This window comes from Kitasatospora sp. NPDC056531 (genome assembly GCF_042794375.1).
Lineage (GTDB): Bacteria > Actinomycetota > Actinomycetes > Streptomycetales > Streptomycetaceae > Kitasatospora.
Genome location: NZ_JBHTTU010000002.1, coordinates 1 through 112,480, shown reverse-complemented (window position 1 = coordinate 112,480; position 112,480 = coordinate 1). Strand labels below are relative to the sequence as shown.

Genomic DNA, 112,480 nt, shown 5'->3' with positions numbered 1-112,480 from the left:
CCGGCCTGCGGGTGGTCACCCCGGCCAACGCGCACGACGCGCACTGGATGCTGCGGCAGTCCATCGAGTCGGACGACCCGGTCATCTTCCTGGAGCCCAAGCGGCGTTACTGGGACAAGGGCGAGGTCGGCGCCGCCGCCGACCTGGGCCTGCACGACGCCCGGATCGTCCGCCCCGGCACCGACGCGACGTTGATCGCGTACGGCCCGATGGTCAAGGTCTGCCTGGAGGCCGCCGCGGCCGCCGAGGAGGACGGCCGCCGGCTGGAGGTCGTCGACCTGCGCTCGCTCTCCCCGGTGGACTTCACCACCCTGGAGGAGTCGGTCAAGCGCACCGGGCGGGCCGTCGTGGTGCACGAGGCGCCGGTCTTCCTGGGCATGGGCGCCGAGCTGGCCGCCCGGCTCACCGAGCGGTGCTTCTACCACCTGGAGGCGCCCGTCCTGCGGGTCGGCGGTTACTTCGCGCCGTACCCGCCGTCCCGGGTCGAGGAGTCCTTCCTGCCCGACCTGGACCGCGTGCTCGACGCCGTCGACCGCGCGCTCGCGTACTGATACCGGGGAGCGAAGATGACCACCGAAGTTCGCTCGCTCCGCGAGTTCAAGATGCCCGACGTGGGCGAGGGCCTCACCGAGGCCGAGATCCTCAGCTGGTACGTCAAGCCCGGTGACACCGTCACCGACGGGCAGGTCGTCTGCGAGGTCGAGACCGCCAAGGCGGCCGTGGAGCTGCCGATCCCGTTCAACGGGGTCGTCGAGCAGCTCTTCTTCCCGGAGGGCGCGACGGTCGACGTCGGCACCGTGATCATCTCGGTCGCGGTGGCCGGCCAGGCCGGGGCCGCTCCGGCCGCCGTGCCCGCGCCCGCCCCCGCCGCCGAGGCGCCGGCCGCCGAGGCCGAGCCGGAGCGCCGGGAGGTGCTGGTCGGGTACGGCCCGCGCACCGGCGGCAGCCAGCGTCGGGCCCGGCGGACGACCACCACCAAGACCGTCACCGCGTCGAAGCCGGCTCCGGCCGCGCCCGCCGCCCCGGTCGCCCCGGCTCCGGCCGCGCCCGCCCCGGTGGCCGAAGTGCCGGTCGGTGAGCGGCCGTTGGCCAAGCCGCCGGTGCGCAAGCTGGCCAAGGACCTCGGCATCGACCTGCGGGCCGTCACCCCGACCGGCCCGGACGGCGTGATCACCCGCGAGGACGTGCACGCCCACGCCGCGGCCCAGGCCGCTCCGGCGGCTCCGGCCGTCGAGGTGACCGAGGCGGCCGAGGTCGCCGCGGTCGAGGTGCTGGTGTCCGCCCCCACCACGGGCGACGTCCGGGTGCCGATCAAGGGCGTCCGCAAGGCGACCGCGCAGGCGATGGTGGCCTCGGCCTTCACCGCCCCGCACGTCACCGAGTTCGTCCAGGTCGACGTGACCCGCACGATGAAGTTCGTCCGCCGGCTCAAGGAGAGCGGCGAGCTGGGCCGGGACGTCCGGGTCAGCCCGCTGCTGCTGGTCGCCAAGGCGCTGCTCACCGCGATCAAGCGCCACCCGGAGATCAACGCCCAGTGGGACGAGGCGGCCCAGGAGATCGTGATCAAGGGCCAGGTGAACCTCGGCATCGCCGCGGCCACCCCGCGCGGCCTGATCGTCCCGAACATCAAGGACGCCGGGTCCAGGACCCTGTCCGGCCTGGCCGTCGCGCTCGGCGAGCTGGTGGAGACCGCCCGCCAGGGCAAGACCTCACCGGCCGACATGCAGGGCGGCACGGTCACCATCACCAACGTCGGCGTCTTCGGCGTCGACACCGGCACCCCGATCCTCAACCCGGGCGAGGCGGCCATCCTCGCCTTCGGCGCGGTCCGGGAGCTGCCGTGGGTGCACAAGGGCAAGGTCGTCCCGCGCCAGGTCACCACGCTCGCGCTCTCCTTCGACCACCGGCTGGTGGACGGGGAGTTGGGCTCCAAGGTGCTGGCCGACGTGGCCGCGCTGCTGGAGTACCCGAAGCGCCTGATCACCTGGGGCTGACGGTTCGCCGGAAGTGAAGAAGGGGCCCTCCTCCGTACCGCCGTACGGAGGAGGGCCCCTTCGTCGTGCTCGCCCGTCGACTACCGCTGGGGACGGAGGCGGCGGACGGCGATCAGGACGCCGGCGCCGAGCGCGAGGAGCGCGGCGGCGGAGACGGCGAGGAAGGTGTTGGTCTCGGAGGCGCCGGTGTGGGCGAGCTCGGGGGTGCCGGCCGGGGCGGTGGTGGCCGGAGCGGAGGAAGTGGCCTGCGGAGCCGGGGACTTGGGGGTCTCGGCGGCGGGGGTGGGGGTCTCCTTGGCCGGGGTCTGGTCGGCGGCGGGCTCGGCGTGCTTGGTCTCCTTGGTCGGTGCGGGCTTGGGCTTGGCGGTCTGGGTCGGCTTCGCGGCGGGCGCGGTCTTGGGGTGGGTGACCTTCACGACGCGGTGGTCCCAGGACTCCTCCACACCCTTGTCGTTGCGGGCGTCCGTCACCAGGCTCAGTGCGGTCTGGTCCTTCGGCGAGTCGGGCGAGAGCGAGACTCGGAACATGAAGTTGGCGGCCCGGCCGTTGGCCAGCGGCTGCGCCAGGGAGGACGTGTCGGTGTCGAGCCCGTTGCAAGCCGGGAGGAGCTTCAGCGACTTCCAGGAACCGTGCTGCATGACCTCGACCCGCACGTCCTTGGCGCGCAGCGGGGTGCCCGGGTCGGCGATCGACAGGCCGAAGTTCGGCGCGGTCTTCGGGACGTCGGCCCCGGTGAAGTTGGTGATCGACAGGCCGAATTCGGTCCAGCCGCCGTCGGCGGCGATGCTGTCGGACTCGAAGACCCGGAAGCCTGCAGCCGGGACGGTCGGCTTGTCGACCGTGCGCGGAGCGCTGTACCGCACGTCGCCGCAGGCCCAGGCGGTGTCGGTGGCGAGGAACTGGACGCCGCCCGCGAGGACGGTGGTGGCGGCGAGGACGGCGACGCGTCGGCGGCCGGAGAAGGCGCGGTCGTTCTTCGCAAAACGGGTGATAACGGACGTGCGCATGACGTGACTCCCCAGGGTCATGTGTCTGACGGTGTGTGGGTGAAGACGACCGGCCCCGCTCCTCGTGAGCGGAAGCGCCCCCCGGCTCCGCCGGTCTCGCTCTCCGTGCCTTCATCCGTATAGACGTCCATCCCCGCCGGGGGTTGCAGGTCGGTTGAAAAGTTTTTTCGGGAGTCTTCGGCCTGGCTTCGGGATACTGCCGGAATGACGGATGAGCTGACGATCCGACCGGAGAAGACGGCGGTCGAGGGCGGGGAACGTCGGTCGCTGCGGCGGGACGTGTCGGGGCCGGCGCTGCTGGCGGGACTGGTGTGCGTCGCGGTGTCCTTCTCGGGGCCGCTGGTGGTGGTGCTGGCGGCGGCGGCCGCCGGGCGGCTGGACCAGGCGCACACCGCGTCCTGGATCTGGGCGGTGGCGATCGGCAGCGGGGTGAGCGGCTTCGTGCTCAGCTGGTGGACCCGGACGCCGGTGATCACCGCCTGGTCCACCCCGGGGACCGCGCTGCTGGTGACCAGCCTGGGTGACTACCCGTACCGGGAGGCGGTCGGGGCGTTCCTGGTGAGCGCCGCGGTGGTGACGCTGTTCGGGGTGACCGGCTGGTTCGGCCGGCTGATCGCGGCGGTGCCGGTGGGGATCGTGAACGCGATGCTGGCGGGCATCCTGTTCTCCTTCGGCGCCGGGATCTTCGGCGCCGTGCACAGCGCGCCGGTGCTGGTGGTGGGCGGCTTCGCGGCCTTCCTGCTGGCCAAGCGGTTCGCGCCCCGGTACGCCGTGCCGGTCGCGCTGCTGGTCGGCGGGGTGCTGGCGGCGCTGACCGTCGGACTGCCGCTGCACCTGGGCTCGGGCGGGCCGACCGTGCCGGTGCTGACGGTGCCGGCCTTCTCCTGGTCGGCCCTGGTGGGGCTGGCGCTGCCGCTCACCATCGTCACCCTGGCCTCGCAGAACGCCCCGGGCCTCGGGGTGATGCGGGCCTTCGGCTACCAGGCGGACGACCGGCTGCTGATCGGTTCGACCGGCGCGATGGCGATGCTGATGGCGCCGTTCGGCTCGCCCGGGGTGAACCTGGCGGCGATCACCGCGGCGATCTGCTCGGGCCCGGAGGCCCACCCGGACCCGCGCCGGCGGTACGTCGCGGGGATGTCCTCGGGCGTGCTGTACGTGCTGGTGGGCAGTTTCGGCGGGGTGCTGGTGAGCCTGTTCACCGGGTTGCCGAAGGAGTTGGTCGCGGTGATCGCCGGGGTCGCGCTGCTGGCCTCGCTGCAGGGCAGCCTGGCGGCGGCGGTCACCGAGGAGCGCGGGCGGGACGCGGCGGTGGTGACCTTCCTGGCGAGCGCCTCGGGGATGAGCCTGTTCGGCATCGGCTCGGCCTTCTGGGGGCTGCTCTTCGGGCTCGGGACGCACCTCGTGCTGAGCCTGGGGAAGCGCCGCCGGGATTGAGCTGGCGGGATTGATTGGCATGAATGGCGCGATAGGAATCGTTCGGCCAGGTCGGTGACATTTTCTTCGGCCGGTTGGGGTGACACGCCGGTCCGGGTACGTCTCCGCTCCACCACCCGGGCGACGCCGGGTGACCGGAGCCCCGAGGACGAACCCGTATGCCTTCTGGCACCCCAGGCCGTCTCGTCCGGAGTCTGGCCGCGTTCGTGCTGGTGTCCACCGCCGTACTCCCCGCCGCCCTGGAGGTGGTCGGCCCCTCGCCGTTCGGCGTGATCGGGGCGGGCGCCCCGGCCGACCGGGCGGTGCCGCCGCACACCTCGCTCCGCGCCGACCAGCGAATACCCGCGGCCGCCCCGACCTTCGACATACGCCGCACCGGGGACCCGGCCAACCGGATCACCCTGGTCCTGCTCGGCGACGGCTACACGGGCGACGAACAGGAGCTGTTCCGGCAGCAGGCCGACAAGGCCTGGCACGCGCTGATGGACATCGAGCCGTTCCGCACCTACCAGGGGTTCTTCAACATAAGGCGGGTCGAGGTGGTCTCCCCGGTCTCCGGGATAGCCGAGACCGAGGGCCGCGGCCGCAACCCCGCCACCCCGCTCGGGATGCACTTCTGGTGCGAGGGGACCGCCCGGCTGCTCTGCGCCGACGAGTCCGCCACCGCCCGGTACGCGGGGGACGGCACCGGGCCGCAGTACCTGATAGCGCTGGCCAACTCCGCCGAGTACGGCGGCGCCGGGGGCACCGGGGTGACCACCCTGGCCGGGGGCAGCCCGGACTCCGGGCGGATCATCCAGCACGAGATCGGGCACACCGTGGGGGACCTCGGGGACGAGTACGACAGCGCCCCGGACGACGCCGACTACCCGAACCTCTCCGCCCTCAACGCCGACGACATGCGCAAGAAGCAGACCAAGTGGTGGCGCTGGCTGGGCGCCGACTCCCCGGACGGCGCCGGGACCGTCGGGGCGTACCGCGGCGCCAACGGCCTCTACCGGCCCACCCCCGACTCGGTGATGCGCACCCTGGGCAGCACCTACAACCTGCCCTCGCGCGAGGCGATCATCGAGGAGGTGTACCGCAGGGTCCGGCCGACCGACGCCCCCTCACCGCCGCCCGGCGAGGTGGCCGGGCGCCCCCGGCTGGACGTCCGGCCGCTGCCGCTGACCGGCACCCGGCAGCTGAAGGTCGAGTGGAAGGTGGACGGCGTCCCGGTGACGCCGCAGACCCCGGGCGGCGGCTCGCTGGACACCGCGCAACTGGACCTGGCCCCGGGCCGGACGGCCACCGTCACCGCGACCGTCCGGGACACCACGGACTGGGTGCGGGACGAGGCCTTCCGGGACCGCTACATGACCAGGTCGGTGTCCTGGACGGTGACCGGCTGACGGGCCCGTCCTCACCCCAGGCTGGGCGTCCAATCATGGGATGACTAATCTGGACGAACTATGACCGTGGAGCCAGCTCGTTCAGCCCCGTCCCTGTCCGTCCCCGCTCCCCGACCCGCCGTCGAGCCCCTGACCGCCACCGCGCCCTCGCCGCCCGGCGGCCGCGCGGCCTGGCTGGCCTGGTCCATCGGCGTCAGCGTCTACGTCCTGGCCGTCATCCACCGCACCAGCCTCGGCGTGGCCGGACTGGACGCCGCCGAGCGCTTCGGCATCGGCGCCTCGGCGCTGTCCACCTTCTCGATCCTCCAGGTGCTGGTCTACGCGGCCATGCAGGTCCCGGTCGGGCTGCTGGTCGACCGGTTCGGGCCGCGCCGGGTGCTGCTGCTCGGCGTGCTGCTGCTGAGCACCGGCCAGCTGGCCTTCGCGTTCAGTTCCTCCTTCGCCCCGGCGCTGGCCTCCCGGGCGGTGCTCGGCTGCGGCGACGCGATGACCTTCATCAGCGTGCTGCGGATCGCCGCCCGCTGGTTCCCGGCGGCCAAGAACCCGTTCGTCGCCCAGCTGACCGGCCTGGCCGGGATGGGCGGCAACCTGGTCACCACGGTGGTGCTCGCCCGGGCGCTGCACAGCGAGGGCTGGACGCCCACCTTCGCCGCGATCGCGCTGCTCGGCGTGGCGGTGTTCGCGCTGGTCGCGCTCTTCCTGAAGGAGGCGCCCGCGCAGGAGGAGCCGGTCCGGCCGGTCGAGGGCCGCGAACGCCCGAGGATCCGCCGTCAGGTCCTCGACTGCTGGCGGGAGCCGGGCACCCGGCTGGGCCTGTGGATCCACTTCACCATCCAGTTCCCCGGCAACGCCTTCGGCCTGCTCTGGGGCATGCCCTACCTGGTCGAGGCGCAGGGCATGTCCCGGACCGCGGCCAGCGGGCTGCTGACCCTGCTGGTGCTCTCCAACATGACCTGCGGCTTCGTCTTCGGCCGGCTGCTCTCCCGCTCGGCGCGGGCCCGCATGCCCATCGTGCTCACCGCCATCGCCACCACCGCTCTCGGCTGGGCGCTGGTGCTGGCCTGGCCCGGCGGCCACCCGCCGATGTGGCTGCTGGTCGGGATCATCCTGGTGATGGGCAGCAACGGCCCGGCCTCACTGGTCGGCCTCGACTACGCGCGCTCCCGCAACCCGGTCGAGCGGCTCGGCACCGCCTCCGGCATCGTCAACATGGGCGGCTTCATCGGCACGATGATCACCCTGTTCGGCATCGGCGTACTGCTGGACGCGCTCTCCCCGGACGGCGTCGAGACCTACTCGGCCACCGCCTTCCGCTGGGCGTTCTGCTGGCAGTACGTCCCGCTGGCGGTCGGGACGGCGATGATCCTGCGGCTGCGGCGGAGGGTTATGGCGACGGGATCGTAGGGTTTCTGACCTGCGGAAACGCGATTACCCTAACTTGAAGTTAGGGTAATCCGTCACCGGCGGAGGCGGGTCAGCCGCCGTACTCACGCATGAGCTCAGCGATCTGTGGCGCCGTTCCGTAGATCCGGGCGCCGTGCATCTCCACGATCAACGCTCCTTGACCCGGCACTCGGTTGGGCCGAGGCTGCGCTGAGCGACGCAGACGGATCAAGTCCACCAGCTTCAGCTTCGGGCAGCCCGGAACGACCCGGCTGCCCCGGATGCCGACCCGCTCCCCGCCCGGGCAGGCGAAGTACGCGCCGTAGGGCGGCCCGCTGTCCTCCTCCCGGCTTGGTAGACGGAGGACCATCTCCCCGTGCCGGCAGTGGACCGTTCCGTCCGAGTGGACGGTCAGACCCGGCCAGTCCTCGTGGTCGATCTCCGCGACGATCTGTACCTGCTGCCCGATCGCCTCGGCCAGGGTCTCGGCCATCCGCTGCTGCTGGGTCGGGATGTCCGTATCCCCTCGGCGGATGGAGGGGAGGAGGTCTCGGGCGACCCACTCCTGGAAGGGCCGGGCATTGGATTTCCTCGACCTCATGACGAGGAGGTAGAGCCCTGCCTCACTGACGAGGCTCAGCAATGGATTTCCCCGGACGGATCCATTCCCACCTGCGGAAACGTCGTATGAGTGAGTTGAACTCACCCATACCGAGCGCATGTCGATGGTCCGCTTGTCGTCGGGGCCGACCATCTTGCTGGCCCAGCCCGGGCTGCCCCGGTCGAGTACGGCGCACACGTCCTTGGTCGCGAACCACGGCTCCCCGTCGATCATCACGACCCGGATCGGCTGCCCCGTGACCGGGAAGCTCGACCGCACCAGCACCATCTGCTCCTGCTGTTCCTGTCCGTCGTCCACGGGGACGCCCCTCCTTCTTCCGGGTGATGGCAGGACTGCCCGGAACAACGAGGCCAAACAGGTGAGGTGGCTGGTGCTGGGTTGACGCATGGACGCACGAGTGGTGCCGACCCGGCGCGCGTTGGTACGTGTACGCCGGGTGGCGCGCGCCGCAGGCGTCAGATGGTGACCGAGAAGTTGGCGAGCACCCGCTCGGCCAGCTCCTTGTCGCCCTCGACGCTCACCGGGCCGGGCCGGCCGCGCCCGCAGGCGAGCCGGACGTACGTCTCCCAGCCCATGGTGAGCTGGACGTCGGGGGCCAGGCTGATCGACTCGTCCACGGTGCCGCGCCCGGCGGCGTCCACCCGGACGGTGCGCAGGAACTCCACCGGGCCGGTGACGTCCAGCACCAGGGCCGTCCCGGCCGGGACGCCGGCGTTGTGGGCGACGGCCTTGGGCAGCCGCTCCAGCAGGAAGTCCCGGGTGATCAGCGCGCCCGGGGCGTCCAGGTTGCCGGGGGTCTCCAGGGCCCGGCGCAGGTCCTGCTCGTGCACCCAGACGTCGAACGCCCGCATCCGCAGCAGCTCGTGGTACGGGACGTTCCCGGCGAGCGGGCCGGCCGGCCAGCGCACCGGCTCGTCGGGCGTCTGCTTGGCGTTCCGCAGCGCGCGGGAGCGGCGGATGATCGTGTACTCCAGCTCGCTGGTCATCTCCAGCGCGGTGTGGCAGCGGCGCTTGTCGACCGGCAGCTCGACGTAGCGGGCGAACTCGGTGGTCACGTGGCGAAGATCACGCGGCAGCGAGTGGATCGGACGGGGATCGCCGAGCAGCTCCGACTCGACCGCGATCACGTGCGACACGATGTCCCGGACCGACCAGCCGGGGCACTCGGTCGCCCGGTTCCAGGATCCCTCGGGGAGGGGGGCGACCAGCTCCGATATGGACTCGATGCTGTGCGTCCACGCCTCGGTGTAAGCCTGCACGGTCTGGTTGTCCGTCACGGGAATCTCCGGCCCTCCGTCAGCTTTCCTACGATCCGCGCACGGTCATCGCGGCCGGCCGGGATGGTCCGGCTTCCGGGCGCTCACGCTAACCGCACGTTACGCTGCCGGGAGACAGCTGGGCAGCGCTTTCGGGTGACGATCGTAGGACTCTTGCCGTGGACGGTGGTACTGTGCGCGCTTCATTGATCCAACTCGCGGTCTCCGACGCCGAGCCGCCCGCAGAGCGGCGGGCCCGCGCCGCGGCGCTGGTACGGGCGCAGCAGGACGCCGACCTGGTGGTGCTGCCGGAGCTTTGGCCGCTCGGCGGCTTCGCCTACGACCTCTGGTCGGAGGGCGCCGAGACCTTGGACGGGCCCACCTCGGACGCGATGGCGGCCGCCGCCCGGGCCGCCGGGGTCTGGCTGCACGCCGGTTCGATCGTCGAACGCGACCCGGACGGGCCGATCTACAACACCTCGATGCTGTTCGCCCCGGACGGCGAGCTGGTGCACACCTACCGCAAGATCCACCGCTTCGGCTTCGACAGCGGCGAGGCGGTGGTGATGGGCGCCGGGCAGGAGATCGTCACCGCGCCCACCGACTTCGCCACCCTGGGCCTGGCCACCTGCTACGACCTGCGCTTCCCGGAGCTGTTCCGGGCGCTGCTGGACGCCGGCGCGCAGCTGCTGGTGGTCCCGGCCGCCTGGCCGGCGCGGCGGCGCGAGCACTGGACGCTGCTGGCCCGGGCGCGGGCGGTGGAGGAGCAGGCCTTCGTGCTGGCCTGCAACACCGCAGGGACGCACGCCGGGGTCGAGCAGGCCGGGCACAGCATCGTGGTGGACCCGTGGGGCCGGGTGCTGGCCGAGGCCGGGGACGACGAGCAGGTGCTGACCGTCGACTTCGACCCGGCCGAGGTGGGCAAGGCGCGTGAGGAGTTCCCGGTGCTGCGGGACCGCCTGCTCGGCATCCCGGCGCCCGTCCAGCGGTAGGGCCCGGGGCGTTCCGGAGGGTTGGTTCGTACCTGCTCCGGGCCGGTTTGAGAAGATGAGCACTCGTCGTGTTCCCTGCCGCTGGTCGGCCGGTCCGTCGCGGGTCGGCCTGGCGGCCTGCCCGAGGAGGTCGCGCGCATGTCCGGCAACGGCGCAAGCGACACCCCCCGTCCCGTCATCCACCGCAACAGCCTGCGCGAGCAGATCGCCGGCGCGCTGCGCGAGGAGATGATGGCCGGCCGGCTGGCGGCCGGCCGCAACTTCACCGTCAAGGAGATCGCCGAGCTGTACGGCGTCTCCGCGACCCCGGCCCGCGAGGCGCTGGTCGACCTCGGCGCCCAGGGGCTGCTGCGGGCCGAGCACCACCGCGGCTTCACGGTGCCGGAGCTGTGCTGGGAGGACTTCCTGGAGATCTTCGAGTCCAGGGTCCTGCTCACCGACAGCTTCTACCGTCAGTTCTCCACCCGCCGGGCGCTGCCCGACCTCACCCGGCTGCCCTCGCTGAGCCGCCGGGCCGACGCGGCGGTGCGGGCCGCCCGGGCCGGGAACCTGGACGTGATGGTGGGCTGCGACCGTCGGTTCTGGCAGGAGGTCTCCGCTCTGCTCGGCAACCGGCGGATCGGCGACTACCTGGACTGGCTCCGGGTGCAGTCCTGGATGTTCGCCGCGCCCTACCTGCGGGAGATGCCCACCCTGGCCGGGGTCTGCTGGGACCGCCACCTGGACCTGGTCGAGGCGATCGGGGCCCATGACCTCGAAGGCGCGCACCGGATCATCTGCGAGTACAACCTGTTCACCGTCCGGCTGCTGGCCGGGCTGGCCGGGCGCCCGCTGGAGTCGGTGACGGTGCTCGGGCTGCTCACCGAGGCCGCCGGCGCGGAGCCGCTGCCGGTACCCGTCGAGCCGCCGGTGTCCTCGCCGCCGTCCCTGGCGGAGCCCGCCGCGGAGCCCGGGACGGCCCGGGCCGGGCGGCCCCGGCAGGGCGGGGAGGTCGGCCGGGAGCTGGGCCGTGAACTGGGCCTGGGCCTCGGCCTGGTGCCGCAGCCGCGTCGGATGCCGCACGGGTGGTTCGGCCGGCGGCTGGCCGAGCCGCCGACCGAGGCTCCGCGGGGACGGCCCGATCCGCACGCCGCGCCGGGCCGGTAGGGTGGGCGGGCGTCGAACCCGGTGCCCTGGCAAGGGCCGTCCGGGTACCGACTCCGCCCCCCGTCGTCGCCCCGCCCCGCGGGCGATCCCCGCCGTCCGGAGAGGAACTGCCGGCCATGGCCTGCGACCTCTGGCTCGTCCCGCTGGTGGACGTGCTGAGCCACAGCCCCGACAACCCCTTCCGGGACGACCTCGCGCTCTACAACGCGGTGCTGACCTCCCGCGGGCTGCCCCAGGTGCCGGTCTACCAGTACGTCCCCGGGCTGAGCGGAGCGGTCGAGCCGATAGCCGCCTTCGACTACGACTCGCTGCACTTCCTGCGCCGCGCCTACCTGCTGGGCCTCACCGGTCTGGACATCACCCCGGTCGACGCGCTCGGCGGCGACTACGAGCAGCTGCTGGAGATGTTCGAGAGCAGCGCCGAACAGTCGCACCTGGTCTGGCACTTCGACCACGCCGGCGCGTACGTGCCGATCGAGTTCCCGACCCCGCTGGTGGACGACACGCTGCTCGCCGGAGGCGGCCCGCTCGGCTCCAGCCACGGGCTGCTGCGCGAACTGCAGGCCGTGGCACCGGCGCTGGGCATCGACCCGCTCAACCCGCCGGACCCGACCCGGCCGCTCGGCCCGACCGGTCTGGAGCAGCCGTTCGGGCCGCCGATCGACGACGTGCACCCCTTCGCCCGCGAGCGCCACGCCTGGTCGGGCCTGTACGCGGCGGCGACCCGGAGCCTCGCCCAGGGCTCGATGATCGTCTTCGCGTAGCGCCGTCCTGCTGGGGCGCGTCCGTCGATCCGCGCGCCCGGCGGGAATCGTCGGACACACCCAGGGGCGCGTCCTACCGCAGCGGACCCTCCGGCGGCCGCTGGCGCGGCATGGTGGGCCTGGTCCCCGGCGGCGGCAGCACCCGCACCTGGGCGCCCACCCCGGGCTCGGTGCGCCCGCCCCAGGCCCCCGGAGCCTGGGTGGGCAGCTGGGTCATCGAGGCGCGGAACTCCAGCATCCACTCCGAGGTCTCGGTGCGGACCATGTCCGAGACGTCCTCGCAGAACCGCCGCAGCACGCCCAGGCAGCGCTCGGCGGCCTCGCCCGCGGTGCCCTCGGTCGGGCCGAGCACCTCGCGCACGCACTCCGACGCCCAGTCGAACTGGAAGGCCTCCAGGCGGCGTTGCAGCGCCTGGGCGGTGGAGACGTCCCGCATCCAGCCGGAGGTGAGGCCGAAGGCCCGGTCGGTGCCGTAGCAGGCGGCGGCGAGCGCGAAGCCCACGTAGCCCCAGCCGGCGCCGTGCGAGAGCGCGCCGGTCAGGTCCACCAGCGGGGCGGTCACCCCGCCCACCGCGAAGCCGGCCGTGCCGAAGCGCAGCAGGCGCGCCCAGCGGCGCTTCCAGACCCGGTCCCGGCGGTACCACTCGATCGCCTCGACCGCCCGCTCCTCGGACCAGCGGTAGAGCTCCTCCAGCCGCTCGGCGGGCTCGCCCCAGTCCCCGAGCGGGAACTGCCGGGTGCTCAGATCGGTCCGGCGGCGGGTGGAGGCCCGCCGGGCGACGGCGGCGGCGGGCGGGTCCTCCTCGCCGATCTCCTTGCCCCAGGCACTCTCCTCGGGCTGCATTTCCGGCTGGCTCACCTGTGGGGCTCCCTGTGGCGGGCGGGCGGCTTGGTCTGGCGGCGCATCGGCTGACGTGGCGTCTGCCGGTGGTTGTCCAACAGCACTTCTTACCGCCAAATGGCTGACCGTGGGGGCGCTTCCACGGTGATCGTTATCGGTTTCGGCCACCGGAACCCGAGGTGAGCGGGTTGCGGGGGGCGGCGAGATTTCACCCGTCCGAGCGAGGCCCCGGTGACCCGCCGTCCTGACCCGGACACCCGCCGCGCATCCGGACCCTCCGGACTTGGAGGATCCTCCGGCGTAGTCGGCGTACGGAGCTCTTCTCCTGGAGGATCCCACGGGACCGGAGAGCGGCCGGAACGGGCCACCGACTACGCTGCCTGGCGTGAAGGTCCTCGTCATCGGCGGCGGCGCCCGCGAACACGCCCTGTGCCGCTCCCTGTCCCAAGATCCCTCCGTGACCGAGCTGCACTGCGCCCCGGGCAACGCCGGGATCGCCCGCGTCGCGACGGTCCACCCGGTCGACCAGCTGGACGGCGCCCAGGTCGCCGAACTGGCCGCGCGGCTGGGCGCCGACCTGGTCGTGGTCGGTCCCGAGGCCCCGCTGGTGGCCGGCGTCGCCGACGCCGTGCGCGCGGCCGGCATCCCGGTGTTCGGCCCCTCCGGCGCGGCAGCGCAGCTGGAGGGCTCGAAGGCCTTCGCCAAGGACGTGATGGCCGGGGCCGGGGTGCCCACCGCCCGCTCCTACGTCTGCACCACCCCCGAGGAGGCCGCCGCGGCGCTGGACGCCTTCGGCGCGCCGTACGTGGTCAAGGACGACGGCCTGGCCGCCGGCAAGGGCGTCGTGGTCACCTCCGACCGCGAGGCCGCGCTGGCGCACGCCGCCGCCTGCGAGCGCGTGGTCATCGAGGAGTACCTGGACGGCCCCGAGGTCTCGCTGTTCGCGATCACCGACGGCACCACCGTGCTGCCGCTGCAGCCCGCGCAGGACTTCAAGCGCGCGCTGGACGGCGACGAGGGCCCCAACACCGGCGGCATGGGCGCCTACTCGCCGCTGCCGTGGGCGCCGGACGGCCTGGTCGAGGAGGTCCTGGAGACCGTCCTGCAGCCGACCGTGGACGAGTTGCGCCGCCGCGGCACCGAGTTCTCCGGCCTGCTGTACGCGGGCCTGGCGCTCACCTCGCGCGGCACCCGGGTGATCGAGTTCAACGCCCGCTTCGGCGACCCGGAGACCCAGGTCGTGCTGGCCCGGCTGCGCACCCCGCTGGCCGGCATCCTGCTGGCCTCCGCCACCGGCACCCTGGACCAGCTGGAGCCGCTGCGCTGGGACGAGGGCGCCGCCGTCACCGTGGTGGTCGCCTCCGAGGGCTACCCGGCCGCGCCGCGCACCGGCGACCCGATCGAGGGCCTGGCCGAGGCCGAGGCGGACGGCACCGCGTTCGTGCTGCACGCCGGCACCAAGGCGGACGAGGACGGCCGGGTGCTGAGTGCCGGCGGCCGCGTCCTGTCGGTCACCGCGACCGGCGCCGACCTGGCCGAGGCGCGCGACCGCGCGTACGCCGCCGTGGACCGGATCTCCCTCAAGGGCGGGCAGCACCGCACCGACATCGCGCTCAAGGCGGCCACCGCCTGAGGCGCCGACACCCCCTGCGGCCCCCGTGCGAATCGCTCGCACGGGGGCCGCGCTCGTCACGAGCGAGCCGATCGCTCGCATGGGGGGCGCTCGTCAGACGCGAGCGAGCCGAAGGGCCGCGCCGGTGCCGAAGGGGAGAAGCGACCAGCGAGGTGCGAGCGCCGGAGCACCGACCGTCGGCACCGGGTCCGAGCGACCCGGAGGCGAGCGAGCCCCGAAGAGGGGGAAACAACCCGCAGGGCGCAGCGCCCTCGGCGTTTCCCGGGCCGGAGCGGTTCCGGGGGCCGACGCACCGTTCGGCGGCCGGATTCCAGCCCATCGGGTGACAGCAACCGCATCCAGCTGACGTAACCGCGTGCTCGGCCTTATGGTGCGCTGGATCGCAGTGCGACGGGGCCGTGCGCCGGGGTCGCCGCCGGGTAGCGGCGCGCCCGCGGGGGGATGCTGGACGGCGTCCGGCCGGGCGGTCGCCCGGGTGCTTCGCACCGGACCGGTCGCAGGCGTCCGGAATCCGGGCGGCGTCACCGGGACGAGTGGAAACCGGGTCGTTCCGGAACGCCCGCCCGGACCGGGGCGTCGAAAATGTCAGTAGCGCCACACAGCCTGCACTGCCGGGAATCGGACGCCTCCGCTTCCCGGTCGGAACTGATCATTTCGAGTCGGCTCAGGGCCCGGATCCGGGCGCCCGAGGGCTCCGAAGGGGGTGCCGCACCGTATGGCCGCAGTCGACACCGCGCGCGCTCACGCCCAGGCGGTCCTGCGGGTCCGAGGCCTGGCCCTGGCCGCCGCCGTCGTGCCCGCCGCCGTCACGGTGGTCCTGCTCGCGGGCCGGTTCACCGGCCGGATCGGTGCGCCCGGCGCCCCGGACGCCGCCGGCTGGGACGCCGCCCGCTGGGCCTTCGGCGCGGTCGCCGCGCTGACCCTGCTGGTGGCCGGGCTGACCGCCTGCGCCTACCGCCGGGCCGTCCCGCCGCAGATCCCGGCCGTCCCGGTCGCCCGGGCCGAGGCCCCCGAGCTGTACCGGCTGATCGGCGAACTGGCCGACCGGCTGGACGTGCCCGCGCCCTCCGCCATCGCCCTCACCCCGGACTGCGACAGCTGGCTGGAGGACCTCCCGCCGGTGCGGCGGCCCGGACCGCTGCGGCCGCACCCCGTGTCGCCCGCGCCGGTTCTGGTGATCGGCTCGCCGTTCCTGTGGTGGATGCGGGCCAGCGAACTGCGCGCCCTGCTGGCCCCCGTGGTGGCCGGCACCGCCGCCTCCGCCGACCCGGAGATCGCCGCCGCCCGCCGCTTCCTGCGCAGCCTGGACGCCTGTCTGGACTCCGGCGGGGGTGCGGCCCCCGGGCTCGGCGGCGGCACCCTGGCCGCCCCGCCCCGGCCGCCCCGCCGCGGCCCGGCCGCGCTCGCCGACCGGATCACCCGACGGATCACCCGCCGGATGCTCGGCGCCTGTCGGGGCCACTCCGCCGAGCTGGAGCGCTCCGTCGCGAGCTGGGCCTCCGAGCAGGCCCGGACGGTCGACTACGGCCTGCGGATCGCCGCCCAGGAGCAGGTGGGCCTGGCCTACGCCGGCTGGGACCGGCTGCTCACCCGGGTCGCGCTGCCCGCCTGGCGGCTCGGCCGCCACCCCGCGCACCTCAACGCCGGGGTGGCCGCCGCGCTCACTGAGCTGTCCCGCCGCGACCGGCTGGCCGACGGCTACGGCAACCGGCTCGGCGACCGCCCCGCCTGCGACCTGCTGGAGGAGCCCGGCACCGTGGACCGGGCGGTCTCCCGGCTCGCGGCCGAGCTGTTCTTCGGCCGCCCGCCGGTCGGCGCCTGGGACGAGCTGGAGTGGGCCGACTACCCGGCCGACGTGGTGGACGCCGGCTGGCGGGCCCGCGCCGCCACCCTGCAGTCCGCCCTGGACCGACTCGCCCCGCAGTCCCGCCCCGGCGCCCCGACCCTCACCCGGCTGCTGGTCCGGCTCGCCGAGGGTGACGGCGAACGGCTCGCCGCCGCGCTCGCCGCCCAGCTCGCCCGCACCACCGCACCGGCCCCGCTGCTCGAACCCGCCCGCACCGGCCGCGACCTGCTGGTCGACCACGTCACCGCGATGGTCTGCTGCGCGGCCGTGGACACCGCCGGCGGCGCCCCCGGCCTGGACTGGCTGGACGGCCCGGTGCTGCTGCTCGGCGGGGTCCGCCGCACCGACCTGGCCGGCCCGGTCGCCCAGGCCGTCGAGCAGGGCCAGGACGGACCGCTGCGCGCCTGGCTGGACGCCGCCGAGGTCCGCCTGGAGAAGCCCGTGCGCCTCTAGGGCGCGGTTGACCGTCAAGGCGCGGCCGACCGTTCCCACCGGACACGAACGGCCCGACAGGCCACTGACGCCCCATCGGTCGCAGACGGCGCTCGGCGCCCCGGCACGCGCCCCTGTCGGGCCCGCCTCCGGCCGTCTCCGCAGGCCGGAGGCCCTGTCCGGACGGCTCGCGAGATTCCCGACACCAATTGCTACCGTAGGGTGACGCAGCGCCAGCACTGTGTGGTGTATTAGACCGCACGCACACCCGGGGGGCACGTGCCAACCGGACGGAAGTGCACCTGGGAGGGGCGCGTGGGGACCGAACTCAACCGCCGCTGGGAGTCGGGAACGCACGCCTACAGCGTCTCCGACCCCTTCGGCCAGGGCCCGCTGCCCTGGCTGCGCAGCCCCGACCAGTACCTGGCGGGGGCGGAGGGCGCCGTGCCCTGGTACGTCTCGGTGGACGCGCCCGGCCAGCAGCCGCTGTCGGCCGGTGCGCGGACCAAGCCGCCGGTCGGCACCCCGCAGAGCTCCAACGACGTGGACCAGCAGATCAAGGGCTTCGCCTCGGCCGGGGTGGTCCGTCCCGGCGGTTCGGTGGACTTCCGGGTCACCGTCAACCCGCCCCGTGACTTCACCGTGAGCGTCTACCGGATCGGCCACTACGGCGGCGACGGCGCCCGCCACATGACCGACAGCCCACTGGTGGCCGGCCTCGCCCAGCCGGCCCCGTTGGTGGTCGAGCGGACGGTCTCCTGCCACCACTGGTGGCACTCCTGGCGGCTGCAGATCCCGGCGCACTGGAAGCCCGGCGCGTACGTCGCCGTGCTGACCACCGCGGACATGCTGCACCGCAGCCACATCCCCTTCACCGTGCGGGACTTCGCGGACCAGGGGCGCAAGGCCGAACTGCTCCTGGTGCTCCCGGACGTGACCTGGCAGGCGTACAACCTGTTCCCCGAGGACGGCCGCACCGGCGCCAGCCTCTACCACGCCTGGGACGGCCGGGGCGGTCTGGTCGGCGAGCCGGAGGCGGCCGTCACCGTCTCCTTCGACCGCCCGCACGCCACCGCCGGTCTGCCGCTGCACGTCGGCCACGCGTACGACTTCATCCGTTGGGCCGAGCGCTACGGCTACGACCTCTCCTACGCCACCGCCACCGACCTGCACGCCGGCCTGGTGGACCCGGCCGAGCACCGGGCGCTGGTCTTCCCCGGCCACGACGAGTACTGGTCCGAGCCGATGCGCCGGGCCGCCGAGCGGGCCCGGGACGGCGGCACCTCGCTGGTCTTCCTGTCCGCCAACACCATGTACTGGCGGGTCGAGCTGACCGCCGCCGCCTCCGGCGAGCCGCACCGGCTGCTCAACTGCCGGAAGCGGCAGAAGGTCGCGCCCGGCAGCCCGGCCGCCGGGGTGCCCGGCGCGGCCAGCGCGCTGTGGCGGGACGCCGGCGAGCCCGAGCAGCACCTGCTCGGCGTGCAGTACTCGGGCCGGGTCGCCGCGCCCGTCCCGCTGGTGGCACGGCACACCGCGCACTGGCTCTGGGACGGCACCGGGCTGCAGGAGGGCGACGAGCTGCCCGGCCTGGTCGCGGGGGAGGCCGACCGGTACTACCCCAAGGTTGCGTTGCCCGAGCACACCGAGCGGGTGCTGCTGGCGCACTCCCCGTACCAGGACCTGTCCGGCCGCACCCGCTACCAGGAGACCTCGCTGTACCGGGCACCCAGCGGTGCGTACGTCTTCGCGGCCGGCACCTTCGCCTGGTCGCCCGCGCTGGGCCGCCCGGGACTGACCGACGAACGGATCCAGCGGGCCACCGCCAACCTGCTGGACCGGCTCTGCAAGAACTGACGTTCAGCGGTCGTGAAAGACTGCGGGGGCAGTGACCTCCCCTTTCGCGGTGCCCCACGCCCGTGAACGACCCCTGAGGACTGAACACCTTGAGCGGATTTGTCACCAAGCCCGAGCCCGTCCAGGTACCCGGCCTGGTCCACCTGCACACCGGCAAGGTGCGCGACCTGTACCGCACCGAGTCGGGCGAGCTGGTGATGGTCGCCAGCGACCGGATGTCCGCCCACGACTGGGTGCTGCCGAACGAGATCCCGGACAAGGGGCGCATCCTCACCCAGCTCTCGCTGTGGTGGTTCGACCGGATCGCCGACATCGTCCCCAACCACGTGATCTCCACCGAGATCCCGGTCGGCGCCCCGGCCGACTGGAAGGGCCGCACGCTGGTCTGCAAGAGCCTGGAGATGATCCCGGTCGAGGCGGTCGCCCGCGGCTACCTGGCCGGCTCCGGCCTGACCGAGTACAACGAGAGCCGTACGGTCTGCGGCATCGCCCTGCCGGAGGGCCTGGAGAACAGCTCCGAGCTGCCCGCCCCGATCTACACCCCGGCGCTCAAGGCCGAGGTCGGCGAGCACGACGAGAACGTCCCCTACGAGGAGACCGCCCGCCGGATCGGCGCCGAGCTGGCCAGCCAGCTGCGCCGCACCACCCTGGACATCTACGCCCGAGCCCGGGACATCGCCCGCGAGCGCGGCATCATCCTGGCCGACACCAAGTTCGAGTTCGGCCTGCTGGACGGCGAGCTGGTGATCGGCGACGAGGTGCTCACCCCGGACTCCTCCCGCTACTGGCCGGCCGACGAGTACCAGCCGGGCCGCTCGCAGTCGTCCTTCGACAAGCAGCTGATCCGCGACTGGCTGGTCTCCCCGGCCTCCGGCTGGGACCGCTACAGCGAGCAGCCGCCGCCGGAGCTGCCGGCCGAGGTGGTCGAGCAGACCCGGGCCAAGTACATCGAGGTGTACGAGCGGCTGACCGGCACCGGCTGGGTCTGATCCGCGGCGGTGACGCCCGCGAGCACGAGGTCGGACAGGCCTCAGATCCAGCCGTGCTCGCGGGCGATCCGCACCGCCGCGTGCCGGTTCTCCGCGCCCAGCTTGGTGGCCGCCGAGGACAGGTAGTTGCGCACGGTGCCCGGGGAGAGCGCGGCCCGTTCGGCGATCTCCGCGATCGGGGTACCGTCCGCGGCCAGCTCCAGGACGTCCGTCTCGCGCGGGGTCAGCGGGGTCTCCCCGGCGCTGATCGCGTCCGCCGCCAGCTCCGGGTCCACGTACCGTCCGCCGGAGCGCACGGTGCGGATGATGCCGGCCAGGTCGGCCGCCGAGACGGTCTTCGGCAGGAAGCCGCGCACCCCGACCTCCAGCGCCCGCTTCAGGTAGCCCGGGCGGCCGTGGCCGGTGACGATCATGCAGCGGCAGTCCGGCAGCAGCCGGCGCAGCTCGGTGGCCGTCTCGATGCCGTCCTTGCCGGGCATCTGGAGGTCCAGCACCGCGATGTCGGGCCGGTGCGACTGGGCCATCGCCAGCGCCTCCGGGCCGGAGCCGGCCTGGGCGACCACCTCGATGTCGTCCTCCAGCGAGAGCAGCGCGGCCAGCGCGCCGCGGATCAGGTGCTCGTCGTCGGCGAGCAGGACGCGTACGGGCGCGGTGTTCTGGGTCATCGGGCAGCCTCTCTCAGCATGGCAGCGGTACGGCGGCGAGCATCCGGAAGGTGCCCGGTGCGGCCGTCGGAACGGTCAACTCGCCGTCGTGGGCGGCGAGCCGCTCGCGCAGGCCGCGCAGCCCGGTGCCGGCGCCCTGGGAGGGGATCGGGACCTCGGGCACCCCGTCGTTCTCCAGTTCCAGCACCGCCCGGTCGCCCTCGCGCCGCAGCCGGATCAGGCAGTGGGCGGCCTCGCTGTGCCGCAGCACGTTGGTGGTGGCCTCGCGGATCACCCAGCCGAGCACCGACTGCACCGGCAGCGGCAGCCCGTCGGCGTTCTCGCCCAGGTCGATCTCGCAGGCGATGTCGGCGGAGCGCAGCACCGCCCGGGCGCCGATCGCCTCGGCGTGCAGGTCGGCGGTGCGGTAGCCGCGGATGACGTCCCGGACCTCGCGCTGCGACTCCTGGGCGATCCGTTGCACCTCGGCCATCTGGTCGGCGGCCTCCGTGCGCCCGCGCCGGGCGAGTTGGACGGCGAGCTCGCTCTTCAGCGCGATGGTGGTCAGGTTGCGGCCCATCACGTCGTGCAGGTCGCGGGAGAACCGCAGCCGCTCCTCGGCGACGGCGAGCCGGGACTGCGCCTCGCGGGCGGCGTCCAGCTCCCAGACGATCGCGGTCACCCAGGCGAAGCTGCGGCAGCTGCCGGTCAGCACGAGGGTGCCGAAGACCGCTCCGCAGACCCATCCGAAGGTGGTGGCGGAGCTGATGCCGGCCAGCAGCATCGCCGGGGCGATCACCAACGGCAGACCGATTCCGGCGAGGAAGGCCCACCGCCACCGCAGGCCCACCCCCGTGGGACCCGCGGTGGCTCCGACCAGGGCGGCGGCGATCACCGAGGTGAACGGCGGGCCCGGGTGGGGCGACAGCCCGTCGGAGGACGGGCCGAGCAGCAGGACGGTCCAGGAACCGGCCACGGTCAGGACGGCGTTGACGATCAGCCAGCGCCGGTACGGGCTGGGCCGCCCCAGGTAGCGGTCGAGCGAGGTCCGGTACGCCCGGAGGGTGACCAGGATGGAGGCGAGCGACAGGACCAGGGCGACCTGGGCGGCGGTGGTCGTGCCCTGCACCCTCACGGAGGAGGCGCTGGCCAGCAGGTTTATCGGCAGCATGAACCACGCCACCATGTAGAGCGACCACCGGAAGTACAGCTCGGCGCGCTGTGGCTTGCCGTAGCCCTTCCAGCGGCGGATCGGCCCCCGGACCATCGCAGTGCTCCCCGTCTGATCACGATCGTTGCGCTGCCTTCATATCAGAGGTGGAACGGGGACTGATCCTTCGGTTTCCGGTGCGTAGCGGTGAGGGGTCCCGTTCGGGTCAGCGGCGCGGCTCCCAGCGGAAGTAGCGCACCGCGCCCCAGACCGCCAGGCCGAGCCAGACCAGACCGGTGACCATGTGCGGGGCGGCGGCGCCCCAGCTGCCCATGAAGTCGGTCGCGGCGGCGGAGCCGTCGGTGCCGAACCAGCCGACCCGGATCAGCTGGAAGGCCGGGGTGGTCGGCAGCAGTCGGCAGACGTCGGCCAGCGGCGAGGGCATGACCTCCAGCGGGACGAACAGGCCGGAGCCGAACTGCATGACCAGCATGACCGGCAGGGTGGTGATGCCCGCGCTCTCCACGGTCTTGGTGAAGGCGCTGGACAGCGCGGCCAGGGCGATCATGGTGGCCAGCAGCACCATCAGGCCGACCAGCATCAGCACCGGGTTGACCGGTACGGCCAGGTGCAGGCCGATGCTGCCGCCGACCCCGATCAGGGCGGCCATCAGCAGACCGAGGGCGAGCGAGGGGACGGCCGTGCCGAGCAGGATCTCCAGGTCCTTGGCCTCGCCGGTGCGCAGCCGTTTGAGCACCAGCTCGCCGCGCCGGCCGACGTATGCGGCGGTCAGGTTGTAGTACACGACGAAGGCCAGGACCATCCCGACCGAGCCGTAGACCAGCAGCGAGTGGACGTCCAGCCCGGGGTTGCTCTCGGACCGCTTCTTGAGCATCCCTTGCAGGGTGCTGATCAGCACCACCGGCAGCACCAGGGCGGTGAACAGCGCCGTGCGGTTGCGCAGCAGCAGGGTGGCCTCGGCGCGCCCGAGGGCGAGCAGCCGGCCGGCCGTGGTGCTCTGCGGACCGGTGGCGCGGGTGTCGGTGGGAGCGGCGGTGGTCATCGGGCGGATCCGATCAGGCGGCGGCGGGCGGGACGGGCGGAGGCGGTGGGGGCCTGCGGCGGGGCCTGGTGGGCGGCCTCGGAGGCGATCGCGAGGAAGGCCTCCTCCAGCGAGGCGCTGCGGGCGTCCAGGGCGCCGAGCGCGATCGAGTGGTGCCGGGCCCAGCCGAGCAGGTCGGTGAGGGTGTCCTGGAGGCCGACGGTCTGCACGGTGACCTTGCGGCCGTCGACGGCGACCTCGGCCCCGGCCAGGACGGGCAGCGCGGTCCCGGTGAACTCGGGGAGCTCGAAGGTGATCCGGGAGGGCCGGCCGGCGATCACCTCGGCGACGGTGCCGGTGGTGACGACCTGGCCGCCGTGCATGATGGCCAGCCGGTCGGCGAGCTCCTCGGCCTCCTCCAGGTAGTGGGTGGTGAGCAGCACCGTGGTGCCCTGGGCGCGCAGTTCACGCACCAGCTGCCAGACGGCGGCGCGCGCCTCCGGGTCGAGGCCGGTGCTGGGCTCGTCCAGGAACAGCACCTCGGGGCGGCCGAGCAGGGCCATCGCGAGGTCCAGCCGACGCCGTTCACCGCCGGACAGCTGCTTGACCCGGACGTCGGCGCGGTGGCCGAGGCCGACCAGCTCCAGCGCCTCCGCGACGGGACGGGCGCCGCTGGTCATCCCGGCCCAGGTGCGGCCGGTCTCGGCGGCGGTGAGCTCGCCGGGGAAGCCGCCCTCCTGGAGCATGATGCCGATCCGCGGGCGGACGGCGGCGCGCGCGGCGAAGGGGTCGCGGCCGAGCACCCGGACGGTGCCGCGGGTGGGAGCGGCCATGCCCTCGATGACCTCCATGGTGGAGGTCTTGCCGGCCCCGTTGGTGCCGAGCAGGGCGAACAGCTCGCCGCGGCCGACGGTCAGGTCGACGCCGCGGACGGCGTGGTACTCGGTGGCGCCGGTGCCGTAGCGGCGGTGCAGGTCGGTGACCTCGATCACGCTGTCGCCGGGGCGGGAGGGCTGGCTCGTTTCCATGCCTCCAGCCTTCCGCCGCCCCGGTCGCGCGGGCAGTGCGCGCCGTCATGAGTCGGCGGTGCGAATCCACGGGTCGGCGATGACAAATGTCATGGGAGGAGCGGTGGTGGACCGCGGTCAGTGGAAGCGGGAATGCCGAAGGCCCCCTCGATCGAGGGGGCCTTCGCTCTGGAGCGGACGACGAGATTCGAACTCGCGACCCTCACCTTGGCAAGGTGATGCTCTACCAACTGAGCCACGTCCGCAGGATTGAACTATTGAGTTGTGCTGTGCTCGCGCACTGCGAGCGGACGACGAGATTCGAACTCGCGACCCTCACCTTGGCAAGGTGATGCTCTACCAACTGAGCCACGTCCGCATGGTGCCTGGTGGGGCACCCGCCGCCTCTTCGGATCTCTCCGTTGCGGCGACGAGGAATACTCTACAGCATCGTTCGGGGTGGTCGCCCCACCCTTTCGGTCCGGGCGGGCAGGGCGACCAGGGGCTGCGCCCCGGGAGGGTCAGTTCGCCTCGGCGAACGCCTCGTACACGTGCTTGGGGATCCGGCCGCGGGCCGGGAGTTCCATGCCGCGGGACAGGGCCCAGGCGCGCACGGCGGCCGGGTCCGGGGTGAGGGCGGTGCGCCGGAAGGACTTTCCGGTGCGGCTCTGACGGCGGCCCGCGGCGACGAACGGGGCGAGGGCCTCCCGCAGCTTTTCCGCGTTGTCCAGCGACAGGTCGATCTCGTACGACTTCCCGTCGACGCCGAAGTGGACGGTTTCCGCGGCGGCGCCGCCGTCCAGGTCGTCGGAGAGCGTGACAACTACACGCTGAGCCATGGGTGTCAATCCTCTCGGGCAATTCGGCCGCCGGTTCGCGGGGTACGTCCCGTGGCCTGATGTGCACCAACTCGCGCAAGCGCACACGGGCAGGCCTGGTGGCCCGCCGGATACGCAGCACTTGCCGCGACAGGTGGCCCTATTCTGCACCCGAAGGGGGTCGAAATCGAAGAGTCCGGCATTCTTTTCCGGATATTCACGAATCTTCGGGGGTCTCCCGGATACCGATGTGCGGGACGGGCCGATCTGTCCCCAAGTGCCGTATTCGGGTGTTCTTCGGGCGTTCACGCTCGGGGGCGTGAATCGCCGGAAACCGAGCGGTCCGGGCGGGGGGCCGGGGGCCCGGATCCCTTGTGGCGTAAGGGTCCTGGGTCTACGCGCGTCACCCTCCCCGGCCAGCAATGCAGCCCGAAACGGCCGGTAGTCTGGAGTTCCCCCGCCTCACCGAAGACACCACCGGGAGTGCCAGTGGCACGCGTCGTAGTCGACGTCATGCTCAAGCCGGAGATCCTCGACCCCCAGGGACAGGCGGTGCAGCGTGCACTGCCCCGTCTCGGATTCACCGGGATCGCCGACGTCCGCCAGGGCAAGCGTTTCGAGCTGGAGCTGGAGGGCCCGGTCGACGACGCCGCGCTCGCCCGTATCCGCGAAGCCGCCGAGACCTTTCTCGCCAACACCGTGATCGAGGACTTCACCGTCCGGGTCGAGGAGGCGGCGAAGTGACCACCCGCGTCGGCGTCGTCACTTTCCCCGGCTCGCTCGACGACCGCGACGCCCAGCGTGCGGTCCGCCTGGCCGGCGCCGAGCCGGTCGCCCTCTGGCACCGTGACAAGGATCTCCACCAGGTCGACGCCGTCGTCCTGCCGGGCGGATTCAGTTACGGCGACTATCTGCGCTGCGGCGCGATCTCCCGCTTCTCGCCCGTGATGGAGACCATCATCGAGCAGGCGAAGCTCGGAATGCCGGTGCTCGGTATCTGCAACGGCTTCCAGGTGCTGTGCGAATCGCACCTGCTGCCCGGTGCGCTCACCCGGAACGACTCGCTGCACTTCATCTGCCGCGACCAGAAGCTGCGGATCGAGAACGCGGGCACGGCCTGGACCCGGGATTACTCGGCGGGCCAGGAAATCGTCGTCCCGCTGAAGAACGGCGAGGGCCGCTTCGTCGCCGACGAGCACGTCCTGGACGAGCTGGAGGCGGAGGGCCGGGTCGTGGCCCGATACCTCGTCCGCGGCAACGCCGCTGATGGGTACGGTAACCCGAACGGTTCGTACCGCGACATCGCCGGCATCACCAACGCCGCCGGCAATGTCGTCGGCCTGATGCCGCACCCGGAGCACGCCGTGGAGTCGCTCACCGGTCCGACCACCGAGGGCCTGGGCTTCTTCACTTCCGTCCTGAAGCAGCTGGTGAACGCCTGATGAGCCTCGACACCGTCAAGAACGCCGAGCAGACCCCGGACGCCGCCCAGCCCTGGGCCGAGCTCGGCCTCAAGGAGGACGAGTACGCGCGCATCCGGGAGATTCTCGGCCGCCGCCCGACCGGCGCCGAACTCGCGATGTACTCGGTGATGTGGTCGGAGCACTGTTCGTACAAGAGCAGCAAGGTCCACCTGAAGCAGTTCGGCGAGAAGAAGCCGGATTCGGACGCGATGCTGGTCGGCATCGGCGAGAACGCCGGTGTGGTCGACGTGGGCCAGGGCTACGCGGTCACCTTCAAGGTCGAGTCGCACAACCACCCGTCGTACATCGAGCCCTACCAGGGCGCGGCCACCGGCATCGGCGGCATCGTGCGCGACATCCTGGCGATGGGCGCCCGCCCGGTCGCCGTGATGGACCCGCTGCGCTTCGGTGCGGCCGACCACCCGGACACCCGGCGCGTGCTGCCCGGCATCGTCGCGGGCATCGGCGGCTACGGCAACTGCCTGGGCCTGCCGAACATCGGCGGCGAGGTCGTCTTCGACTCCTGCTACCAGGGCAACCCGCTGGTCAACGCGCTGTGCGTGGGCGTCATGAAGCACGAGGACATCCACCTCGCGCAGGCCTCCGGCGCCGGCAACAAGGTCATCCTGTACGGCGCCCGCACCGGCGGCGACGGCATCGGCGGCGTCTCGGTGCTGGCCTCCGAGACCTTCGACGACACCAAGCCGGCCAAGCGCCCGGCGGTCCAGGTCGGCGACCCGTTCCAGGAGAAGCTCCTCATCGAGTGCACCCTGGAGATCTTCCGCGAGAAGCTCGTCAAGGGCATCCAGGACCTCGGCGGCGCCGGGCTGTCCTGCGCCACCAGCGAGCTGGCCTCGGCCGGCTCCGGCGGCATGCGGATCGACCTCGACACCGTGCACCTGCGCGACCACACGCTCTCGCCGGAGGAGATCCTCATGAGCGAGTCGCAGGAGCGCATGTGCGCGATCGTGGAGCCCGACAAGGTCGCCCGCTTCCTGGAGATCTGCGAGAAGTGGGACGTCATCGCCAACGTCATCGGTGAGGTGACCGACGGCGAGCGCCTGGAGATCTTCTGGCACGGCGAGCTCGTGGTGGACGTCCCGCCGCGCACCGTCGCCCACGAGGGCCCGACCTACCAGCGCCCGTACGCCCGCCCGAGCTGGCAGGACGCGCTGCAGGCCGACGCCCCCACCGCCGAGCGGCTGGCCCGCCCGACCACCGGCGAGGGCCTCAAGGCCGACCTGCTGAAGGTCGCGAGCCACCCGAACCAGGCCTCCAAGTCCTGGATCACCGACCAGTACGACCGCTACGTGCTCGGCAACACCGTGCTCTCGCACGGCGAGGACTCGGGCATGATCCGGATCGACGACGAGACCAACCTCGGCGTCTCCGTCGCCACCGACGGCAACGGCCGCTACGCCAAGCTGGACCCGTACACCGGCGCCCAGCTGGCCCTGGCCGAGGCGTACCGCAACGTCGCGGCCGGCGGTGCCAAGCCGCTCGCCGTCTCCGACTGCCTCAACTTCGGCTCCCCCGAGGACCCGGACGTGATGTGGCAGTTCGCCGAGGCGACCCGTGGTCTGGCCGACGCCTGCCTGGTGCTCGGCACCCCGGTCACCGGCGGCAACGTCTCGCTGTACAACCAGACCGGCGAGGTCGCCATCCACCCGACCCCGGTGGTCGCGGTGCTCGGTGTCATCGACGACGTCACCCGTCGCACCCCGGTCGCCTTCGCCGAGGAGGGGCAGCTGCTCTACCTGCTCGGCGACACGGCGGACGAGCTCGGTGGCTCGGCCTGGTCGCAGGTCGTCCACGACCACCTCGGCGGCCTGCCGCCCAAGGTGGACCTGGAGCGCGAGCGGCTGCTCGGCGAGATCCTGATCTCCGCCTCGCGCGACGGCATGATCGACGCCGCGCACGACCTGTCCGACGGCGGTCTCGGCCAGGCGCTGGTGGAGAGCTGCCTCAAGGGCGGTCACGGCGCGCGGATCGTCGTGCCCGAGGGCATCGACCCGTTCGTCCTCCTGTTCTCGGAGTCGGCCGGCCGCGCCGTCGTGGCGGTGCCGCGCAGCGAGGAGCTCCGGTTCAACGACATGTGCACCGCGCGTGGCCTGCCGGCCGCCCGGATCGGTGTCGTGGACGGCGACAGCCTGGACGTCCAGGGGCAGTTCACCGTCTCGCTGGCCGAGCTGAAGGACGCCCACACCGGCGTCATCGAGGCCCTGCTGGCCTGACCGGCGCGCCTTCGAGGGGCGGGCGGTTCTTTCGGGAACCGTCCGCCCCTCGGCGTATGTTGGGCCCCATGCCTCCCAAGTCCCGTACGTACCAGCCGCAGAAGGTCCGCGCCGCGCTGGCCGCCCAGACCGGGGCGCTGCGCGCCGCCGTGGCCGGCCTCACCCCGGAGCAGCTGGACCTGCCGACCAGGTTGGGGGACTGGCGGGTGCGGGAGTTGCTCGCGCACCTGGCCGTCCAGCTCGACTTCCTCCCCGTGCACCTGGACGACCCGCTGGAGGGGCGGCCGGCGCTGGACCTGTCGGGCTGGGCGGCCGCGGTCGGTACGGTCGCGCCGGCGCTGGACGAGCAGGCCAGGGAGCGGGCAGCGGCCGAGTTCGCCGGGGACGCGGCCTCGGTGGCGGCGGCCTTCGGGCGCGCCGCGGACGCGCTGACCGGACTCCTGGAACGGCCCGAAGCCGCCGACCCGGCACGGCGGTTGGAGATCCGGCTGGGCTCGATGCTGCTCTCCGACCTGCTGGTGACCAGGCTGGTGGAGACGGTGGTGCACGCCGACGACCTGGCCGACGCGCTGGGTCTCGCCGTCTTCCCGCACGACCGCCAGGCCGTCGCCGCCGTCACCCGGTTGCTGGCCGACGCCTTCGCCGACCGCGTCCCCGGCGGTGCGGTCGAGCTGCGGATCCCGCCGTACGCGGTCGTCCAGGCCGTTCCGGGCCCGAAGCACACCCGCGGCACCCCGCCGAACGTGGTCGAGACCGACCCGCTGACCTGGATCCGGCTGGCCACCGGCCGGGCGGACTGGGCGACGGCGGTGGCGGACGCCGGGGTGTCCGCCTCGGGGGAGCGCAGCGACCTGGGGGAGTACCTCCCGATCCTGGGTTAGCCCTTGAGCTGGCCGGCCAGGGCTTCGGCGGCCTTTCGCAGCGGCTCGCCGGCGAGGGCCGGGTCCGGGGCGGCCTGGCCGGTGGTGTTCTGGTCGAGCATCAGCACCAGGTCGCCCTCGCCGTGGAGCGCGATCCGGGCGACGGCGGCCGTGCCCCCGCCCGGGGTGAGCTTGGTCTGCCCGACGGCGGGCCGGTCGGTGGAGAACTGGGACATCTGGTCCACGCTGAGCAGCCCGGCGCGCGCGATCGAGGGGAGCATCATGCTGATGCCGTAGTCGTTCTTCGGCACGGCCATCAGCTCGACGTCGACGGTGGACGGGCCGACCGTGTACGAGCAGGTGATCTGGGCGTTCGGGGGAGTGGCCGGCATCGCGGTCATGGTCGGCGGGTGGGTGGCTCCCGAGGGCCAGGGCTGGGCCGGGACGCCCTCCCCGGCGTTGCCCGTGACGGAGCGTCCGTCCGTCACGGCGGGGGCGACGGTGCCGGTGATCCCGGCCTGGGACGCGGCCTTGGCGAAGTCGAGGCCGAACGGGCAGGTGCTGGACCTGTTCTTGAACAGGTCCAGGGCGGTCGACCGGACGCGGTCGTAGGAGAGTGCTCCACCGCTCGTGGCGGTGCCGGTCGAGGAGGAGCAGGCGGTGGCGCCGAGCGTGATCCCGGCGATGGCGAACGCGGCGGTGAGCCTTCGGCGTTGGGCAGCGGTCATGATCGCAGGCTAGTGCGAGGTCGTCCCGGCCACCTGCCGTTCAGGTCTCAACTCCGTTGCACTACGGGACGGCCGGGCCGCTCAGGTAGGTGCCGTCCGCCGAGTACGGCCAGGCGTTCGGCGCACAGCCCTTGAGGCCGTAGATCTGCTGCATCATCGCGGGCGCCGGCTTGCCCGGGCCGGGGCAGGTCTCATGGCCGTGGCCGATCCGGTGGCCGACCTCGTGGTTGACGATCAGTGCCCGGTACTCGTCCAGCGGGCCGCTGAACTGAGGTGAACCGGTGTTCCACCGCTTGGAGTTGACGAGCACCTGGTCGCCGACGTTGCAGTTGACCTCGCCGTGGGTGTCCAGGCCGGAGGCGCCGCAGATCTTGTCGACGGTGGCCGGGGAGGCGATCTTCACGGTGAAGTCGTACGAGCCGCCGGCGACCAGCTGGAAGCCGTTCTTGTGGTCGTTGGTCCAGCCGCGCCGGTCGCCGAGGATGCCGTGGACCTGCGCGGCGGCGGTGGCGGCGTCGATGCCGATACCGTCCTCGACCTCGACCCGGTAGCGGCGCACGGTGCCGCGGCCGACCGCCTTGGCGCTGGCGGGGGCGATGCTGAAGGTGCCGGAGCCCTTGGTGGGGCCGGGGTCGGGCGCGGTGGGCGTCGGGGTGGGGGTCGCCGTGGGCGTCGGGGTGGGTGTCGGTGAGGCCGGTGCGGTGCCGGGCGACTGTTCGGCCGGCGGGGCGACCCGGGCCTGGGCGGTGGCGGCGGGGGCCGGGGCGTCCGAGGGGCGTTCGAGCGCGAAGGCCGCGACGCCCAGCAGCACGACGGAGGCGATCAGTGCCGCGAGCATGCCGGGGCCGATCCTGCGGCGTGACCTGCGGCGGCGTCTGCTGCGAGCGTTCTCGGGCTGGGTGGCTCGCCGGCGGGCGGGTCTGGCTGCGGGCACGAGCCACACCCTGGCATGGCGAACGGGTGAATGTCCATATACCCGGTATGCAACCTCCGGGGCGGGCTGGGCGTTGGGGGCGGGCCGTGCGTCGGCCGGCCCCGCGAGGGCGGCCGATCACGGCGGGGCGGTTGACCCCTGGGCCTCGGATGGCAGACTGCACTGCATGGCGATTCACAAGAATCTTTTCGACGGCCCCGAACCGACCCTCCTGCCGGAGGACGAGCAGCCCTACCGGATGCTGGCGGAGGAGTCGGCCTCTCCGACCCAGGTGGCGGCCGACTTCCCGGCCTTCTGCCTCGCCTGGGCCATGCTCGCCGACGACGCCTACGCGGCCGGTCGCTACGTCGAGTCGTACGCCTACGCCCGGACCGGCTACCACCGGGGCCTGGACGCGCTGCGCCGCAGCGGCTGGAAGGGCCACGGGCCGGTGCCGTGGGACCACCGCGGCAACCGCGGCTTCCTGCGCTGCCTGGCGGCGCTCGCCCGGGCGGCCGGCGCGATCAAGGAGACCGAGGAGGAAGCCCGTTGCTGGCAGTTCCTGAAGGACAGCAGCGCGGAGGCGTACGCGGAGCTCAAGCAGTAGCTCAAGCAGTAGCTCAAGTAGCAACGACCGCCGAGCCCGAGCGGTAGGACCACATGACCGTGCCCCCGGCGGAGGACCGCCGGGGGCACAACCTTGTCACGCTCGTTTCAGCGGGTTCACTTCAGGCGCTTGCCGGCCGAGCGCAGCTGCTCGGCGGCCTCGACCACGCGGGCGGCCATGCCGGCCTCGGCCAGCTTGCCCCAGGTGCGGGGGTCGTAGGTGTTCTTCTTGCCGACCTCGCCGTCGACCTTCAGCACGCCGTCGTAGTTGGCGAACATGTGGCCGGCCACCGGGCGGGTGAAGGCGTACTGGGTGTCGGTGTCCAGGTTCATCTTCACGACGCCGTTCTCCAGCGCGGTGGCGATCTCCTCGGCGGTGGAGCCCGAGCCGCCGTGGAAGACGAAGTCGAACGGGTCGGTCTTGCCGTACTGCTTGCCGATCGCGTCCTGCAGCTCGCGCAGCAGCTCCGGCTTCAGCACGACGTTGCCCGGCTTGTACACGCCGTGCACGTTGCCGAAGGAGGCGGCCAGCAGGTAGCGGCCCTTCTCGCCCAGACCCAGCGCCTCGGCGGTGCGCACGGCGTCGTTGACGGTGGTGTACAGCTCGTCGTTGATCTCGTGCGAGACGCCGTCCTCCTCGCCGCCGGTCGGGGTGATCTCGACCTCAAGGATGATCTTGGCGGCGGCGGCCTGGGCCAGCAGCTCCTGGGCGATGGCCAGGTTGTCGGCCAGGGTCTCGGCCGAGCCGTCCCACATGTGCGACTGGAACAGCGGGTTCTCGCCCTTGGCCACGCGCTCGGCGGAGATCGCCAGCAGCGGGCGGACGTAGCCGTCCAGCTTGTCCTTCGGGCAGTGGTCGGTGTGCAGCGCGACGGTGACGTCGTACTTGGCGGCGACGATGTGCGCGAACTCGGCGAGCGCGACCGCGCCGGTCACCATGTCCTTGTTGTGCTGGCCGCCCAGGAACTCCGCGCCACCGGTCGAGATCTGGATGATGCCGTCGCTCTCGGCCTCGGCGAAACCACGCAGGGCGGCGTGCAGGGTCTGCGACGAGGTGACGTTGATGGCCGGGTAGGCGAACTTGCCCGCCTTGGCCCGGTCCAGCATCTCGTTGTAGACCTCGGGAGTTGCGATGGGCATGCGATCCGCTCCTGTCGGGTTGCGGCGTACGGACGGTGCTGTCCGACGCTGTGTACGCCTTCGTGACGACTCCGTGCCGGCCCGCCGACGCGCGGCGCTGCGGTGTGGCTCTCCGGCACCAAGGTTCGAGGCGGCCTCCGCGGTACGACCATGAGGGTGGTGGGCCGACGCGGGGCAGGACGCCGGTGCCATCTTCCCAGACTCGTGCCCGCAGGTCAGCAGGAGCCCGCCTGTCGGAACGTCGAGCCGGGACGCCCGGCCGGAAGCCGTCGCAGGGCTCGGCCGGAAGTCGTCGGCAAGGTACGCCCGCTATCCTGCGCCCGTGGACTACAACCAGCTGGCCGTCAATCTGCTCGACGCCAAATCCCTGATCTCGTCCCTCGGCGCCATCGGGCTCATCGCGATCATCTTCGCGGAGACCGGCCTGCTGGTCGGCTTCTTCTTCCCGGGCGACTCGCTGCTGATCCTCGCGGGCGTCGCCGCCTCGAACGCCGCCTCCTCGGTGCTCGGCGCCGGCGCCAAGCTGCCGATCGCCGTCCTGCTGATCGGCTGCCCGATCGCGGCGATCGCCGGCGCCCAGCTGGGGCACCTGATCGGCGCCAAGGTCGGGCCGAGGATGTTCGACAAGCCCGATTCCAAGATCTTCCGCCGCGAGTACGTGGTGAAGGCGGAGGAGTACTTCAACAAGTTCGGCTCCGGCAAGGCCGTGGTGCTGGCCCGCTTCATGCCGATCATCCGGACCTTCCTGAACCCGGTCGCCGGCACCCTGGAGATGCCCGCCAAGACGTTCTTCCTGTGGAACGCCATCGGCGGTGTGCTCTGGACCGAGTCCATGCTGCTGATCGGTTACTTCTTCGGCGACGCGCTCGCCCCGGTGATCGACAAGTACCTGATCCCGGCGGTGCTGCTGATCGTCCTGCTGTCGATCTCGCCGATCCTGATCGAGGTCATGCGGGAGCGCCGCAAGAAGAAGGCGGGCGTCACCGACACCGCCGTCGAGACCGCGCAGAGCGGCGGCGGGCGGCACCGGCGCGGCTGAGACCGACCGGCTGGGTTCAACGCGAAGGGCCGGGCTGTTCCACGTGGAACAGCCCGGCCCTTCACGTTGAACCGTTCGGGCTCGACGGGGTCAGAGGCCCAGGTCGGCCAGGTCGTACGCGGTCACGTACTCCAGGCCCTGCTCCTCGACGGCACCCGCGCCACCGCGCTCGACGATCACCGCGACGCCGACCACCTCGGCGCCCGCCTCGCGCAGTGCCTCGACGGCGGTCAGCACCGAGCCACCGGTGGTGGAGGTGTCCTCGACCGCCAGCACCCGGCGGCCCTTCACGTCCGGGCCCTCGATCCGGCGCTGAAGGCCGTGCGCCTTGCCCGTCTTGCGGACCACGAAGGCGTCCAGCTTCTGCCCGCGCGCGGCGGCGGCGTGCAGCATCGACGTGGCCACCGGGTCGGCACCCAGGGTCAGGCCGCCGACGGCGTCGTACTCCAGGTGCGAGGTCGCGTCCAGCATCACCCGACCGACCAGCGGGGCGGCCTCGCCGTCCAGCGTGATCCGGCGCAGGTCGACGTAGTAGTCGGCCTCCTTGCCGGAGGAAAGGGTGACCTTGCCGTGCACGACGGCCTTGTCCTTGATCTGTGCCAGCAGGGCGTCGCGGTCGTTGCTCATGAGCGTTCAGTCTAGGGCCTGTCCTCAGGCTCCCGCCTGCCCCGCCGCGCGCGGCGCTCTCGGCTGAGGCCTGTCTGACGATCAGCGGCGGCGCAGCGCCCGCACCAGCACCACGGCGCCGCCCAGCAGCGCCACCGAGCCACCGATCACCCACGGCACCGCGCTGCGGCCACCGCTGCCCGGCACCACGATGCCGCCGGCCTCGCCGCCCCAGCGGGACGCCGCCCGGGCCCGCGCACTGCGGGCCGGCATCGCCGGGGCGTACCGGCCGCGCGGCGGGGCGTGGTCCACCTCCTCGGCCGAGCGGCCGACGATGCTGCGGCGGACCGGGCCGCTGAGCTCCGGCTCGTCCTCGTAGGCGAACAGCGGCTCGACGGGCACCTCCTCGGCGACCTCGTCCGTGCGGCCGCCGTCCTCGGCCTCGCCGTCCTCGCCGTCCTCGTGGTCGTCGGCGGAGCCGGTGGGGAGGCCGAAGCGCTCGGCGTCGGCGTCGGAGAAGGCGATCAGGTCGGAGAGGTCGTCGTCCAGGTCGTCGCCGGGCAGGTCCTGGCGGTCCTCGATGGAGACCACCTCGGCCTGGGGCCCGGTCTCCTCCCCGGCTTCCTCGCCGGCTTCCTCGCCGGTCTCGTCCTCGGCCTCCTCGTCCGCCGGTCCGGCGTCCTGGGAGGTGAGCGCGGCGGCGAAGCGCTCCAGCAGACGGCGGCCGGTGGCGTCGAGGGTCTCGGCGTCGAACTCGGTCAGCCGGCCGGTGGCGCTCAGATCGCCGGTGAAGCGGATCGCCGCGGTGCCCTCCTCGGCGCCGTCCACGACGCTGACCCGCACGGTGGCGGTCGCCTCGCCGGTGCCCCGGGCCTCCTGCCCCTCGGCGAGTACGGTGAGCACGCCCTCCCGGCCCTCGATCAGCGACAGCACGCCCTTGTAGGTGATCGTGGAGCCGCCGACCCGCAGCTTCAGCCGCCCGCCGATCTCCTCGGCCGACCCACTCCCGACCGCCGCCGGCTCGGTGCTCAGCCCCGGCACACTCCGCGCCAGCAGCGCCGGATCCTGCAAGGCCTCCCGCACCAGCTCTGCGGACATCGGGACGACAACCTCATGCTCCATGCCACGGAGCCTACCGACTGGGCCCGGCCCGGTCCCTACCTACCGCCACCCGACTTTCCCCCACCCCACCCATCACGGCCCGCGACCCGCTACTCCCGTCGGGAACGGGCCCTTTCGCCGCCGGTCGGGGGCCCGCTTCCCCTCAGCGCAGCCCCAGCAGGGTCAGTGGTGCCGGGGGGCGGGTGGGGCGGAGCGAGGTGAGGCGGGTGGTGGAGGCGCGGAGGGTGTCGGGGGTGAGGGCGCGGGGTGGTGGGGCGTCGGGGGCGAGGGTGAGCGGGGGTCGGGTGGCGGCGGCGAGCAGGAAGTCCTGGGCGGTGTCCGCGGGTCCGGAGCGGCAGGTGGCGGTGGAGCTGCCCCGGACGGCGTACGGGGCGGTCCGCAGGCCCGCCGCGCGGAGGCCGGACTCGATCTGCCAGAGGCCGCCCTCGTCCCCGCCGGCCCGGACGGCGATCCGGCCGCCGGGGGCGAGCAGCCGGGCCGCGAGGCCGTAGAACTCCTGGGAGTGGAACTTGACCGGCCCGCCGTCCGAGGGGGCGGGCAGGTCGGCGAGCACCACGTCGTACTCCGCGTCGGGCGCGCCGCGCAGCCAGGCCATCGGGTCGGCCTCGGTGGTGCTGACCCGGGGGTCGTCCAGGGAGTGGCCGGTGAGGTCGGCGAGCCCGGGGTCGGTGCGGGCGAGCCGGGGGAGGGCCGGGTCGGCGTCGACCAGCCGGACGGAGTGGACGCCGCGGTGCCGGAGCACCTCCCGCAGGGCGAGGCCGTCGCCGCCGCCGAGCAGCAGGACCCGGGCGTCCGGCCCGGCGGCCATGGCCGGGTGGACGAGTGCCTCGCTGCCCCGGTACTCGTCGGGTCCGCAGACCGCGAGTCGTCCGTCGAGGTAGAGCCGGAGCGGGCCCTCGGCGGGGCCGGTGAGCACGATCTCCTGGTACCTGCTGCGGGTGGCGAAGCGGATCTGGTCGCCGTAGAGGGCCTGCCGGGCGGCGCGTTCGATCGTGTCGGAGCCGACGGCGGCGGCCGCGAGCAGGGTGAGGACGGCTGCGCAGCCGAGCCAGAGCAGGCGTCGTATCCGGGGGGCTGGTTCCTCGCGGAAGAGCCAGAGCACCACGGCGGCTCCGGCGACGGCGTTGACCGCTCCGGTGAGCAGGGCGCCGTCGCCGGGCCCGAGGCCGGGGAGGATGAGGAAGGGGAAGGCGAGGCCGCCGATCAGCGCGCCCACGTAGTCGGCGGCGAACAGGTCGGCGGCGGCACGTCCGGCGTCCTCACGTCGGATCCGTTGGATGAGGGTCATCAGCAGCGGGATCTCGGCGCCGATCAGGATGCCGATGAGGCAGGTGATGCCGACCGTCGCGGCCTGGTAGCGGCCGATCCAGGCCCAGCAGGAGTACAGGGCGAGGGCGGAGAGTCCGCCGGTGAGCGCGAGGGCGCATTCGACCAGGGCGAAGGCGGTGGCGGGTCGGCTGGTGAGCCGTTTGGCGAGCAGTGAGCCGAGGCCCATCGCGAAGACCATCACGGAGAGCACGACCGAGGTCTGGGTGACGGTGTCCCCGAGCAGGTAGTCGCCGAGCGCCACGAGTTCGAGCTCGTAGACGAGTCCGCAGGCCGCGCAGACGAACGCGGCCAGCAGGACGGCCAGGCGGGCGAGCCGGGGTCGGGATCGCAGCCGGGACCGACGGCGGGCGGGCAGGGGGGTGAGGCTTCGCCCGGTCAGGAGTGGGGTGCCGTCGTCGAGGTCCACTCGCGGGCGTGCGGGCGGACCGGCCGTATGGTTGATCACGAACAAACGCTAGGGGACGTGCGGGACGGATAGCTGCGCCCATCCGACGGACAGTGTGGGCCCTCGGATTGACGAACCGTTCCTGCGTACGATTCGTCGGCTCGCGCCGGGTGACGTATGACCGGATCGGTGCTCCCGCCCAGGCTTCGGGCGGTCACGCCCCCGACACCACCAGCGAGGAGCGGGTGCAGACCAGCTGCCCCTCCTGCGGGTAGGCGTGCCAGGTCCGCCAGAGCAGCCGGTTCGTGCCGCCCTGGGTGACCAGCGCGGTGAAGGCGCTCGGGTCGCCCGGGAAGACCCCGGCGAGGCCGCGCGGGTGCCCCTCGACCAGGGCCAGCAGCTCCTGGGCGCGGGCCGCGAAGTCGTGCGGGGGCAGGGCCTCGATCCGGGCGGCGAACTCGTACTCCCAGCCGCCGACCTGTTTGGCCACCCGGGCGGGCAACGGGGTGCGGCGGCCGGGCAGGCAGGCGACGGTCTCCAGGCAGCTGCCGGGGCCGGCGTCGATCACCACCTGGTGCGAGGCGCCCAGCAGGCGCAGCTGGAGGGTGCCGGGGGTGCCGGGGCGGCCGCCGTCGAGTCTGAGGTCGCGGACCGCGAGCGCGGGCAGCGGTTCGCCGCCGAGGCACCAGGCCAGGTCACCGGCGCGGGTGTCCGTGTAGGAGGTCTGCAGTGTGGTGAGCATGCTCGGCTCCGCGTTTCAGCTCCGTGCGCGCCCGCCGAGCAGCAGCGAGTAGGCCTAGGCGATGGCGAGGCTGTTCGTGGCTGTGCGGCCTTGGGCGCGGCCGACCGTGGAAGGAAGGATTCCGGCTGGAGATTCAGCAGCAGAGAAGCACGAATACGCCGGGTCCGTCGGTGATTTACCCATCTTTGTCAAGCATTCACCGTTAAGAGCTCACCTGCTTCCCGGCTCTGATCGACCCGGTGTGCGACTCTGCACAGCGCGCGCCCCTGTAACCGGCCTGTGCGCCGTGCGCGCCGGGAGTGCGCTGTCCATGCGCTTCATACGCCGCCGCCCTCCATACGCGGGGCGTGGAGGGCGGACGGATGTGCCAGGGAGGTCGGCTGAATTGCCTCCTTGGCAGTAAACGAGCATGCCACTCAAGTGAATTGATGGCCAATCAAGCCTGGTGTCGGGCCGGAACTGCTTCCGTTTGAGGGGGCGCGCGGGCGCTCAGAGGCGCTGCAGTCGCGCTACGGCCTCCTGGAGCACCTCGTCCTTTTTGCAGAAAGTGAAGCGGACCAGGCTACGGCCCGCGTCGGCGTCGTCGTAGAAGACGGCGTTGGGGATCGCGACCACGCCGCAGCGCTCGGGCAGGGCACGGCAGAACTCGACGCCGTCCTTCTCACCGAGCGGGGTGATGTCGGTGGTGACGAAGTACGTGCCCTCGGGCGTGAAGGCGCGGAAGCCGGCCGAGTCGAGGCCGTCGAGCAGCAGGTCGCGCTTGCGCAGCAGGTCGGCGCGCAGGGTGTCGAAGTAGCTGTCGGGCAGCTGCAGCGCCTCGGCGACGGCGTACTGGAACGGGCCGGCGCTGACGTAGGTGAGGTACTGCTTGGCGGTGCGCACCGCGGAGACCAGCGCGGGGCTCGCGGTGACCCAGCCGACCTTCCAGCCGGTGAAGGAGAAGGTCTTGCCGGCCGAGGAGATGGTGACGGTGCGTTCGCGCATGCCGGGCAGGGCGGCGATCGGGTGGTGGGTGGCGCCGAAGACCAGGTGTTCGTAGACCTCGTCGGTGACCACCAGCAGGTCGTGCTCGACGGCGAGTTCGGCGATGGTGGCGAGCTCCTCGGCGGTCAGCACGGTGCCGGTGGGGTTGTGCGGGGTGTTGATCAGCAGCAGCCGGGTGCGCGGGGTGATCAGGGCGCGCAGCTCGTCCAGGTCGGGGCGGAAGTGCGGGGCCCGCAGGGTCAGCGGGACGCGGGTGGCGCCGGCCATCGCGATGCAGGCCGCGTAGGAGTCGTAGAAGGGTTCGAGGGCGATCACCTCGTCGCCGGGCTCCAGCAGCGCCAACAGGGCCGCCGCGATCGCCTCGGTGGCGCCGGCGGTGACCAGTACCTCGGTGTCCGGGTCGTACGCGAGGCCGTGGAAGCGCTGCTGGTGCTCGGCGACGGCCTGGCGCAGTTCGGGGATGCCGGGGCCGGGCGGGTACTGGTTGCCGCGGCCCTCGCGCAGGGCCCGTACGGCCGCCTCGCGGACCTCCTCGGGCCCGTCGGTGTCCGGGAAGCCCTGGCCGAGGTTGATCGAGCCGGTGGCCGTGGCCAGGGCGGACATCTCGGCGAAGATCGTCGTTCCCATGCCCGCCAAGCGGCGGTTCAGCAGCGGCCTGGTACCCATCGGTGGCTCCTCACGCGTCGTCGTCGCGCCCATCCTGGGACAGTCGGGGACCGGGGACAAGGACGGCCCGCCACCGCGACGTGAGCGCGGTGGCGGGCCGTACGGGGGGAAGCGGGGATCAGGCCTCGTCGGAGCCCTCGTCCTCGCCCTCCTCGCCCTCGATCTCGTTCTGCAGGCCCAGGCGCTCGACGATCCACTGCTCGAAGCCGACCGCGGCCTGGGTCCAGTTCGCGGTGGTGGTGACGAAGTAGTCCAGGTTGACGCCGGTGCCCACGATCATCTGGGCCTCACCGATCAGACGGACCACGCCGTCCTCGTGGGTGTGGGTGTAGACCTTGGGCCAGAGGGTCTCGCGGTTCCACTCGTCGATCAGGTCGAGGATCTCGCCCTTCTTCTCCAGCGGGTACGCCCGGTCGTAGAAGGCGCGCACCGCGAAGAGCTCCTTCTGCTCGCCGCGGAACATGTAGTAGACGCGGAAGCCCTCCCAGGGGGCGGTGAGGTCGCCCTCCTCGTCCACGACGTGCTTGAGCTGCATCTGGTCGAGCAGCTGGGTGACCAGGCCCTGGTCCGGGACGATGATCGGCGGAGGGCCGGCCGGCCGCCCGCCCTGGCCACCGGGCTGGCCGCCTCCGGGTACGCCGAAGGACGGGATGGACGACGGGTCGATGCTCATGGGGGTCCTCTTCCTCAGTGCACGTGGTGGCCGGCAATGAGAGGCCGCCCTTTCCACCTCCCATCCTGCCTCATTCGGGGCCCCGCTCACAGGGGCGCCCGGGGGCGCGTCGATCTTCCTTTCGGGGCGTGGCGGGCACCGGTCACCCAGGGTGCCCGGCGGGCGGCGGCCGGGCGGCGCGCCGGGTGCGCGGGTGAGCCAAGTCACGCGCCCGGCGCTCGGGTTCGGCTGCCGCACCGGCCGGATGCGGTTAGCGTGCGACGGAACTCGCCGTTGGCAACATCCATGTTCGGTGGGCGAGTTGAGGTGATTTGAGCTGAACGGGGGAAGCGGGATGGAGCGTACGGTGACCGGGGAGGGTGCCTCGCTCGGGAGGCTGCTGCGGAGCATCCGGCTGGAGCGGGGGATGACGCAGGAGCAGTTGGGGGAGGTGTCGGGACTGAGCGTGCGGTCGATCCGCGACCTGGAGCGGGGGGTGTCCTGCCCGCGGGTTTCCACGCTGCGGCTGCTCACCCAGACGTGGAGCCTGCCGCAGGCGCAAGGGGCCGAGCTGCACCAGCTGGCACGCACCTGGCGGGACCGCTCGCGGCGGCAGCGGCGGGGCGCGCCGGACTGACCGCAGGGGGCCGACCGACCGCGGGGAGCCGACCGACCGCGGGGAGTCGGCACGACGCGGTACGGGCCGCTCCGCGCGCTCAGGCGCGCGGAGCGGCCCGAACCGGCCCTTCCGGGGTTACTTCTCCAGCGGACCCCGACCGCGGACGGTGAGGCGGTCGCCCTCCTCGTCCCGCTCGACCAGGACGGTGTCCCCGTCGTGCACCTGGCCGGACAGGATCGCCCGGGCCAGTTGGTCGCCGATCGCGGACTGCACCAGCCGGCGCAGCGGGCGGGCGCCGTACGCCGGGTCGTACCCGGTGAGCGCCAGCCAGTCGCGGGCGGGCTCGGAGACGTCCAGGGTGAGCCGGCGCTCGTGCAGCCGCTCGCCGAGGCGGGCCACCTGGATGTCGACGATTCGGCTGAGCTCGCCGGTGCCCAGCGGGTCGAAGACCACGATGTCGTCCAGCCGGTTGAGGAACTCCGGCTTGAACGCGGCCCGGACGCAGTCCTGCACCAGGGCCTTCTTCTTGTCCTCGGGGGTGGCCGGGTCCACCAAGTACTGGCTGCCCAGGTTGGAGGTGAGGATCAGGATCGCGTTGCGGAAGTCCACCGTGCGGCCCTGGCCGTCGGTGAGCCGGCCGTCGTCCAGCACCTGGAGCAGGACGTCGAAGACCTCCGGGTGGGCCTTCTCCACCTCGTCCAGCAGCACCACGCTGTACGGGCGGCGGCGGACCGCCTCGGTGAGCTGGCCGCCCTCCTCGTAGCCGACGTACCCGGGCGGGGCGCCGACCAGGCGGGAGACCGAGTGCTTCTCGCCGTACTCGCTCATGTCGATCCGGACCATCGCCCGCTCGTCGTCGAACAGGAAGTCGGCCAGCGCCTTGGCGAGTTCGGTCTTGCCGACACCGGTCGGGCCGAGGAACAGGAAGGAGCCGGTCGGGCGGTCCGGGTCGGCGATGCCCGAGCGGGTGCGGCGCACCGCGTCCGAGACCGCCTGCACGGCCTCCGTCTGGCCGATCAGGCGCCTGCCCAACTCCTCCTCCATGCGAAGGAGTTTGGCGCTCTCGCCCTCCATCAGGCGGCCGGCCGGGATGCCCGTCCAGGAGGCGACCACATCGGCCACGTCGTCCGGGCCGACCTCCTCCTTGACCATCGACGCCGAGGCGGACCCAGGCTCGTTGTTCGCGGTGGCGGCGCGCTCCTGGGCTTCGGTGAGCTCCTTCTCGGCCGCCGGGATCTCGGCGTACATCAGCTTGGACGCCCGCTCGAAGTCCCCGTCGCGCTGGGCCCGTTCGAGCGCGCCGTGCAGGTCGTCCAGCCGCTCCTTGAGCTCGCCGACCCGGTTGAGGCTCTTCTTCTCCTTCTCCCAGCGCGCCGTCAGCACGCTCAGCTGCTCGTTCCGGTCGGCGAGATCGCGCCGCAGTCGGGCCAGCCGGTCGACCGAGGCCGGGTCCGACTCCTTCTCCAGGGCCAGCTCCTCCATCCGCAACCGGTCGACGGCGCGCTGGAGTTCGTCGATCTCGACCGGGGAGGAGTCGATCTCCATCCGCAGCCGGGAGGCCGCCTCGTCGACCAGGTCGATCGCCTTGTCGGGCAGGAAGCGGGAGGTGATGTAGCGGTTGGACAGGGTGGCGGCGGCGACCAGGGCTGCGTCCGAGATCTGCACCTTGTGGTGCGCCTCGTACCGGCCCTTGAGACCGCGCAGGATGGCGATCGAGTCCTCCACGCTGGGCTCGCCGACCAGCACCTGCTGGAAGCGGCGCTCCAGGGCCGGGTCCTTCTCGATCCGCTCGCGGTACTCGTCCAGCGTGGTGGCGCCGACCATCCGCAGCTCGCCGCGGGCCAGCATCGGCTTGAGCATGTTGCCCGCGTCCATCGCCGAGTCGCCACCGGCGCCCGCGCCGACCATGGTGTGCAGCTCGTCGATGAAGGTGACGACCTGGCCGTCGGAGGCCTTGATGTCGTTCAGGACGGCCTTCAGCCGCTCCTCGAACTCGCCGCGGAACTTGGCGCCGGCCACCATCGCGCCGAGGTCCAGCGCGACCAGCCGCTTGCCGCGCAGCGATTCCGGCACGTCGCCGGCCACGATGCGCTGGGCCAGGCCCTCGACCACGGCGGTCTTGCCGACGCCGGGCTCGCCGATCAGCACCGGGTTGTTCTTGGTCCGGCGGGAGAGCACCTGGACCACCCGGCGGATCTCCTGGTCACGGCCGATCACCGGGTCGAGCTTGCCGTCCCGGGCGGCCTGGGTGAGGTCGGTGCCGTACTTCTCCAGCGCCTTGTAGGTGCCCTCGGGGTCCGGCGAGGTGACCCGGCCGCTCCCCCGGACGTCCTTGAAGGCGGCGAGCAGCGCCCTGGGCGTGGCGCCCTGCTGCACCAGCAGCTCGGCCACCGGCCCGCCCTCGGCGGCCAGGCCGACCATCAGGTGCTCGGTGGAGACGTACTGGTCGTCCAGGTCGTCCGCGCGCTTGCCGGCCTCGGTGAGCACGGCGAGGGTGTCCCGAGCGAGCTGCGGGGCGGCGACCGTCGAGCCCATCGCGCTGGGCAGCGCGGTCAGCTGGCGGCGCGCCTCGGCGTCGATCCGGGCGGCGTCGGCCCCGACCGCCTCCAGCAGGGGCCGGGCGATGCCCTCGGGCTGCTCCAGCAGGGCGATCAGGATGTGCACCGGCTTGACGTCCGGGTTGCCGACCGCGCCCGCCTGCCGGATCGCGGCGGACAGAGCGTCCTGCGTCTTGGTGGTGAACTTGCTCGCGTCCACTGCTGGGGGATCCTCCCTCGTTGTCCTTCACTACTGCTACGTACAGCATGCACTAACTTGAGTCTATTCCGCTCAAGTTTTTCATCAGGCTCGGGTTCCCCGGGCTCAACCCTTCCTCTTGGCGCTCCGGCCGTTCGTCCGCCGGGTCAGCCCCAACAGCTCCCGGGCCGGCCCGCTCGGCCGCTGCCCGGCCGGCCACACCGCGCGCAGCGGCCGCCGCAGGTCCAGCTCCTCCGCCAGCGGCACCTCGACCAGCCGCCGGGTGGCCAGCTCCTCCACCACCGCCAGCTCGCTCAGGCAGACCGGCCCCGCCCCGGTCATGGCCGCCGCCTTCAGCGCGGTGGACGAGGCCAGCTCCAGCCGGGGCCGCGTCGCGCCCCCGTACGGCGTCAGCGCCATCTCCAGCACCTCCCGGGTGCCCGAGCCGGGCTCCCGGAGCACCAGCGGGGTGGCCGCCAGCTCGGTCCCGGTCAGCGGGGTGCGCCGACGCGCCCACGGGTGGCCGGGCGCCACCACGACCACCAGCCGGTCCGCCGCCACCACCGCGCCGGCCAGCCCGGGCGGGGTGGACGGGCCCTCGACGAAGCCGAGGTCGGCCTCCTGGGCCAGCACGTGCCCGGCGACCTCCGCCGAGTTCGCCGTCCGCAGCGTCACCGCCGTCCCCGGGCTGGCTTCGGAGAGCGCCAGCAGCCAGCCCGGCATCAGGTACTCGGCGACGGTCAGGCTGGCCACCACCCGCAGCTTGGCGTCCCGGCGTTCGCGCAGCGCGTCGATCCCGGCGTCCAGCGCCTGGGCCGCCTCCACCACCTGTCGGGCCCACTCGACCACCAGCCGGCCCGCCTCGGTGGGCCGGCTGCCCCGGGGCGAGCGCTCCAGCAGCGGGACGCCGATCTGCCGCTCCATGCCCTTGATCCGGGCGCTGGCGGTCGGCTGACTGACGCCCAGCTCGGCCGCGGCCCGGCCGACACTGCCCAGCCGGGCCACCGCGAGCAGCAGTTCCAGGGCGCCCAGTTCGGGGACGTGCGGGGAGAGAGTCATAGGTTCAGGCTATGTCCTCATAGGATCCGCGGCGCTACCGGCGGCCGGGCCGCCGGGTCAGGGTGGAACCATGTCCACCTTGGCCGATGTCCGCCCGCTCACCCCTCCCGCCCTCCGCACCCGGATCTCCCGGTTCGACCTCGCCCAGCTCGGCCCCAACTGGTACGCCGCCGTGATGGGCACCGCGATCATCGCCAACGGCGCCGCCGCCCTGCCGGTCCGGGTGCCCGGGCTGATCGGCTTCGGCGAGGTGATGTGGGCGCTCGGACTGGCCGCCCTGCTGGTGCTGGCCGGGGCCCGGCTGGTCCACCTCACCCGGCACCGCGAGGCGGCCCGTGCCCAGCTGCTGGACAACCCGGCCACCGCGGTCTTCTACGGCTGCCCGCCGATGGCGCTGCTGGCGGTCGGGCTCGGCACCCTGCTGCTCGGCTCCCGGGTCATCGGCACCGGCCCGGCGGTCGCCCTGGACGCCGTGCTGTGGGGCGTCGGCACCCTGTACGCGCTGACCGTCGCCGCCGGCATCCCGTACCTGATGATCACCCGGCACCCGGTGTCCGCCCTGGAGGGCAACCCGACCTGGCTGCTGCCGGTGGTCGCCCCGCTGGTCGCCTCCGCCTGCGGCCCGGCCCTCGTCCCGCACCTGCCCGCCGGACCGCCCCAGCAGGCCCTGCTGTACGGCTGCTGGGCGCTGTTCGGGGTCGGCCTGCTGGCCACCCTGGTGCTGCTGCCGGTGGTGTTCACCGGGCTGTTCCACAGCAAGCTGCCGGCCCTCACACTCACCCCCGCGCTGTTCCTCGTGCTCGGCCCGCTCGGCCAGTCCGTCACCGCGATCCACCAGCTCGCCGACGCCGCCCGCCCGGTGCTGCCCTCCCTGGCGCCCGTCATGCTGCCGCTGGCCGAGCTCTACGGCATTGCGGTGATCGGCGTCGCGATGCTCTGGCTGGCCGTCGCGCTCACCGCCAACCTGCGGGCCCGCCGGGCCGGGATGCCGTTCGCGATGACCTGGTGGGCCTACACCTTCCCGATCGGCACCTGCGTCACCGGCGCCGCCGCGCTCGCCCGGCACACCGGCTTCGGCGGCTTCACCGCGCTGGCCGCCGGGCTCTACCTGCTGCTGGTCGTCGCCTGGGTGCTGGCGGCGGGGGGCACCGCCGCGGGGCTGGTGCGCGGGCGGCTGCTGGCGCGCTGACCCGGCCGGACGCCCGGTCGGAGGAATGGCCCCAGCTCAGGAGCACGCCGCCGTTGCAGGAACGCGCACCTCAGGCTGACCGTGCACAGCCAACCGGCCGTCGCCGCCCGTAGCGCCCGCTGGCCTCGGGCTTTACCGGAATACCGCCCGCCGCCCACGGCACCGCACCGGCACAGGGATGCAGGTAACTGCAAATGCGCGAACCTGCACTCAGGCGGCACTTGTCCACCGGGCGTCACGCTGTGAGGGTGGAGGCACGCCAAGGCCGCCGGGCAACCGCAGCCCGATGGTGGCGACTTGCTCTTCAGGTCTGACCGCGTGTGCGACGTTCCGCACGCGTGGAACGGGGGGGAAGAGCGCCGGGCGGGGTCCATGTGTGGTGATGGACGCCGGATCCGGTTCCGTCGAGGCGTTGCTGCTCCGCCTCGACGGAAGTGCCTGGGCACTGGCGTGCTGACGGCGGCCCCTGGGCGTCCGGTGTGCGACGGCACCCGGACCCGGGGGCCCGCCGTCCGACCGGTACCGTGGGCACGCCCGGCAACCGGTACCGCGCACCCGCGACTCGCGCGTACGGGCGGGGCAGCACCAGGGGAGAGGCGTCCGGCAGGGAGAGTGCGACGTGACGGCGGAACCGGCGGTCACGCCGCACCACGCGGCACCCGTGGGCGGGGAACCCGACGAGGCGGCCCGACAGCTCTACCTGGCGATCACCGCCGAAGGCGGCCGCATCCCCTGCGCCGACATCGAGGACACCGACCGCGACGCGCTCCGGCAACTCCTCGACATCGGCCTGCTGATGGCCAACCGGATGGACCACTGCTACACCGCCGTCAGCCCGCGCTCGGTCAGCGACCGCCTCGGCGCCGAACTCCGCAGCGAGGCGACCCGCCTGCTGGTCCGCGCGGAGAACCTCCCGGGAGCCCTGGACACCCTCACCCGCGCCTACGACACGATGCCCCGCCCGTCCGGCCGTTCCGGCGGCGCGGTCTACGTCGAGGGCCACGTGCACATCCGCCAGCGGATCTCCCAACTGGTCTCCGACTGCCGCTCCGAGGTGCTCACCGCCCAGCCCGGCCACCGACCCGCCGACACCCTGCAGGTCGCCCTCGCCCAGGACGTCCAACTCCTCCAGCGCGGCTGCTCGCTGCGCACCATCTACCAGCCGGTCGCGCTCGCCGACCCGCCCGCGCTCGCCTACGCCGAGGAGGTCACCCGGCACGGCTCGCAGATCCGGGTCCTCGACGAGTCCTTCCAACGGATGATCGTCTTCGACCGCAGCGTCGCCGTCATCGCCGCCAACGACGACAACAGCACCGCCGCCTTCATCAGCGACCCGGCCGCCCTCACCTTCCTGATCGGCGTCTTCGAACGCGACTGGGCCCGCGCCGACACCACCGAGGCCGCCGGTTGCCTCGGCCAGAACCCCGCCCGCACCATCCCCGACCGGGTCGGCCGCCTGCTCGCCCGCGGCCTCACTCAGCGCGCCGTCGCCACCCGGCTGGGCCTGAGCGAGCGCACCGTCGCCGCCCACATCTCCCGACTGCGCGACCGCTACGGCGCCCAGACCCTCTTCCAGCTCGGGTGGCTGATGAGAGGCTCCCGCGATGACTGACGAGCCCGGCCCGGCCGAACGCGTCCTCTACCCCACCACCGTCCGCAGCGGCGGCCTGCTCGCCCGCGGCCTCCACCTCGGCCGGCACCTCCGGGGGAGCGCCATGACTGACCCGGCCGCCCTCCTCCTCGGTGCCCGGGGCGCAGGGGAACCGCTCCGGCCGGACCGGCAGATGACGGGAGAACAGCCATGACGAACCGCAGCCTCGCCCTGCCCGACGAGGCCGCCCGCGAGCTCTACCGCGCGATCCTCCGCGAGGGCGGCCGCATCCGGATCGCCGACATCCCGGAGCAGGACACGGCGACCGTCCAGACGCTGCTGGACCTGGGCCTGCTGAAGCCGTACATCTCGGACGGCGTGCTGACCGCGGTCAACCCGCGCTCGGTCTCGACCCGGATCGCGGCAGACCTGCGCACGACCGGCACCCGTCTGTTGATGCAGGCCGAGGAACTCCCCGATCTGTTCGGTGATCTCACCGTCGCCTACGACACCGCCCCGCGGCGCCACGACCAAACCGGTGCCGTGCGCATCGTCGAGGGTGCCGAGAACATCCGGCATCAGATTTCCCAGCTCACCGAAGAGTTCTGCCACGAGGGGTTGTCCCTCCAACCGGGAGGGGCCAGGCCCGCGGGCGCCGCCGACGACATCGTGGAACACGCCCGCCGCTATCTGGAGGGTGGCGGCTCGATACGCACCGTCTACGAAGCAGCGGCTCGATTCGACGGCCTGACGGTCCGGCTCGCGGCCCGGCTGACGGAGGCCGGCTGCCACATCCGGGTCGCACCGTTCTCGTTCTCCAAGATGATGATCCTGGATCGGACGGTAGCCGTCATCCCGGCGTCGGCGGGACTGGACCGGGCGGCGTTCGTGGAGGACTCGGCCACCGTCGTGTTCCTGGCCGAGGTTTTCGACCGCTACTGGCAGCTGGCCGACGGAGTGAACTGGACTGCCCTGGAGGCGGGTTCCGGCGATGCGTCCGCCCATGAGCAGGTCGGTCGCCTGCTCACCCGCGGCCTCACCCAGCGGGCGATCGCGAGTCGGCTGGGCTTGAGCGAGCGGACGGTCGCTGCGCACATCGCCCGGCTTCGCGAGCTGTACGACGCCGAGACGCTCTTCCAGCTCGGCTGGCAGATGAGAGCGGCCCGCGATGCCTGAGCCGGTACTCGACCTGCCCGAGCCGCCGCCGGCCGCGCAGCCCGGGCGGAGGCGGCCCGGGCAGCGCGGCAAGCGGCGGAAGCAAGAGCCCGGAGGGGGATCCGGGGGGTGCGCTCTGCTCAGCCGGTGGCGGCGCCGGTCGGCCAGTAGCCGGGGACGGAGGACTGCTGTCGGGGGACGTTGAACTGCTCGCCGGGCGCGGTCCAGAAGCCCTCGCGGAGGGAGAGCGCCATGCCGGCCCAGTCCAGGGCGGTCTCCACCGTGTGGTTGAGGGCCTCCTGCGACCAGGTGTCGTCGAAGACCAGCGGCAGGACGGGGGCGACCTGCTCGATGGTGGCGATCAGCGGGTTGTGGGTGATCGCCTCGTCGACGAGCAGGACGATCGGCTTCCGCAGGGCCGACGCCCAGCCCAGCTCCAGACTCACCCCGGCCGAGAGCGGCGCTCCGACGTAGGCGAAGACCAGGTCCGCGGACTGCAGGGCGCGGAAGTCGGACGGCACCCGGGGCTCGGGCGCGCGGCCGGCGACGGTCCAGGCGTCGCTGTGGTGCGCGCTGTACACGGCGGCACCGCTGCGGAGCAGGGTGGTGCGGAGCGTCGTCAGCCGCGTCCGGCTGGCGAGGGTCACCACGCTGTCGGCCGGGCCGGTCAGCCGCATCAGCGGCGCGGCCAGGAACACACGTGCACGCCGACCCTCAGGGGCCTGGCTGTCGTGGTGACGCAGGTAGGGCTCGGTCATGTCGACTCCGGGGAAAGGCCGACCGGGTAGGGGATGCGGTGCCGGTAGGCGCGTTTGGTTGCTGCTTCAAAAAAGCTGACGAGATCAGACAGAATTTGACGGTACAGCGGCAAGTGTGGCTTTCCCGCCGCACCATCGGGGACGAAATGATCGTCTATCAGCGGTCGCAGCCCCGTCCAGCGTCCCGCCCTGTCATCTGGATGACTGGCAGAGAGATGACGCTCCTTGTGTTGTCGGGGAGATGACACCACCGCGCGGTCTGCGGCATCATGTGGACGCTAGTGCTATTAGATCCAGCTCGTGGAGCTCTAGAGAGAAGGAGGGGTGGGTCCGTGTCCCGTATGTACCGACTCGTCCGCACGGTTGCGTTTTCGGTTGTCCTCGGCGCGGCCGTACTGGCTGGGGTTCAGGCCGTCGCTGGCAGTGAGCAGGCCGCGGTCTCCACCACTGCGGCAGTGGCCGTCAGCGACGACATCCACTGGTGAGGCTGGGCCGATCGGCTCTCCGGGGTCAGGGGCCGAGTCCGTGCCGGCCGACATGACGGCCGGCGGATGGTGCTAGGAAAGCCGCTCCTTTGAAAAGGGGTTTCCTATTCGTTTTCTTGTCGGGGGGAGCGGCCTAGCACATAGCCAAGTTGGAAGAGGGAGTCGACGTTGTAGTCCTCCCTCATCTCGGCGATATGCCGGGCGAGTGTCCGCTCGCTGATGCCGAGCCGTCGTGCGATGACGCGATGGTTCGTTCCGGAGAGCAGGAGCTCGATGATGGTCTGTCGGAGTTGCGACACGACCTGACGCGGGACGGTGCGGTCCCCCTCGAACTCAAGTGCCCTGTTCCAGCTCCGCTCGAAGACCTCTTCGGCGAGGAAGTTGATGACAGCGGGGTCGTATATGAAGGCGGCGACGTTGTCGCCCGCCACGGGAATCACCGCCAACTGTCGGTCGACCACGATCAGTCGGGTGTAGGGCTCGTCGAGGGTCCGGAACTGCCAGCCCGCCTTGGCCAGTTGTGCCACGTAGTCCCTGGTCGGTTGGTGGTAACGGGTGCTCGCGTGGTAGATCGTCCGCATCGACGCACCATGACGGAGCATGTCGAGGTCCCGGTCCAGGAACGCGGTCAACAGCTCGGCAGGGCGCGGGCCGCCCGGTTGCATGGCGAGCCCTTCGGTCCATCCGCTGGCCGCGGATTGCTGAAGTCGCTGATTGATCAGGGCGCGGCCTCTGACGTATTCGATGGGCCCCCCGGATTGGTTCGGGGCGTGGAAAGCCTCGGCGAGTTCGCCGAGTTCCGTCGGCAGCGCCACCGCGCGTGCCAGGAGATCGAGGGCCTGTCGTTGCCATGCTGAACTCAGACCCGCCGAGAGCTGTGTCGGATCGACGGCGAAATAGGCGTCCGGCTCTTCGTTGTCGAGAATGAGCAGTCCGAGGTCCAGCAACTCCTGGAGGGCGGAATCCTCGCCCGATCCGCCGGCATTCCGGCTCAGCCGGCCGTTCTCGCTCACGGCTTTCAGATAGAGCGTGCGGGCATCCTCCGACAGGATGCGCAGTCCGCCTGGCGCGGCACCTGCTCCTTCTCGCCCACTCATTCTCGGCTCCTTGTGTTGACCGGACAAGTTAGTCAACGCGACGGATGGCTACTGCAGCAAGGATCTTAAGCGGCACGCAGGATCCGGCTGGTGATTCGTCCCGGGCATCGAGCGATCGATGCTCCTTGCCGCAGCATTTTTTCACCACACGCCAGCCGCCGGCACCCCCCGAACAGGAGGGAGCCGGCGGCTGGTGAGGTGAGCAGTGCCCCGGGTCAGCGCTTGGGGCGCCAGACGACGAGGGCGCTGGACTGGGGGGTGGGAGGCTGGTACGGGACGAGGTCGCGACGGTAGGAGGCGTGGACGGCGGCCTCGCGCTGCTGGAAGGCGGTGGCGGCGCCTTCCAGCGAGTCGACCAGCTCGGTGATGCGGGCCTGGAGGGCGGTGACCTGGTTCTCCAGCTCGATGATCCGCTTGATGCCGGCCAGGTTGATGCCCTCGTCCTGGGAGAGCCGCTGGACCTCCCGCAGCTGCTGGATGTCGCGGGCGGAGTAGCGGCGGCCGCGGCCGGCGGTGCGGTCGGGGCAGACCAGGCCGAGGCGGTCGTACTGGCGCAGGGTCTGCGGGTGCAGGCCGGACAGCTCGGCGGCGACCGAGATGACGTACACCGGGGTTTCCTCGGTGAGCACGTACTGCGGCGGGGCCGCTGCGGTGCGCCGGGTGCGGCGGGGGCCGTCGCCGGGAAGGCCCTCGCCGAGGCCGGGGCCGATCGGGCTGTCGGGGGTCATCGGGTTCGGGGACATCTGGTCGTCACGCTCCCTTCGCCGCCCGGAAGAGGGCGGCTCGCGGGTCGTCGGAGGCGGTGGCCTCGCGGTACTGCTCCAGGGCGTTCAGCGCGTCGCCGTCGACGTGCTGGGGGACCACGACCTCGACGGTGACGAGGAGGTCGCCGCGGGTGCCGTCCTTGCGGGTGGCGCCCTTGCCGCGGGCGCGCATGGTGAGACCGTTGGCGCTGCCCGGGGGCAGCTTGAGCTTGACGGCGGGGCCGCCGAGCGTGGGCACCTCGATGGTGGCGCCGAGGGCCGCCTCGGGGAAGGTGACCGGGACGGTGACGGTCAGGTTGTCGCCCTTGCGGCCGAACACCGGGTGCGGGTCGACGTGGACGGTGACGTAGAGGTCGCCGGGCTGGCCGCCGCGCTCGCCCTGGGCGCCCTTGCCCTTGAGCCGGATCCGCTGGTCGGCCTGGACGCCGGCCGGGATGCGGACCTGCATGGTGCGGGCCGAGGTGGCCCGGCCGCTGCCGTGGCAGTCGGTGCACGGGTCGTCGACGATCATGCCTCGGCCGCGGCAGTCCTTGCACGGCTCGGAGAGCGCGAAGGCGCCCTGGCCGCGGCTGACGGTGCCGGCGCCGACGCAGGTCGGGCAGACCCGCGGGGTGGTGCCGGACTTGGCGCCGGTGCCGTTGCAGATGCGGCAGGGGGCCTGGCTGGTCATCCGCAGCGGGACGGTCGCGCCGTCCACCGCCTCCTCGAAGGAGAGCGTCACCTCGGTCTCGACGTCGGCGCCGCGCCGGGGCTGGGCCTGCCGGGTGCCGCCGCGGTTGAACAGGCCGCCGAAGACGTCGCCGAGCCCGCCGCCACCACCGCCGCCCTGGTTACCGCTGAAGAGGTCGCCGAAGTCGAAGCTGTAGCTGCCGGTGCCGGGGCCGCCGGTGCGGAAGCCGCCGTTGGCGAAGAGGCTGCGGGCCTCGTCGTACTCCTTGCGGCGCTTCTCGTCGGAGAGGACGTCGTACGCCTCGGAGATGTCCTTGAAGCGCTCCTCCGCCTTGGCGTCGCCCTTGTTCGCGTCCGGGTGGAACTCGCGCGCGAGCTTGCGGTAGGTCTTCTTGATCTCGGTGGCGGTGGCGTCCTTGGGCACGCCGAGGACCTTGTAGTAGTCCTTCTCGACAAAATCCTTGCCGCTCATGCGCCCACCTCGCTTCGCTCGGCAGCCGATTCGCGGCACGCGCACCTCTCAACGGTTCGCTCGCTGCGCTCGCTCACGGCCTCCGCCACCTCCCGATGTCCATCGTCACTGCGCTGTCAACAGCAACTGAAAGAAGAGCCGTTGACAGCACGCTGCGGAGCCGGCCGCCGTGTTGGCCGGCGTACGACTCCGCAGCGCACTGGTTGTCAGCTGTCACAGGTTGTCAGCTGTCCGAGCCACCGTCGGACGTGTCCGCGTCGGCGGACTTCGCCTCGGCGTCCGGGGCGGACGTCGTCTGGGTGCCCGGCTGGGGCTCCGCCACGGCGACCATCGCGGGGCGGATGATCCGCTCGCCGATGCGGTAGCCGGGCTGGAGGATCTGCACGCAGGTGTCCTCGGTGACGTCCGAGGAGTAGCTGTGCATCAGCGCCTCGTGCTGGGTCGGGTCGAAGGGCTCGCCCTCCTTGCCGAACTGCTGGAGGCCCAGCTTGGCGACGACCGTCTCCAGGGACTCGGCGACGGACTTGAAGCCGCCCGTCACCTCGCCGTGCTCGCGGGCGCGGCCGATGTCGTCCAGGACCGGGATCAGGGACTCCAGGATGTTGGAGACCGCGATCTCGCGGACGGTCAGCCGGTCACGCTCGACCCGCTTGCGGTAGTTCTGGTACTCGGCCTGCAGTCGCTGCAGGTCCGCAGTGCGCTCGGCCAGCTCGCGCTTGGCCGTGGCGAGGTCCTCGGAGCCCTCGCCGGCACCCGCCGCCGCGGCCTCCTCGGCAGCCTTGATCACGGCCTCCTCGGCGGCGGAGTCGTCGCCGGGCTTGCCGCCCTGCGGCTTGTCCGTCATGCCGACGCACCGCCCTTGGGCTTCTCGTCGTCCACGATCTCGGCGTCGACGACGTCGTCCTCCTTGGCGTGGGTGGACTCGCCGGCCGCGGCCGCACCGGCACCGGCGGCGTCGGCGTTGGCGTACAGCGCCTGGCCGAGCTTCTGGGCCGTGGTGGAGACCTTCTCCGAGGCCTCGCTGATCTTCGCGATGTCCTCGCCCTTCAGGGCCTCCTTGAGCTCGCCGACTGCGGTCTCGACCTCGGTCTTGACGTCGGCCGGGAGCTTCTCGGCGTTGTCGGCGATGAACTTCTCGGTCGAGTAGACGAGCTGCTCGGCGGAGTTGCGGGTCTCGACGGCCTCGCGGCGCTTGTGGTCGTCCTCGGCGTACTGCTCGGCCTCGCGGCGCATGCGGTCGACCTCGTCCTTCGGCAGCGAGGAGCCGCCGGTGACGGTCATCTTCTGCTCCTTGCCGGTGCCGAGGTCCTTGGCCGCGACGTGCATGATGCCGTTGGCGTCGATGTCGAAGGTGACCTCGATCTGCGGCAGGCCGCGCGGCGCCGGCGGCAGGCCGGTCAGCTCGAACATGCCGAGCTTCTTGTTGTACGCGGCGATCTCGCGCTCGCCCTGGTAGACCTGGATCTGCACGGACGGCTGGTTGTCCTCGGCCGTGGTGAAGATCTCGGAGCGCTTGGTCGGGATCGTGGTGTTGCGCTCGATCAGCTTGGTCATGATGCCGCCCTTGGTCTCGATGCCGAGGGACAGCGGGGTGACGTCCAGCAGGAGGACGTCCTTGACCTCACCCTTGAGGACACCGGCCTGGAGCGAGGCGCCGATGGCGACGACCTCGTCCGGGTTGACGCCCTTGTTGGCGTCCTTGCCGCCGGTCAGCTCGCGGACGAGCTCGGCGACGGCCGGCATGCGGGTCGAGCCACCGACCAGGACGACGTGGTCGATCTCGGAGAGCGAGATGCCGGCGTCCTTGATCACGTTGTGGAACGGGATCTTGCAGCGCTCCAGCAGGTCGGCGGTCAGCTGCTGGAACTGGGCGCGGGTGAGCTTCTCGTCCAGGTGCAGCGGGCCCTCGGCGGAGGCCGTGATGTACGGCAGGTTGATCGAGGTCTCGGAGGACGAGGACAGCTCGATCTTGGCCTTCTCGGCGGCCTCGCGCAGACGCTGCAGGGCCATCTTGTCCTTGGACAGGTCGACGCCGTGGCCGGACTGGAAGGTCTTGACCAGGTGGTCGACGACCTTCTGGTCCCAGTCGTCGCCACCGAGGTGGTTGTCACCGTTGGTGGCCTTCACCTCGACGACCCCGTCGCCGATCTCCAGCAGGGAGACGTCGAAGGTGCCACCGCCGAGGTCGAAGACCAGGATGGTCTGGTCGTCCTTGTCCAGGCCGTACGCGAGGGCGGCCGCAGTCGGCTCGTTGACGATGCGCAGGACGTTCAGGCCCGCGATCTCGCCGGCCTCCTTGGTGGCCTGGCGCTCGGAGTCCGAGAAGTACGCCGGGACGGTGATGACGGCGTCGGTGACGGTCTCGCCCAGGTACGCCTCGGCGTCGCGCTTCAGCTTCTGCAGCACGAAGGCCGAGATCTGCTGCGGCGTGAAGTCCTTGTTGTCGATGTTGATCTTCCACCCGGTGCCCATGTGGCGCTTGACCGAGCGGATGGTGCGGTCGACGTTGGTGACCGCCTGGCGCTTGGCCACCTCGCCGACCAGGACCTCGCCGTTCTTGGCGAAGGCGACGACGGACGGCGTGGTCCGGGCGCCCTCGGCGTTCGTGATGACGGTGGGCTCGCCACCCTCGAGAACGCTGACGACCGAGTTCGTCGTGCCGAGGTCGATGCCGACCGCGCGTGCCATCGTAGATACCTCCACGGAAGAGTTGAGCTTTACGGGCTCAAGCATGCACGAGGCCCACGAACGAGTCAACAGCCTTGAGCTGTCCTGGCTCAACTTTGCTGCGGTGGCTTTCCCCTCTTCCGTTTTGCTCCGAATGGATGAGTATGGCCTTACGTGACTGCCGCCATACCTTGAGCGCCTTCTGAATCGGCGCTAACGGGCGGTAAGGTCCGGCCGGTGGGTGGTTAAGTTACCCACGAGTACACTTGACCGACGTATACCTTCACCGCCCTGGAGTACGGAGAAGCCGGATGCAGCTAGCAGCGATCGTCATCTCACTGGGCACGACCGTGGTCGGCGTGGCGCTGTTCGCTCGTGCCATCGCGCAGATCTACCGGTTCGTCCGGCTCGGCCAGCCCGTACCGAAGGGCGCGCGGATCAACGACCCGGTGGCCCGCACGGTGACCCTGATCCGTGAGTTCCTCGGCCACACCCGGATGAACAAGTGGGGCGTCGTCGGCATCGCCCACTGGGCTGTCGCGGTCGGCTTCTACGCGCTGATCCTCACCCTGGTCGGCGCGTTCGGTCAGCTCTTCGACCCGGACTTCGAGGTCCCGGTCGTCGGCGACTGGACGCCGTACCTGGTGTTCCAGGAACTGCTCGGCTTCGTGACCTTCCTCGGCATCGCGGTGCTGACGGTGATCCGCCAGCTGAGCCTGCCGAACAAGGCGGGCCGCAAGTCCCGCTTCGCGGGCTCCAACATGGGCTTCGCGTACTTCATCGAGGCGGTCATCCTGGTCATCGGCATGGCCATCCTGACCCTGCGCGGCCTGGAGGGCGCCCAGCTGGGGGTCGACCACTACTCGGTCGACTACGTGGTCTCGTACCCGCTGGTGAAGCTGTTCTCCGGACTGGGCGTCGGCACCCTGCACAACCTGCTCTGGCTGGTCGCGACGATCAAGATCTCCGTCTCCTTCATCTGGATGATCACGGTCTCGCTGAACACCGACATGGGTGTGGCCTGGCACCGCTTCCTGGGCTTCCCGAACATCTGGTTCAAGCGCAACGCCGACGGTGCCGTCGCGCTGGGCGCGCTGCAGCCGATGACCTCGGGCGGCCAGCCGATCGACTTCGAGGACCCGGCCGACGACGCCGTCTTCGGCGTCTCCCAGGTCGAGCACTTCTCCTGGAAGGGCATCCTCGACTTCTCCACCTGCACCGAGTGCGGCCGCTGCCAGTCGCAGTGCCCGGCCTGGAACACCGGCAAGCCGCTCTCCCCGAAGCTGCTGATCATGAGCCTGCGGGACCACGCCTTCGGCAAGGCGCCGTACCTGCTGGCCGGCGGCGGCAAGGACATGGAGGGCACCGAGAAGGCCACCGCCGAACAGCTGAAGGACGTCCCGGCGGCGGCCCTCGCCGAGGGCGAGCGCCCGCTGATCGGCACCGCCGAGGAGAACGGCGTCATCGACCCGGACGTGCTGTGGTCCTGCACCACCTGCGGCGCCTGCGTCGAGCAGTGCCCGGTGGACATCGAGCACATCGACCACATCGTCGACATGCGCCGCTACCAGGTGATGATCGAGAGCAACTTCCCGACCGAGGCCGGGACGATGCTCAAGAACCTGGAGAACAAGGGCAACCCGTGGGGCATGGCCACCAAGGCCCGCCTGGACTGGGTCAAGGAGCTCAAGAAGGAGACCGGCATCGAGGTGCCGGTGATCGGCGAGGACATCGACCCGGCCGAGGTCGAGTACCTCTACTGGGTCGGCTGCGCCGGTGCCCTGGAGGACCGCGCCAAGAAGACCACCAAGGCCTTCGCCGAGCTGCTGCACACCGCGGGCGTGAAGTTCGCGATCCTCGGCAAGGAGGAGACCTGCACCGGTGACTCCCCGCGCCGCCTGGGCAACGAGTTCCTGTTCCAGATGCTCGGCGCGCAGAACGTCGAGACGCTGAACGCCGCGCTGGAGGACGCCCCGACCAAGCGGATCGTGGCCACCTGCCCGCACTGCTTCAACACCATCGCCAACGAGTACCCGCAGCTCGGCGGGCACTTCGAGGTGATCCACCACACCCAGCTGCTGCAGCACCTGATCGACGAGGGCAAGCTCGTCCCGGTCAACCCGGTCGAGGGCCTGATCACCTACCACGACCCCTGCTACCTGGGCCGCCACAACAAGGTCTACAGCCCGCCGCGCGAGATCATGGACAAGGTCCCCGGTCTGCGCCAGCAGGAGATGCACCGCCACAAGGAGCGCGGCTTCTGCTGCGGCGCCGGTGGTGCCCGGATGTGGATGGAGGAGCGCATCGGCAAGCGGATCAACACCGAGCGCGTGGACGAGGCGCTGTCGCTCAACCCGGACATCGTCTCCACCGCCTGCCCGTTCTGCCTGGTGATGCTCTCCGACTCGGTCAACGGCAAGAAGAACGAGGGCGCGGCCAAGGAGCACCTGAAGGTGGTCGACGTGGCCCAGCTGCTGCTCGACTCGGTGAAGGCGACCCCGCCGGCCGAGGCCGAGGAGCCCGCGACGGTGGACGCGTAGCGACCGCTGTTCGACAGTTCTGCTACAACTGCCCGGCCCGGTGGACGCCGCCAACGCGCCCGCCGGGCCGGGCTTTTGGTGCCACCGGCCGAAGCCCCGGGGGCGGGCGGCCGACCGGAGAGTGACGCCGATCGCACGGCTGCCGGACGGGCATTCGGTCGGAAGGAAATACAGTAGGCGCCGGACCGGCCGCGAGGCCGGTCGACCCGTTCCGGACGGGTCAGAAGACCGACGGAGGTATCGGCCCGCCGGGCCGGGCCGCAGAGACCACAAGGGGAACAGCGCAGACCATGACCGAGGCGATCATGCTCGTCGGTGGTAAGGGCACGCGACTGCGTCCGCTGACCACCCACACCCCCAAGCCGATGCTGCCCGTGGCGGGCGTCCCGTTCATCGCGCACCAGCTGGCCCGCGCCGCCGCAGCCGGGGTCACCCGCGTGGTGCTGGCCACCTCGTACCTGGCCGAGGTGTTCGAGGACCACTTCCAGGACGGCACCCCGTACGGCATCGAGCTGGTCTACCTGACCGAGCGCGAGCCGCTGGGCACCGGCGGGGCCATCCGCAACGCCGCCTCCGGGCTGACCTGCGGCCCGGACGAGCCGGTCCTGATCTTCAACGGCGACATCCTCTCCGGGCTGGACATCGCCGCCCTGCGCGACGGCCACGTGGCCGCCGGGGCCGACGTCACCCTGCACCTCACCCGGGTCGAGGACCCGCGCGCCTTCGGCCTCGTCCCGACCGACGGGAACGGGCGGGTGCTGGAGTTCCTGGAGAAGCCGGAGACCCCGGAGCAGATCGTCACCGACCAGATCAACGCCGGCTGCTACGTCTTCACCCGTTCCGTCATCGACCGCATCCCGGCCGGCCGGGAGGTATCCGTCGAGCGTGAGACCTTCCCCGAGCTGCTGGCCACCGGCGCGCTGCTGCGCGGTGTCGTCGACACCTCGTACTGGCTGGACCTCGGCACCCCGGCCGCGTTCGTCCGCGGCTCGGCCGACCTGGTGCTCGGCAAGGTCGACTCCCCGGCCGTCCCCGGCCCGACCGGCGACGCCCTGCTGCTGCCCGGCGCCACCGTCCACCCGGGCGCGGTGCTCAGCGGCGGCACCGTGGTCTCCGAGGACGCGGTGGTCGAGGCCGGCGCGATCGTCGAGGGCAGCGTCATCCTGCCCGGCGCGGTGATCGGCCCGGACACCCTGGTCAAGGACTCGATCGTGGGCGCCTTCGCCACCGTCGGCGACCGCTCGGCGCTGGACGGCGCGGTGATCGGCGACGGCGCGATCGTGGAGTCCGACAACGAGCTGCCCAGCGGCATCCGGGTCGCCTGCGGCACCCTGCTGCCGGTCGGCGCGGTGCGCGTCTCGGCCGGCCCGGGCGGCTGCCCGGCCGGCACCAGCGCGGCCGCCGCGGTGCACGGGCCGTCGGTCACCGCCCAGCGGTAGCGACATCCCGGGGGCTTTCGGACCCGTTCGTCTCAGACTCGCTGCAAACCGGCCCCGGCTCCGTCCGGGGCCGACGCGCGTTGGGCCGGACGGGTACCTTCGGAGCGTGGCTGGTAATCGATACGACAGCGGTCAGGGTGCCGACCGCCCGCACGGCGGATGGTCGGCTCCGCCGTCGCCGACGGGGGCGCCCGGGGGGCACGGGCAGCCGGACGGGCCGGAGTACTTCACGGCCCCGCACCCGACGGCGGCCGGTGGTCCGGGGGGTCCGGCCGGCGGTCCCGGGGGCACGGTCGGCGACGGGTACGACCCGTACGCGGCCGACCGGCCGGGCAGCACCCGCTCCTTCCCGGTCGGCGACCCGTACGGCCGGCAGCAGCCGTACGGTCACGAGCCCGGTCCGGGCCAGGACCGGGGCTGGTACGGCCAGGGCCCGGGCCCCGGCTACTACGACGACGGCTACGGGCAGCAGCCGCCGTACGGCCAGGACCAGCAGGCGCCGTACGGCCAGGACAACGTCGCGGTCTACCGGGCCGGCGGCCAGTCCGCGCCGCACGTCGCCGGGCCCCGGCCGCAGTGGCGCGAGCTGTTCACCGGCCTCTTCCGCAGCCCGACCGCGATCTTCGACCGCACCCGCGACCACCAGGTCTGGGTGCCCGCCCTCACCGTCTCGCTGCTGTACGGCGCGCTCGCGGTGCTCGGCATCGGGCTGACCCACGACGACATCGTCAACTCGACCTTCTCCGTGGCGCTGACCGGCCTGTTCGCCGCCGCCGTCGGCTTCACCCTGGCCGGCGGGATCTTCGGCGCGGTCACCTACGCGCTGGCCCGCCAGCTCGGCGGCGACGGCCCGTGGAAGTCGACGGTCGGCCTGGCCGCGCTGATCGGCTGGCTGACCGATGCTCCCCGGCTGCTGCTGGATCTGGTGCTGCCCTCCGGCAGCGCGGTGGTCCAGGTGGTCGGCTGGGCCACCTGGATGTTCTGCGCGTACCTGCTGACCAGCATGGTCCGGCGGCTCCACGACCTGCCCTGGGGCAAGGCGGCGGCGGCCGCGGCGGTGCAGCTGATCGCGCTGCTGGTGCTGATCAAGCTGCCGACCCTGGGCTGAGGGGCGGGAGGCAGAATGGTGGGCGGGTCGGGCCGGTAGGCCCGGGCCCGCTCGACCTCGTTCGTCCACAGCCACCGGAGCCAGCCATGACCCTCCCCACCACCCACGTCAGTTTCCCGGCCGGGGCGGTGACCGGAGAGTCTCCGGTGCTCGCGGTGCACCCGCTGGCCGACGGCCGGTACGCCGTGGTGACCGGGGCGACCCCGTTCCACCCGCTCGACCACACCTGGCCCGACCAGCCGGCCGACCACGGCACCCTGACCGTCGACGGCACCGAGCTGGCCGTGGTGGACTGCCTCACCGGCGCGGTCGGCCCGGACGGCGGCGCCCCGCTGGTCGGCTCCGAGATCCCGGTGAAGCGCGGGGACGAGGAGTGGTCCTGGCTGGTCCTGCACGTCCTCGACACCGACCCCGGCGACATTACGGGCCGCACCGCCGCCCTCGCCGTCGACGCCGGGCGCCGGGCCGCCCTGAGCGCCTCGCACAGCGGCTGCCACCTGCTCGCCCTCGCCCTGAACGCCGCGCTCGCCCCGCGCTGGCGCAAGGACCCGGGCCGCTCGGACGCCTTCGGCAACCCCGACTTCGACAGCCTCGCGATGGCGAGCTCGGTGATGGACACCGAGGCCAGCACCGACACCTACCGGCTCGGCAAGTCGCTGAAGAAGAAGGGCTTCACGGCGGACGCCACCGAGGAGTTCCCCGCCCTCGCCGACGCCCTGCCCGCCCTCACCGAGGCCGTCAACGCGCGGCTCGCGGCCTGGGTCGCGGCCGACGCGCCGGTCCGGATCGAGGTCCCCGGCCCCGAGCTCACCGCCCGCCGCCAGTGGCACTGCGAACTGCCCGAGGGCGGCGCGCAGATCTTCTGCGGCGGCACCCACCTGCACCACCTCGGCGAGCTCGCCGAACTGCGCACCGAGCTGCGGCTGTCCGAGGACGGCACCGAGCTGGTCGCGGTCACCAGCCCCAAGCGGGCCTGAGAACGCCACGGGCGGCCACCCCTCGCGGTGAGGGGTGGCCGCCCGCCGTGCGTGCACTCTGCCGGGATCAGACCTTGGTGCGGTGGAAGTTCAGGAAGGAGCGGGACGGCGTCGGGCCGCGCTGGCCCTGGTAGCGCGAGCCGTAGCGCTCGGAGCCGTACGGGTGCTCCGACGGCGAGGAGAGCCGGAACAGGCAGAGCTGCCCGATCTTCATCCCCGGGTACAGCTTGATCGGCAGCGTCGCGACGTTCGACAGCTCCAGCGTCACGTGGCCGCTGAAGCCGGGGTCGATGAAGCCGGCCGTGGAGTGGGTGAGCAGGCCCAGCCGGCCCAGGCTCGACTTGCCCTCCAGCCGGGAGGCCACGTCCTCGGGCAGCGTGATGACCTCGTACGTCGAGGCCAGCACGAACTCGCCCGGGTGCAGGATGAACGCCTCGTCGCCGTCCGGCTCGACCAGCCGGGTCAGGTCCGGCTGCTCCTCGGAGGGGTCGATGTGCGGGTACTTGTGGTTCTCGAACACGCGGAAGAAGCGGTCGAGGCGCACGTCGATACTCGACGGCTGGATCATCGCCGGGTCGAACGGGTCGATGCCGACCCGGCCCAGGTCGATTTCGGTCCGGATGTCCTTGTCAGAGAGCAGCACGGTTCGAGGTTACGTGCACGACAGGGCCCCGGACGAATCCGCCCGGGGCCCGTTACGTCCTTCCGACGGCCGTCAGGCCAGGAACTCCGCGGCTTCCATCCCCATCGCCCGCGCCAGTTGCGCCGTCGACAGCTCCTGTACGTCGGCCAGCACCGAGCTCCGGAGCCGTCCGCACTGCGGACAGCGGATCAACCGTCCGGGCCCGAGCCGACCGGGACCGAGGTTCTGCATCGGGAACGTGGTGGTGCTGAACAGGTGCCCCTCGGCACAACGAACGACGGCGCGCTGCTCCATCGATCCCCTTCCCATCCCTAACCCAGTACTCACCCGTACTCATCGCGCCCCGGCGGCCAGGCCCCGGGACAGCGTCACATTAGGGGATGTTCCGGACATTCCACACCATGGCTCGCCGCCCCGACCCCACACCCACCGGAGCACTCACACGCGGCCCAAACAGTACGCCTCCCGCCCACCCCCACCCCGCTCCGCCACGGCCTCGGACCGGCCGTGCAACCACAGTCACGGATGGGGTACAGTGACACTGGATCGAGCGGTCTCTGACGGCTCATCAGGCGGGCGTAGTTTAATGGTAGAACATGAGCTTCCCAAGCTTAGAGCGCGAGTTCGATTCTCGTCGCCCGCTCCATACGGAAAAGCCGCAGGTCATCGACCTGCGGCTTTTCCTTTGCCCGGATATGGGCGGTTACCGACAGTGGCCGGTGGGGGTCAGTGGGCGATGGTGAGGGATTCGAGGGTGGGGACGAGGGCGGTGGGGGTGGGAAGGGCGGCGTTGTCGGCCTGGAGCCGGCGGGCGGCGGCGCGGAGGGCGGGGTCGGTGATGAGGCGGTCGAGGAGGGCGGTGTCGACGGCGTCGGAGGTGGAGCTCAGGGCGGCACCGGTGGCGGTGAGGGCCTCGGTGTTGTTGTAGTGGTCGGCGCCCTGGGGGAGGAGCAGCTGGGGCAGACCGGCTTGAAGGGCGGTCAGCATGGTGCCCGAGCCGCCGTGGTGGATCAGCGCGTCGGCGCGGCTGAGCAGTTCGTTGAGCGGGACCCAGGGCAGCCCGCGGACGTTGGCGGGCACGGTGCCGAGCGGGGCGAGGTCGGCGTCGCCGACGGCGAGCAGGAAGTCCGCGTCGACCTCGGCCGCGGCCTCGACCATGCGGACGACGGCCCGGACGCCGTCGAGCTCGGCGAGGACGGTGCCCAGGGTGACGACGACCCGCGGGCGGTCGGCGGGGCGGAGGAACTCGGTCGGGACCATGCCGCCGCCGTTGTAGGGGATGTAGCGCATCCGCAGGCCGTCCGGGTCGCCGCCGAGCGGGCCGACGTTGAGCGCGGTGGAAGTGGCCGGCCCGGCCAGACCGTGCCGCTCGTAGAGGTCGGTGACCTGGGAGGCGATCAGGTCGACCATGGGGAGGCCGGCGCTGACCCCGAAGTTGTGGACCACCGACGGGATCTTGAGCCGGGCCGCCACCAGCGGGGGAGCGGCGTGGAAGGAGTCGTGGACGAGCAGGTCGGCGCCCCAGTCGCTGGTGATCTCCAGCAGCTGGTCGACCGCGGGGCGGGAGGCGTGCGCGAAGATCGCGGCCGCCAGGTCGAAGATCTCTTCCTGCGACTTGTCCTGGTTGACGTACTCGACCTTGCCGTCGAGCCGCTCCTCGAACATCTCCCGCAGGTGCCGGCCGTCGCCGATCTCGACGACCGGGAAGCCCGCGCTGCGGATCTGGTCGAGCGGCTGCCCACAGGCGAACAGGACCTCGTGCCCGGCGGCGCGCAGCGCCTGCGCGGTCGGCACCATCGGGAACAGGTGGCCGGCCGCGGCCGGGCCGGTGAAGAGTATGCGCATGGTCTACTCCTTGCCAATGAAGCTAACAAGGCAGTCTCATCCCAAAAGCTGACCTTCAGTCAATTTGATTCAAATCACCATGCACGGAAATCGGCCGTTTTGAGCAGGGGCTTGTTACCTGGGCGGCGGTGTGCTCCAACTCCCGCTTCCGCCGCCCGTCGTCGCCCGTGTGCAGCCCGTCGCCCGTAGCCCGCCGGTCATTCGGCGTTCAGGAAGTCGCGGACGGTCTTGGTGAAGGCGGCGGGCTGTTCGGCGAGGACGATGTGGCCGGTGTCGAACTCGGCGTAGCTGCTGGTGGGCAGGGCGGCGTGGAGGCGGCGGGTGTTCTCGACCGGGACGGTGGCGTCCTGGGTGCAGCCGATCACCAGGGTGGGGGCCTGGACGCGGGGGAGCAGCGGGGTGAGGTCCAGGGTGAGGTCGAGGGCGATGTGCCGGAGGGTGCCGGGGGTCGGCTGCAGGTAGGCGGTGTTGGCCTCGACGGCCTGGCGGCCGATGCGGTTGAGGAAGTCGCGGCCGAAGGCGGTGAGGGTGGCGTAGCGGCCGAAGGCCTCGGGGTGGTCGGCGAGGGAGAGCCAGGTGGCCATGGAGAGTCGCAGGTACTCGTCCTGTTCGGCGCCGATCCAGCCGGCCGTGGCGACCAGACGGCGGACCTGGTCGGGGCGCAGGGCGGCGGCCGCGGTGGCGACGACGGCGCCGAGTGAGAAGCCGAGGAGGTCGACGGGGCCGCGGCCGGCGTCGGCGATGACGGCGTTGACCTGCTCGGCGAGGGTCTCCAGGGTGAGCGGGCCGCCGTCGTCCTCGGCGGCCTCGCTGCCGGAGAGGTCCGGCAGCAGCACGGTGTAGCGGTCGGTGAAGGAGTCCAGCATGGCGTCCCACATGCCGGAGCCGGGGCCGGTGCCGTGGACCAGGACGAGGGTGTCGGGGCCGTTGCCGACGACGCGGTAGGGGATGCGGGCGGTGCCGACGGTGATGGTGGGCATGGCGGGTTCCTCCTGGTCCGATCCGGTTCGGGCTGGCCGACCGGGGTGGCGATGAGAAGTAAACTACACGGTGCAGGTTAGTGATTCAACTGCACCGTGCAGTGCAATTCGAGATGGGGGAACGGCGTGGAACGGAACTGTCCGTGCCCGGCCGCCGTCCAAGGAGTGACGGAATGCCTGCCCGGGTTGAATGCCGGGAGGAGTACGGAGGGCCCAGTGCAGTCAGGTGGTGCCGAACTGAACCTCGGATGCCCGGACGGTTGTCGCGACGGCTCCCCATCCACGCCCGCCTGGTGGCCGGCGCTGGCTCCGGAGGTGACGGAAGATCAACTCGACGCGGCGGAGCGCTGCGAGGCGCTGCTCCGGGAAACCGTGGACGCCGTCCGGCCGGCGCCGGCCTGGCGCGCGGCGGCGCCTCGGGCGGGCGCGCGACTGCCGTTGCCGGGGCGGGAGTCGCAGGCGCACTGGTACGTCACCCGGGGTCGGTACCTGCTCACCGTCGTATCGCCGTGCCGCCAGGCGGAGTTGGCGGGGGTGGTGGAGCGGCACTGGCGGCGGCGGGGGTGGGTGATCACCTCGCTGAACGCCGGTCGGGACCGGGCGGGGGTCGCTGCCGTCACCCGGGACGGGTATCAACTGGCCCTGAGCATCGGTGAGTTCGGTGAGATCGCGCTGGCCGCGAGCTCGCCCGGAATGGCCCGCCCGGAGCGGCCGGGGCTCGGCGGGTCCGCGCCGCTGCCGGACGTGCACTGCCCGTACTGGAGCGCGCTGATGTGATGCGGGGCTCACGGGGGAGGCGTGGAGTGGGTCCCCCGGACCCGCTCCACGCCGCCTCGTTGCGCGGCTTCGGCGCTGCCGCTCCCCCCGACATCCCGGCAGTCCCGCCGTCCCCCCTGGCAACGCCCTCCGGCGAGAGCGGTCCGCACAGGCCCCGGCGAGCCCCCACCTCCGGGGACGTCGTGGTCTCACGCTAACAAGGCCCGTGGTTGGTTCGTCAATAGTGGGATCCACGAAAAATCCACAATCGTGGGGACGGGTTCTGGTTGCTCCGACAGGCTTCCCACCAGGCAGTTGTGTGCCGGTCAGGGTGGCGTACGGCAACCGGGCCGGCTCAGCGCAGCAGCCGGCGCTCCTTGGCCACCGCCACCGCTCCGGCCCGGGTGTCCACGCCCAACTTGTCGTAGATCCGGCCCAGATGGGTCTTCACCGTCGCCTCGCTGATGAACAGCGCCCGCGCGATCTCCCGGTTGCCCAGGCCCTGCGCCAGCTGTCCCAGGATGTCCTGCTCGCGCTCGGTGAGCTGCGGCGCGGGCGCCCGCATCTGCGCCATCACCCGGGAGGCGACCGGTGGCGAGAGCACCGTCCGGCCCTGGGCGGCCGCGTGGACGGCGGCGAACAGCTCCTCCGGCCGTTCGGCCTTCAGCAGGTAGCCGGTGGCGCCCGCGGCGATCGCCCGGGTGATGTCGGCGTCGGTGTCGTAGGTGGTGAGCACCAGGACGTGCGGCCCGCCCGGGGCGGCGGTGATCCGCCGGGTGGCTTCCACGCCGTCGATGCCGTCGCCGAGCTGGAGGTCCATCAGCACGACCTGCGGCGCCAGCTTGGCGGCCAGCGCGACCACCTCCTCCCCGGTGCTCGCCTCGCCGACCACCTCGATGTCGCCCGCGCTGGCGAGCAGCGCCAGCAGGCCGGCCCGTACCACCGCGTGGTCGTCGCAGACCAGCAGCCGGACAGGGGTCGCGTTCATCGGTGCTCCAGGGGGATCGCGGCGGAGACGACGGTGCCCTCGCCGGGGGTGCTCTCCACGGTCAGCCTGCCACCCAGCTGCCGCAGCCGGGCCCGCATGGCCGGCAGGCCGTACCCGCGCCCACCGCCGGAATCGGCCGAGTCCGGGTCGAAGCCCCCTCCGTCGTCGGCGATGTCCAGCACCGCCTGGTCGCCCAGGAAGGACAGGGTGATCGCCGCCGCCGAGGCCCCGGCGTGCTCGCGGACGTTGGCCAGCGCGCCCTGGGCGATCCGCAGCAGCGCGGACTGCGCGGCGGCGGGCAGCGGTGCGGGCGTGCCGTCCAGGTGGAAGCGGACCGGCAGCCCGCTCTCGGCGGACTCCCGCTCGGCCAGCGCCCGCAGCGCCCGGTCCAGGGTGCCGCCGTCGGCCAGCTCGGCCGGGGCGAGGTCGTGGACGAAGCGGCGGGCCTCGGCCAGGTTCCGGGAGGCCACCTCGGCGGCGGTCCGGACGTGGGTACGGGCGGTCGCCGGATCGGCGTCCCAGGTGCGCTCGGCGGCCTGCAGCAGCATCCGCTGGCTGGACAGGCCCTGCGCCAGGGTGTCGTGGATCTCCATCGCCAGCCGCTCGCGCTCGGCGAGGGTGCCCTCCCGCCGTTCGGTGGCGGCGAGTTCGCGCCGGGTGCGGACCAGGTCGGCGATCAGCGCCCGCTGCCGGGCGGCCTGCCGGGCCATGAACAGGAAGACCCCGGTGGCCAGCGCGGCCACCGCGGGCGGCAGCAGGACGAGGGTGGCGTCCGCCCCGCCCGGCAGCCGGATCTCGGCGATCACCACCAGCAGCGTCAGCGCCGCCACCAGCGGGATCGCCGCCTTCGCAGGCAGCGCCCGCAGCGCGGTGTAGATCAGCGGGACTGCGCACCAGGCGAAGCTCGGGGCGAGCAGCACCAACACCACCCAGAGTGCGACCACCAGGGCCAAGGGCCACCGGCGCGGACGGCCGGGCGCGGGCGGGCGGCGGTGGTCCAACCAGGAGGCGGCCGGCCGGGCGACGGCCAGGGCGGCGCTGAGCCCGATCACCCAGGGGATCCGGGGGCTCCCGGCGTGGTGGGTGAGGTAGCGGCTGAGCGAGGCGGCGAGCAGCAGCAGGAACGCGGAGTCCAGGAGCAGCGCCAGCCGGCCCGCGTCCGGGTCCCCGGCGTCGCGGCCGCCGACGGACCAGCCGGCGACGGACCGGCCGGTGGACGGGCGGGGCAGCTGCACGGGTGGCTCCTGGCGGTAACGCGGTGCGAGGTACACGGTGCGAGGTACCAGCGCTCAGCGCACAGACCTGCGCCGATCCCTCGATGGTGACCCGTCCGGCCCGTCCCTGCATCAGCCGATCGGTTGACGGCGCCGTCCCCCGTCATGCCCGGACGGTCGCGCCGGAACGTCGATGCCGCGCGCCCGGATCCGGCCGGAGGATCGAAGCAGAACCGGGCGGTCCCCCCCCCGCCGCCCGGCCCCGAATCCGCCGCGGCCCGATCCGCCGCGCGGGCCGCAGACCCCGTAGATCCGTTGAGGAGCTGGACCATGAAGAAGACCTCCGTGCGTACCCGGGTGCTGACCGGCACCGTCGCCGCGCTCGCCGCCGTCGGCGTGGGCGCCGTCTCGGCCAGCGCCGAGACCGCCGAGACCCCGGCCGCGCCGGCTGCCGTCAAGGTCGACACCCAGAACAAGAACCTGGCCCAGAGCACCGGCCTGACCATCGACGCCGCCACCCGCGCCGCCCAGGCCGCCCTGGACGCGGCCACCAAGGCCGGCCAGCACGTCGCGGTCGCCGTGGTCGACCGCGACGGCGTCACCCGGGTCCTGCTCAAGGGCGACGGCGCCGGCCCGCAGGCCCCGGAGTCGGCCGAGCGCAAGGCCTTCACGGCGGTCTCCTGGAACGCCCCGACCTCGGAGCTGGCCAAGCGCCTCGCCCAGGCCCCCAACCTGAAGGACATCCCGGGCACGCTGTTCCTGGCCGGTGGTGCGCCGGTGCAGGCCAAGGGCGCTCCGGTCGCCGGCATCGGTGTCGCGGGCGCGCCCAGCGGCGACCTGGACGAGCAGTTCGCGCAGGCCGGCGTCGCCGCCCTGGCGAAGTGACGCACCCGGCCGGTCGGCCCACCCCCGTGGCCGACCGGCCGGAGGCGTGTTCCGGGCCGAGCGCCGCGGTGTCCTCGTTCGGGTGAACACCGGGAGGGTCGTCGCAGAACAGGCGGTGACCCTTTGAAAAGCCGGTGTCGTTGTCAGTGCCGCGTGGCAGGCTTCCCGGTATGACGGCGTGGACCCTCAACGACATCGAACGTGCGATCCGCTCCTCCTGGGGTGTCGACACCTGTGCGCCCGAGGACCTGGCCCACTGGCGTCCCGACAATCCCGCCCGCGGCCAGTGCGGGGTGACGTCGCTGGTGGTCAACGACCTGCTCGGCGGCGAGCTGATGATGGGCGAGGTGCACGTCGACGGGGTCCGGACGGACCTCCACTGGTGGAACCGCTTCGCCACCGGCTTCGAGATCGACCTCACCCGCGAGCAGTTCGGGCCGGACGAGCTGGTCGGCCCCGGCCGCCCGGTCGCCCGGCCGGCCCGCCCCGGCCGGCTCCAGGCCCAGTACGAGTTGCTGCGCCACCGGGTGGTGACCGAGCTGGAGCGCGGGGCCGCCGCGAACCGCAGCCGTCGGCGTGCGCGCGTCTGCGCCTGACCACCCCGAGGTCTGACCGCTCCGGCGTCCGAGCACTTCAGCGTCCGAGCACCTCGGCGCCCGACGACTCCGGAACCGAGCCACCCCGGCGCCGAGCCGCCCTGACGTACAGTCGGCCACGAACGGACGGCTACGGCGACGGGAGTGCGCGGATGACCGGGACGACGACGGTCGGTTTCGTGGGGCTGGGCGCGATGGGGCAGGGCATGGCCGGCAGCCTGCTGCGGGCCGGCCACACCGTACGGGTCTGGAACCGTTCGCCCGAGCCGGTGGCCGCCCTGGTGGCCCAGGGCGCGGAGGCGGCCGGCACGGTCGCCGAGGTCTTCGCCGCCGACACGGTGGTCTCCATGCTGGCCAACGACGAGGCGTTCGAGCGGCTGCTGCTCGACCCCGGGCTGCTGGCGGGCGCGGACACGACGCTGCACGTCAACATGGCCACCGTCTCGCTGGCGCTCGCCGAGCGCGCCGAGGCGCTGCACGCCGAGCACGGCATCGGCTACGTCGCCGCGCCGGTCCTCGGCCGGCCCCCGGTCGCGGCGGCGGGCCGGCTCAACATCCTGGCCGCGGGCGCGCCGGAGTTGCTGGAGCGGGCCGAGCCGCTGTTCGCCGCGATGGGCGAGCGCACCTGGCGGTTCGGCGACAGCCCCCGGCAGGCCAACACTGCCAAGATCAGCACCAACTTCCTGCTGGCCTGCGCGATCGAGTCGATGGCCGAGGCGTGCAGCCTGGCCGAGGCCCACGGGGTGCGGCCCACCGACTTGGTCGAGATGCTCACCGGCACGCTCTTCCCGGGGCCGGTCTACTCCGGCTACGGGTCGATGGTCGCGGAGCGCCGGTACGAGCCGGCCGGGTTCCGGCTGCCGCTCGGGCTCAAGGACGTCGGCCTCGCCCTCGCGGCCGGGGCAGAGCGCAACGTCCCGCTGCCGTTCGGCGGCATCCTGCGGGACGCCTTCCTGGACGCGCTGGCCCACGGCGACGGGGACAAGGACTGGGCCGCCGTCGCCGAGGTCGCCCGCCGCCGGGCCGGGCTGACGGACTGACCCGCCTGCGGTTCTCCGGGGCGCGGGCGCGGAATAACCGGCGCGCGACGGCTGCTCGCACGTCCGTCCGCAGCACCCGACCGGGGGAGTCTCCGATGTCCGACCAGCCGTCCGGCGCCGAGGCGCCACGCCGTTTCCTGTTCCTCGACGCGAGCGCGCGCGTCGGCGGCAACTCCGAGCGACTCGCCCGGCTGGCCGCCGAGTCGAGCCTGCCGGCCGGCGCGGAGCAGCGCTGGCTGCGGCTCGCCGACCACCCGCTGCCGCCCTTCCAGGACCTGCGGCACACCGGTGACGGCCGCTACCCCGAGCCGGCCGGGCACGAGCGGACCCTGCTGGAGGCCACCCTCGAGGCCACCGACCTGGTCTTCGTCGCGCCGCTGTACTGGTACTCGTTGCCGACCACCGCCAAGCTCTACCTCGACTACTGGTCGGCCTGGCTCCGGGTGCCCGGCCTGGACTTCCGCGCCGGGCTGCGCGGCGGCACCGTCTGGGGCGTCACCGCCCTCGCTACCGGGGACGACAAGGCCGAGCCGCTGATCGGCACGCTCCGGCTGACCGCCGAGTACATGGGGATGCGCTGGGGCGGCGCGCTGCTCGGCAACGGCACCCGCCCGGGGGACGTTCTGCGCGACGAGCGGGCGCTGATCGCGGCCAAGTCCTTCTTCGCGGACTGAGGCTCCCGGGACTCCCGCGGAGTGACGCATTCACGCCATTCCGGCCCGTGCGGTACCGTCGTCCGGACGTGTACCCGTCACTCTGCGGTCATCTCCCGGCGAAGCGCAAAAGCCCTACAGCCGGACGGAGTTGGACGATTCGGGCGCCCCGGGGTCGGGCGCGGACCACAGCACGGCACCTGCCTTCCGGAGTGGCTGGATCGTTCGGTACTCTCCGTCGGACTTTCAGCTTCGTGAGGGGTTTCGCGGCGTCTGCGGCCGCCCCCTCGCGCCCGGGCCTCGCCCGGAAACTTCCGTGAGGTCTCCTTGTCCATACGTCGCAGTCTTGCCCTTGCCGGCGCCGCCGCGCTCGCGTCCTCGCTCGTGCTGGCCGGCGCCCAGGGCGCCATGGCCGTCGGCGCCACCGGCACCCCGTCCGCCGCCGCCCAGGCCGAGAAGGCCGGCCACCAGGCCCTCGACCTCTCGGTCCACGGCGTTCCCGGCACCTTCATCGCCGGTGGCGACGCCCGCGAGTTCACCTACCGGATCGACAACTCGACGAAGACCGACTTCGTCGCCTTCCCGCTGCTGAAGTTCAAGAACAAGGCGGGCACGCTCAAGGCGAAGGACCTCAAGCTCGAGTACCAGCTGCCGGCCTCGCTGCCCGGCGGCGGCACCTGGAAGACCGCCGTCATCGCCCCCGGCGGCGGCGACGGCGACGACAGCGCCGTGCTGATGTTCCTCGGCGGCGTCACCGACGGCGGCGACGCCGCCGACGACGCCCTGCTCTTCCTCGCCCAGGGCAAGAGCGTCGACATCAAGGTCCGCGCCTCCTTCACCGAGGACACCCCGCTGGGCAAGGCCGGTGTCGTGCCGGTGGTCTACTCCGCCGACGCCAACGACGAGAACGACCACGGCGGCTTCAGCTGCGACGGGATCAAGGGCGCCGGCTTCACCATCAAGGCCGGCGGCGGCAAGCCCACCCCGACCCCCACCCCGACCAAGACCGGCAAGCCGAGCCCGACCGCGAGCAGCTCGCCCACGGCCCGCCACACGCCGACCTCCAGCGCGTCGCCGACCGCCCCGGCCACCGCGACCGCCACCGCCACCGCCACCGCGACGGCCACCTCGACCCCCACCACCGAGCCGACGAAGCCCACCGCCGAGCCGACGACGCCGACCGCGGCGCCGACCACCCCGGCCACCGGCACCGGTTCGCCGTCCGCCTCGCCGTCCGACTCCGGTGCGACCGGCGCCCCGGTGCCGTCCGGCGGCAGCAGCACCGACGCCCCGCAGCCGATCGACTTCCCGGTGCAGAACCCGACCGTCACCGCGCCGAAGATCACCCCGGCCGGTGTCACCAAGGCCAAGACCGCCGCCGCCAACGCGGACAAGTCCCTCGCCACCACCGGTGGCGGTGATCACACCACCGCGATCGCGGCCACCGGCGGCGCCGTCCTGGTCGCCGGTGTCGGCACCCTCGTGGTGCTGCGTCGTCGCAAGTCGGGCCAGCAGAGCTGACCCCTGGGGGAGCTCCGTGAGTGCCGCCGTGCCGCCCGGCCGTCCGTTCGTACGGACACCCGGGCGGCACGGGCGGTACTTCTCCGTCACATAGGATGTCCGGCCGGAGGGGGGCGGAACGGCGGGGAGAGGGACAGGTGCGGGTAGCACGCACGGCACAGACCACCACCGACTACGAAGCCGCGACAGGGCGGATCGCGGGGCTGCCGCTCCGCAGGCACCACGTCCTGCTGGCCGCCTGGACGATCCTCTGGTTCTTCCTGGTCGAGCCCAGCGGCGGCTTCTCCTGGCACTACCTGCGCCAGGGCGAGCAGCTGCTCTTCAGCCACCAGCCCGACGGCGGTCTCTCGCTCTACGCCCACCACCCCGAGCTGCAGATCGGCCCGGTCAGCCTGGCCGCCGCCCGGCTCACCGCCCCGTTCTCGCCGCACATCGGCCAGCTGGTCGCCGAGGCGGTGAGCGCCGGGCTCGGCCTGGTGATGCTGGTCCTGGTCGGCCGCACCGCCGCCCTGTACTACCTGGGCACCGGCACCAACCACCGCCGGCTCCAACAGCGCCTGCTGATCGCCGGACTGGCGTTCATCCCGATGTGGGTCGAGGTCTCGGTCCGCTTCGCGCACCTGGACGACGTCCTCGCGCTGTTCTTCACCACCCTCGCCGCGCACGCCCTGGCCCGCGGCAAGCCCACCCAGGTCGCGATCTTCCTGGCCCTGGCGGTGGACTCCAAGCCATGGGCGATCGCCTTCGCCCCGCTGATCCTGGCCCTGCCCCGGCCCGCCTGGCTGCGCACCGCGATCTGGTTCTGCGTCCTGGTGGCGGTCGCCTGGCTGCCGTTCTACCTGGGCAACCTGGACACCATGGCGGCCGCCAAGTTCACCATCCCGAACCAGCCCGCCTCCGCGCTGCGCTGGTTCGGGGTCACCGACCCGGCCACCCCCTGGTGGGACCGCCCGACCCAGTTCGCGCTCGGCATCGGCCTCGGCTGCGTCGCCGTCTGGCGCGGCCGCTGGCCGGCCGTGGTGCTGCTCGGGGCGGACGCCCGCGTCCTGCTCGACCCGAGCGTCTACACGTACTACACGGCCTCGATCCTGCTCGGCACCCTGCTCTGGGACGCGGTCGGGCAGAAGCGGCTGGTCCCGTGGTGGAGCTGGATCGCGCTGGTCGCGCTGTACGGCGGCACGCTGTTCCTGCCGTCCGATTCGGCCCGCGGCTTCGTCCGGCTCGCCTTCGTGGTGATCTCCGCCGGGTACGTGCTGCTCTGGCCCACCCAACAGACCCGGCGACCCCGCCCCCCGGCCCAGGGCGGCGACGGACGCCGCCGGACCTCCCGGCGGCGCGAGCGGGTGCTGGTCGGCGCCGACGCCTGAGGCCCTCCGCGCCCACGGTTCGACCCTGTGGCTTGACCCTCACGCGACGTGAGAGCGGAGGGTTGTGGTCAGCACCAGGGAGGACCCGGATGAACGAGAACCAGGGCTACTCGGTCGGCGCCGTGGCGAAGATCGCCAAGGTCACCGTCCGCACCCTGCACCACTACGACGAGATCGGACTGCTGTCCCCCGCGGGCCGCACCCGGGCCGGCTACCGCCGGTACGTGGACGCCGACCTCGACCGGCTGCAGCAGATCCTGTTCTACCGCGAGCTCGGATTCCCCCTGGAGGAGATCGCGGCGATCCTGGACGACGACTCGGTCAGCCCGAGCGAACACCTCCGGCGGCAGCACCGACTGCTCACTGACCGGATCAGGCACCTCCAGGAAATCGCCACCGCCGTCGAACACGCCATGGAGGCACGCAGGATGGGCATTCAGCTGACCCCGGAGGAGAAGTTCGAGATCTTCGGCGAGGGCTACCGGGAGGAGTGGGAGCAGGAGGCCGAGCAGCGCTGGGGCGACACCGAGGCCTGGGCCGAGTCCCAGCGCCGCACCGGCGGCTACACCAAGGCCGACTGGCAGCGCATCCAGAACGAGATGACCGAGCTCAACAACCGCCTGGCGGAGGCGGTCACCGCCGGCGAGCCCGCCGACGGCACCGCGGCCATGGACCTCGCCGAGGCCCACCGGCAGCACATCTGCCAGAACTTCTACGACTGCACGTTCACCATCCACCGCGGTCTGGCGTGCCTGTACGTCTCGGACCCGCGCTGGACCACCACCTACGAGGACCTCGCCCCCGGCCTGGCGCAGTGGCTGCACGACGCCATCCTCGCCAACGCGGACCGGAGCGAGAAGGCGTAACCGCCGCCACGGGGGGAGCCGGCGGTACGGGGGACCGGCGGCCATGGGGGAGCCGCCGGTACCGGGAACCGCCGGTACGGGGGAACCGGCGGCTACGCCACCCCGCGCCCGAAGGAGCGCCGGTAGGCGGTCGGCGAGGTGCGCATCACCCGACCGAAGTGGTGGCGGAAGGTCGCCGCGCTCTCGAAGCCGACCGCCGCGGCGATCTCCTCCACCGTCCCGTCCGGGGACTCCAGCAACGACAGACTGGCCGCGATGCGCTGGGTGACGACCCAGCGCATCGGGCTGGTGCCGTTGCGCGCGGTGAAGTGCCGCAGGTACGAGCGGTCCGACATCCGGGCCGCCCGGGCCAGCACCGAGACGGTCAGCGGGTCGGCCAGGTGGTCCAGCGCCCACTGCATGCTGCGGGCGATCCCGTCGTCCTCCTCCTCGACCGGCCGGACGGCGGCCTCGATGAACTGCGCCTGCCCGCCGTCCCGGTGCGGCGCCACCACGAACCGGCGGGCCACGCTGTTGGCCACCTTGGCGCCGTGGTCCCGCCGGACCAGGTGCAGGCACAGGTCGATCCCCGCGGCGCTGCCCGCGCTGGTGAGCACGTCGCCGTTGTCCACGTACAGCACGTCCGGGTTGACCAGCACCTTCGGGTAGCGCTGCTGGAGCAGTTCGGCGTACCGCCAGTGGGTGGTCGCCTCCCGGCCGTCCAGCAGCCCGGCGGCGGCCAGCGCGAAGGCGCCCGAGCAGATCGACACGATCCGGGCGCCGCGCTCGTGCGCCGTCCGCAGCGCCTCGACCAGTTCGGGGGGCACGTGGCCGCTGAAGGCGTTGCGCACCCCCGGGACCACCACGGTGTCGGCGGCCGCCAGGTCGTCCAGCCCGTACTTGGCGGTCAGCGCGAAGCCGCCCACCGCGTCCAGCTCCGTCCCGGGCCGGTCGGCGCACACCTTCAGCCCGTACCAGGGCGCGGCCAGCAGGCCGCTCAGCTCCGGCCGCGCCAGCCCGAACACCTCGACCACCACGCCGAGTTCGAACGGCGCCATACCCTCGAAGGCGTACACCGCGACATCGTGCACGGGCTCCGGGCGACGGCCGATGACGACGGCCACCGGGCGCGGTCGGCCGCCCGCGGCGGTGCCCGCGCCGGCCGCGCTCTCGACGTGCTGCCCGACGTGCTGCTCGGCCATGCGAACCCCCTGCTCACGGGTGGCGGAATCCCGGTGAGTGTAGCCGTCGCGGCCACCCCGGAACTTTCCGCGAATTCCCCTGCAACCTCCACGCCCGTCACACGTCCTTTGCTACGGGGGTGGAGAGAACCGGGGCCGAGATCGGCTGCGAAGATCTCCCCGATCGTGATCTTGATCAGGTGGCCTGACGGTCCGGCGAACGCCGTCACCGTCCCGGGGGAAAGCAGACCGCACATGTCCATGGCCATCGGGCCGATCGCCGCGCCGGCGGGGCGGCGCGGCTTCTCCGTCCGCGGTGTGGTCGCCGCGCTGTTCGGCGCGCAGGAGGCCGGCGAGCCGATCGCCGACCTCAGCTCCGACCAGCAGGCGGCACAGCGCCGCTCCGGCTTCCGGCTGCTGCGAGGCGGCCGCAAGCCCGCGGAGGACCGACCCACCCTGACCGACCTGTACCACGCCCACCGGCTGGGCCTGGTACGGATGGCCGTGCTCCTGGTGGACCATCAGGACCTGGCCGAGGACGTCGTGCAGGAAGCTTTCACCCAGCTCTACCAGCGCCACGGTGAGAACCTGGACGACCTCGACAACGCCCTCGGATACCTGCGGACCGCGGTGGTCAACGGCGCCCGCTCGATGCTGCGCCGCCGCAAGACCGCCCGGGAGTACGTGCCCCCGCACGAGGCCGACGCGCCCTCCGCCGAGGACCACGCGGTGCTCAACGACGAGCACCGGCGAGTCCTCGTCGCCCTGCAGGAGTTGACCCCCCGCCAGCGTGAGGTGCTGGTGCTGCGCTACTGGTCCGACATGTCGGAGGCGCAGATAGCCGAGACCCTGGGACTCTCCCGGGGTGCCGTGAAGTCCACCGCCAGCCGGGCCCTGGACGCTTTGGAAAAGCACCTGGAGAAGGTTCGATGACCGACAAGCTCCCCCGCCCGGGCGGCGGTGACGACGACGGATCGGCCGGGACCTCGATGGAACGGCTGCTCCGCGAGGCGATGAACGCCCGCGCCTCCATGGTCACCGCCCACGACCTGCGCCCGGCCGCACCCCCGAAGGGCCGGATCCGCAGGCTGCGCCCGGTGTACCTGACCACCGCGCCGATCCTCGCCCTGGCCGCTTCCCTGGCCATCGGCGTGCTCGCCTTCCACGGCGACCCGGTCGCCAAGCAGGACGTCCCCCCGCCCCCGGCCGCCAGCATCACCACCTCCCCGAGCCCGACGGCCTCCCCGAGCCCGACGGCCACCCCCACCCCCACCGACACCCCCACCGACACCGGCACCCCCACCGACACCGGCACCCCGACCGGCGACGCGGAGACGGACGCCCCACTCGCGGACGTCACTCCGTCCTCGGCCTCCACGGCCACCGGTGCCCCGACGGGGCCGGGCACGCCGTACACCTTCCGCGGCGTCAAGTTCAAGGTCCCGGCGGGCTGGCGGGCGGTCCCTGGTCCCACGGCCTCCTCACTGTGCGTCCTCGCCTTCGGCGCGCCGCAGTCCGCCCAGGGCGCCGACTGCGAACCGTACGGTGCGCTGCTGACCGTCTACACCAGCTCCGACGAGGCCAACCAGAGCGGTTCCTGGCCGAGCGTCACCGCGTCCAGCAGCGAGTCCGGCTGGGCCAAGCAGCCCTCCTGCCCGGTGTGGGGCAACCCGCACGCCCTCGGCCCGAACGACGCGCTGAAGACCTCCGTCCCCACCAGCACCCGGGACATCGTGGCCGGTCGCCCGGCCTACAAGTCCCTCTGGCAGGTCTCCTGCAACGACAAGGAGTCCTTCACCGCGCAGATGTGGCGCTTCCCCCAGGACCAGGTGTACCTGACGACGGCCGGCCTCAAGTCGGAGCACCAGGCCGCCGTGGTCTCCATCCTGGACACCCTGGACCTCAGCGGCTACAAGACCCCGTCCCTCGCGCCGAACGGGAACGACATCGGCATCGCCCTCGACGGCCTCGGCGCCGGCCAGCAGGTGCCGGCGAACGGCACACCGGTGACTTTCTCGGTGACGTACCAGAACACCGGCCAGACCTCCTACGCATCGGTCCAGCCGCTGCTCTACACCGAGTCCTATGCGGGATCGCCGCCGAGTGGTGAAACCGAGCCGATGAACGCGGGCAAGCTGGAGCGCCTGGACGGTGACCACTGGACCCCGTTTCCAGTCTCGCCCGGGGGAGGCATGGACTACGCGACGGTGGGCAAGGCAGCCGCCTTCCCGCTGGCGCCGGGCCAGAGCAGGACGGTGAAGTTCCGGCTCACCCTCGACGGCACGAACGGTGCCGGGGTGATGCCGGTGACGGCGCAGGCCGTGCTGCCGTACGACGGTACGAGCCCGCTGACCGTCATCGGCCGGAACAGCATCCCGGTGCGGGTCGTGAAGTAGGGTCCGGCAGGCTGCCGCGGAAGGCGCCGCGACGAGGGGAGAACCCCTGGTCGCGGCGCCTTTCGGCGTTCCGGCGGGAGGTCGCGAAAAAATTTCCGAACTCACCTGCAACCCCCTGCGGGGATGGACGTCTATCAGGGTGAGAGGCGGGGAGAGCGAGCCGGCGGGGCCGGGGCTCGGGCCGGCTCCTCCAGGCGCGAAGGCAAGGCGCCCGTTCATCCGATCACCACCATCACCGTGTCCTCTGGGGGACTGTCACATGAGCACGTCCGTTATTGCCCGTATTGCGAAGATTGTTCCGCTCGCCGTCGTCGCCGCCATCGGCGCCGCCGCCTGCACCTCGCCCGAGGCCGGCTCCCAGGCCGCTCCGACCGCCGCCCGTTCGGCCGCGCCCGCGGTTTCCGCCCCGGCCTCCCCGGCCGCCACCCCCGTTGCCCCTGCTCCGTCGGCACCCGTCACCTCGACCCCGACCTCGGAGCCCACCACGGCCGCCGCCGCAGCGCCGGTCGCCGCCCAGACCTCCAAGGCCCAGACCTCCAAGGCCCAGACCTCCAAGGCCAAGGCCCCCGCCGCCAAGTCCGCGCAGGGTGGCACCGGCACCGGCACCGGTACCGCCGCCGCCCCCGCCGCCGAGCGGAAGCCCGCGTCGGCCGGTGGGATCGGGATCACCTTCGACGGCCTGAGCGAGGGCCGGCGGATCCAGGTGGGTGACAAGGTCTCCTTCTCGGTGACCTGGAAGAACAACGACTCCACGGGCAGCCGTCAGGTGGCGCCGGTGGTGGCGACGCAGCCGTTCGAGGGCGCGCAGTGCTACCAGACGCTCGCGATGGCGAAGGGCACCCTGGAGCGCAAGGACGCCTCCGGCTGGAAGGCCCTGCCGACGCTGAGCCAGGGCGGTGGGATGGACTACGCGGGCACGGGCGACGACGCGGCCTTCACCCTGGCCGCGGGCGAGAGCCGGACCGTCGAGTACCGGATGGTGCTGGACGCGGGCAACCAGCCGGGCCAGCTGGCCGTCGAGGCGGACGCCGTGGTGCCGCACTCCTTCAAGACCATGGCGAAGAGCGTGGTGAACGCGGCGGTCGTCGACAGCCACCGCCCGGTGGTGACCTCGGTGTCCACCCCCACCGAGCTCGTCGTCGGCAAGACCCCGACCGAGTTCTCCTTCAAGGTCTCGTCGCCCGACGGCTCGGGCTTGCTGCGCCCGGTGGTGCGGCTGGCGCTCCCCACCGGCGAGGGCCTGTCCGGTCAGGACGTCACGATCGAGGCGAAGGTCCGCGACGAGTGGAAGAGCTTCGAGGTGACCCCGGACTGCAACGGGCTGCTCGGCGTGGCGCCCTCCCAGCTGGTGGGCGTGATGAAGGGCAACCCGGTCGAGTACACGTTCCGGGTCGGCCTGAAGCGGACCGCTGACGCCGGTCCGGTGGAGATCCAGGTCGGCGGCGACTCCGACGGCCACACCGGCGCCGTCACCACCGTCCGGCCCGCCGTCCGGCGCTGACCTCCCGCCGACGGCCGAAGGGCCCGGTCTCCCCAAGAGGAGACCGGGCCCTTCACCGATCGGCTCAGGCGAGCGAGGCCATCCACGCCTCGACGTCCTCGGAGCGGCGCGGCAGCCCCGCCGAGAGGTTCTCGTTGCCCTCGGCGGTGACCAGGATGTCGTCCTCGATCCGGACGCCGATGCCGCGGTACTCCTCCGGCACGGTCAGGTCGTCCTGCTGGAAGTACAGGCCGGGCTCGACGGTGAGCACCATGCCGGGCACCAGCAGGGCGTCGACGTGCTCCTCGCGGCGCGAGTGGGCGCAGTCGTGGACGTCCAGGCCGAGCATGTGGCCGGTGCCGTGCAGGGTCCAGCGGCGCTGCAGGCCGAGCTCCAGGACCTTCTCGACGTCGTACACCGAGGCGTCCAGCAGGCCCCAGGCGAGCAGGCGCTCGGCGAGGACGCGCTGCGCGGCCTCGTGGAAGTCGCGGAAGCGGGCGCCCGGCGTGACCGCGGCGATGCCGGCCTCCTGGGCGTCGTACACCGCGTCGTAGATCTTGCGCTGCAGCTCGGTGAAGCGGCCGTTGATCGGCAGGCTGCGGGTGACGTCGGCGGTGTAGAGGGTGTGGGTCTCCACGCCGGCGTCCAGCAGCAGGAGCTCGCCGGGGCGCACGTCGCCGTCGTTGCGGACCCAGTGCAGGGTGGTGGCGTGCGGGCCGGCCGCGGCGATGGTGCCGTAGCCGACGTCGTTGCCCTCGACCCGGGCGCGGCGCCAGAAGGTGCCCTCGATCCAGCGCTCCGACGTGGCCACGGCCTGGCCGAGCTCGCGGACCACGTCGGTGAAACCGTTGACGGTGGCGTCGCAGGCGGCGCGCAGCTCGCCGATCTCCCACTCGTCCTTGACCAGCCGCAGGCCGCTGAGGAACTCCTTGAACTCGGCGTCCTTGTCGGCGTCCAGCACCTCGGCCAGCGCGGCCTCCAGGCCGGTGTCGTAGCCGCGGACGATGCGGGTCGGCACGGCGGGGTCCTTGGCCCGCTCGGCCAGCTCCTCGGCGGCCTTGCGGACGTCGCGCGCGGGCAGGCCGAGCAGCTGCTCCTGCTCGGTCAGGCTGTGTCGGCGGCCGACCCACAGCTCGCCGTAGCCGTCCAGCCAGAACTCGCCGTTCTCGCGGTTCGAGCGGGGCAGCAGGTAGAGGGTGAACTCGTGGCCGGCCTCGCCGGTCGGCTCGGCGACCAGCACCGCGTCCTCGGTCTGGTCACCGGTGAGGTGCACGTACTCGCTGGCGGCGCGGAAGCTGTAGTCGGTGTCGTTGGCGCGCACCCGCAGGTTGCCGGCGGGGACGACCAGGCGCTGGCCCGGGTAGGCGGCGGAGAGCTTGGCGCGGCGCTCGGCCGCGTACGGGGCCTGGGCGATGGGGGCGAGGCCGTGCAGCTCGGTGTCGGCCCAGCCGGACTTCATCGAGGCGGACAGCTCGTCCGAGATCTCGCCGTAGAGGCCGTTCTTGCGGCCGCTGAACTGCTGCGGCTCCTCGCCGCCCTCGGCCTCGGGGTTCTCGGCCACCGCGGGGGTCCGGTCCTCGGTCACGTGCAACGCCTCCTTGGGGGTGGTACCGCCGCCCCTCGGGGGAGGTGTCGGATCGCGACACGCGCGGGCGGCCGTGCGTCCATGGTACGGACGCCCGGCCGCTCACCGATTCGGGGTTCGTATGCCTACTCGAATGCCTACTCGAAGCGCGCCGCCAGCATCATCAGGTCGTCGGTGGCCGGGGCGGCGTCCGGGACGGGGCAGACGGCCAGCAGGTGGGCGCAGAGCCGGTCCGGGTCGATCCGCACGTCGCGCGGGGCGTCGGCGGCGGCCCTGCGCAGGTTGGCCTGCCCGGCGTGCAGGGTCGGGCCGCAGCGGCGGGCCAGGCCCTCGGTGTAGAGCAGCAGGGTGTCGCCGCGCTCGGCGGTGAAGTCCACCCCGGGGGCCTCCCAGCAGGTCAGCATGCCGAGCGGTGCGGAGAGCGAGGTCTCGACGAACTCGGCGCCGCGCCGGCCGACCAGGATCGGCGGGCAGTGCCCGGCGCCGGCGAGGGTGATCCGGCGCTCCTCGGGCTCGACCCAGGCGTAGACGGCGGTGGCGGTGCGGCTCGGCTCGGTGGTCTTGAGCAGCAGCTCCAGGTCGCCCAGGACGGAGACCGGGTCCTCGCCCTCCAGCACCGCGTACGCCCGCAGCGCGGCCCGGACCCGGCCCATCGCGGCGGCCGCGCCGGGGGCGGAGCCGGGGCCCGCGCCGGGGCCGTCGCCGGAGACCGAGCCGACGGTGAGGCCGACGGTGCCGTCCGGCAGCGGGATGGCGTCGTACCAGTCGCTGCCGCAGGAGTGGTCCAGGCCGGCCGGGAGGAGCCGGGCGGCCAGCCGCAGCCCGTCCGGCCGGGGGAGGCGGTCCGGCAGCAGGCCGCGGCGCAGCGCCTCGGTGGTGCGCAGGATGCGTTCGGCCTCCAACTGCTTGGCGAGCAGCGGGGCGGCGATCTCGCAGTAGTGGCGGGCGAGTTCGCGCCGGCGGTCGGCGGGCTCGGCGGGCCGGTCGTAGAACCAGACGGCGGCCGCGAGCGGGCCGTCCTCGGCGGTGGCGAGCGGCAGGCCGAAGGCGCCGCCGAGGCCGAGGTGGACGGCGAGTTCGCGCAGCCGGGCGCCGACGGCAGGGTCCTCGGCGAGGTCGGCGGAGTGCAGGTGTTCGGGCCGGTCCTGTTCGCGCAGCAGCCGGGCGAGCAGGCTCTGCTCGGTCGGGACGGTCTCCAGGGCGCCGAGGCTGGCCCGGTCGAGGCCGAGGCCGACCGGCTGGCCGGGGCCGCCGCCGGGCATCAGGGTGACCAGGACTCCGCGGCTGGCGCCGAGCAGCGCGGCGCCGGAGGCGAGGACGGCGTCCAGGGTGGCGGCGAGGCCGCGGGCGCGGGCGAGCCGTTCGGTGTGCTCGTGCAGGCTGGTGATGTCGGACAGACGTCCGGCCAAACGGTCCTGCACGGTGGCGGACGGTGCCGTGAGGTCGTCCGCGCTGCCCTCCGGCGCGTCGGCGGGGCCGAGCAGGCCGGGCGGGTCGAGGACGGTGAGCCCGACCGCGCAACCGGGTTCGCCCAGCTCGGCGGTCGTCGGCGACGGGTGGGACGTCGACGCGTGGGACTCGGTCATGCCGCCACTCCTGACGCGGTGCTACGTGCCATGTGGAACCCCCAGATACGGCCCAATGTGGAGCGAGCACGGCCAAAGGGCGTGTTTCGCCTCGATTCGCTACTACTCGTCATTGATCGACAGCAATGCCACCACTTCTACACAGGCCATTCGGGGCATGTCCAGATCCAGGACGACGCGGTGGCCGGTTCCACATCGTCATCACCCCGGTCGGAGGGCGTGCGTGGTCGGTGCGCGCGCCGGCCGGGTCCGGAGGCATGGAGCGGGCCGGGAGCGGGCAGAACCGAGAGGACGGACCGGGCGGCCGTGCGGATCGTATGTCCGCGCCGCCCGTGCATCGGGCTGGCCGGAAGTCTCTCACTCGTACGGTGGAACCAAGCGCGCCCGGGCGGCGTCCATCCGGTCGCATACGGGATTCTCGTTCCAAGGGCTGTTCCAGTGCGCGGCCCTTCTCATGTCGTGCTCCACTCCGTGCTCCACGTCGTAGCCGCGCCGTCCGCCATGCCGCCCGCCCCCGCTTCGCGCCGCCCGGGGCCGTGCCGTCGCGGGCCCGCGTGGCGAGTCCCGCCGGATGCCGTGGGGCGGAGCGAACCGAGCGGTCAGGGAAAGGAACGAGCGCCATGCGTGAGAATCCGAAGAGCCGGTCGCAGGGGTCGTCCGCCCGGCTGGACGCGGCCCTGACGGCCGCCGTCGAACACCGCTGGCCCGTGGTGCCCGGCACCGTGCTGTGCGGCGGGCGCTGTTCCTGCGGCGACCCGGACTGCCCGGTGCCCGGCGCGCATCCGCACGACCCCTCGCTGCTGGCCGCCACCACGGACGCCCGGATGGTGCGCTGGTGGTGGGAGCGGCAGAGCCCGGACGCGCCGGTGCTGGCCGCCACCGGCTCCGCCGTCTCGGCGGTCTCGCTGCCCGCGGCGGCCGGGGCCCGGGCGCTGGTCCACCTGGGCGCGCTGCGGCTGCCACTCGGCCCGGTGCTGGCGACGCCGGGCCGCTACGCGCTCCTGGTGGCCCCGTACTCGCTCGACGCGCTCGGCGAGATGCTCGCCCAACTCCCTTGGGTGCCGGGATCGTTGCGCTACCACGGGCCGGGCGGCTTCCTGCCGCTGCCGCCCGGCGGGGCGGCCGGGCGGGTGCGCTGGGTGCTGGCGCCGCGGCCGTCGGTGGATGGCGGGGTCTGGCTGCCGCAGGTCGGGCCGCTGCTGGGCGAGTTGGTCGACGCGACGGTCCGGCTGGACAGCGGCCGCTCGGCGCACTGACGGGGTGCCGCCGGAGGGGTTCCGGGGCCCGCTTCGGCGGGCCGCTCCGGAAAAACAAAAGATCCGGCCGCTGGCGACGGGGGATGCACCAGCGGCCGGACTCTTTAGACAGTAACAAGGATCCGCGCCCGCGCCAATTTCCAAGACGCCCTCCAGGCCCGGAAATTGCGGCTTCACCGCGACAATGTGACGCGTATCACCCTGATCCTGCGCGCTTTAGTTCAAGGTGACCTGACGGTTCACCAGGTTTGCGCGGGCGCGCCGCTCGTCGGCGGTCAGCGGGGTCTCGTCGGCGAGGACGGCGGCGAGCCGCTCGGCGAACTCGGCGGCCGGCTTCTCGCAGTCGGCGGCGGTCATGGCGAGCGGGAGGTCCCACACCGGGACGGTCAGGCCGTGCGCGCGGAAGGAGCCGACCAGACGGGTGTCCGGGCCGAGCGAGGCCTCGCCGGCGGCGTTCAGCCGGGCCAGCGCGTCCAACAGCTTCTCCTCGGGCACGGTCATCACCCAGCGCAGGTGGTTCTTGTCCGGGGTGCCGCACCAGTAGGCGGCGTCGAGGCCGGCCAGCTTCTCGGTCGGGATGGCCGAGGCGTTGGCGCGCTCCAGGGAGGCGGCGACCTCGCCGGTGGCGGTCTCGGCGTCCTCCAGCCAGAACTCGAAGCCGGTGTGCACGGTGGGCGTGAACGCGGCGGTGGTGTCCAGGAGGTCCTGCAGGCGGCGCCCGCCCGGGACGGTCCGGCGGGCCGGCACCGGGGTGCCCGGCTCGGTGGCCAGGGCCAGCTCCAGGGCGTCCGCGAGGTCGCGGCTGAGGTCGCCGGAGGCGGACTGGGTCTGCAGGCCGAGCAGGATCGAGCCGTCCTGGCGGCGCAGCGCCGGCCAGGCCAGCGGCAGCACGGTGGCCAGGGTCACCGACGGGACGTCACCGGTGGCGGTCTCGGCGACCCCGGCGGCCAGCGTCAGCGGCACCGTCGCGGCCGGCACCAGCTCGCGCAGCGCCACCCAGTCGGCCTCGCCCGCCAGGCCCTCGAACGGGCGGTGCACCAGCTCCTGCACCGCGTGCGAGGCCTCCCGGCCGTGGCAGGCCTTGTACCGGCGGCCCGAGCCGCAGGGGCAGTCCTCGCGGGCCCCGACCACGGGGATCTCGCCCGTGACGGCGGTGGTGGACTGGCGCTGCGGCGCCTTCTTGGCGGCCTTCTTGCCCATGGTGCGGCTCTCCCGGGAACGGTGGTCCTTTGCTCCGGGAAGCCTACTGACGTTCCCCCGGCGCGCAGGAACGCGCCGGGGCGGGCGTCGTACGGGCGTGTGCCCGCGGACGTGTGCCCGCGGACGTGCGGCTACGCGCTGCGCGCGTCACCGCCGGTGCGCCGGGCGTGCCGGGCCCGCGCGGGTAGCGCCGCCCAGACCGTCACCTCGCCGGGCGCGTCGCGCACCCCCCAGCCGCTGGCCAACTGGTCGACGATGCTCAGACCGCGACCGCCCCGCGAGGTCAGCGAAGGACTGGCGGGCAGCGGCCGGGTGGCCGCGCCGCCGTCGGTGACCTCCAGGGTGAGCACGCCGTCGGCGTGCATCTGCCAGCGGACCAGCACGCCGCCGCCCGGCTCGTCCGCACCCTCGTCGTGCTCCCGGCCGCCCGCTGCGGGGTGCGTCCCGGAGGGGACGCCGACCAGCACTTGGTCCACCACCTCGGCCCGGGCCCCGCGGCCGAGGGCCGGCAGCGGGCCGAGCGGACGGGCGTATCGACAGGCGTTGCTCAACAGTTCGGAAAGGATCAATACAGCGTCATCAATGACCGGTTCCGGTATCTGCCTGTCACCCAGATCTCGACGCAGCCGGCGCCGTACGACCCCGACACTCGCTGGGCCGTGCGGCACTGCCATGGTCGATGAAGTCGGCACTTCACGCGCCACCATCAACGCCACCCCCGGACCTCCTTCAGCGTATGCCGAGGGATGGATGCCCCTTGGTAATGCGTCGGAAACGACCGCCGGAGGATCCCGCGAGTCCATTTCGAGCAACGCGACTCAGGGTCGACGAGAGGCCATTCCGTGCTCACCCTCCGTCGCCCGAACGCAAGAATTCCGGCAATACCGTGCGCGGAAGGTTTGACTGCCGACCAGAGTGATCAGGCTGAATCGGTACGGCCTTCGGCCCGTCGGCCGGTCACCGCCCGAGCTGGGCCAGCACCTCCGCGGGCCGGTTGGTGATGATCGCGGACACCCCGAGCTCCAGACAGAGCTCGACGTCGGCCGGCTCGTCCACCGTCCACACGTGCACCTGGTGCCCCAGCTCGCGCAGCCGGGGCACCAGCTGCGGCTTGGCCTTGATCAGCTCGATGCCCGGGCCGGCGATCAGGGCCCCGCCCGGCAGCGGCCTGCCCGGGCGCAGCTGGCCGAGCAGCGGCAGCATCCGTTCGATCAGGAAGACCCGCTGGTACTCCGGCGCGGCGGTGGCCACCCGGTTCAGCGCGATCGAGGAGAAGCTCATGATCCGGGCGGACGGGCGGTCGCCCTCCCGGGTCGCGCCGATCTTGAACCGCTCCAGCATCCGCAGCAGCTCGGCCTCGACGCGGCCGCGGAAGCGCACCGGGTGCTTGGTCTCGATCGCCAGGTCCACCGGGCGGCCGCAGTCCACCACCAGCTCCAGCAGGCGCTCCAGCCGCAGCACGCCGCGCAGCTCCGGGTCGGTGCTGGGGCGGCCGGTCTTCCAGGCGCCAAAGTCGTACGCCTCCAGCTCGGCGAGGGTCATCGCGGAGACGGTGCCCTGGCCGTTCGAGACCCGGCCGATCCGGCGGTCGTGCACGCAGACCAGCTCGCCGTCGGCCGTCACCCGGACGTCGCACTCGACGGCGTCCGCGCCCTCGTCGAGCGCGCGCCGGTAGGCCGCGAAGGTGTGCTCGGGCAGCGCGTGGGAGGAACCGCGATGGGCGATCACCTGGACGGAGGGCGCGGTGCGCGCCGCCGCCGAGGACAGGTCTGGGCTGGTCACGGGCCCAACGATAGGCGGCGGAGGTGACGCGGGGGCGAAGACGGTCCCAACCTGCGGAGCCGGTTTCGCCCCCGGTGCCTCAGGCGCGGGCGGCGCGCCGGGTCAGTGGGGTGAGCGCCCAGGTGACCAAGGCCGGTACCAGGAAGGCGAACAGCGAGGCGGAGGTCCACTCCTGCGGGGTGAAGTGCAGGGCCTGCTGGGCCGAGGTCCAGAAGTCCGTCCACCAGCCGGCCACCGCGGTCGGCGCGATGAACTGGTAGACCGCGAAGCCCAGCACCCACGGCAGCAGCATCAGCCAGCGGGACGGCGCCTCCTCGGAGAGGTCCCAGCCGTGCCGGCCGGCCCCGAAGAAGTAGTCCACCGCCAGCACCGCGAGCAGCGGCACGAACACCGAGCCGATCAGGCCGAGGAAGTTGCTGTAGGTGTCGGTGAACCTGTCGATCCGCAGCGCCAGCACGGTGGTCAGCACTCCGATCCCACCGCTCAGCGCCCGGCGGTCCACCCGCGGCAGCAGGTTCTGCAGCGACATCGCGGTCGAGTACACGTTGGCGAAGGACTGGTCGGTCTCGCGCAGCACGAGCACGAGCAGGAACAGCCAGCCGGCCCAGACGCCGAGGAAGGAGTCGAAGATCCGGCTCGGGTCGCCGTCGGACTGCAGCAGCGCCATCAGGCCGAGTACGTAGCACCAGACCTGGGCGACGGTGTAACCGGAGAAGCTCCCCCAGAAGGCCGAGCCCGTGGTGCGCGAGTGCCGGGTGTAGTCGGCGGCCATCGGGACGAAGGAGATCGACACCGCGATCATCGCGTCGGTGGCGCCCAGGAAGCCGTGCCAGTTGCCCGCGCCCGGGTCCGGCACACCCTGACGGCCCAGCTGGACGGTGAAGTACACCATCGCGACCGCGACCGCCCCGGCCACGAAGCGGCGCAGTACCGCGATCGCGCCCAGCGGCCAGATCGTCAGCGCGGTGGTCAGCGCGCCCGCGGCCAGCACGAACAGCCAGCGGTAGCCGGTGGTGTGGGCGACGGTCTGGGCGCCCGCCGAGATGGTCAGCAGCTCGAACACGCCCCAGCCGATGCACTGGACGATGTTCAGCACGGTCGGCAGGTAGGACAGCCGGGTGCCGAACAGCCCGCGCAGGTTGGCCATCGCGGGGGCGCCGGTCCGGGCGCCGATCAGCGCGGCCACGCCGAGCATCGCGGTGCCGACCGCCGTACCGGCCACGATCGCGGTCACCGCGGCGGCCAGCGACAGCTCGCTGCCCTTCTCGCCGAGCACGCTGGCGGCGGTGGAGAAGCCGATCAGGCTGACGCCCAGGTTCATCCAGAGCGCGAAGTGGTCCCGGAAGCGCAGGGTGCGCGGTGGCTCGGTGTCCAGCACCAGCGGCGCCTCGACGCGCTCGTCGGTGCCGGGGGTGGCCGCGTCCGTGGGACGATCAAGGAAATCCTTGGACGTGGGCGCGCTCGAAGAAGAGGATGGCGAAGCAGGCGGCATGGCCGATACTCCCTACGCCGGCATTACCCGGACAGGTTCCGGCGGTCAGCGCCCCCTCGACGGTCCGCCGGTGTCCCGCTTGGCGTACGGTCGACATGCGCACTCTCAGCCTGGTCGGTCCAAGCTCCCGCGTGTCAGTTTGGAGCGACAGGCTAACCGGCACGGGTACGAACGCCAAAGGCCACGGGGTGTGCGGTCCGCATCGCGGAACGCCCGGGCGGGGGGAGGGGAGCTCACCGACCGCCGCCGTCATCGCCGTCGTCGGTGTCGGCTAAGGATTCTTATGAGTTCTTCAGAGGGGTCCTTACGGCAATCGAATCGACGGTGCGAAAAACTATGGTCCTTGGTTCTGTCAGCTATGGAGGTCGTCCGTGAGCACCGAGCGCGAGGTTGGGCCCACCGGGCCGCAGGGGGAGCAGCCCGCGGGTCCCGAGGAGGCGGCCGGGTCCGTTTCCGACGGCACCGCTCAGGGCGGCCACAAGCCGACGATGGCGTTCAGCCGGGTCCCCGAGGCCGCGTCGGAAGCCGCTGACGCGGCGTCGGCCGATGCCGCCGCGGGCGACGGCGGACACAAGCCGACGATGGCGTTCAGCCGCGTCCCGGAGCCGGAGACCGCGCCGGAGGCCGGGCCCGAGCCGATCGAGGCCGCCCCGGCTGCGGCCGCCCCGGCCGAGGGTGGTCACAAGCCCACCGTGGCCTTCACCAAGGTCCCGGCGCCGGAGGCCCCGGCGGCGGAGGCCCCGGCGGCGCCCGCCGCCGAGGAGCACACCGTCGACCCGGTCACCGGCTACATCGACGCCCCGCCGCCGGTCCTGCCGCCCGCGCCGCCCGTCGCGCCCGCGCCCGCAGCCGCAGCCCCCGCTGCTCCGGCCGCGGCCCCGGTCGCCCCGGCCCTGCCGCCGGCCGCCAACCCGTACGCGACCCCGTCCCACGGCGTGCCCGCCGCCGGCGCACAAGAGCCGTACGGGGCCCCGGCCGCCGCCGCCCAGGAGCCGTACGGCGCGGCGCCCGCCGCGCACGGTCACCACCCGTTCGGCGCCGGCCAGCCGGTCGGCGGCTGGGGCGCCGCCCACGACGCCACCTCCGGCGGCGCGGGCTACCCCGGAGGCCCCGACTACCCCGGCGGCCCGCTCGGCTACCCGGCCGACTACCCCGGCGGCCCGAACGGCCCCGGCGGCCCGCGCAAGAAGCGCGGCGGCCTGGTGGCCCTGCTCGCGGCCGTCGCGCTGGTCGCCGGCGTGGCCGGCGGCGCGCTCGGCGTGGTCGCCACCAAGCACACCGACAGCACCAGTTCGGCGGACGACCACCGCAGCACCACCGTGCAGGCCAGCAACACCCAGAAGAACGAGCCCGTCCCCGGCTCGATCGCCGCCATCGCGCAGAAGGCGCTGCCCAGCGTCGTCACCATCAAGGCGCAGGGCAGCACCGAGTCGGGCACCGGCACCGGCTTCGTCTTCGACACCGAGGGCCACATCCTCACCAACAACCACGTGGTCGCGCCGACCCTCAGCGGCGGCAAACTGACCGTCAAGTTCGCCGACGGCACGTCCTACAGCGCCTCGGTGCTGGGCCACGCCGAGGGCTACGACGTCGCCGTGGTCAAGATCGACAACCCGCCGAAGGCCAAGCTGGCGCCCCTGGCGCTGGCCGACTCCGACAGGGTCAACGTCGGCGACGCCACGATCGCGATCGGCGCGCCGTACGGCCTGGAGTCCACCGTCACCAGCGGCATCGTCAGCGCCAAGGACCGCCCGGTCGCCTCGGGCGACGAGACCGGCTCGCAGGCCTCGTACATGAACGCCCTGCAGACCGACGCCTCGATCAACCCCGGCAACTCCGGCGGCCCGCTGCTCGACTCCAGCGGCGCGGTGATCGGCATCAACTCGGCGATCCAGTCCAACGCCTCGGCCAACGGGCGGGCCGGCAGCATCGGTCTGGGCTTCGCCATCCCGATCAACCAGGCCAAGTGGGTCGCGGACACCCTGATCAAGACCGGCAAGCCGGTCTACGCCAAGCTCGACGTGCTGCGCAACGACGATTACAAGGGTGACGGCGCGCAGATCCAGACCCGCGACATCCAGGGCCAGCCGGCCGTCACCCCCGGCGGCGCGGCCGACAAGGCGGGCCTCAAGCCGGGCGACGTGATCACCAAGCTCGGCGGCGCGCCGATCGAGAACGGCCCCGCCCTGGTCAGCCGGATCTGGACGCACAAGCCGGGCGAGACCGTGGACGTCGAGTACACCCGCAACGGCCAGACGTACAGCACCAAGGTCACCCTCGGCCAGCGCGAGGGCGACCAGTGACCCTCGGGAGCGCGGAATCGTGTGCGCCGAAGCCCGCCGGACCCGTTAGGCTGACCTCCGCCTGGAGAGCTGCCCGAGCGGCCTAAGGGAACAGTCTTGAAAACTGTCGTGGCGTGACCCGTCACCGTGGGTTCGAATCCCACGCTCTCCGCTGGTAGGAGAACCACCTGCTCAGGGCGGGTGCCGAGACCACTCGGCACCCGCCCTCGGTGTTTTTCCGGAGCGGTCCGTCGGCCGGGGTTGACCCTGACACCGTGGGAGGCGGTGGAGTGGAGCCACCATGTTGAACATCGGAGACTTCGCCAGCCACGGCCGGGTGTCGGTGCGGATGCTGCGCCACTACGACGCGATCGGACTGCTGCGCCCCGCCCGGGTGGACCCGGCCACCGGGTACCGCTGGTACCGGGCGGGCCAACTCGCACGGCTCAACCGGGTGATCGCGCTCAAGGACCTCGGCTTCACGCTGCAGCAGGTGCGGGCCGTCCTGGACGAGCAGCTGGACGCGGCCGAACTGCGCGGGATGCTGCGGCTGCGGCGGGCCCAGCTCGCCGAGGCGATCGCGGCGGACGAGCACCGGCTGGCCCGGGTGGAGGCGAGGCTCCGGACGATCGAGAGCGAGGGGAACATGTCCGAGCACGATGTCGTGGTGAAGCCCGTGCCGTCCGTGCGGGTGGCCCAACTGACCGGCGTGGCCAGGAGTTACCAGCCGGAGGACATCACGCCGGTGATCGGCCCGCTGTTCGACGAGCTGTGCCGTCGGATGGCCGGGGCCGGCATCGAGGCGGCCGGCCCGTCCGTCGCCCGCTACGAGGACACGCCGGAGGGCGACGGCTCGGTGCTGATCCTGGTCGCCGTCCCGGTCGGGTCGTCGGTACGGCCGGGCGCGCACGACTTCGAGGTGCTCGACCTGCCGCCGATGGCGGCGGCGGCGACGATCGTGCACCGCGGCTCGATGGACGACTCCGTGGGGAGCTTCCAGGAGCTGGCCCGCTTCATCGACCAGAACGGCTACCGCTCGGCCGGCTACGCCCGGGAGCTGTACCTGGAGTGCCCGCAGGACCGGGCCCAGTGGGTCACCGAGCTCCAGGAGCCGGTGGTCCGCCGGTAGGCCGTGCTTGCCCTCGACCAGGTCGAGGGCCCTAGCGTCCCCGGGCATGACCACCGCCACCACCGAGCGGGCGCCGCTGCCCGGTCCGTACCTGCTCTGGCTGGCCGGCGCCCAGGCCGGGCTGCTGGGCGATGCCGCGCTGTACTTCGCCCTCGGCTGGGCCGCCTCCGCGCACGGCGGTGGAGCGGCCGGGCTGGTCCTGACGGCGGTGACCGTCCCGCGCACCGTGCTGGTCCTGCTGGGTGGTGCGGTCGCGGACCGGTTCGGCGCCCGCCGGGTGATGCTCGCCGGGGACGCGGTGATGCTGGTCGCGACGGCCGCGTTGGCGGTCACGGTGGGCGGCCGGGGCACGCCGCTCCGGCTGCTGGTCGCGGCGGCGGCAGTGATCGGGACGGTCGACGCGTTCTACCTGCCGGCGAGCGGATCGATGCCGCGCCGCCTGGTGCCCGTCGACCGGCTGCCCCGGGCGCTCGCGCTGCGGCAGGCCGGCGGGCAGAGCGCCGCCCTGCTCGGGGCGCCGCTCGGCGGCCTGCTGGTCACCGCCGGGGGGTTCGCCGGCGCCGCGGTCGCGGACGCGGTGAGCTTCGGGGTCGTCCTGCTGGTCCTGCTGCGGGTCCGGCCCCGGGAGGACGCCCCGGGGCCGGCCGCACCGAGCGGGCTGCTGCGCGAGGCGGCGTCCGGAGTCCGGCTCGCCCTGCGCGACCCGCTGCTGCGGGCCGCGCTGCTGCTCACCGGGGCCGCAGCCGGGGGACTGCTGCCGGTGGTGTCGCTGCTCGGGCCGCTGCTCGCCCGGGCGCACGGCTGGACGGCGGGGACGGCCGCACTGGTGACCGGCGGGCAGGCGGCCGGGGTGCTCGCGGTGGCGAGCCTGGTCGCCTGGCGCGGCGCGCTGCCCCGGGCGGGGGTCGGGGCAGCGGCCGGGCTCTGCACGGCCTCGGTCGGCGTCGCGCTGCTGGCGCTGTCCCCGGTGCCGGCGGTGGCGGTGGCGGGCAGCACGGTGACCGGGGTCGGCTCCGGGCTGTTCGCCTGCCACCTCGGGCCGCTGGTGCTGGGTGGCGCTCCGGCGTCCCATCTCTCCCGGGTGCAGGCGCTGTTGACGCTGATGCAGAGCCTCGCGCTGGTGCTGTCCAACGGCCTGCTCGGCCTGCTCGCCGACAGCGGGGGTGCGGCCGTGGCCATGCTCCTGTGCGCCGTCGCCTCGGGAACGGCGGGCTTGGTCGCTCTGGCGACCCGGACCTTCCGTCGGGCGTGACCCGGGGACGTGTTCGATCCGGTCCGGAGGCGCCCGGCACCCCCGAGGCCCACTTGCCCACCCCCTCCCCGCCGGGCAGAGTGCGGAGGTGGGGGCGGTCAGGCGGCGAGTGGAGGCGGCGATGAGTGATCTGACGGACCGGCTGGCGCGGGGCCTCCCGGCGGAGGCAGTCGTGGTCGATCCGGACGTGACCGCCGCCTACAGCCGTGACATGGCCGGGTTCTGCGCCGCCGGTGCGCCCGCGGTGGTGGTGTTCCCGGAGACGGTGGAGCAGGTGCAGCACGTGCTGCGCACCGCCACCGAGCTGCGGGTGCCGGTGGTGCCGCAGGGGGCGCGGACCGGGCTGTCGGGGGCGGCGAACGCGGTGGACGGCTGCATCGTGCTGTCCCTGGTGAAGCTGAACCGGATCCTGGAGATCGACCCGGTGAACCGGATCGCGGTCGTGGAGCCCGGTGTGGTGAACGCCGAACTGTCCAGGACCGTCGAGGAGTTGGGGCTGTACTACCCGCCGGACCCGTCCAGCTGGGAGTCCTGCACGATCGGCGGCAACATCGGCACCGGCGCGGGCGGGCTCTGCTGCGTGAAGTACGGGGTCACCGGCGAGTACGTGCTCGGGCTGGACGTGGTGCTGGCGGACGGGCGGCTGCTGTCCACCGGGCGCCGGACGGCCAAGGGGGTGGCCGGGTACGACCTGACCCGGCTGCTGGTCGGTTCGGAGGGGACGCTCGGGGTGGTGGTCCGGGCGGTGCTGGCGCTGCGGCCCGTGCCGGCCCCGCAGCTGGCGCTGGCGGCGGAGTTCCCGAGCGCGGACGCGGCCGGTGCGGCGGTCTGCGAGGTGATGGCGCGCGGGCTGACGCCGTCACTGATGGAGCTGATGGACGCGGTCTCGGTGCGGGCCGTCAACGACCTGGGGCGGATGGGGCTGCCGGAGTCGACCCAGGCGCTGCTGCTGGTGGCCTTCGACGGGCCGGACCGGGAGGCCGAGTTGGCGCGGGTCGCCGAGCTGTGCCGGGAGGCCGGGGCGACCGGGGTGGTGCCGGCCGAGGACCAGGCGGAGTCCGACCTGCTGCTGGCGGCCCGGCGGCTGGCGCTGCCCGCGATGGACCGGCTGGGCACCACGATGATCGACGACGTGGCGGTGCCGCGTTCGCGGCTGGCCGAGATGCTGAACGGCGTCGCGGCGATCGCCGAGCGGCACGCGCTGACCATCGGGGTGGTCAGCCACGCCGGGGACGGCAACACCCATCCGATCGTGATCTTCGACGGCTCGGACGAGGAGCAGGCGGTGCGGGCCCAGCGCTCCTTCGACGAGATCATGGCGCTCGGACTGGAGCTGGGCGGCACGATCACCGGGGAGCACGGGGTGGGGCTGCTCAAGCGGGACTGGCTGGCCCGTGAGCTGGGGCCGGTCGCGCTGGACCTGCAGCGGCAACTGAAGGCCGTCTTCGACCCGTTGGGGATCCTCAACCCGGGCAAGATGGTCTGATTTTCCACACCCTTCGGTTCGCGCGGGCCGAGCCCCCTCCGCTCGAATTTTCAGTACGACTTTCAGATGGTCTACGAATGGCCGAAAAAGTCGACATGGAAGGGTGGTCGAACTTTTCGGGGGAGCGTCCACGGGCGGACTGCGCCGGGGGTGGTGCGCCCGGTGGTTCGCGCGGCATCGAAGCGCCGTTTCCCGAAGGCTGTCGACCGGCCGCCGTCCGGGCAGAATCCCAGGTGGGCGATGGTGTGTCGGTGCGCTGTCCGGATTTACCGCCGTTATGCGCGGCCCGGGTGGATATCACGCTAACGGGCGAAAACCGCCCCGTCGGCTAGTGCTTTGTCGATTTGTTGCGGAAGTCTGTCTTCCGGCGTCGCAGCCTGCAGGTGTTCGTCTGGCCGGCGAACTCCCGCGTCCATGCTCGACATTGCACGATTAACAGCTTCTTGGAGGCTCACATGGCTCGCATCAACACCCGCCGGGTGTTCGGGTTCCTGCTTGCCGCCCCACTGGCGGCCGGACTGTTGCTGGCGGGTGCCGGTGCCGCGGCCGCCGACAACGGCGCGGGTGCCGCGGGCGGTTCCAACGCCGGTGTGGTGTCCAACACCGGGACCGGGAACGTGTTCGGCGGGGTCGACGGCAACTACGTCTCCACCCAGCAGACAGCCACCGGCTCCGGTGCCTCGAACCAGAACAACACCCTCGCGTCGAAGGACAACGCGGGCAACATCCTGGCCGGCCAGGGCAACAAGAACGTCAACGTCATCTTCGCCCCGATCTTCCGCTGACCGCCCCGGGCACCACCGACGGCGGGGGCGCCGGAGGTGGACGACCGCGGGTGGGCTGAGCACCCGCGGAGGGGCTCGAAGCAGTTCCCGGGCGGGCTTCCGTCCGGGTGCGGATCGGACAGAGCGCTTTGACCGGCCAAGCGGAAAGGGTCGCCGCGAAACCGGCCTCGTGGGCGGTGCCGCCGTCGGCACCGCCCACGAGTGCGTCCGGGGCCCGCTCCGAGGTCTCCGGCCGACACGAAGCCCCCCTTCGTACGGAGTCGTCCGTCCGTACGAGGCCCCGGCCCCTCCGAGCGGCCCGGATCCGTTCACCGAGGGCCCGCGCCCGGAGCCGTCGGTCCACGGCGGTACGGTTGCGCTCCGACAGCGCACCACGTGCCCGGGCCCGGAACGGACGGCCCGGCCGGCGCGACGACCGCGGCAACCGGAAGGAAGGGCGCGCGATGGCGGCGGAGGACGAGGACCTGACCGGCCCGGAGGGGGCCAGGCCCGTACCGGAGCCGGAGGTGTGCCCGGCGCCGCCGGAGGAGCACCGGCCCGAGCCGAGGTCTGTCCCCGAACTGCTGCTCGGCCGCCCGCCGATGGCCCGCCCGCTGCCCTCGTTCGACCACGAGGCCGCCCCCGCCGAGCCCGGCCCGCTGTTCGTGGACTGGCTCGCCACCGCCCTGGACGCCGGGGTGCTGGACCCGCAGGCCTTCACCCTCTCCACGGTCGACGCGGACGGCATGCCGGACGCCCGGGTGCTGGTGCTGCGCGACGTCGACGCGGCTGGCACCGGCTGGAACTTCTCCGCCGCCGCCGACAGCCCGAAGGGCCGTCAGCTCGCCGGCCACCCCGCCGCCGCGCTGTCCGTCTACTGGCCGCAGCTGGGCCGCCAGGTGCGGGTCCGCGGCAGCGTGGAGCGGGCCGCCGACCTGGTCGCCGCCGCCGAGTTCGCCACCCGCTCGCCCGCCGCCCGGGTCGGCGCGCTGGTCGGGCGGCAGAGCGAGCCGCTGGGCGAGCTCACCGAGTACGACGAGGCGGTGGCGGTCGCCCGTCGCCGGCTGGAGGCCACCCCGGACGCCGTCGCGCCCGGGCACGCGGTCTACACCCTGTGGGCGCACGAGGTGGAGTTCTGGCAGGGCGACGCCCAGCGTCGGCACGTCCGGCTGCGCTACACCCGCACCGGCCCGGTCCACAGCCCGGAGTGGTCGCGCACCCTGCTCTGGCCGTAGGGCCCTGAACGCGCCCTATCGCCGTCCGGTCAGCGTGGCCCCCACGCTGGCCGCCACCACGCAGCCGATCCCCGCCAGCTGCGCCGCGCCCAGCAGCTGGCCGAGCACCACCAGTCCGACCAGCGCGCTGACCGCCGGCTCCAGGCTGACCAGCACGCTGAACACCCGCTGCGGCATCCGGCGCAGCGCCGTCATCTCCAGCGCGTACGGGATCACCGGCAGCAGCAGCGACACCCCGGCCACCGCGGCCAGCAGCACCAGCGGCGAGGCGCCGGGCGCGGTCAGCCCGTCCCAGGCCTCGCCGAGCCCGAACGGCGCCAGGGTCAGCGCGCCGACCGTCATCGACACCGCGAGGCCCTGGAAGCCCTGGAAGGCGGCGCCGACCTTGTTGGTGAACAGGATGTACGCCGAGTAGCAGGCGGCCGCCCCGAAGGCGTACAGCAGGCCGACCGGGTCGAGCGAGCCGCCGCCGTCGCCCTCGCCGAGCAGGGTCAGCAGCGCCACCCCGGCCGCCGCGAGCAGCGCCCAGAGCAGGTGGCTGGCGCGCCGGGCGAAGACCAGGGCGACCGCGAGCGGGCCGAGGAACTCGATGGTCGCGGCGGTGCCCATCGGCAGCCGGTCGACCGCCCCGGCGAACAGGAAGGTCATCCCGGCCGAGGCCATGCCGAGCAGCGCGGCCGCGGCGAGGTCGCGCGGGCGCTTGTCGCGCAGCTCGGGCCGGGTGGCGGCGAGCAGGATGACCGCGGCGAAGCCGAGCCGCAGGAAGGTCGTGCCGCTGACCCCGAGCGGGCCGAAGAGCGGCTTGGACAGCGCGATGCCGGTCTGCACCAGGAACATCGCGGCCAGACAGAGAAGCGGCGCCGGGATCCTCTCCGGGCGCCGCAGGACCTTGCCGAACCGGCCGGTGGATCGGCCGGGGTCCACCCCGGGGGGTGCCGCGGAGCCGGACTCCCCACCTCGTCGCCAGCTGCCCCGCTCGCCGGCAGGCTCGCCCTTGGGGGCGGGCGGCATGGCAAGGGCCTCGGCGACGGCGGCGGCCGAGGTGGGGGCAGCGGTTTCGCTGGTATGGGAGGTGGGCATACTAGCGAGTTTGCCGTAAGGAGTGCTGAGCCTGCAAGCTCGTTACAGGAATCGGGACGGATGCGGACGGGTGTGCCCGAAAGGGTGGACTCGCGTGGGGCCCCGCGGTGTGGTCGACCCGTTCGTCCGATGGTCCGTCAGTACCACTGCGGGGTGCGCCGTCTCCGCCCCGCGGCCTGACGCGCCGGCTCCCCGGACGGGCGAGCTCACCGGCCGCCCCGAGGACTGGGAGCGCTACGCGACCCCGGTTCCCAAGCGCCGCATCGCCGCCGCCGAGGCGACGCACCCGGCCGGCGGCGACGTGCAGCTCGACCTCAGCCGCGAGGTGTCCGTCGGACTCGTGGTGCGCCTCTACCGGGGCCTCGGCGCGGCCGGAGTGATCCGGGTCGCCGAGCGGCTCGGCTGGCAGGGGGCGCAGTCCGGCACCACCGCCGAGCCGCCCGGGCCCGGCACCGAGGACGGTCGTGCCGGGGCGCGGCGACGGTTGTCGGGAGGAACCAGGACGAATCAGTGATCCGTGCAACGGGGTCGGCATGCTGACAGCGGGCGGGCGGGGCGGCACAATCGGGCACGTCCGCGTGCATTACCGACCGGTAGGTGTGCCGCGGGCGCCGCCAGTGCCGCCAGGTCGAGGAGGACCCGTGTTCAGCACGATGCAGGACGTACCGCTCACCGTCACCCGGATCCTGGAGCACGGGTCCACGATCCACGCCCGCTCCACCGTCACCACCTGGGACGGCACCGGGCCGGTCGTCCGCAGCTACGCCGAGGTGGGCGCCCGCGCCGCGCAGCTCGCGTACGCGCTGCGGGACGAGCTCGGGGTGACCGGGGACGACCGCGTCGCGACCCTGATGTGGAACAACACGGAGCACCTGGAGGCGTACCTCGCCGTCCCCGCGATGGGGGCGGTGCTGCACACGCTCAACCTGCGGCTGGCCGGCCACCAGCTGTCGTTCATCGTCAACCACGCCGCCGACCGCGTGATCATCGTCAACGGCAGCGTGCTGCCGCTGCTCGCCGCCGTGCTGTCGGAGCTAGCGCCCACGCTCAAGCACATCGTGGTGGCCGGCCCCGGCGACCGCTCGCTGCTGGCTGGCTTCGCGGGCGGCGTGCACGACTACGAGGAGCTGATCGCCGACCGGCCCGTCGACTACCCGTGGCAGCGGGACATCGACGAGCGCCAGGCCGCCGTGCTCTGCTACACCTCGGGCACCACCGGGGACCCGAAGGGCGTGCTCTACAGCCACCGCTCGATCTACCTGCACTGCATGCAGGTCAACACCGGCGACAACTTCGCCTTCACCCCGCGCGACACCGCGCTGCCGGTGGTCCCGATGTTCCACGTGAACGCCTGGGGCATCCCGCACGCCGCCTTCATGTCCGGCGCCAACCTGCTCATGCCGGATCGTTTCCTCCAGCCCAAGCCGATGGCCGAGATGATCGCCGCCGTCCGCCCCACCGTCAGCGCCGCCGTCCCCACCATCTGGAGCGGTCTGCTGGACGAGCTGGACGCGGGCGACTACGACACGTCCAGCCTGCGGATGGTCGTCATCGGCGGCAGCGCCTGCCCGCCCTCGCTGATGAAGGCCTTCGACGAGCGCCACGGCATCCGGGTGCTGCACGCCTGGGGCATGACCGAGACCTCGCCGCTCGGCTCCTTCGCCCAGCCGCCGGGCGGCCTCACCCCCGAGGAGGAGTGGCCGTACCGGATCACCCAGGGCCTCTTCCCGGCCTCCGTCGAGGCCCGGCTGATCGGCCCGGGCGGTGAGCGGATGCCGCACGACGGCGTCGCCGCGGGCGAGCTGGAGGTGCGCGGGCCGTGGATCGCCGGGGCGTACTACGGCGGTGCCGGACAGGACCCGGTCCGCCCGGACGACAAGTTCTCCGAGGACGGCTGGCTGCGCACCGGCGACGTGGGCACCATCACCGCCGACGGCTACCTGACCCTCACCGACCGGGCCAAGGACGTGATCAAGTCCGGCGGTGAGTGGATCTCCTCGGTTCACCTGGAGAACCAGCTGATGGCCCACCCCGAGGTGGCCGAGGCCGCCGTGGTCGCCGTCCCGGACGAGAAGTGGGGCGAGCGCCCGCTGGCCACCGTCGTGCTGCGCCCCGGCGCGACCGTCGGGCTGAGGGAGCTCCGGGCCTTCCTGGCCGAGCGGATCGCCTCCTGGGAGGTGCCGGAGCGCTGGGCGATCGTCGAGTCGGTGCCGAAGACCTCGGTCGGCAAGTTCGACAAGAAGGTGATCCGGGCCGGCTACGCGGCCGGCGAGCTGGACGTCACGGTGCTCGGCAAGGAGTAGCGAGGAGCGACGGCGCTACGGCGAGGGCCGGTCACCCCGATCGGGGTGACCGGCCCTTGTCACGTGCTCAGCCCGCGGCGGCGACGCCCGCCTCGCCCATCGCGCCCATCCGTCCGAGCAGGTCGACGATCCGGGACTGGACGTCCTCGCTGGTCGAGCGCTCGGCGAGGAACAGCACCGTCTCGCCGGTGCGCAGCCGGGGCAGTTCGCGCGGGTCGAGGTCCACCGAGGTGTAGACCACCAGCGGGGTGCGGTGCAGCCGGTCGTTGGCGCGCAGCCAGTCCAGCAGGCCGACCCGTCGGCGGCGGATCTGGAACAGGTCCATCACCACCAGGTTGGGCTGCACGCTGGCGGCCCGGGCGACGGCGTCGTTCTCGTCCGTCGCGTGTTCGACGTGCATGCCGCGCCGCTCCAGGCTGCTGATCATGGCGGCGGCGATGTCCGGGTCACCCTCGACCAGCAGCACGCGCGGGGCGTGGTGCTCGCCGTCGCGCGGCGCGAGGGCGCGCAGCAGCACGGCCGGGTCGGCGCCGTACGCGGCGTCCCGGGTGGCCTGACCGAGGCCGGCGGTGACCAGCACCGGGACCCGGTTGTTGAGCGCCGCCGTGCGCAGCGACTGCAGCGCGGTGCGGGTGATCGGGCCGGTCAGCGGGTCGACGAAGAGCGCCGCCGGGAGGCCGGCGACCTGGGCGTCCACCTCCTCGCGGGAGCGGACGATCACCGGCTGGTAGCCGCGGGCCCGGAGGGCCTGGTTGGTGGCCGGGTCGGGCTCGGGCCAGACCAGCAGTCGGCGGGCGTTGGCCAGCTCGCCGGCCGTGGCCTGCGGCTGCTCGGCCGAGGACGCCCCGTCGGCGGGCGGGAGCTCGGCCATCGGGCGCGGCGCGGTCCGGGCCTCGGCCGGTACGGGCGGCTGCGGCGGGACGGCGGGTACCGGCGGGGTGACGAGCGGGCGCGGCGGGGCGAGCTCGGCCAGGCCGCTGCCGACCGGGCGCGGGGCGCTCTGGTCCTCGGCGGCGGGCAGTGCGGGCCGGGCGGGCTCCAGCGCGGTGCCGGGACCCTGGGTGTCCTGGCTGCCCTGGGTGTCCTGAGTGCCCTGGGAGTCCTGGCCGGCAGCGGTCTCCGGCGCGGGACCGGGCGGCACGGAGAGCCGACGGCGGCGGCCGGTCGGCGCGGCGGCCGGCTCGGCCGGGGCGGGCGTGGGACCGGCGGGCAGGGCGTGCTCCAGGCCCGGGTACACCGGGGCGTCGGTGATCCCGGGCAGCGCGAAGCCGCCCGAGGAGTCCTCGGCGGCGGGCAGGGCGCGGCGCCGGCGCGGCTTGGCCTCGCCACCGTCCTCGGCGGGGGCGGCGGTCGGCTGCGCGGGGGCGTCCGAGGGCGCGGGGCCGAGCGCGAGCGGCCCGCGGCCGCCGGGCCGGCTCTGCTGCGGGCGTCCGCCCTCGACCGGCACGGCGTAGGCGGGGCCGGAGCGGCCGTCGTCCGTGCCCCACGGGTCGCTCTGCCGCGCGTTTGGGCCGGCCAGGCCCTGGCGGCCGTACGCGGGGTCGTTGCCGGTGCCGTTCCACTGCTCGGGGATGGCCCGCTCGACCCGGGCGGGGGCATTCGGCCACTGGTCGTCCGGGACGGCCGGGGCGGTGGTGGCCGCGGGGGCCTGCTCCTCGGGGGCGGGCTTGCCGCGGCGACCGCGCCGCTCGGCCGGGGGCTCCTCGGCGGGCGCCTGCTCCGGCTCCGGGGCCTTGCCGCCCGGCTGCTGGGGAGCGGTGGCCGGGGCGGGCTCGGCCGCCTCGCCGCTGCTGGGCAGCTGCGGGATGCCCGGCAGTTCGGGCAGGACGGCGCTGTCGGTCTCCTTGGGCCGGTCCGAGCGGCCCTCGGCGGCGGCGCGCTCGGCGGCGGCCTTCGCGGCGGCCGGGTCCAGCGGCAGCTCGACGACGTAGGTGGTCCCGGTCTTGCCGGGCAGCTCGTGCGGCTGGAGGACGCCACCGTGGCGCTCGACCACCGCGCGAGCTATCGGCAGGTGGACGGGGCTGCCGCCGATGCCGGGGCCGCGGATCTCGACCCGGGCGACCTCGCCGCGCTGGGCGGCGGCCAGCACCACGGTCGGCGGTTCGGTGGCCGCGACCGGCGCGGTCGGGCCGCCCAGCCCGGGACCGGAGAGGCCGGGGACGGCCAGGCCGGGGGAGGGGGAGGTGGGGGCGTCCAGCGACAGGCCGACGCCGCTGACGTCGGCGACCAGGTGCGCCAGCGCCTGGGCGAGCCGTCGCTCGTCGGCGATCACCTCGACCGCAGCGGCGTGCACCGAGAAGCGCACCCGGCCGGGGCCGACCAGCCCGCCGGCCTCCTCGACGGCCCGGCGGACCACCTTGTCCAGGCCGACCGGCACCTGCTTCGCGGCCTTCCGTCCGCCCTTGCCGTCTTTCGAGTCCTTGTCGGCCTTGGCGTCCCTGCCCTCCGCCTGGCCGCTCTCGCCGGCCTCGGAGCGCTGGTGCTCGAGCACGCCGTCGATCAGCTTGCCGAACCGGCGGCACTCGTCGGCGAGCCGGCGCAGGGTCCAGTTGGCCTCCGGCCAGAGCTGTCCGGCAGGGTCGGCGGCGAGGGCGTCCAGCCGCTGGTTCAGCGTGGTCAGCGCGCCGCCGAGCTCGCTCTCCAGGACGGCGGTGAGGTGCTCGTTGCGGGCGATCAGGGCGAGCTCGCGGCTGCGGTCGGTGAAGGTCATCACCGCGCCGACCAGCTGGTCACCGTCCCGGACCGGGGCGGTGGTGAGGTCGACGGTGACCGGACGGCCGTCCTTGCGCCACAGCACGGTGCCGCGCACCCGGTGCTTGCGCCCGGAGGTCAGGGTGTCCAGCAACGCGGACTCCTCCAGCGCCAGCGGGGTGCCGTCGGCCCGGGAGTGCTGGATCAGCGGGTGCAGCTCGCGCCCGCCCAGCTCGCTCGCCCGGTACTCCAGGATGTGCGCGGCGGCCGGGTTGACCAGCACGCAGCGGCCTTCGAGGTCCACGCCGAGCACGCCCTCGGCGGCGGCCCGCAGGATCATCTCGGTCTGCTTGTGCTGGCGGCGCAGCTCGGCCTCGACGCCGAGCCGGCCCGAGAGGTCGCGGACCAGCAGCAGGAGCAGGTCGGAGGAGGACGGCGGGCGAGAGCCCTCGCCGTACGGGTCGTACGGCGCGAGCGGGGAGCGCGCGTAGCCGTCGTCGTCGGCGAAGTCGTTGCCGGAGACCTCGACGGGGAAGGTGGTGCCGTCGGTGCGGTGGGCGGTCATCCGGACCGGGCGGTCCAGGGCGTCGCCGTCCCGGGTGGCCGGGCGCATCGAGCCCGGGATCCGGCTGGGGTCGAACTCGGGCAACAGCCCCAGCACGCCCATGCCGACCAGCGAGGTGCCCGGCGCCTGTAGCGCCTGGACGGCCGCGCTGTTGGCGTCCACGACGGTGCCGTTGCTGTTCACCAGCAACAACGCGTCGGGCAGGGCGTCGAGTATGGCGGCGAGGCGAGCAGCGCCTCGGATCGGCCTGCTGCTCACGTCGACAGGTCTCCTCGGCTCAGGGCAGCTCCTCCGGAGTCGGCAGTATCTCATTCTTCTTTGCGGCGGGGACGACCCGCCTAGTAACGTTGGCGGTGGTTGGTGCCGAACCCCAGGGTTGTGGCATCATCACTGACACACGGAACGGGTCCGCTCGCGCGGGCATGGTCCATGTGGGGAGGCTTCGCCTAGTCCGGTCTATGGCGCCGCACTGCTAATGCGGTTTCGGGGTTATTCCTGATCGAGGGTTCAAATCCCTCAGCCTCCGCAGCCGGGAGCCCCGTCGACGATCTTGTCGGCGGGGCTCTTCGCATGTCCGGGGCGTGCTCGTCGGCCGGCCCGGAGGGCCCGGATCAATCGATTTCGTCCTACGTCGCAGGTCATGTAATGTTGTCCACGCAACGCCCCGAGGACAACGTTCACCAGGGCGAGCGCTCATAGCTCAACGGATAGAGCACTTGACTACGGATCAAGAGGTTGCAGGTTCGAATCCTGCTGAGCGCACCAAACTCCGCAAGATCGGGTTCGCCCGTTCCTTGCGCTCATAGCTCAACGGATAGAGCACTTGACTACGGATCAAGAGGTTGCAGGTTCGAATCCTGCTGAGCGCACCAGCGAGAAGCCCCCGGCCACCGGCCGGGGGCTTCTTCGTTCCACGGCGCCGGTCACTCCAGCTCGGTCCGGTTGATCCACGGCACGTCCCGGTGGTCCAGGAACCACTCCGAGCTGGTCAGCGGACGGTTCCGGTTGAAGGTCACCGGCGCCGGGTCGTGCTTGACCAGCCAGGGGTCGGCGCCCAGCGCGAGCAGGAGGTCGGTGAGTTCGGCGACCAGCTCCGGCGGGCCGCTGAGGTGGACCTCCCAGTCGGTGAAGTCGCCGTGCCCGAGCAGCGTCTCCCGCAGCAGCGCGGTGGCCCCCTCCGGGCCGGCGCAGTGGTCGGGGGCGGCGGTCAGCACCTGCAGCCGCGGATTGCGGGCGAGCAGCCGCCGTACCGTGTCGAGGTCGTACTGCCCGGCCGCCGAGCGGGCCGCCAGCAGGACGGTGGCCGTGCGCTCCGGCTGTTCCGCGGCGAGCTGCTCCACCAGCGCCTTGGTCTGTCCCCAGCCGCTGCCCCCGGCCACCAGCAGCAGCGGCCGGTCCGAGGCGGGCGCGAGCACCGCGTCGCCGAGCGGCGGCCCGAGCCGCAGCAGCTCGCCGGGCATCACGTCCTCCACCAGGACGGGACTCAGCAGCCCGCCGGGCACCCGCCGTACGTGCAGCTCCAGGCTGCCGTCCGGGCGAGGCGCGTTGGCCAGCGAGTACGGCCGCCAGACCCGGGGCATCCGGGGACTGCTGAGCGTGACGTACTGGCCGGCGGTGAAGGGGTACGGACGCATCGGGGCCAGGGTGAGCACGACCAGGTCGGCCGCGGCCCGGCGGCGGGAGGCGACCTCGGCCTCCCACCAGGCCGGGTGGTGCTCCGGGAGGTCGGCGGCGGCCTCGGTCATCACCTGGGCGATCACGGTGTAGGCCTCGGTCCAGGCCTTCTCGGTCTCCGGCGTCCAGGAGTGGCCGGAGCACTGCCGCAGCGCGGCGATCAGGCTGGCTCCGACGGCCGGGTAGTGCTCGGGCGCGGCCTGGAACTTGCGGTGGTCGCGTCCGAGCGCCCGCAGGTACTCGGTGAGCCGCCCGGGCTCGTCCAGCCGCAGCACGATCCGGGTGAGCGCGGCGAACAGCCGGTCCCGCTGCTCGTGCAGCCGCTCGGGGAAGAGCGGGCGCAGCCCGGGGTTGTGGCTGAACAGGTGGGTGTAGAAGAAGGTGGTCAGGTGGTCGGCGCGGCGCTCGACGACGGCGAAGCTGGCGCGGATGACCGCGGGGTCGTAGGGCACCGCGCCGCTCCCGGCTAGGCCGGCCGGGCTTCGGTGAGCGCCGCGCCCATGGTGTCGCTGACCACCGCGTAGACGGCGGTCCAGGCGGCCTCGGTCTCCTCGGTCCAGGCGTCCCCGGCGTAGTGCGCCAGGGTGGCGAGCAGACTCGCGCCGACGGCCGGGAAGTGCTCGACCAGCGCGCCGTACCGGGCGTGCCGCGCGCCGAGGTCGCGGAGCAGTCCGAGCACGGTGTCGGCGTCCTCCAGATGGGTGACGAGCGCGCCGAGTGCGGCGAACAGCCGGTCCCGCTGCTCGTCCAGGTGCTCGGCGAAGAGGCCGCGGACACCGGGATCGTGCTCGAACAGATGCCGGTAGAAGTATTCGGCGACGGCTGGGCCGTGCGGTTCCACGACCGCGAAACTGCGCTTGACGAGTACGGGGTCCATAGTCACGGGGCCCGACTCTACTGAGCGGGCGGGTAATTCGAACAGAGCTCCTCGACGAATGGTCAGGTACCGGACGCCGGATCGGCCGAAATCTCCCATTCCGGTCGTCCGGTCGGATCCGGCCGTTCGGGTGGGATCCATTGCCGTCCCATGGATGAAATGCAGCCCTTTCGGGCACATCCCGGCCTGCCGCCCGGACGGCTGCCAAACGGGTGGGACACGGTCAAAAGCGCAGGTGTCGCGGTATGGCCGATCCGGGGTCGTGATTCCGTCTTTGCCGGATCTGGTGCCCGGACTGCCCGCCACCCGGCAGCCGACCGTGAAGGAGAGCCGGATGGGCCGACGGTTTCCCCGCACAGCTGCCGCCCTGGCCGTTCTCGCGGCCGGGCTGCTGACCGGTTTGAACGCACCGCTCTCGTTGGCCCAGCAGTCCCCTGGCACCTGGTCGGGCGAGCGCCGGGCGGTCCTGCCGTCCGGGCTCTCCGTCCAGTTCGATTTCTCGGCCGCGCCCGGTGCCGCCGTCACCGCCGAGCCGGGTCAATTGGCGGACCGTTCCGGAGGGGGGAATTCCGCGACGGTGTACACGGGCGGAATGCGTCCGGGGGATCCGGCGCAGACCTTCAGCCCCGTCCCGGACCATCCGCGGACGGACGGTTCCTGGCGCACCGTCGGAACCCTCCGACTGGGTTTCTCCCGACCGGTCCGCAATCCCCGGCTGCACCTCAGCGGACTGGCCGCGGTCGCCACCGGGAAATCCGGCACCACCAGTACCGCGGCCCGGCTGACCCTCACCGGCGGCTCGCCCGCCGCCCCCGCCCTGGTCGACCGCACCGACTGGCCGGGCTGGACGGTCGACGGCAACTCCCTCGCCCCCCGCGGCGCTGACGGCTCCACCGACGGCGCGGCCGGATCAGCCGCCGGGGGCACCCTGGAGCTCGCCGGGACCTTCCGTACCGCGGTGTTCCGGGTCGAGCAGCGCTCCACCGCCCGGGCCGGGAGCACCACCGCCCCGCCCGCCCTGCGCCAGGCCTACACCGTCACCGTGGACGAGGACCTCGGCACCGCGCCCCAGGCCTACGGCAACGCCTCGCACGTGGTCTCCGACCTCTTCCTGGGCGCCGACGCCGTCACCCCGTCCCGGCGCGACCGCGGCCGGGCCGCCGCCGCCACGGACGACGGGCCGCTGGTACAGCTCGACCACGGGGCCGCCCGGCACGCCAACCCCTTCGCCAGCCCGTACGCCGCCCCGCCGCCGCCCGAGCGGCAGCCCGGCCGCGGCGAGTACCGGGGCGCCGACCCGTCGATCGGCTTCCCCGCAGAGGCCGCGATCGGCCACTACTACCGGGTCACCGTCCCGGTCGCGGTGAGCGACCAGCCCGCGACCCTGGCCGGCCGGATCGACTTCGACCACAGCGGCCGGTTCGACCCCGCCGAGCGGGTGCAGACCGAGGTCCGGGCCGGCGCCGACACGGCGACCCTGGAGTGGACCGTGCCGTCCGGCGCCGCCCCCGGCGAGACCTGGGCCCGGCTGCGGATCGGCCGTGACACCAGCCAACTCGTCCCCTCCGGCGGCTTCGCCGACTCCGGGCAGGTCTCCGACCAGCGGATCAAGCTGACCGTCGGTGCCGCGCGACCCGAGATCGCCGAGCCGGTCGACGGCGCCGTGCTGGCCGAAGCCCGCCCGCAGATCTGCGGCGAGGGCGCGGTGGACGGCGCCTCGGTGGAGATCCGGGACGGCGACGACCCGCTCTGCGAGGCCCGGGTCGAGCGCGGCGGCAACTGGTCCTGCCGCCCCGGCGGCGCGCTCCCGGCCGGCCCGCACAACCTCACCCTCACCCCGGTGCTCACCCTCCCCGCCTACACCAACGACCCGGGGCTCCAGCTCACCGGCACCGGCGAGGCCGGCAGCACCGTCTCGGTCACCGACCGGTCCACCTCCACCGAACTGTGCAGCAGCGCGGTCCGGTCGGACGGCGGATGGTCCTGCCTGCCGGTCGAGAACCTGGCGGACGGGAGCCGCCGACTCGCCCCGGCCGCCGTCGACGCGGCGGGGAACCGGACGGCGGGGCAGACGGTCATGCTGGTCGTCGACACCGTGCCGCCGGCGAAGCCGGTGCTCACCTCGCCGGCTGCGGGGGAGGTGTTGAAGGTCGGCCGGCCGAAGCTCAGCGGGCAGGCCGAGCCGGGATCCAACGTGCTGGTCACGGCGCGGGTGGGGGCGGCGGGTTCGGGTGACCGCACGGTGCTGTGCGGGGCGGCGGTGGCGCTGGACGGGAGTTGGACCTGCACCGCCAACCGGGATCTGACGGACGGGGAGCAGTGGCTGACCGCCACGGCGACCGACCTGGCGGGGAACGGGACGTCGGCGGACCCGGTGCGGGTCCGGGTCGCCGCTGCGGCGCCGAGTCCGGCGACGCCTACGGCGACGAGCCCGACGGCTACGAGTTCGAGCGTTTCCGCCCCGGCGGTGACCGGGGCCGCAACTCCCGCTTCAGCGAAGCCCGTTGTGCTGAGTCCGAGTGCGATGGTGCCGGTGCCGGTGCCGGTGCCGCCCGCCCCGTCCAGGCCCGTCACCCCCGCTGCCCCGATCCCCACGGCTCCCAGGACCCCTGCGCCCCACACGACTTTCCCGGCGGCCGGCGCGGCCGCCGAGCCCTGGTCGGCCGCTCACCGGGGCGCACCCGAGGCGGGCAGGTCCAGTGTCCGGCCGCTGCCCGTGCCGCCGGTCGAGGCGGCGCAGGGGCCCGCCGGTCAGTCCCGGGAGGCCGGCCGGCACGGCGCGCTCGCCGGGGTGCTGCTGGCACTCGCCGGCCTGGGGCTGATCACCCGTCGGGTGTTCGCCCGTGGGCCAGGTGCCCGACGGCGCTGACCTGCGCCGTACCGTCCCGACCACCCACTCGTGCGCCCGGTTCTCCCCCGGCCTCCGGCCGGGGTGGCCCACGCTTCGCTCATCCATGTGTCTGCACGTCAGGCCATTTCGGACGATTCGTCAGTAAATGTCGACACACCTCAGGTCAAATGTCGCATTTGATGACGTATGAACTTAGCCTGATCCCGGCACTGCCCGTCAGATCCGGGCCGCCCGTTGCGCGACACACCGACCCAGAGGATCCGTGCATGGACGTCATCCGCGATTCTTCGCAGAGACCCGACAGCCTGCCCGAGGCGCTGCCTCCGGCCTTGCCGGAACGTTCCGCCTCCGGCGCCGGCCCGCTGATCAGGGTCTCGACCGTCAAGGCGGACAAGGCCGCCAAGCCGGTCCTCCTCCCGGCCGACGGCGGACCGGCGACCACTCCGCTGGCCGTCGTCCCCGGCCCGTCCCCCGCCAGCCCGGCCGACCAGCGGGATCCGATGGAGACGGCCGCCCCGGAGACCGTCGAAATCCCCGAGGTCGTCGCCGCCGCGCCCGCCGCCGCCACCTCGCGCCGCCCCCCGCGGGCCGACCAGGCGCTGCGCGAGCACGACGCCACCACCCTGCCCGGCTGGGTCGCCCTGCTGGTGGTCCTGCTGGGCCTGGCCGGTGTGGCGTACGTGCTGCTGCGCACCGGGGTCATCCCGCACTGGGACGCGCTGCCCGAACTGCGCGGCTCCGCCGCCAAGGAGAGCGGCCGGGCCGAGGTGGACGCCCAGGCGATCGCCGCGGTCAGCGCGGTCGGCCTGCTGGTGGTGTTCGTGCTCGCCGGCCTGCTGGCGAACGCGGGCGGCGAGACCCGGGTACTGACCCGCTGGGGCCGCTACCGGGGCACGGTGCGCAGGACCGGGCTGGTGTGGGTCAACCCGCTGCTGCGCCGCCGCCGGGTGGACGTGCGGCTGCGGCACTGGCGCAGCGAGCCGGTCAAGGCGGTCGACCGCACCGGCACCCCGATCGTCGTCCGGCTGCTGATCGTCTGGCGGGTCAAGGACACCGCGCGGGCACTGATGGCGATCGAGGAGCACGAGCGCTACCTGCGCGAGCAGGTCCAGGCGGTGCTCACCCGCACCGCGTCCACCCTGCCGTGCGACAGCAACGCGGCGCCCGGGCCCGCGCTGCGCGACGGGCAGTGGTTCGCCAACGAGATGACCCGTGCGCTGGCCGCCGAGGCCGCCCCGGCCGGCCTGGAGGTCTACTCGGTGCAGCCGCTGGCGCTGGACTACGCGCCCGAGGTCGCCGAGTCGATGCGCCGGCGTCGACTGGCCGACCTGGACGCGGGCCTGCGGACCGTGCTGGTCGACGACGCGGTCGAAGCGGCGGCGCTGGCCGTCCGCCGGTTGGAGCGCGCGACCGCGCACGAACTGGACGAGGCCGCCCGCAGCGCGCTGATGGAGCAGCTGCTGGTCGCCTTCGTCGCCCCGGCCGGAGTGGCCGCCTCGGTACCGCCCCCGGCCGCCCGGGCCGGGCGGAAGGAAGGACGACCCGCATGAGGATAGCCACCGGCGCGTACGCCGAACCCGACTTCGACCTCGACGTGGATCCCGGTCTGATCGGCTTCGAGGAGCGCCTCGGCAGCATCCCCGCGATGACGGGTTGCGGCTGCCCGAACTGCGCGGGCCGGCCGCGCACCGCCCGCGCCGCGGCGGCGCCCGGCGGCAGCCGAATACACCGCGCCGTGCGAAGTACCTGTCTGGCCACCACCGTGCTGGCGGGCGCCGGCGTGGTCGGCCTGACGGCCGGGGCCGGGTCCGCGTATGCCGCGGCCGGCAAGCAGGGCTGGGACGGTTCGAAGTACTGGTTCAAGAACGGCAGCGGTGAGTGGCGCTGGACCAGCCACTACGACGTCTACGCCAGCCGCACCGGGCAACAGTCCGGCGGCGGTTCCGGCGGCTCCGCGGCCAAGGCGGTCTCGAACGGCTCGGCCTCCTCCTGGGGGCTGCGCCAGGGCTGGGACGGTTCGAAGTACTGGTTCAAGAACGGCAGCGGTGAGTGGCGTTGGACCAGCCACTACGACGTCTACGTCAGCCGCACCGGGCAGACCGGCGGCGGTTCGGTCCCGGCTCCCAGCCGGCCTTCCTCGGACGGCACGGCGTCCTCCGGGAGCGCGGAGGCGGCCATCGACTACGCGCTCGCCCAGCTGGGCAAGCCCTACGTCTGGGGCGGCAACGGCCCGTCCGGCTACGACTGCTCCGGACTGGTCCAACAGGCCTACCGGCGCAGCGGGATAAGCCTGCCGCGGGTGGCCGACGACCAGTACGCGGCGACCACGCCGATCAGCGCGGGGCAGCTGCGCCGCGGTGACCTGGTGTTCTGGTCGGACAGCGGCCGGGCCTCGGGGATCCACCACGTGGGGATCTACCTGGGCGCCGGCACGTTCGTGGAGGCGCCCCGGCCGGGCAAGACCGTCCGGATATCGACGCTCAGCTCGGGCTACTACCCGACCCACTTCGGGCGGCCGTAGGCCCGGTCGTGTTCACCGGGAGGCGGAGTCCAGCAGGGCGGTCTGCTCCGGGGTGAGCTTCAGCCCGGTGGCGGCCAGCAGCGGGGGCAGCTGGTCGACGGTGCGGGCGCTGGCGATCGGGGCGGCGACCGTCGGGCGGGCGGCGAGCCAGGCCAGGGCGACGGAGGCGGGGGTCGCGTCGTGCTCGGCGGCGACCGAGTCCAGCGCCTCCAGCACTTTGGGGCCGCGCGGCTCGGCCAGGTAACGGACGGCGCCCTCGGCGCGGGCGCTGTCCACGTCCGGGCCGCCGGGGCGGTACTTGCCGGTCAGGAAGCCCGAGGCGAGCGCGTAGTACGGGACGGTGGCGAGGCCGTGCTCGGCGACCACGTCGGCCAGCGGGCCCTCGAATGTTCCACGGGAAACCAGGTTGTAGTGCGGCTGGACCGCGACGTACTTGGCCAGGCCCTCGCGCTCGGCGAAGGCCAGCGACTCGGCCAGCCGCTCGGCGGAGATGTTGGAGGCGGCGACCGCCCGGACCTTGCCCTCGCGGACCAGCCCGTCCAGCGCGGTGACGAACTCCTCGACCGGGGTCCCGTCGTCCCGGTGGGTGTAGTACAGGTCGATCCGCTCCACGCCCAGGCGGCGCAGCGAGGCCTCGGCGGAGGCCTTGATGTTGGCCGCGCCCAGCCCCTTCGCCTCGGGGTGCATGCCGACCTTGGTGGCGATCACGACGTCGTCGCGGTTGCCGCGGCTGCGCAGCCAGTCGCCGATGACGGTCTCGGACTCGCCGCCGGTGTTGCCCGGGGCCCAGGCGGAGTATGCGTCGGCGGTGTCGATGAAGTTGCCGCCGGCGGCCGCGTAGGCGTCCAGTACGGCGAAGGACTGCTGTTCGTCGGCCGTCCAGCCGAAGACGTTGCCGCCGAGGGCGAGCGGGTAGACGGACAGGTCGGAGTTGCCGAGGCGGACCCGGCTGTGGTTTCCGGTCATGTCCGCAGTCAACCCGACTGCCCGGCAGTGAATTCCGGGAGTTGCGCGCTGTTCACCCGCTTGTCGCACGGGGGAGTGCCGCGGCCGCCGGAGGAGGGTCCGGGGTGTGCCTGAGGTGGGCTGATTCGTTAGAGTCCGTGCCATGGCTGACAACGACTACGACCCCGCCGGTAGCACCCAGATGTTCCGGGCGTTCGTCGACGAGAGTCCGGCGCGCCAGGCACCGGGCTCCGTCTCCACCTACGGCAGCACCAACAACAAGAGTCGCACCGGCGTGATCGCGCTGGTCGCCGTCGTCGCCCTGGTCGTCCTGGGCGCCGTCGTCTGGCTCGCGGTCAAGTGACCCTCGCGGGGGGGGGGCTTGTCTTGGGTGCCCGCCCTACGGGAAAAGCCAGCCCCCGCAAAGGCTTTTCCCCATGGTTGGGTTTAATCTCTTCTTTCCCCACCCTCCACCCCACCCCCCTTTTTTTG

95 protein-coding genes, 7 tRNA genes, 1 pseudogene and 1 riboswitch (1 of these 104 cut by a window edge) are annotated in these 112,480 nt (G+C 72.9%); of the genes and pseudogenes, 57 read left to right on the top strand and 46 right to left on the bottom strand.

Annotated elements, in window-relative coordinates:
* Both ACFQ87_RS03175 and ACFQ87_RS03170 read left to right on the top strand, forming a co-directional pair.
* Window positions 1-551: the 3' portion of an alpha-ketoacid dehydrogenase subunit beta gene (locus ACFQ87_RS03175; protein ID WP_380608836.1), read on the top strand. 424 nt of this gene lie to the left of the window's left edge; 551 of the gene's 975 nt are visible here — the last part of the coding sequence; its start codon lies off the left edge, out of view; its stop codon occupies window positions 549-551.
* Window positions 552-566: 15 nt separating this feature from the next.
* The gene (locus ACFQ87_RS03170) at window positions 567-1,994 is read left to right on the top strand and encodes a dihydrolipoamide acetyltransferase family protein (RefSeq protein ID WP_380608835.1); all 1,428 of its coding nucleotides are present in this window, start codon (window positions 567-569) and stop codon (window positions 1,992-1,994) included.
* An 80-nt stretch (window positions 1,995-2,074) separates the two neighbouring features.
* On the opposite strand, the gene ACFQ87_RS03165 is transcribed toward ACFQ87_RS03170, so the two are convergent.
* Window positions 2,075-3,001, bottom strand: a complete 927-nt coding sequence (locus tag ACFQ87_RS03165) for an LPXTG cell wall anchor domain-containing protein (protein ID WP_380608834.1) — start codon at window positions 2,999-3,001, stop codon at window positions 2,075-2,077.
* 204 nt (window positions 3,002-3,205) lie between these two features.
* Between ACFQ87_RS03165 and ACFQ87_RS03160 the strand changes: the two genes are divergently transcribed.
* The 3 genes from ACFQ87_RS03160 (at window position 3,206) to ACFQ87_RS03150 (ending at window position 7,233) form a co-directional block, all read left to right on the top strand.
* Window positions 3,206-4,438: a benzoate/H(+) symporter BenE family transporter gene (locus ACFQ87_RS03160; protein WP_380608833.1), complete on the top strand. Its 1,233-nt coding sequence runs from the start codon at window positions 3,206-3,208 to the stop codon at window positions 4,436-4,438.
* Between the two features lie 158 nt (window positions 4,439-4,596).
* Window positions 4,597-5,829: a M64 family metallopeptidase gene (locus ACFQ87_RS03155; RefSeq protein WP_380608832.1), complete on the top strand. Its 1,233-nt coding sequence runs from the start codon at window positions 4,597-4,599 to the stop codon at window positions 5,827-5,829.
* Between the two features lie 60 nt (window positions 5,830-5,889).
* Complete coding sequence (locus ACFQ87_RS03150) at window positions 5,890-7,233, top strand: nitrate/nitrite transporter (protein WP_380608831.1); 1,344 nt, start codon at window positions 5,890-5,892, stop codon at window positions 7,231-7,233.
* A 70-nt stretch (window positions 7,234-7,303) separates the two neighbouring features.
* Here the strand turns inward: ACFQ87_RS03150 and ACFQ87_RS03145 are convergent, their stop codons facing one another.
* Window positions 7,304-8,131: a Bro-N domain-containing protein gene (locus tag ACFQ87_RS03145; RefSeq protein ID WP_380608830.1), complete on the bottom strand. Its 828-nt coding sequence runs from the start codon at window positions 8,129-8,131 to the stop codon at window positions 7,304-7,306.
* Between the two features lie 158 nt (window positions 8,132-8,289).
* A complete protein-coding gene (locus ACFQ87_RS03140) occupies window positions 8,290-9,111 on the bottom strand; it encodes a maleylpyruvate isomerase family mycothiol-dependent enzyme (RefSeq protein ID WP_380608829.1) in 822 nt (273 codons plus the stop codon).
* Window positions 9,112-9,284: 173 nt separating this feature from the next.
* Between ACFQ87_RS03140 and ACFQ87_RS03135 the strand changes: the two genes are divergently transcribed.
* The 3 genes from ACFQ87_RS03135 (at window position 9,285) to ACFQ87_RS03125 (ending at window position 11,992) form a co-directional block, all read left to right on the top strand.
* Window positions 9,285-10,082 carry a carbon-nitrogen family hydrolase gene (locus ACFQ87_RS03135; RefSeq protein ID WP_380608828.1) on the top strand — a complete coding sequence of 266 codons (798 nt, stop codon included), beginning with the start codon at window positions 9,285-9,287 and terminating at the stop codon, window positions 10,080-10,082.
* 138 nt (window positions 10,083-10,220) lie between these two features.
* Complete coding sequence (locus tag ACFQ87_RS03130; RefSeq protein WP_380608827.1) at window positions 10,221-11,228, top strand: GntR family transcriptional regulator; 1,008 nt, start codon at window positions 10,221-10,223, stop codon at window positions 11,226-11,228.
* A gap of 116 nt (window positions 11,229-11,344) precedes the next feature.
* Window positions 11,345-11,992: a hypothetical protein gene (locus ACFQ87_RS03125; protein WP_380608826.1), complete on the top strand. Its 648-nt coding sequence runs from the start codon at window positions 11,345-11,347 to the stop codon at window positions 11,990-11,992.
* A gap of 73 nt (window positions 11,993-12,065) precedes the next feature.
* On the opposite strand, the gene ACFQ87_RS03120 is transcribed toward ACFQ87_RS03125, so the two are convergent.
* The gene (locus ACFQ87_RS03120; RefSeq protein WP_380608825.1) at window positions 12,066-12,851 is read right to left on the bottom strand and encodes an SLATT domain-containing protein; all 786 of its coding nucleotides are present in this window, start codon (window positions 12,849-12,851) and stop codon (window positions 12,066-12,068) included.
* A gap of 367 nt (window positions 12,852-13,218) precedes the next feature.
* Here ACFQ87_RS03120 and purD point away from each other — a divergent pair, with 367 nt between their 5' ends.
* The 4 genes from purD (at window position 13,219) to ACFQ87_RS03100 (ending at window position 19,587) form a co-directional block, all read left to right on the top strand.
* Window positions 13,219-14,466, top strand: coding sequence for a phosphoribosylamine--glycine ligase (purD, locus tag ACFQ87_RS03115; RefSeq protein ID WP_380608824.1), 1,248 nt, complete (start codon window positions 13,219-13,221; stop codon window positions 14,464-14,466).
* Between the two features lie 715 nt (window positions 14,467-15,181).
* Window positions 15,182-16,765, top strand: a complete 1,584-nt coding sequence (locus tag ACFQ87_RS03110) for a hypothetical protein (protein WP_380608823.1) — start codon at window positions 15,182-15,184, stop codon at window positions 16,763-16,765.
* Between the two features lie 294 nt (window positions 16,766-17,059).
* Window positions 17,060-18,598: a N,N-dimethylformamidase beta subunit family domain-containing protein gene (locus ACFQ87_RS03105; RefSeq protein ID WP_380608822.1), complete on the top strand. Its 1,539-nt coding sequence runs from the start codon at window positions 17,060-17,062 to the stop codon at window positions 18,596-18,598.
* 89 nt (window positions 18,599-18,687) lie between these two features.
* Entirely contained in the window at window positions 18,688-19,587 is a 900-nt protein-coding gene (locus tag ACFQ87_RS03100; protein WP_380608821.1) for a phosphoribosylaminoimidazolesuccinocarboxamide synthase, read from the top strand.
* A 41-nt stretch (window positions 19,588-19,628) separates the two neighbouring features.
* Here ACFQ87_RS03100 and ACFQ87_RS03095 read toward each other — a convergent pair whose 3' ends face one another.
* The 7 genes from ACFQ87_RS03095 to ACFQ87_RS03065 form a co-directional block, all read right to left on the bottom strand.
* Entirely contained in the window at window positions 19,629-20,252 is a 624-nt protein-coding gene (locus ACFQ87_RS03095) for a response regulator (protein ID WP_380608820.1), read from the bottom strand.
* Between the two features lie 13 nt (window positions 20,253-20,265).
* Window positions 20,266-21,498: a sensor histidine kinase gene (locus tag ACFQ87_RS03090; RefSeq protein ID WP_380608819.1), complete on the bottom strand. Its 1,233-nt coding sequence runs from the start codon at window positions 21,496-21,498 to the stop codon at window positions 20,266-20,268.
* 109 nt (window positions 21,499-21,607) lie between these two features.
* Window positions 21,608-22,444 carry an ABC transporter permease gene (locus ACFQ87_RS03085; RefSeq protein WP_380608818.1) on the bottom strand — a complete coding sequence of 279 codons (837 nt, stop codon included), beginning with the start codon at window positions 22,442-22,444 and terminating at the stop codon, window positions 21,608-21,610.
* Complete coding sequence (locus ACFQ87_RS03080) at window positions 22,441-23,451, bottom strand: ABC transporter ATP-binding protein (RefSeq protein WP_380608817.1); 1,011 nt, start codon at window positions 23,449-23,451, stop codon at window positions 22,441-22,443. Before ACFQ87_RS03080 ends, ACFQ87_RS03085 begins: the two co-directional genes overlap by 4 nt.
* Window positions 23,452-23,620: 169 nt before the next feature.
* Window positions 23,621-23,696 (bottom strand) — tRNA-Gly (locus ACFQ87_RS03075).
* Window positions 23,697-23,736: 40 nt separating this feature from the next.
* Window positions 23,737-23,809: transfer RNA gene (locus ACFQ87_RS03070), tRNA-Gly, on the bottom strand.
* Window positions 23,810-23,951: 142 nt separating this feature from the next.
* A complete protein-coding gene (locus ACFQ87_RS03065; RefSeq protein ID WP_380608816.1) occupies window positions 23,952-24,269 on the bottom strand; it encodes an Lsr2 family protein in 318 nt (105 codons plus the stop codon).
* Between the two features lie 468 nt (window positions 24,270-24,737).
* Here ACFQ87_RS03065 and purS point away from each other — a divergent pair, with 468 nt between their 5' ends.
* From purS to ACFQ87_RS03045, 4 genes are all read left to right on the top strand, one after another.
* The gene (gene purS, locus ACFQ87_RS03060) at window positions 24,738-24,992 is read left to right on the top strand and encodes a phosphoribosylformylglycinamidine synthase subunit PurS (protein WP_030278336.1); all 255 of its coding nucleotides are present in this window, start codon (window positions 24,738-24,740) and stop codon (window positions 24,990-24,992) included.
* Window positions 24,989-25,690 carry a phosphoribosylformylglycinamidine synthase subunit PurQ gene (gene purQ / locus ACFQ87_RS03055; protein WP_380608815.1) on the top strand — a complete coding sequence of 234 codons (702 nt, stop codon included), beginning with the start codon at window positions 24,989-24,991 and terminating at the stop codon, window positions 25,688-25,690. Before purS ends, purQ begins: the two co-directional genes overlap by 4 nt.
* Complete coding sequence (gene purL / locus ACFQ87_RS03050) at window positions 25,690-27,945, top strand: phosphoribosylformylglycinamidine synthase subunit PurL (RefSeq protein ID WP_380608814.1); 2,256 nt, start codon at window positions 25,690-25,692, stop codon at window positions 27,943-27,945. The genes purQ and purL overlap by 1 nt, the downstream gene beginning before the upstream one ends.
* Before the next feature lie 68 nt (window positions 27,946-28,013).
* On the top strand, window positions 28,014-28,826 hold the full coding sequence (locus tag ACFQ87_RS03045) for a sterol carrier family protein (protein ID WP_380608813.1): 813 nt from the start codon (window positions 28,014-28,016) through the stop codon (window positions 28,824-28,826).
* On the opposite strand, the gene ACFQ87_RS03040 is transcribed toward ACFQ87_RS03045, so the two are convergent.
* The gene (locus tag ACFQ87_RS03040; protein ID WP_380608812.1) at window positions 28,823-29,533 is read right to left on the bottom strand and encodes a hypothetical protein; all 711 of its coding nucleotides are present in this window, start codon (window positions 29,531-29,533) and stop codon (window positions 28,823-28,825) included. The genes ACFQ87_RS03045 and ACFQ87_RS03040 overlap by 4 nt on opposite strands.
* 61 nt (window positions 29,534-29,594) lie before the next feature.
* Entirely contained in the window at window positions 29,595-30,371 is a 777-nt protein-coding gene (locus ACFQ87_RS03035) for a DUF3152 domain-containing protein (protein WP_380608811.1), read from the bottom strand.
* A gap of 262 nt (window positions 30,372-30,633) precedes the next feature.
* Here ACFQ87_RS03035 and ACFQ87_RS03030 point away from each other — a divergent pair, with 262 nt between their 5' ends.
* Entirely contained in the window at window positions 30,634-31,053 is a 420-nt protein-coding gene (locus ACFQ87_RS03030; RefSeq protein WP_380608810.1) for a DUF3151 domain-containing protein, read from the top strand.
* Between the two features lie 116 nt (window positions 31,054-31,169).
* Here the strand turns inward: ACFQ87_RS03030 and fbaA are convergent, their stop codons facing one another.
* Entirely contained in the window at window positions 31,170-32,192 is a 1,023-nt protein-coding gene (fbaA, locus tag ACFQ87_RS03025) for a class II fructose-bisphosphate aldolase (RefSeq protein ID WP_380608809.1), read from the bottom strand.
* Window positions 32,193-32,514: 322 nt separating this feature from the next.
* Here fbaA and ACFQ87_RS03020 point away from each other — a divergent pair, with 322 nt between their 5' ends.
* Window positions 32,515-33,231, top strand: coding sequence for a DedA family protein (locus ACFQ87_RS03020; protein WP_380608808.1), 717 nt, complete (start codon window positions 32,515-32,517; stop codon window positions 33,229-33,231).
* A 90-nt stretch (window positions 33,232-33,321) separates the two neighbouring features.
* Here ACFQ87_RS03020 and pyrE read toward each other — a convergent pair whose 3' ends face one another.
* From pyrE to ACFQ87_RS02990, 6 genes are all read right to left on the bottom strand, one after another.
* Window positions 33,322-33,858: an orotate phosphoribosyltransferase gene (gene pyrE / locus ACFQ87_RS03015; RefSeq protein ID WP_380608807.1), complete on the bottom strand. Its 537-nt coding sequence runs from the start codon at window positions 33,856-33,858 to the stop codon at window positions 33,322-33,324.
* An 81-nt stretch (window positions 33,859-33,939) separates the two neighbouring features.
* Window positions 33,940-34,959 carry a hypothetical protein gene (locus tag ACFQ87_RS03010; protein WP_380608806.1) on the bottom strand — a complete coding sequence of 340 codons (1,020 nt, stop codon included), beginning with the start codon at window positions 34,957-34,959 and terminating at the stop codon, window positions 33,940-33,942.
* Window positions 34,960-35,101: 142 nt separating this feature from the next.
* Window positions 35,102-36,643, bottom strand: coding sequence for a polyamine aminopropyltransferase (locus ACFQ87_RS03005; protein ID WP_380609115.1), 1,542 nt, complete (start codon window positions 36,641-36,643; stop codon window positions 35,102-35,104).
* Window positions 36,644-36,887: 244 nt separating this feature from the next.
* Entirely contained in the window at window positions 36,888-37,415 is a 528-nt protein-coding gene (locus tag ACFQ87_RS03000) for a DUF2617 family protein (RefSeq protein ID WP_380608805.1), read from the bottom strand.
* A 489-nt stretch (window positions 37,416-37,904) separates the two neighbouring features.
* Complete coding sequence (locus ACFQ87_RS02995; protein WP_380608804.1) at window positions 37,905-39,065, bottom strand: pyridoxal phosphate-dependent aminotransferase; 1,161 nt, start codon at window positions 39,063-39,065, stop codon at window positions 37,905-37,907.
* A 118-nt stretch (window positions 39,066-39,183) separates the two neighbouring features.
* Window positions 39,184-39,738 carry a YbjN domain-containing protein gene (locus ACFQ87_RS02990; RefSeq protein ID WP_380608803.1) on the bottom strand — a complete coding sequence of 185 codons (555 nt, stop codon included), beginning with the start codon at window positions 39,736-39,738 and terminating at the stop codon, window positions 39,184-39,186.
* 346 nt (window positions 39,739-40,084) lie between these two features.
* On the opposite strand from ACFQ87_RS02990, the gene ACFQ87_RS02985 reads away from it, so the two are divergent.
* Entirely contained in the window at window positions 40,085-40,354 is a 270-nt protein-coding gene (locus ACFQ87_RS02985; protein ID WP_380608802.1) for a helix-turn-helix domain-containing protein, read from the top strand.
* A 117-nt stretch (window positions 40,355-40,471) separates the two neighbouring features.
* On the opposite strand, the gene clpB is transcribed toward ACFQ87_RS02985, so the two are convergent.
* Together clpB and ACFQ87_RS02975 are read right to left on the bottom strand one after the other, a co-directional pair.
* Entirely contained in the window at window positions 40,472-43,093 is a 2,622-nt protein-coding gene (gene clpB, locus ACFQ87_RS02980) for an ATP-dependent chaperone ClpB (protein ID WP_380608801.1), read from the bottom strand.
* 105 nt (window positions 43,094-43,198) lie between these two features.
* Window positions 43,199-44,131 (bottom strand): LysR family transcriptional regulator, encoded by a 933-nt coding sequence (locus tag ACFQ87_RS02975; RefSeq protein WP_380608800.1) that lies wholly within the window; start codon window positions 44,129-44,131, stop codon window positions 43,199-43,201.
* Window positions 44,132-44,201: 70 nt separating this feature from the next.
* Between ACFQ87_RS02975 and ACFQ87_RS02970 the strand changes: the two genes are divergently transcribed.
* The 4 genes from ACFQ87_RS02970 (at window position 44,202) to ACFQ87_RS02955 (ending at window position 48,087) form a co-directional block, all read left to right on the top strand.
* Window positions 44,202-45,320, top strand: a complete 1,119-nt coding sequence (locus tag ACFQ87_RS02970) for a TDT family transporter (RefSeq protein ID WP_380608799.1) — start codon at window positions 44,202-44,204, stop codon at window positions 45,318-45,320.
* A gap of 619 nt (window positions 45,321-45,939) precedes the next feature.
* A complete protein-coding gene (locus ACFQ87_RS02965; RefSeq protein ID WP_380608798.1) occupies window positions 45,940-46,932 on the top strand; it encodes a LuxR C-terminal-related transcriptional regulator in 993 nt (330 codons plus the stop codon).
* Window positions 46,925-47,125 (top strand): hypothetical protein, encoded by a 201-nt coding sequence (locus ACFQ87_RS02960; protein ID WP_380608797.1) that lies wholly within the window; start codon window positions 46,925-46,927, stop codon window positions 47,123-47,125. The genes ACFQ87_RS02965 and ACFQ87_RS02960 overlap by 8 nt, the downstream gene beginning before the upstream one ends.
* Window positions 47,122-48,087: a LuxR C-terminal-related transcriptional regulator gene (locus tag ACFQ87_RS02955; RefSeq protein WP_380608796.1), complete on the top strand. Its 966-nt coding sequence runs from the start codon at window positions 47,122-47,124 to the stop codon at window positions 48,085-48,087. The genes ACFQ87_RS02960 and ACFQ87_RS02955 overlap by 4 nt, the downstream gene beginning before the upstream one ends.
* Before the next feature lie 119 nt (window positions 48,088-48,206).
* Here ACFQ87_RS02955 and ACFQ87_RS02950 read toward each other — a convergent pair whose 3' ends face one another.
* Complete coding sequence (locus ACFQ87_RS02950) at window positions 48,207-48,824, bottom strand: hypothetical protein (RefSeq protein ID WP_355668839.1); 618 nt, start codon at window positions 48,822-48,824, stop codon at window positions 48,207-48,209.
* Between the two features lie 332 nt (window positions 48,825-49,156).
* Here ACFQ87_RS02950 and ACFQ87_RS02945 point away from each other — a divergent pair, with 332 nt between their 5' ends.
* Window positions 49,157-49,309 carry a hypothetical protein gene (locus ACFQ87_RS02945; RefSeq protein ID WP_380608795.1) on the top strand — a complete coding sequence of 51 codons (153 nt, stop codon included), beginning with the start codon at window positions 49,157-49,159 and terminating at the stop codon, window positions 49,307-49,309.
* Window positions 49,310-49,413: 104 nt separating this feature from the next.
* Here the strand turns inward: ACFQ87_RS02945 and ACFQ87_RS02940 are convergent, their stop codons facing one another.
* The 5 genes from ACFQ87_RS02940 to dnaK form a co-directional block, all read right to left on the bottom strand.
* Window positions 49,414-50,406 (bottom strand): hypothetical protein, encoded by a 993-nt coding sequence (locus ACFQ87_RS02940; RefSeq protein ID WP_380608794.1) that lies wholly within the window; start codon window positions 50,404-50,406, stop codon window positions 49,414-49,416.
* A 215-nt stretch (window positions 50,407-50,621) separates the two neighbouring features.
* A complete protein-coding gene (locus ACFQ87_RS02935) occupies window positions 50,622-51,149 on the bottom strand; it encodes a heat shock protein transcriptional repressor HspR (protein WP_380608793.1) in 528 nt (175 codons plus the stop codon).
* 7 nt (window positions 51,150-51,156) lie between these two features.
* A complete protein-coding gene (gene dnaJ / locus ACFQ87_RS02930; RefSeq protein ID WP_380608792.1) occupies window positions 51,157-52,311 on the bottom strand; it encodes a molecular chaperone DnaJ in 1,155 nt (384 codons plus the stop codon).
* 223 nt (window positions 52,312-52,534) lie between these two features.
* On the bottom strand, window positions 52,535-53,155 hold the full coding sequence (gene grpE / locus ACFQ87_RS02925) for a nucleotide exchange factor GrpE (protein ID WP_380608791.1): 621 nt from the start codon (window positions 53,153-53,155) through the stop codon (window positions 52,535-52,537).
* Complete coding sequence (gene dnaK, locus ACFQ87_RS02920; RefSeq protein WP_380608790.1) at window positions 53,152-54,999, bottom strand: molecular chaperone DnaK; 1,848 nt, start codon at window positions 54,997-54,999, stop codon at window positions 53,152-53,154. Before dnaK ends, grpE begins: the two co-directional genes overlap by 4 nt.
* 290 nt (window positions 55,000-55,289) lie before the next feature.
* On the opposite strand from dnaK, the gene ACFQ87_RS02915 reads away from it, so the two are divergent.
* The 4 genes and pseudogenes from ACFQ87_RS02915 (at window position 55,290) to ACFQ87_RS02900 (ending at window position 61,042) form a co-directional block, all read left to right on the top strand.
* Window positions 55,290-57,518, top strand: coding sequence for a (Fe-S)-binding protein (locus tag ACFQ87_RS02915; RefSeq protein WP_380608789.1), 2,229 nt, complete (start codon window positions 55,290-55,292; stop codon window positions 57,516-57,518).
* Window positions 57,519-57,808: 290 nt separating this feature from the next.
* Window positions 57,809-58,882, top strand: a pseudogene (locus ACFQ87_RS02910) (sugar phosphate nucleotidyltransferase); the annotation flags it as partial.
* Between the two features lie 181 nt (window positions 58,883-59,063).
* A complete protein-coding gene (locus tag ACFQ87_RS02905; protein WP_380608788.1) occupies window positions 59,064-60,065 on the top strand; it encodes a Yip1 family protein in 1,002 nt (333 codons plus the stop codon).
* An 86-nt stretch (window positions 60,066-60,151) separates the two neighbouring features.
* On the top strand, window positions 60,152-61,042 hold the full coding sequence (locus ACFQ87_RS02900; protein ID WP_380608787.1) for a metal-dependent hydrolase: 891 nt from the start codon (window positions 60,152-60,154) through the stop codon (window positions 61,040-61,042).
* A gap of 67 nt (window positions 61,043-61,109) precedes the next feature.
* Here ACFQ87_RS02900 and dcd read toward each other — a convergent pair whose 3' ends face one another.
* Entirely contained in the window at window positions 61,110-61,685 is a 576-nt protein-coding gene (dcd, locus tag ACFQ87_RS02895; protein ID WP_380608786.1) for a dCTP deaminase, read from the bottom strand.
* A gap of 72 nt (window positions 61,686-61,757) precedes the next feature.
* On the bottom strand, window positions 61,758-61,979 hold the full coding sequence (locus ACFQ87_RS02890) for a hypothetical protein (RefSeq protein WP_380608785.1): 222 nt from the start codon (window positions 61,977-61,979) through the stop codon (window positions 61,758-61,760).
* Window positions 61,980-62,257: 278 nt separating this feature from the next.
* Here ACFQ87_RS02890 and ACFQ87_RS02885 point away from each other — a divergent pair.
* Window positions 62,258-62,331 (top strand) — tRNA-Gly (locus ACFQ87_RS02885).
* A gap of 80 nt (window positions 62,332-62,411) precedes the next feature.
* Here the strand turns inward: ACFQ87_RS02885 and ACFQ87_RS02880 are convergent.
* Both ACFQ87_RS02880 and ACFQ87_RS02875 read right to left on the bottom strand, forming a co-directional pair.
* On the bottom strand, window positions 62,412-63,530 hold the full coding sequence (locus ACFQ87_RS02880) for a nucleotide disphospho-sugar-binding domain-containing protein (RefSeq protein WP_380608784.1): 1,119 nt from the start codon (window positions 63,528-63,530) through the stop codon (window positions 62,412-62,414).
* A gap of 197 nt (window positions 63,531-63,727) precedes the next feature.
* A complete protein-coding gene (locus tag ACFQ87_RS02875) occupies window positions 63,728-64,510 on the bottom strand; it encodes an alpha/beta fold hydrolase (RefSeq protein ID WP_380608783.1) in 783 nt (260 codons plus the stop codon).
* Between the two features lie 315 nt (window positions 64,511-64,825).
* Between ACFQ87_RS02875 and ACFQ87_RS02870 the strand changes: the two genes are divergently transcribed.
* On the top strand, window positions 64,826-65,287 hold the full coding sequence (locus ACFQ87_RS02870) for a hypothetical protein (protein WP_380608782.1): 462 nt from the start codon (window positions 64,826-64,828) through the stop codon (window positions 65,285-65,287).
* A 334-nt stretch (window positions 65,288-65,621) separates the two neighbouring features.
* Here the strand turns inward: ACFQ87_RS02870 and ACFQ87_RS02865 are convergent, their stop codons facing one another.
* Entirely contained in the window at window positions 65,622-66,254 is a 633-nt protein-coding gene (locus tag ACFQ87_RS02865; protein ID WP_380608781.1) for a response regulator, read from the bottom strand.
* Complete coding sequence (locus ACFQ87_RS02860) at window positions 66,251-67,483, bottom strand: sensor histidine kinase (RefSeq protein ID WP_380609114.1); 1,233 nt, start codon at window positions 67,481-67,483, stop codon at window positions 66,251-66,253. Before ACFQ87_RS02860 ends, ACFQ87_RS02865 begins: the two co-directional genes overlap by 4 nt.
* A gap of 315 nt (window positions 67,484-67,798) precedes the next feature.
* On the opposite strand from ACFQ87_RS02860, the gene ACFQ87_RS02855 reads away from it, so the two are divergent.
* The 7 genes from ACFQ87_RS02855 to ACFQ87_RS02825 all read left to right on the top strand — a co-directional run bounded on the left by ACFQ87_RS02855 (window position 67,799) and on the right by ACFQ87_RS02825 (window position 74,396).
* Window positions 67,799-68,353, top strand: coding sequence for a heme-binding protein (locus ACFQ87_RS02855; protein ID WP_380608780.1), 555 nt, complete (start codon window positions 67,799-67,801; stop codon window positions 68,351-68,353).
* 170 nt (window positions 68,354-68,523) lie between these two features.
* Window positions 68,524-68,949: a hypothetical protein gene (locus ACFQ87_RS02850; protein WP_380608779.1), complete on the top strand. Its 426-nt coding sequence runs from the start codon at window positions 68,524-68,526 to the stop codon at window positions 68,947-68,949.
* Window positions 68,950-69,101: 152 nt separating this feature from the next.
* Window positions 69,102-69,989 carry an NAD(P)-dependent oxidoreductase gene (locus ACFQ87_RS02845; protein WP_380608778.1) on the top strand — a complete coding sequence of 296 codons (888 nt, stop codon included), beginning with the start codon at window positions 69,102-69,104 and terminating at the stop codon, window positions 69,987-69,989.
* 95 nt (window positions 69,990-70,084) lie between these two features.
* Window positions 70,085-70,663: a flavodoxin family protein gene (locus tag ACFQ87_RS02840; RefSeq protein ID WP_380608777.1), complete on the top strand. Its 579-nt coding sequence runs from the start codon at window positions 70,085-70,087 to the stop codon at window positions 70,661-70,663.
* Window positions 70,664-70,969: 306 nt separating this feature from the next.
* A complete protein-coding gene (locus tag ACFQ87_RS02835) occupies window positions 70,970-72,163 on the top strand; it encodes an LPXTG cell wall anchor domain-containing protein (RefSeq protein WP_380608776.1) in 1,194 nt (397 codons plus the stop codon).
* A 137-nt stretch (window positions 72,164-72,300) separates the two neighbouring features.
* Window positions 72,301-73,530: a hypothetical protein gene (locus ACFQ87_RS02830; RefSeq protein WP_380608775.1), complete on the top strand. Its 1,230-nt coding sequence runs from the start codon at window positions 72,301-72,303 to the stop codon at window positions 73,528-73,530.
* Window positions 73,531-73,619: 89 nt separating this feature from the next.
* A complete protein-coding gene (locus ACFQ87_RS02825; protein WP_380608774.1) occupies window positions 73,620-74,396 on the top strand; it encodes a MerR family transcriptional regulator in 777 nt (258 codons plus the stop codon).
* A 92-nt stretch (window positions 74,397-74,488) separates the two neighbouring features.
* Here the strand turns inward: ACFQ87_RS02825 and ACFQ87_RS02820 are convergent, their stop codons facing one another.
* Entirely contained in the window at window positions 74,489-75,577 is a 1,089-nt protein-coding gene (locus tag ACFQ87_RS02820) for a helix-turn-helix domain-containing protein (RefSeq protein WP_380608773.1), read from the bottom strand.
* Window positions 75,578-75,811: 234 nt separating this feature from the next.
* Between ACFQ87_RS02820 and ACFQ87_RS02815 the strand changes: the two genes are divergently transcribed.
* From ACFQ87_RS02815 to ACFQ87_RS02805, 3 genes are all read left to right on the top strand, one after another.
* The gene (locus tag ACFQ87_RS02815; protein WP_380608772.1) at window positions 75,812-76,489 is read left to right on the top strand and encodes an RNA polymerase sigma factor; all 678 of its coding nucleotides are present in this window, start codon (window positions 75,812-75,814) and stop codon (window positions 76,487-76,489) included.
* Window positions 76,486-77,952 carry a hypothetical protein gene (locus ACFQ87_RS02810; protein WP_380608771.1) on the top strand — a complete coding sequence of 489 codons (1,467 nt, stop codon included), beginning with the start codon at window positions 76,486-76,488 and terminating at the stop codon, window positions 77,950-77,952. The genes ACFQ87_RS02815 and ACFQ87_RS02810 overlap by 4 nt, the downstream gene beginning before the upstream one ends.
* A gap of 259 nt (window positions 77,953-78,211) precedes the next feature.
* On the top strand, window positions 78,212-79,453 hold the full coding sequence (locus ACFQ87_RS02805) for a hypothetical protein (protein ID WP_380608770.1): 1,242 nt from the start codon (window positions 78,212-78,214) through the stop codon (window positions 79,451-79,453).
* A gap of 64 nt (window positions 79,454-79,517) precedes the next feature.
* On the opposite strand, the gene ACFQ87_RS02800 is transcribed toward ACFQ87_RS02805, so the two are convergent.
* Both ACFQ87_RS02800 and ACFQ87_RS02795 read right to left on the bottom strand, forming a co-directional pair.
* A complete protein-coding gene (locus ACFQ87_RS02800) occupies window positions 79,518-81,017 on the bottom strand; it encodes an aminopeptidase P family protein (RefSeq protein ID WP_380608769.1) in 1,500 nt (499 codons plus the stop codon).
* A 137-nt stretch (window positions 81,018-81,154) separates the two neighbouring features.
* The gene (locus ACFQ87_RS02795; RefSeq protein WP_380608768.1) at window positions 81,155-82,603 is read right to left on the bottom strand and encodes a PP2C family protein-serine/threonine phosphatase; all 1,449 of its coding nucleotides are present in this window, start codon (window positions 82,601-82,603) and stop codon (window positions 81,155-81,157) included.
* Window positions 82,604-83,223: 620 nt separating this feature from the next.
* On the opposite strand from ACFQ87_RS02795, the gene ACFQ87_RS02790 reads away from it, so the two are divergent.
* Window positions 83,224-83,859, top strand: coding sequence for a bifunctional DNA primase/polymerase (locus tag ACFQ87_RS02790; protein WP_380608767.1), 636 nt, complete (start codon window positions 83,224-83,226; stop codon window positions 83,857-83,859).
* A 216-nt stretch (window positions 83,860-84,075) separates the two neighbouring features.
* On the opposite strand, the gene ACFQ87_RS02785 is transcribed toward ACFQ87_RS02790, so the two are convergent.
* The 4 genes from ACFQ87_RS02785 to ACFQ87_RS02770 form a co-directional block, all read right to left on the bottom strand.
* On the bottom strand, window positions 84,076-85,059 hold the full coding sequence (locus tag ACFQ87_RS02785; RefSeq protein ID WP_380608766.1) for a DUF5926 family protein: 984 nt from the start codon (window positions 85,057-85,059) through the stop codon (window positions 84,076-84,078).
* A gap of 131 nt (window positions 85,060-85,190) precedes the next feature.
* Window positions 85,191-85,628 carry an ATP-binding protein gene (locus ACFQ87_RS02780; RefSeq protein ID WP_380608765.1) on the bottom strand — a complete coding sequence of 146 codons (438 nt, stop codon included), beginning with the start codon at window positions 85,626-85,628 and terminating at the stop codon, window positions 85,191-85,193.
* Window positions 85,629-86,016: 388 nt separating this feature from the next.
* A complete protein-coding gene (locus ACFQ87_RS02775) occupies window positions 86,017-86,841 on the bottom strand; it encodes a glycerophosphodiester phosphodiesterase (RefSeq protein WP_380608764.1) in 825 nt (274 codons plus the stop codon).
* Window positions 86,842-86,920: 79 nt separating this feature from the next.
* On the bottom strand, window positions 86,921-88,333 hold the full coding sequence (locus tag ACFQ87_RS02770) for a purine-cytosine permease family protein (RefSeq protein ID WP_380608763.1): 1,413 nt from the start codon (window positions 88,331-88,333) through the stop codon (window positions 86,921-86,923).
* A riboswitch (TPP riboswitch) is annotated at window positions 88,326-88,474 on the bottom strand. It overlaps the preceding gene by 8 nt.
* Window positions 88,475-88,704: 230 nt before the next feature.
* On the opposite strand from ACFQ87_RS02770, the gene ACFQ87_RS02765 reads away from it, so the two are divergent.
* The 7 genes from ACFQ87_RS02765 to ACFQ87_RS02735 all read left to right on the top strand — a co-directional run bounded on the left by ACFQ87_RS02765 (window position 88,705) and on the right by ACFQ87_RS02735 (window position 96,481).
* A complete protein-coding gene (locus tag ACFQ87_RS02765; RefSeq protein ID WP_380608762.1) occupies window positions 88,705-90,636 on the top strand; it encodes a S1C family serine protease in 1,932 nt (643 codons plus the stop codon).
* A 63-nt stretch (window positions 90,637-90,699) separates the two neighbouring features.
* Window positions 90,700-90,787 (top strand) — tRNA-Ser (locus ACFQ87_RS02760).
* A 129-nt stretch (window positions 90,788-90,916) separates the two neighbouring features.
* Window positions 90,917-91,744, top strand: a complete 828-nt coding sequence (locus ACFQ87_RS02755) for a MerR family transcriptional regulator (protein ID WP_380608761.1) — start codon at window positions 90,917-90,919, stop codon at window positions 91,742-91,744.
* 46 nt (window positions 91,745-91,790) lie between these two features.
* A complete protein-coding gene (locus ACFQ87_RS02750; RefSeq protein ID WP_380608760.1) occupies window positions 91,791-92,996 on the top strand; it encodes an MFS transporter in 1,206 nt (401 codons plus the stop codon).
* 121 nt (window positions 92,997-93,117) lie between these two features.
* Window positions 93,118-94,482, top strand: a complete 1,365-nt coding sequence (locus ACFQ87_RS02745) for an FAD-binding oxidoreductase (RefSeq protein WP_380608759.1) — start codon at window positions 93,118-93,120, stop codon at window positions 94,480-94,482.
* 455 nt (window positions 94,483-94,937) lie between these two features.
* Window positions 94,938-95,267 (top strand): hypothetical protein, encoded by a 330-nt coding sequence (locus ACFQ87_RS02740; protein ID WP_380608758.1) that lies wholly within the window; start codon window positions 94,938-94,940, stop codon window positions 95,265-95,267.
* Between the two features lie 443 nt (window positions 95,268-95,710).
* Window positions 95,711-96,481 (top strand): pyridoxal 5'-phosphate synthase, encoded by a 771-nt coding sequence (locus tag ACFQ87_RS02735; protein WP_380608757.1) that lies wholly within the window; start codon window positions 95,711-95,713, stop codon window positions 96,479-96,481.
* Window positions 96,482-96,496: 15 nt separating this feature from the next.
* Here the strand turns inward: ACFQ87_RS02735 and ACFQ87_RS02730 are convergent, their stop codons facing one another.
* Window positions 96,497-97,561, bottom strand: coding sequence for a DMT family transporter (locus ACFQ87_RS02730; RefSeq protein ID WP_380608756.1), 1,065 nt, complete (start codon window positions 97,559-97,561; stop codon window positions 96,497-96,499).
* Between the two features lie 94 nt (window positions 97,562-97,655).
* Between ACFQ87_RS02730 and ACFQ87_RS02725 the strand changes: the two genes are divergently transcribed.
* Together ACFQ87_RS02725 and ACFQ87_RS02720 are read left to right on the top strand one after the other, a co-directional pair.
* The gene (locus ACFQ87_RS02725; protein ID WP_380608755.1) at window positions 97,656-98,075 is read left to right on the top strand and encodes a hypothetical protein; all 420 of its coding nucleotides are present in this window, start codon (window positions 97,656-97,658) and stop codon (window positions 98,073-98,075) included.
* A 127-nt stretch (window positions 98,076-98,202) separates the two neighbouring features.
* Window positions 98,203-99,864: a long-chain fatty acid--CoA ligase gene (locus tag ACFQ87_RS02720; protein ID WP_380608754.1), complete on the top strand. Its 1,662-nt coding sequence runs from the start codon at window positions 98,203-98,205 to the stop codon at window positions 99,862-99,864.
* A gap of 67 nt (window positions 99,865-99,931) precedes the next feature.
* Here ACFQ87_RS02720 and ACFQ87_RS02715 read toward each other — a convergent pair whose 3' ends face one another.
* Window positions 99,932-103,378, bottom strand: a complete 3,447-nt coding sequence (locus ACFQ87_RS02715; protein ID WP_380608753.1) for a PAS domain-containing protein — start codon at window positions 103,376-103,378, stop codon at window positions 99,932-99,934.
* Between the two features lie 177 nt (window positions 103,379-103,555).
* Here ACFQ87_RS02715 and ACFQ87_RS02710 point away from each other — a divergent pair.
* The 3 genes from ACFQ87_RS02710 to ACFQ87_RS02700 all read left to right on the top strand — a co-directional run bounded on the left by ACFQ87_RS02710 (window position 103,556) and on the right by ACFQ87_RS02700 (window position 103,992).
* Window positions 103,556-103,646 (top strand) — tRNA-Ser (locus tag ACFQ87_RS02710).
* A 163-nt stretch (window positions 103,647-103,809) separates the two neighbouring features.
* Window positions 103,810-103,885, top strand: a tRNA-Arg gene (locus ACFQ87_RS02705).
* 31 nt (window positions 103,886-103,916) lie between these two features.
* Window positions 103,917-103,992 (top strand) — tRNA-Arg (locus ACFQ87_RS02700).
* A 51-nt stretch (window positions 103,993-104,043) separates the two neighbouring features.
* On the opposite strand, the gene ACFQ87_RS02695 is transcribed toward ACFQ87_RS02700, so the two are convergent.
* On the bottom strand, window positions 104,044-105,246 hold the full coding sequence (locus tag ACFQ87_RS02695) for a globin domain-containing protein (protein ID WP_380608752.1): 1,203 nt from the start codon (window positions 105,244-105,246) through the stop codon (window positions 104,044-104,046).
* 14 nt (window positions 105,247-105,260) lie between these two features.
* Window positions 105,261-105,671: a globin domain-containing protein gene (locus tag ACFQ87_RS02690; protein WP_380609113.1), complete on the bottom strand. Its 411-nt coding sequence runs from the start codon at window positions 105,669-105,671 to the stop codon at window positions 105,261-105,263.
* A gap of 334 nt (window positions 105,672-106,005) precedes the next feature.
* Here ACFQ87_RS02690 and ACFQ87_RS02685 point away from each other — a divergent pair, with 334 nt between their 5' ends.
* The 3 genes from ACFQ87_RS02685 (at window position 106,006) to ACFQ87_RS02675 (ending at window position 111,043) form a co-directional block, all read left to right on the top strand.
* Window positions 106,006-108,540 (top strand): Ig-like domain-containing protein, encoded by a 2,535-nt coding sequence (locus tag ACFQ87_RS02685; protein WP_380608751.1) that lies wholly within the window; start codon window positions 106,006-106,008, stop codon window positions 108,538-108,540.
* A 248-nt stretch (window positions 108,541-108,788) separates the two neighbouring features.
* On the top strand, window positions 108,789-110,072 hold the full coding sequence (locus ACFQ87_RS02680; RefSeq protein WP_380608750.1) for an SPFH domain-containing protein: 1,284 nt from the start codon (window positions 108,789-108,791) through the stop codon (window positions 110,070-110,072).
* Window positions 110,069-111,043 carry a C40 family peptidase gene (locus ACFQ87_RS02675; protein WP_380608749.1) on the top strand — a complete coding sequence of 325 codons (975 nt, stop codon included), beginning with the start codon at window positions 110,069-110,071 and terminating at the stop codon, window positions 111,041-111,043. The genes ACFQ87_RS02680 and ACFQ87_RS02675 overlap by 4 nt, the downstream gene beginning before the upstream one ends.
* A gap of 12 nt (window positions 111,044-111,055) precedes the next feature.
* On the opposite strand, the gene ACFQ87_RS02670 is transcribed toward ACFQ87_RS02675, so the two are convergent.
* Complete coding sequence (locus ACFQ87_RS02670) at window positions 111,056-112,009, bottom strand: aldo/keto reductase (RefSeq protein WP_380608748.1); 954 nt, start codon at window positions 112,007-112,009, stop codon at window positions 111,056-111,058.
* Between the two features lie 142 nt (window positions 112,010-112,151).
* Here ACFQ87_RS02670 and ACFQ87_RS02665 point away from each other — a divergent pair, with 142 nt between their 5' ends.
* Window positions 112,152-112,352: a hypothetical protein gene (locus ACFQ87_RS02665; RefSeq protein WP_380608747.1), complete on the top strand. Its 201-nt coding sequence runs from the start codon at window positions 112,152-112,154 to the stop codon at window positions 112,350-112,352.
* Window positions 112,353-112,480: the final 128 nt, after the last annotated feature.

What these genes read in the sequence shown, in the direction of transcription:
- pyrE (WP_380608807.1), bottom strand. Translation starts at nt 33,858, where the DNA reads ATGAGCAACGACCGCGACGCCCTGCTGGCACAGATCAAGGACAAGGCC.
- ACFQ87_RS03170 (WP_380608835.1), top strand. Translation starts at nt 567, where the DNA reads ATGACCACCGAAGTTCGCTCGCTCCGCGAGTTCAAGATGCCCGACGTG.
- ACFQ87_RS02745 (WP_380608759.1), top strand. Translation starts at nt 93,118, where the DNA reads ATGAGTGATCTGACGGACCGGCTGGCGCGGGGCCTCCCGGCGGAGGCA.
- dnaJ (WP_380608792.1), bottom strand. Translation starts at nt 52,311, where the DNA reads ATGAGCGGCAAGGATTTTGTCGAGAAGGACTACTACAAGGTCCTCGGC.
- ACFQ87_RS02665 (WP_380608747.1), top strand. Translation starts at nt 112,152, where the DNA reads ATGGCTGACAACGACTACGACCCCGCCGGTAGCACCCAGATGTTCCGG.
- ACFQ87_RS03155 (WP_380608832.1), top strand. Translation starts at nt 4,597, where the DNA reads ATGCCTTCTGGCACCCCAGGCCGTCTCGTCCGGAGTCTGGCCGCGTTC.
- ACFQ87_RS03010 (WP_380608806.1), bottom strand. Translation starts at nt 34,959, where the DNA reads ATGGAGCATGAGGTTGTCGTCCCGATGTCCGCAGAGCTGGTGCGGGAG.
- dnaK (WP_380608790.1), bottom strand. Translation starts at nt 54,999, where the DNA reads ATGGCACGCGCGGTCGGCATCGACCTCGGCACGACGAACTCGGTCGTC.
- ACFQ87_RS03080 (WP_380608817.1), bottom strand. Translation starts at nt 23,451, where the DNA reads ATGGAAACGAGCCAGCCCTCCCGCCCCGGCGACAGCGTGATCGAGGTC.
- ACFQ87_RS03040 (WP_380608812.1), bottom strand. Translation starts at nt 29,533, where the DNA reads ATGACCGCTGCCCAACGCCGAAGGCTCACCGCCGCGTTCGCCATCGCC.
- ACFQ87_RS02970 (WP_380608799.1), top strand. Translation starts at nt 44,202, where the DNA reads ATGTCCACCTTGGCCGATGTCCGCCCGCTCACCCCTCCCGCCCTCCGC.
- ACFQ87_RS03165 (WP_380608834.1), bottom strand. Translation starts at nt 3,001, where the DNA reads ATGCGCACGTCCGTTATCACCCGTTTTGCGAAGAACGACCGCGCCTTC.
- ACFQ87_RS02750 (WP_380608760.1), top strand. Translation starts at nt 91,791, where the DNA reads ATGACCACCGCCACCACCGAGCGGGCGCCGCTGCCCGGTCCGTACCTG.
- ACFQ87_RS02770 (WP_380608763.1), bottom strand. Translation starts at nt 88,333, where the DNA reads ATGCCGCCTGCTTCGCCATCCTCTTCTTCGAGCGCGCCCACGTCCAAG.
- ACFQ87_RS02810 (WP_380608771.1), top strand. Translation starts at nt 76,486, where the DNA reads ATGACCGACAAGCTCCCCCGCCCGGGCGGCGGTGACGACGACGGATCG.
- ACFQ87_RS03110 (WP_380608823.1), top strand. Translation starts at nt 15,182, where the DNA reads ATGGCCGCAGTCGACACCGCGCGCGCTCACGCCCAGGCGGTCCTGCGG.
- ACFQ87_RS02955 (WP_380608796.1), top strand. Translation starts at nt 47,122, where the DNA reads ATGACGAACCGCAGCCTCGCCCTGCCCGACGAGGCCGCCCGCGAGCTC.
- ACFQ87_RS02915 (WP_380608789.1), top strand. Translation starts at nt 55,290, where the DNA reads ATGCAGCTAGCAGCGATCGTCATCTCACTGGGCACGACCGTGGTCGGC.
- ACFQ87_RS02975 (WP_380608800.1), bottom strand. Translation starts at nt 44,131, where the DNA reads ATGACTCTCTCCCCGCACGTCCCCGAACTGGGCGCCCTGGAACTGCTG.
- ACFQ87_RS02685 (WP_380608751.1), top strand. Translation starts at nt 106,006, where the DNA reads ATGGGCCGACGGTTTCCCCGCACAGCTGCCGCCCTGGCCGTTCTCGCG.
- ACFQ87_RS02680 (WP_380608750.1), top strand. Translation starts at nt 108,789, where the DNA reads ATGGACGTCATCCGCGATTCTTCGCAGAGACCCGACAGCCTGCCCGAG.
- ACFQ87_RS02785 (WP_380608766.1), bottom strand. Translation starts at nt 85,059, where the DNA reads ATGGGCAAGAAGGCCGCCAAGAAGGCGCCGCAGCGCCAGTCCACCACC.
- ACFQ87_RS02855 (WP_380608780.1), top strand. Translation starts at nt 67,799, where the DNA reads ATGAAGAAGACCTCCGTGCGTACCCGGGTGCTGACCGGCACCGTCGCC.
- ACFQ87_RS03125 (WP_380608826.1), top strand. Translation starts at nt 11,345, where the DNA reads ATGGCCTGCGACCTCTGGCTCGTCCCGCTGGTGGACGTGCTGAGCCAC.
- ACFQ87_RS02880 (WP_380608784.1), bottom strand. Translation starts at nt 63,530, where the DNA reads ATGCGCATACTCTTCACCGGCCCGGCCGCGGCCGGCCACCTGTTCCCG.
- ACFQ87_RS02735 (WP_380608757.1), top strand. Translation starts at nt 95,711, where the DNA reads ATGGCGGCGGAGGACGAGGACCTGACCGGCCCGGAGGGGGCCAGGCCC.
- fbaA (WP_380608809.1), bottom strand. Translation starts at nt 32,192, where the DNA reads ATGCCCATCGCAACTCCCGAGGTCTACAACGAGATGCTGGACCGGGCC.
- ACFQ87_RS02820 (WP_380608773.1), bottom strand. Translation starts at nt 75,577, where the DNA reads ATGGCCGAGCAGCACGTCGGGCAGCACGTCGAGAGCGCGGCCGGCGCG.
- ACFQ87_RS02840 (WP_380608777.1), top strand. Translation starts at nt 70,085, where the DNA reads ATGTCCGACCAGCCGTCCGGCGCCGAGGCGCCACGCCGTTTCCTGTTC.
- ACFQ87_RS02900 (WP_380608787.1), top strand. Translation starts at nt 60,152, where the DNA reads ATGACCCTCCCCACCACCCACGTCAGTTTCCCGGCCGGGGCGGTGACC.
- ACFQ87_RS02740 (WP_380608758.1), top strand. Translation starts at nt 94,938, where the DNA reads ATGGCTCGCATCAACACCCGCCGGGTGTTCGGGTTCCTGCTTGCCGCC.
- ACFQ87_RS03045 (WP_380608813.1), top strand. Translation starts at nt 28,014, where the DNA reads ATGCCTCCCAAGTCCCGTACGTACCAGCCGCAGAAGGTCCGCGCCGCG.
- ACFQ87_RS02825 (WP_380608774.1), top strand. Translation starts at nt 73,620, where the DNA reads ATGAACGAGAACCAGGGCTACTCGGTCGGCGCCGTGGCGAAGATCGCC.
- ACFQ87_RS02795 (WP_380608768.1), bottom strand. Translation starts at nt 82,603, where the DNA reads ATGACCGAGTCCCACGCGTCGACGTCCCACCCGTCGCCGACGACCGCC.
- ACFQ87_RS02990 (WP_380608803.1), bottom strand. Translation starts at nt 39,738, where the DNA reads ATGAGCATCGACCCGTCGTCCATCCCGTCCTTCGGCGTACCCGGAGGC.
- ACFQ87_RS02755 (WP_380608761.1), top strand. Translation starts at nt 90,917, where the DNA reads ATGTTGAACATCGGAGACTTCGCCAGCCACGGCCGGGTGTCGGTGCGG.
- ACFQ87_RS03030 (WP_380608810.1), top strand. Translation starts at nt 30,634, where the DNA reads ATGGCGATTCACAAGAATCTTTTCGACGGCCCCGAACCGACCCTCCTG.
- ACFQ87_RS03000 (WP_380608805.1), bottom strand. Translation starts at nt 37,415, where the DNA reads ATGCTCACCACACTGCAGACCTCCTACACGGACACCCGCGCCGGTGAC.
- ACFQ87_RS03065 (WP_380608816.1), bottom strand. Translation starts at nt 24,269, where the DNA reads ATGGCTCAGCGTGTAGTTGTCACGCTCTCCGACGACCTGGACGGCGGC.
- purL (WP_380608814.1), top strand. Translation starts at nt 25,690, where the DNA reads ATGAGCCTCGACACCGTCAAGAACGCCGAGCAGACCCCGGACGCCGCC.
- grpE (WP_380608791.1), bottom strand. Translation starts at nt 53,155, where the DNA reads ATGACGGACAAGCCGCAGGGCGGCAAGCCCGGCGACGACTCCGCCGCC.
- ACFQ87_RS02995 (WP_380608804.1), bottom strand. Translation starts at nt 39,065, where the DNA reads ATGGGTACCAGGCCGCTGCTGAACCGCCGCTTGGCGGGCATGGGAACG.
- ACFQ87_RS02850 (WP_380608779.1), top strand. Translation starts at nt 68,524, where the DNA reads ATGACGGCGTGGACCCTCAACGACATCGAACGTGCGATCCGCTCCTCC.
- ACFQ87_RS02670 (WP_380608748.1), bottom strand. Translation starts at nt 112,009, where the DNA reads ATGACCGGAAACCACAGCCGGGTCCGCCTCGGCAACTCCGACCTGTCC.
- ACFQ87_RS02845 (WP_380608778.1), top strand. Translation starts at nt 69,102, where the DNA reads ATGACCGGGACGACGACGGTCGGTTTCGTGGGGCTGGGCGCGATGGGG.
- ACFQ87_RS03160 (WP_380608833.1), top strand. Translation starts at nt 3,206, where the DNA reads ATGACGGATGAGCTGACGATCCGACCGGAGAAGACGGCGGTCGAGGGC.
- ACFQ87_RS02865 (WP_380608781.1), bottom strand. Translation starts at nt 66,254, where the DNA reads ATGAACGCGACCCCTGTCCGGCTGCTGGTCTGCGACGACCACGCGGTG.
- ACFQ87_RS02935 (WP_380608793.1), bottom strand. Translation starts at nt 51,149, where the DNA reads ATGTCCCCGAACCCGATGACCCCCGACAGCCCGATCGGCCCCGGCCTC.
- ACFQ87_RS02730 (WP_380608756.1), bottom strand. Translation starts at nt 97,561, where the DNA reads ATGCCCACCTCCCATACCAGCGAAACCGCTGCCCCCACCTCGGCCGCC.
- ACFQ87_RS02790 (WP_380608767.1), top strand. Translation starts at nt 83,224, where the DNA reads ATGCGTGAGAATCCGAAGAGCCGGTCGCAGGGGTCGTCCGCCCGGCTG.
- ACFQ87_RS02875 (WP_380608783.1), bottom strand. Translation starts at nt 64,510, where the DNA reads ATGCCCACCATCACCGTCGGCACCGCCCGCATCCCCTACCGCGTCGTC.
- ACFQ87_RS02690 (WP_380609113.1), bottom strand. Translation starts at nt 105,671, where the DNA reads ATGGACCCCGTACTCGTCAAGCGCAGTTTCGCGGTCGTGGAACCGCAC.
- ACFQ87_RS02675 (WP_380608749.1), top strand. Translation starts at nt 110,069, where the DNA reads ATGAGGATAGCCACCGGCGCGTACGCCGAACCCGACTTCGACCTCGAC.
- ACFQ87_RS03090 (WP_380608819.1), bottom strand. Translation starts at nt 21,498, where the DNA reads ATGGTCCGGGGGCCGATCCGCCGCTGGAAGGGCTACGGCAAGCCACAG.
- ACFQ87_RS03035 (WP_380608811.1), bottom strand. Translation starts at nt 30,371, where the DNA reads ATGCTCGCGGCACTGATCGCCTCCGTCGTGCTGCTGGGCGTCGCGGCC.
- ACFQ87_RS03130 (WP_380608827.1), top strand. Translation starts at nt 10,221, where the DNA reads ATGTCCGGCAACGGCGCAAGCGACACCCCCCGTCCCGTCATCCACCGC.
- ACFQ87_RS03095 (WP_380608820.1), bottom strand. Translation starts at nt 20,252, where the DNA reads ATGACCCAGAACACCGCGCCCGTACGCGTCCTGCTCGCCGACGACGAG.
- ACFQ87_RS02960 (WP_380608797.1), top strand. Translation starts at nt 46,925, where the DNA reads ATGACTGACGAGCCCGGCCCGGCCGAACGCGTCCTCTACCCCACCACC.
- ACFQ87_RS02940 (WP_380608794.1), bottom strand. Translation starts at nt 50,406, where the DNA reads ATGAGTGGGCGAGAAGGAGCAGGTGCCGCGCCAGGCGGACTGCGCATC.
- ACFQ87_RS02890 (WP_380608785.1), bottom strand. Translation starts at nt 61,979, where the DNA reads ATGGAGCAGCGCGCCGTCGTTCGTTGTGCCGAGGGGCACCTGTTCAGC.
- ACFQ87_RS02805 (WP_380608770.1), top strand. Translation starts at nt 78,212, where the DNA reads ATGAGCACGTCCGTTATTGCCCGTATTGCGAAGATTGTTCCGCTCGCC.
- ACFQ87_RS03085 (WP_380608818.1), bottom strand. Translation starts at nt 22,444, where the DNA reads ATGACCACCGCCGCTCCCACCGACACCCGCGCCACCGGTCCGCAGAGC.
- ACFQ87_RS02950 (WP_355668839.1), bottom strand. Translation starts at nt 48,824, where the DNA reads ATGACCGAGCCCTACCTGCGTCACCACGACAGCCAGGCCCCTGAGGGT.
- ACFQ87_RS02815 (WP_380608772.1), top strand. Translation starts at nt 75,812, where the DNA reads ATGTCCATGGCCATCGGGCCGATCGCCGCGCCGGCGGGGCGGCGCGGC.
- ACFQ87_RS03150 (WP_380608831.1), top strand. Translation starts at nt 5,890, where the DNA reads ATGACCGTGGAGCCAGCTCGTTCAGCCCCGTCCCTGTCCGTCCCCGCT.